Origin of the sequence: Lientehia hominis (genome assembly GCF_021044755.1) — a bacterium.
GTDB lineage: Bacteria > Bacillota > Clostridia > Lachnospirales > Lachnospiraceae > Lientehia > Lientehia hominis.
In genome coordinates, this window is the sequence record NZ_JAJNOR010000011.1 from 1 (window position 1) to 101,508 (window position 101,508).

The 101,508-nt window shown below is 47.9% G+C and carries 94 protein-coding genes, 2 tRNA genes, 2 pseudogenes and 1 riboswitch; of the genes and pseudogenes, 84 read left to right on the forward strand and 14 right to left on the reverse strand.

The window, feature by feature from the left end:
• Positions 1–278: 278 nt before the first annotated feature.
• Positions 279–1,037: an SDR family oxidoreductase gene (locus tag LQE92_RS13660; protein WP_231063497.1), complete on the reverse strand. Its 759-nt coding sequence runs from the start codon at positions 1,035–1,037 to the stop codon at positions 279–281.
• A 229-nt stretch (positions 1,038–1,266) separates the two neighbouring features.
• Between LQE92_RS13660 and LQE92_RS13665 the strand changes: the two genes are divergently transcribed.
• From LQE92_RS13665 to LQE92_RS13725, 13 genes are all read left to right on the forward strand, one after another.
• Positions 1,267–2,556, forward strand: a complete 1,290-nt coding sequence (locus LQE92_RS13665; protein WP_231063498.1) for an ABC transporter substrate-binding protein — start codon at positions 1,267–1,269, stop codon at positions 2,554–2,556.
• 75 nt (positions 2,557–2,631) lie between these two features.
• A complete protein-coding gene (locus LQE92_RS13670; RefSeq protein ID WP_231063499.1) occupies positions 2,632–3,513 on the forward strand; it encodes a branched-chain amino acid ABC transporter permease in 882 nt (293 codons plus the stop codon).
• 26 nt (positions 3,514–3,539) lie between these two features.
• Entirely contained in the window at positions 3,540–4,529 is a 990-nt protein-coding gene (locus LQE92_RS13675) for a branched-chain amino acid ABC transporter permease (protein WP_231063500.1), read from the forward strand.
• A 1-nt stretch (position 4,530) separates the two neighbouring features.
• On the forward strand, positions 4,531–5,286 hold the full coding sequence (locus tag LQE92_RS13680; RefSeq protein ID WP_231063501.1) for an ABC transporter ATP-binding protein: 756 nt from the start codon (positions 4,531–4,533) through the stop codon (positions 5,284–5,286).
• Complete coding sequence (locus LQE92_RS13685; protein WP_231063502.1) at positions 5,286–6,005, forward strand: ABC transporter ATP-binding protein; 720 nt, start codon at positions 5,286–5,288, stop codon at positions 6,003–6,005. Before LQE92_RS13680 ends, LQE92_RS13685 begins: the two co-directional genes overlap by 1 nt.
• A gap of 5 nt (positions 6,006–6,010) precedes the next feature.
• On the forward strand, positions 6,011–6,976 hold the full coding sequence (locus LQE92_RS13690; protein WP_231063503.1) for a phosphoglycerate dehydrogenase: 966 nt from the start codon (positions 6,011–6,013) through the stop codon (positions 6,974–6,976).
• 92 nt (positions 6,977–7,068) lie between these two features.
• Positions 7,069–8,601 carry an FGGY-family carbohydrate kinase gene (locus LQE92_RS13695; protein WP_231063504.1) on the forward strand — a complete coding sequence of 511 codons (1,533 nt, stop codon included), beginning with the start codon at positions 7,069–7,071 and terminating at the stop codon, positions 8,599–8,601.
• Positions 8,594–9,466, forward strand: coding sequence for an L-ribulose-5-phosphate 3-epimerase (locus tag LQE92_RS13700; RefSeq protein WP_231063505.1), 873 nt, complete (start codon positions 8,594–8,596; stop codon positions 9,464–9,466). Before LQE92_RS13695 ends, LQE92_RS13700 begins: the two co-directional genes overlap by 8 nt.
• 48 nt (positions 9,467–9,514) lie before the next feature.
• Positions 9,515–10,303, forward strand: a complete 789-nt coding sequence (locus tag LQE92_RS13705; RefSeq protein ID WP_231063506.1) for an SDR family NAD(P)-dependent oxidoreductase — start codon at positions 9,515–9,517, stop codon at positions 10,301–10,303.
• Between the two features lies 1 nt (position 10,304).
• Positions 10,305–10,730, forward strand: a complete 426-nt coding sequence (locus LQE92_RS13710; protein ID WP_231063507.1) for a PPC domain-containing DNA-binding protein — start codon at positions 10,305–10,307, stop codon at positions 10,728–10,730.
• A 131-nt stretch (positions 10,731–10,861) separates the two neighbouring features.
• The gene (locus tag LQE92_RS13715; protein ID WP_231063508.1) at positions 10,862–12,187 is read left to right on the forward strand and encodes a sodium-dependent transporter; all 1,326 of its coding nucleotides are present in this window, start codon (positions 10,862–10,864) and stop codon (positions 12,185–12,187) included.
• A gap of 124 nt (positions 12,188–12,311) precedes the next feature.
• Positions 12,312–13,496, forward strand: coding sequence for an alanine dehydrogenase (locus LQE92_RS13720; RefSeq protein WP_231063509.1), 1,185 nt, complete (start codon positions 12,312–12,314; stop codon positions 13,494–13,496).
• A 160-nt stretch (positions 13,497–13,656) separates the two neighbouring features.
• Positions 13,657–15,066, forward strand: coding sequence for a Na+/H+ antiporter NhaC family protein (locus LQE92_RS13725; RefSeq protein WP_231063510.1), 1,410 nt, complete (start codon positions 13,657–13,659; stop codon positions 15,064–15,066).
• Between the two features lie 228 nt (positions 15,067–15,294).
• Here the strand turns inward: LQE92_RS13725 and LQE92_RS13730 are convergent.
• A pseudogene (locus LQE92_RS13730) lies at positions 15,295–15,573 on the reverse strand (pyridoxamine 5'-phosphate oxidase family protein); the annotation flags it as partial.
• A gap of 410 nt (positions 15,574–15,983) precedes the next feature.
• On the opposite strand from LQE92_RS13730, the gene LQE92_RS13735 reads away from it, so the two are divergent.
• Positions 15,984–17,330, forward strand: coding sequence for a C40 family peptidase (locus LQE92_RS13735; RefSeq protein ID WP_231063511.1), 1,347 nt, complete (start codon positions 15,984–15,986; stop codon positions 17,328–17,330).
• Positions 17,331–17,450: 120 nt separating this feature from the next.
• On the forward strand, positions 17,451–18,356 hold the full coding sequence (locus LQE92_RS13740) for a dihydrodipicolinate synthase family protein (protein WP_231063512.1): 906 nt from the start codon (positions 17,451–17,453) through the stop codon (positions 18,354–18,356).
• 75 nt (positions 18,357–18,431) lie between these two features.
• Here the strand turns inward: LQE92_RS13740 and LQE92_RS13745 are convergent, their stop codons facing one another.
• The 3 genes from LQE92_RS13745 to LQE92_RS13755 all read right to left on the reverse strand — a co-directional run bounded on the left by LQE92_RS13745 (position 18,432) and on the right by LQE92_RS13755 (position 19,881).
• Entirely contained in the window at positions 18,432–18,827 is a 396-nt protein-coding gene (locus LQE92_RS13745) for a hypothetical protein (protein WP_231063513.1), read from the reverse strand.
• Positions 18,828–18,845: 18 nt separating this feature from the next.
• On the reverse strand, positions 18,846–18,986 hold the full coding sequence (locus LQE92_RS13750) for a hypothetical protein (RefSeq protein ID WP_231063514.1): 141 nt from the start codon (positions 18,984–18,986) through the stop codon (positions 18,846–18,848).
• A 139-nt stretch (positions 18,987–19,125) separates the two neighbouring features.
• Positions 19,126–19,881 carry an IclR family transcriptional regulator gene (locus LQE92_RS13755; protein WP_231063515.1) on the reverse strand — a complete coding sequence of 252 codons (756 nt, stop codon included), beginning with the start codon at positions 19,879–19,881 and terminating at the stop codon, positions 19,126–19,128.
• A 311-nt stretch (positions 19,882–20,192) separates the two neighbouring features.
• On the opposite strand from LQE92_RS13755, the gene LQE92_RS13760 reads away from it, so the two are divergent.
• The 20 genes from LQE92_RS13760 (at position 20,193) to LQE92_RS13855 (ending at position 45,017) form a co-directional block, all read left to right on the forward strand.
• Positions 20,193–21,374, forward strand: coding sequence for an ABC transporter substrate-binding protein (locus LQE92_RS13760; RefSeq protein WP_231063516.1), 1,182 nt, complete (start codon positions 20,193–20,195; stop codon positions 21,372–21,374).
• A gap of 128 nt (positions 21,375–21,502) precedes the next feature.
• Complete coding sequence (locus LQE92_RS13765; RefSeq protein WP_231063517.1) at positions 21,503–22,414, forward strand: branched-chain amino acid ABC transporter permease; 912 nt, start codon at positions 21,503–21,505, stop codon at positions 22,412–22,414.
• A 12-nt stretch (positions 22,415–22,426) separates the two neighbouring features.
• On the forward strand, positions 22,427–23,446 hold the full coding sequence (locus LQE92_RS13770) for a branched-chain amino acid ABC transporter permease (RefSeq protein WP_231063518.1): 1,020 nt from the start codon (positions 22,427–22,429) through the stop codon (positions 23,444–23,446).
• Positions 23,443–24,225, forward strand: a complete 783-nt coding sequence (locus tag LQE92_RS13775; protein WP_231063519.1) for an ABC transporter ATP-binding protein — start codon at positions 23,443–23,445, stop codon at positions 24,223–24,225. Before LQE92_RS13770 ends, LQE92_RS13775 begins: the two co-directional genes overlap by 4 nt.
• Entirely contained in the window at positions 24,212–24,922 is a 711-nt protein-coding gene (locus LQE92_RS13780) for an ABC transporter ATP-binding protein (RefSeq protein WP_231063520.1), read from the forward strand. The genes LQE92_RS13775 and LQE92_RS13780 overlap by 14 nt, the downstream gene beginning before the upstream one ends.
• 20 nt (positions 24,923–24,942) lie before the next feature.
• Positions 24,943–26,109: a pyridoxal phosphate-dependent aminotransferase gene (locus tag LQE92_RS13785; protein ID WP_231063521.1), complete on the forward strand. Its 1,167-nt coding sequence runs from the start codon at positions 24,943–24,945 to the stop codon at positions 26,107–26,109.
• Entirely contained in the window at positions 26,109–27,074 is a 966-nt protein-coding gene (gene eda / locus LQE92_RS13790) for a bifunctional 4-hydroxy-2-oxoglutarate aldolase/2-dehydro-3-deoxy-phosphogluconate aldolase (RefSeq protein WP_231063522.1), read from the forward strand. The genes LQE92_RS13785 and eda overlap by 1 nt, the downstream gene beginning before the upstream one ends.
• A gap of 19 nt (positions 27,075–27,093) precedes the next feature.
• Positions 27,094–28,116 (forward strand): sugar kinase, encoded by a 1,023-nt coding sequence (locus LQE92_RS13795; RefSeq protein ID WP_231063523.1) that lies wholly within the window; start codon positions 27,094–27,096, stop codon positions 28,114–28,116.
• A 222-nt stretch (positions 28,117–28,338) separates the two neighbouring features.
• Positions 28,339–30,798 (forward strand): glycogen/starch/alpha-glucan phosphorylase, encoded by a 2,460-nt coding sequence (locus tag LQE92_RS13800; RefSeq protein ID WP_231063524.1) that lies wholly within the window; start codon positions 28,339–28,341, stop codon positions 30,796–30,798.
• Between the two features lie 137 nt (positions 30,799–30,935).
• Positions 30,936–31,727, forward strand: coding sequence for a class II aldolase/adducin family protein (locus LQE92_RS13805; protein WP_231063525.1), 792 nt, complete (start codon positions 30,936–30,938; stop codon positions 31,725–31,727).
• 191 nt (positions 31,728–31,918) lie between these two features.
• Positions 31,919–33,454 (forward strand): sugar ABC transporter ATP-binding protein, encoded by a 1,536-nt coding sequence (locus tag LQE92_RS13810; RefSeq protein WP_231063526.1) that lies wholly within the window; start codon positions 31,919–31,921, stop codon positions 33,452–33,454.
• A 9-nt stretch (positions 33,455–33,463) separates the two neighbouring features.
• On the forward strand, positions 33,464–34,468 hold the full coding sequence (locus tag LQE92_RS13815) for an ABC transporter permease (protein ID WP_231063527.1): 1,005 nt from the start codon (positions 33,464–33,466) through the stop codon (positions 34,466–34,468).
• 75 nt (positions 34,469–34,543) lie between these two features.
• Positions 34,544–35,641, forward strand: a complete 1,098-nt coding sequence (locus LQE92_RS13820) for a sugar ABC transporter substrate-binding protein (protein WP_231063528.1) — start codon at positions 34,544–34,546, stop codon at positions 35,639–35,641.
• A gap of 97 nt (positions 35,642–35,738) precedes the next feature.
• A complete protein-coding gene (locus tag LQE92_RS13825) occupies positions 35,739–37,226 on the forward strand; it encodes a rhamnulokinase (protein ID WP_231063529.1) in 1,488 nt (495 codons plus the stop codon).
• Positions 37,192–38,832 (forward strand): response regulator transcription factor, encoded by a 1,641-nt coding sequence (locus LQE92_RS13830; protein ID WP_231063530.1) that lies wholly within the window; start codon positions 37,192–37,194, stop codon positions 38,830–38,832. Before LQE92_RS13825 ends, LQE92_RS13830 begins: the two co-directional genes overlap by 35 nt.
• A gap of 12 nt (positions 38,833–38,844) precedes the next feature.
• A complete protein-coding gene (locus LQE92_RS13835; RefSeq protein ID WP_231063531.1) occupies positions 38,845–39,762 on the forward strand; it encodes a sensor histidine kinase in 918 nt (305 codons plus the stop codon).
• Between the two features lie 221 nt (positions 39,763–39,983).
• Complete coding sequence (locus tag LQE92_RS13840; RefSeq protein ID WP_231063532.1) at positions 39,984–41,174, forward strand: sugar ABC transporter ATP-binding protein; 1,191 nt, start codon at positions 39,984–39,986, stop codon at positions 41,172–41,174.
• Between the two features lie 46 nt (positions 41,175–41,220).
• Positions 41,221–42,447: an S-methyl-5-thioribose kinase gene (mtnK, locus tag LQE92_RS13845; protein WP_231063533.1), complete on the forward strand. Its 1,227-nt coding sequence runs from the start codon at positions 41,221–41,223 to the stop codon at positions 42,445–42,447.
• A 12-nt stretch (positions 42,448–42,459) separates the two neighbouring features.
• Complete coding sequence (gene mtnA, locus LQE92_RS13850) at positions 42,460–43,557, forward strand: S-methyl-5-thioribose-1-phosphate isomerase (RefSeq protein ID WP_231063534.1); 1,098 nt, start codon at positions 42,460–42,462, stop codon at positions 43,555–43,557.
• Between the two features lie 119 nt (positions 43,558–43,676).
• Positions 43,677–45,017, forward strand: a complete 1,341-nt coding sequence (locus LQE92_RS13855) for a C40 family peptidase (protein ID WP_231063535.1) — start codon at positions 43,677–43,679, stop codon at positions 45,015–45,017.
• A 146-nt stretch (positions 45,018–45,163) separates the two neighbouring features.
• Here LQE92_RS13855 and LQE92_RS13860 read toward each other — a convergent pair whose 3' ends face one another.
• Together LQE92_RS13860 and LQE92_RS13865 are read right to left on the reverse strand one after the other, a co-directional pair.
• Positions 45,164–45,469, reverse strand: coding sequence for a hypothetical protein (locus tag LQE92_RS13860; RefSeq protein WP_231063536.1), 306 nt, complete (start codon positions 45,467–45,469; stop codon positions 45,164–45,166).
• Between the two features lie 172 nt (positions 45,470–45,641).
• Complete coding sequence (locus tag LQE92_RS13865) at positions 45,642–46,529, reverse strand: LysR family transcriptional regulator (RefSeq protein ID WP_231063537.1); 888 nt, start codon at positions 46,527–46,529, stop codon at positions 45,642–45,644.
• A 126-nt stretch (positions 46,530–46,655) separates the two neighbouring features.
• Between LQE92_RS13865 and LQE92_RS13870 the strand changes: the two genes are divergently transcribed.
• Together LQE92_RS13870 and LQE92_RS13875 are read left to right on the forward strand one after the other, a co-directional pair.
• Entirely contained in the window at positions 46,656–48,413 is a 1,758-nt protein-coding gene (locus LQE92_RS13870; RefSeq protein ID WP_231063538.1) for an ABC transporter ATP-binding protein, read from the forward strand.
• Complete coding sequence (locus tag LQE92_RS13875) at positions 48,406–50,166, forward strand: ABC transporter ATP-binding protein (protein WP_231063539.1); 1,761 nt, start codon at positions 48,406–48,408, stop codon at positions 50,164–50,166. The genes LQE92_RS13870 and LQE92_RS13875 overlap by 8 nt, the downstream gene beginning before the upstream one ends.
• Positions 50,167–50,355: 189 nt before the next feature.
• Here the strand turns inward: LQE92_RS13875 and LQE92_RS13880 are convergent, their stop codons facing one another.
• Entirely contained in the window at positions 50,356–50,595 is a 240-nt protein-coding gene (locus LQE92_RS13880) for a hypothetical protein (protein ID WP_231063540.1), read from the reverse strand.
• Positions 50,596–50,895: 300 nt separating this feature from the next.
• Here LQE92_RS13880 and LQE92_RS13885 point away from each other — a divergent pair, with 300 nt between their 5' ends.
• From LQE92_RS13885 to LQE92_RS13905, 5 genes and pseudogenes are all read left to right on the forward strand, one after another.
• On the forward strand, positions 50,896–51,144 hold the full coding sequence (locus LQE92_RS13885; protein WP_331001311.1) for a TnpV protein: 249 nt from the start codon (positions 50,896–50,898) through the stop codon (positions 51,142–51,144).
• 123 nt (positions 51,145–51,267) lie between these two features.
• The gene (locus tag LQE92_RS13890; RefSeq protein ID WP_231063541.1) at positions 51,268–51,543 is read left to right on the forward strand and encodes a metal-sensing transcriptional repressor; all 276 of its coding nucleotides are present in this window, start codon (positions 51,268–51,270) and stop codon (positions 51,541–51,543) included.
• A gap of 120 nt (positions 51,544–51,663) precedes the next feature.
• Positions 51,664–53,544, forward strand: coding sequence for a heavy metal translocating P-type ATPase (locus LQE92_RS13895; RefSeq protein ID WP_231063542.1), 1,881 nt, complete (start codon positions 51,664–51,666; stop codon positions 53,542–53,544).
• Positions 53,541–53,717: a hypothetical protein gene (locus LQE92_RS13900; RefSeq protein ID WP_231063543.1), complete on the forward strand. Its 177-nt coding sequence runs from the start codon at positions 53,541–53,543 to the stop codon at positions 53,715–53,717. The genes LQE92_RS13895 and LQE92_RS13900 overlap by 4 nt, the downstream gene beginning before the upstream one ends.
• Positions 53,718–53,761: 44 nt before the next feature.
• A pseudogene (locus tag LQE92_RS13905) lies at positions 53,762–53,906 on the forward strand (cysteine-rich KTR domain-containing protein).
• A gap of 350 nt (positions 53,907–54,256) precedes the next feature.
• On the opposite strand, the gene LQE92_RS13910 reads toward LQE92_RS13905, so the two are convergent.
• Positions 54,257–54,415 carry a hypothetical protein gene (locus LQE92_RS13910; RefSeq protein ID WP_231063544.1) on the reverse strand — a complete coding sequence of 53 codons (159 nt, stop codon included), beginning with the start codon at positions 54,413–54,415 and terminating at the stop codon, positions 54,257–54,259.
• Between the two features lie 258 nt (positions 54,416–54,673).
• A riboswitch (purine riboswitch) is annotated at positions 54,674–54,770 on the forward strand.
• 182 nt (positions 54,771–54,952) lie between these two features.
• On the opposite strand from LQE92_RS13910, the gene LQE92_RS13915 reads away from it, so the two are divergent.
• The 5 genes from LQE92_RS13915 (at position 54,953) to LQE92_RS13935 (ending at position 59,261) form a co-directional block, all read left to right on the forward strand.
• Positions 54,953–55,252 carry a hypothetical protein gene (locus LQE92_RS13915; RefSeq protein ID WP_231063545.1) on the forward strand — a complete coding sequence of 100 codons (300 nt, stop codon included), beginning with the start codon at positions 54,953–54,955 and terminating at the stop codon, positions 55,250–55,252.
• Between the two features lie 63 nt (positions 55,253–55,315).
• Positions 55,316–56,710: an NAD(P)/FAD-dependent oxidoreductase gene (locus tag LQE92_RS13920; RefSeq protein WP_231063546.1), complete on the forward strand. Its 1,395-nt coding sequence runs from the start codon at positions 55,316–55,318 to the stop codon at positions 56,708–56,710.
• A gap of 119 nt (positions 56,711–56,829) precedes the next feature.
• The gene (locus tag LQE92_RS13925; RefSeq protein ID WP_231063547.1) at positions 56,830–57,417 is read left to right on the forward strand and encodes a TetR/AcrR family transcriptional regulator; all 588 of its coding nucleotides are present in this window, start codon (positions 56,830–56,832) and stop codon (positions 57,415–57,417) included.
• The gene (locus tag LQE92_RS13930) at positions 57,410–58,102 is read left to right on the forward strand and encodes an ABC transporter ATP-binding protein (protein ID WP_231063548.1); all 693 of its coding nucleotides are present in this window, start codon (positions 57,410–57,412) and stop codon (positions 58,100–58,102) included. Before LQE92_RS13925 ends, LQE92_RS13930 begins: the two co-directional genes overlap by 8 nt.
• A gap of 4 nt (positions 58,103–58,106) precedes the next feature.
• Positions 58,107–59,261, forward strand: a complete 1,155-nt coding sequence (locus LQE92_RS13935) for an FtsX-like permease family protein (RefSeq protein ID WP_231063549.1) — start codon at positions 58,107–58,109, stop codon at positions 59,259–59,261.
• Positions 59,262–59,310: 49 nt separating this feature from the next.
• Here the strand turns inward: LQE92_RS13935 and LQE92_RS13940 are convergent, their stop codons facing one another.
• Both LQE92_RS13940 and hpf read right to left on the reverse strand, forming a co-directional pair.
• Positions 59,311–59,913 carry a cytidylate kinase-like family protein gene (locus LQE92_RS13940; protein WP_231063550.1) on the reverse strand — a complete coding sequence of 201 codons (603 nt, stop codon included), beginning with the start codon at positions 59,911–59,913 and terminating at the stop codon, positions 59,311–59,313.
• A gap of 47 nt (positions 59,914–59,960) precedes the next feature.
• Positions 59,961–60,488: a ribosome hibernation-promoting factor, HPF/YfiA family gene (gene hpf / locus LQE92_RS13945; protein ID WP_231063551.1), complete on the reverse strand. Its 528-nt coding sequence runs from the start codon at positions 60,486–60,488 to the stop codon at positions 59,961–59,963.
• A 648-nt stretch (positions 60,489–61,136) separates the two neighbouring features.
• Between hpf and secA the strand changes: the two genes are divergently transcribed.
• The 25 genes from secA to LQE92_RS14070 all read left to right on the forward strand — a co-directional run bounded on the left by secA (position 61,137) and on the right by LQE92_RS14070 (position 88,504).
• Positions 61,137–63,713 carry a preprotein translocase subunit SecA gene (gene secA, locus LQE92_RS13950; protein WP_231063552.1) on the forward strand — a complete coding sequence of 859 codons (2,577 nt, stop codon included), beginning with the start codon at positions 61,137–61,139 and terminating at the stop codon, positions 63,711–63,713.
• Between the two features lie 20 nt (positions 63,714–63,733).
• Positions 63,734–64,847, forward strand: a protein-coding gene (prfB, locus tag LQE92_RS13955) for a peptide chain release factor 2 (RefSeq protein ID WP_231063553.1) whose coding sequence is annotated in 2 segments (ribosomal slippage) — positions 63,734–63,808 and positions 63,810–64,847 — 1,113 coding nt in all. Because the reading frame shifts where the segments join, the coding sequence is not laid out codon by codon here.
• A 166-nt stretch (positions 64,848–65,013) separates the two neighbouring features.
• The gene (locus LQE92_RS13960; RefSeq protein ID WP_147595956.1) at positions 65,014–65,457 is read left to right on the forward strand and encodes an ACT domain-containing protein; all 444 of its coding nucleotides are present in this window, start codon (positions 65,014–65,016) and stop codon (positions 65,455–65,457) included.
• A gap of 11 nt (positions 65,458–65,468) precedes the next feature.
• Complete coding sequence (locus tag LQE92_RS13965; protein WP_231063554.1) at positions 65,469–66,680, forward strand: homoserine dehydrogenase; 1,212 nt, start codon at positions 65,469–65,471, stop codon at positions 66,678–66,680.
• 53 nt (positions 66,681–66,733) lie between these two features.
• Entirely contained in the window at positions 66,734–67,945 is a 1,212-nt protein-coding gene (locus tag LQE92_RS13970; protein WP_231063555.1) for an aspartate kinase, read from the forward strand.
• On the forward strand, positions 67,917–68,399 hold the full coding sequence (locus LQE92_RS13975; protein WP_231063556.1) for a DUF2752 domain-containing protein: 483 nt from the start codon (positions 67,917–67,919) through the stop codon (positions 68,397–68,399). Before LQE92_RS13970 ends, LQE92_RS13975 begins: the two co-directional genes overlap by 29 nt.
• A 38-nt stretch (positions 68,400–68,437) precedes the next feature.
• Positions 68,438–70,582 carry a Tex family protein gene (locus LQE92_RS13980; protein ID WP_231063557.1) on the forward strand — a complete coding sequence of 715 codons (2,145 nt, stop codon included), beginning with the start codon at positions 68,438–68,440 and terminating at the stop codon, positions 70,580–70,582.
• Between the two features lie 51 nt (positions 70,583–70,633).
• Positions 70,634–71,164: a YcxB family protein gene (locus tag LQE92_RS13985; protein WP_231063558.1), complete on the forward strand. Its 531-nt coding sequence runs from the start codon at positions 70,634–70,636 to the stop codon at positions 71,162–71,164.
• On the forward strand, positions 71,157–71,594 hold the full coding sequence (gene tsaE, locus LQE92_RS13990) for a tRNA (adenosine(37)-N6)-threonylcarbamoyltransferase complex ATPase subunit type 1 TsaE (RefSeq protein WP_231063559.1): 438 nt from the start codon (positions 71,157–71,159) through the stop codon (positions 71,592–71,594). Before LQE92_RS13985 ends, tsaE begins: the two co-directional genes overlap by 8 nt.
• Complete coding sequence (gene tsaB / locus LQE92_RS13995; RefSeq protein ID WP_231063560.1) at positions 71,591–72,322, forward strand: tRNA (adenosine(37)-N6)-threonylcarbamoyltransferase complex dimerization subunit type 1 TsaB; 732 nt, start codon at positions 71,591–71,593, stop codon at positions 72,320–72,322. The genes tsaE and tsaB overlap by 4 nt, the downstream gene beginning before the upstream one ends.
• Positions 72,319–72,813: a ribosomal protein S18-alanine N-acetyltransferase gene (gene rimI / locus LQE92_RS14000; protein ID WP_231063561.1), complete on the forward strand. Its 495-nt coding sequence runs from the start codon at positions 72,319–72,321 to the stop codon at positions 72,811–72,813. The genes tsaB and rimI overlap by 4 nt, the downstream gene beginning before the upstream one ends.
• 119 nt (positions 72,814–72,932) lie before the next feature.
• A complete protein-coding gene (locus tag LQE92_RS14005) occupies positions 72,933–73,160 on the forward strand; it encodes a hypothetical protein (RefSeq protein WP_231063562.1) in 228 nt (75 codons plus the stop codon).
• Positions 73,161–73,296: 136 nt separating this feature from the next.
• Positions 73,297–74,211 (forward strand): ribonuclease Z, encoded by a 915-nt coding sequence (locus tag LQE92_RS14010; protein ID WP_231063563.1) that lies wholly within the window; start codon positions 73,297–73,299, stop codon positions 74,209–74,211.
• A 33-nt stretch (positions 74,212–74,244) separates the two neighbouring features.
• Positions 74,245–75,294 (forward strand): tRNA (adenosine(37)-N6)-threonylcarbamoyltransferase complex transferase subunit TsaD, encoded by a 1,050-nt coding sequence (gene tsaD / locus LQE92_RS14015; protein WP_231063564.1) that lies wholly within the window; start codon positions 74,245–74,247, stop codon positions 75,292–75,294.
• A gap of 230 nt (positions 75,295–75,524) precedes the next feature.
• Positions 75,525–75,920: a BlaI/MecI/CopY family transcriptional regulator gene (locus LQE92_RS14020; RefSeq protein ID WP_231063565.1), complete on the forward strand. Its 396-nt coding sequence runs from the start codon at positions 75,525–75,527 to the stop codon at positions 75,918–75,920.
• A gap of 117 nt (positions 75,921–76,037) precedes the next feature.
• Entirely contained in the window at positions 76,038–77,270 is a 1,233-nt protein-coding gene (locus LQE92_RS14025) for a M56 family metallopeptidase (protein ID WP_231063588.1), read from the forward strand.
• An 81-nt stretch (positions 77,271–77,351) separates the two neighbouring features.
• Positions 77,352–78,830 (forward strand): ABC transporter substrate-binding protein, encoded by a 1,479-nt coding sequence (locus tag LQE92_RS14030; RefSeq protein ID WP_231063566.1) that lies wholly within the window; start codon positions 77,352–77,354, stop codon positions 78,828–78,830.
• An 18-nt stretch (positions 78,831–78,848) separates the two neighbouring features.
• The gene (locus tag LQE92_RS14035; protein ID WP_231063567.1) at positions 78,849–79,970 is read left to right on the forward strand and encodes a hypothetical protein; all 1,122 of its coding nucleotides are present in this window, start codon (positions 78,849–78,851) and stop codon (positions 79,968–79,970) included.
• Between the two features lie 126 nt (positions 79,971–80,096).
• Positions 80,097–80,966, forward strand: a complete 870-nt coding sequence (locus LQE92_RS14040; protein ID WP_231063568.1) for an ATP-binding cassette domain-containing protein — start codon at positions 80,097–80,099, stop codon at positions 80,964–80,966.
• 11 nt (positions 80,967–80,977) lie between these two features.
• Complete coding sequence (locus LQE92_RS14045; RefSeq protein ID WP_231063569.1) at positions 80,978–83,377, forward strand: hypothetical protein; 2,400 nt, start codon at positions 80,978–80,980, stop codon at positions 83,375–83,377.
• The gene (locus LQE92_RS14050; protein WP_231063570.1) at positions 83,374–84,510 is read left to right on the forward strand and encodes an RND family efflux transporter; all 1,137 of its coding nucleotides are present in this window, start codon (positions 83,374–83,376) and stop codon (positions 84,508–84,510) included. The genes LQE92_RS14045 and LQE92_RS14050 overlap by 4 nt, the downstream gene beginning before the upstream one ends.
• Positions 84,511–84,525: 15 nt before the next feature.
• Complete coding sequence (locus tag LQE92_RS14055; RefSeq protein WP_231063571.1) at positions 84,526–86,313, forward strand: HlyD family efflux transporter periplasmic adaptor subunit; 1,788 nt, start codon at positions 84,526–84,528, stop codon at positions 86,311–86,313.
• A gap of 18 nt (positions 86,314–86,331) precedes the next feature.
• Positions 86,332–87,090, forward strand: coding sequence for an ABC transporter permease (locus LQE92_RS14060; RefSeq protein ID WP_231063572.1), 759 nt, complete (start codon positions 86,332–86,334; stop codon positions 87,088–87,090).
• Between the two features lie 104 nt (positions 87,091–87,194).
• On the forward strand, positions 87,195–87,923 hold the full coding sequence (ispD, locus tag LQE92_RS14065) for a 2-C-methyl-D-erythritol 4-phosphate cytidylyltransferase (protein WP_231063573.1): 729 nt from the start codon (positions 87,195–87,197) through the stop codon (positions 87,921–87,923).
• A gap of 38 nt (positions 87,924–87,961) precedes the next feature.
• Positions 87,962–88,504, forward strand: coding sequence for a GNAT family N-acetyltransferase (locus LQE92_RS14070; RefSeq protein ID WP_231063574.1), 543 nt, complete (start codon positions 87,962–87,964; stop codon positions 88,502–88,504).
• 318 nt (positions 88,505–88,822) lie between these two features.
• Here LQE92_RS14070 and LQE92_RS14075 read toward each other — a convergent pair whose 3' ends face one another.
• Both LQE92_RS14075 and LQE92_RS14080 read right to left on the reverse strand, forming a co-directional pair.
• Complete coding sequence (locus tag LQE92_RS14075) at positions 88,823–90,229, reverse strand: amidophosphoribosyltransferase (protein WP_231063575.1); 1,407 nt, start codon at positions 90,227–90,229, stop codon at positions 88,823–88,825.
• Positions 90,230–90,341: 112 nt separating this feature from the next.
• Positions 90,342–91,121 (reverse strand): DeoR/GlpR family DNA-binding transcription regulator, encoded by a 780-nt coding sequence (locus tag LQE92_RS14080; RefSeq protein WP_231063576.1) that lies wholly within the window; start codon positions 91,119–91,121, stop codon positions 90,342–90,344.
• 424 nt (positions 91,122–91,545) lie between these two features.
• Between LQE92_RS14080 and LQE92_RS14085 the strand changes: the two genes are divergently transcribed.
• The 10 genes from LQE92_RS14085 (at position 91,546) to LQE92_RS14130 (ending at position 99,982) form a co-directional block, all read left to right on the forward strand.
• Positions 91,546–91,764 carry a hypothetical protein gene (locus LQE92_RS14085; protein ID WP_231063577.1) on the forward strand — a complete coding sequence of 73 codons (219 nt, stop codon included), beginning with the start codon at positions 91,546–91,548 and terminating at the stop codon, positions 91,762–91,764.
• Positions 91,731–93,290, forward strand: coding sequence for a xylulokinase (locus tag LQE92_RS14090; RefSeq protein ID WP_231063578.1), 1,560 nt, complete (start codon positions 91,731–91,733; stop codon positions 93,288–93,290). The genes LQE92_RS14085 and LQE92_RS14090 overlap by 34 nt, the downstream gene beginning before the upstream one ends.
• A 4-nt stretch (positions 93,291–93,294) precedes the next feature.
• Positions 93,295–93,822 carry a flavin reductase family protein gene (locus tag LQE92_RS14095; protein WP_231063579.1) on the forward strand — a complete coding sequence of 176 codons (528 nt, stop codon included), beginning with the start codon at positions 93,295–93,297 and terminating at the stop codon, positions 93,820–93,822.
• A gap of 1 nt (position 93,823) precedes the next feature.
• Complete coding sequence (locus tag LQE92_RS14100) at positions 93,824–94,489, forward strand: class II aldolase/adducin family protein (RefSeq protein ID WP_231063580.1); 666 nt, start codon at positions 93,824–93,826, stop codon at positions 94,487–94,489.
• Positions 94,490–94,507: 18 nt separating this feature from the next.
• A complete protein-coding gene (locus tag LQE92_RS14105) occupies positions 94,508–94,846 on the forward strand; it encodes a cupin domain-containing protein (RefSeq protein ID WP_231063581.1) in 339 nt (112 codons plus the stop codon).
• Between the two features lie 17 nt (positions 94,847–94,863).
• On the forward strand, positions 94,864–95,541 hold the full coding sequence (locus LQE92_RS14110; RefSeq protein WP_231063582.1) for a hypothetical protein: 678 nt from the start codon (positions 94,864–94,866) through the stop codon (positions 95,539–95,541).
• Positions 95,542–95,557: 16 nt separating this feature from the next.
• Positions 95,558–96,568, forward strand: coding sequence for a sugar ABC transporter substrate-binding protein (locus LQE92_RS14115; RefSeq protein WP_231063583.1), 1,011 nt, complete (start codon positions 95,558–95,560; stop codon positions 96,566–96,568).
• Between the two features lie 76 nt (positions 96,569–96,644).
• Positions 96,645–98,156 (forward strand): sugar ABC transporter ATP-binding protein, encoded by a 1,512-nt coding sequence (locus LQE92_RS14120; RefSeq protein ID WP_231063584.1) that lies wholly within the window; start codon positions 96,645–96,647, stop codon positions 98,154–98,156.
• Complete coding sequence (locus tag LQE92_RS14125) at positions 98,140–99,129, forward strand: ABC transporter permease (RefSeq protein WP_231063585.1); 990 nt, start codon at positions 98,140–98,142, stop codon at positions 99,127–99,129. Before LQE92_RS14120 ends, LQE92_RS14125 begins: the two co-directional genes overlap by 17 nt.
• 22 nt (positions 99,130–99,151) lie before the next feature.
• Positions 99,152–99,982 carry a TIM barrel protein gene (locus tag LQE92_RS14130; RefSeq protein WP_231063586.1) on the forward strand — a complete coding sequence of 277 codons (831 nt, stop codon included), beginning with the start codon at positions 99,152–99,154 and terminating at the stop codon, positions 99,980–99,982.
• A 39-nt stretch (positions 99,983–100,021) separates the two neighbouring features.
• On the opposite strand, the gene LQE92_RS14135 is transcribed toward LQE92_RS14130, so the two are convergent.
• The gene (locus LQE92_RS14135) at positions 100,022–100,816 is read right to left on the reverse strand and encodes a class I SAM-dependent methyltransferase (protein WP_231063587.1); all 795 of its coding nucleotides are present in this window, start codon (positions 100,814–100,816) and stop codon (positions 100,022–100,024) included.
• 298 nt (positions 100,817–101,114) lie between these two features.
• On the opposite strand from LQE92_RS14135, the gene LQE92_RS14140 reads away from it, so the two are divergent.
• Both LQE92_RS14140 and LQE92_RS14145 read left to right on the forward strand, forming a co-directional pair.
• Positions 101,115–101,200 (forward strand) — tRNA-Ser (locus tag LQE92_RS14140).
• A gap of 72 nt (positions 101,201–101,272) precedes the next feature.
• A tRNA-Ser gene (locus LQE92_RS14145) sits at positions 101,273–101,361 on the forward strand.
• The last annotated feature ends 147 nt before the right edge of the window (positions 101,362–101,508 follow it).

A 101,508-nucleotide genomic window follows, 5' to 3' on the forward strand; every position in this document is an offset into this window, starting at 1 on the left:
AAGGCGGGCCGTCATATCGGTGTGTCCATCGGAGCGTATGATTATGAATCCGTAAAAATGTGGATTGATAAAGGTGTGAGCATGATATCTGTGGGCAGCGAGCCTGCCTATATGATCGATGGCTCCATGAAAGCCTTATCAAATATGCGTCAGGCATACGCCGACTCCAGAAAATAGGAGTTGCTGCTTGAGGCTCTCCCAACCAAGAAAAGCCCCCCGGCTTCGGCCGGAGGGCTCTTCTTTTTCATATAATAGGAGAAAAACGAAATGTTTTCTTATCAGCGTACTAAATAACCGCCGTCTATGGGGATGACGGTACCATTGAGATAATCGGAAGCGGGAGAAGCCAGGAAAACGGCTATTCCCTTCATATCCTCCGGGGTTCCCCAGCGTCCGGCCGGTATGCGTCCTGATATTTCTTTGTATCTGGGTGTGGACGGATCGGTGAGAGCGTCATTCATATCGGTATCCATAAATCCGGGAGCGACGCAGTTAACATTTATGCCGTGGGAAGCCCATTCATTGCAGAGAGATTTGCTCATCTGGGTGATGCCTCCTTTGGAAGCGGCGTATGCAGGAGCAACGGTAGCTCCGAAGAATGCGAGCATGGAAGAGACATTGATGATCTTTCCATAGTTCTTTTTGAAAAAGACTTCAGCCGCCATTTGAGACAGCTCAAAGGGGGCGGTGAGATTTACTTCCAAGATTTCTTCCCAGCTTCCACGTGGATATCCCGCGCTGGGATGGCGGAAAGTAATGCCTGCCGCGTTTACCAGGATGTCCAGATCCCCGAGGATTTCCATGGAGCGGACAAAAGCGTTCTTTCTGTCGGAGGGATCCTGGATATCGGCCTGTACTGCGTCACAGTTCAGACCCGCTTTCCGGAACTGTTCAGCCGTTTGGACGGCTTTTTCTGATTTTCCGATGATCACTGTGTGGGCGCCGGCTTCCATAAGGCCCTCTGCCATGCCCATGCCCAGCCCCCTGGAGCCGCCGGTAACGATGGCTTTCTTTCCGGTCAAATCAAAAAGCTTCATGTAGAACCCTCCTTTTGTTTTCAGTAGAGAAATGTCTCATTTCATATATAAAATTAACGTTTATCCCTATTGTATCTGATTTGCCCTAAAGAAGATTGTGTTTACGACACAAGAATTGGGGGCGTTTTCTGTAGTCAAATATTATGAGTCTGTACGAGGATTAAGTTATAATGATACCGTAGCAATCGTTACGGGGTTTCAAAATTATGTAAAACAGGAGGATGAAAAAATGAAACTGAAAAAATTAGTTGCAGTTTCTCTGGCGGCGGTGATGGCACTTAGCATGGCTGCTTGCGGGAAAAAAGACGACAAGCCCGCAGACAGCACCACAAAGGCTGCAGGCACTGAAGCAGGGAAGACCGACGAAGGCAAAAAAGAAGAGGGCGGAAGCGAAGCAGCATCCGGAGAAACTTTTAAGCTGGGTACCTTCTTACAGCTGACCGGCGCTAACTCTGTTGCAGGTAATGAGAGCAACAACACGCTGGATATGGTAATTGATTACATCAATGAAAAAGGCGGCTTCAACGGCGCTAAGATTGAAAAAGTGGTTTACGACAGCCAGGGTTCTCCTGAAGAAGCTGTTAAGGTTGTGTCAAAGCTGATCAACGACGACAAGGTTGACGCGATCGTCGGTTCCGTAAACTCCAGTGAAATCCTTGCTGCAGGACAGCAGATCAACGATGCAGGCGTATTCATGATGGGCCTTGGTACTGCCAACACCTGGATGGCTGAGGACTGGCCCTATGTATTCCGTGCTACTGTAAACAATGCAAGCCTTGCTACTAATACAGCAGACATGATCGTGGAAGCCGGATTCAAGAATGTAGCGGTAGTTAACGGCCAGGACGATGCTTCCCTGTCCACAGCAGATGCTTTCATCGAAATCTGCAAGGGAAAAGACATTGAAGTTCTGACAAGAGAAACTTATGCGGCAGCAGATACTGACTTTTCTGCCCAGGTTGCTAAGATTGTTGCAGCAGATCCTCAGTGTGTATACATGACCTGCAGCGGCGAGCATATCGGACCTTTCGTAAAACAGCTCCGTCAGGGCGGATACAAAGGTATCCTTTACAGCAAAGAAATCATGTCCATGAGAGATGCTAACATTGCTGGTAACGAGAATGCAAAATATGTAGCAGCTTCTTATCCTTACTTGATCTACGCCAGCATTGATGACTGCGATGTAGACGCAATCAAAGAAGTTCTTCAGATGTATGAAGACAGATACGGCGAAATCCCCACTACTGAAGTTATTTATCGTGTATGGGATACCATGATGGTTATGTGGGAAGCAAGCAAGGTTGCAGGATCCAATGACTCTGATGCTCTGAAAGATGCTATGGCAGAGGTTAAAGTTGACGGTCTTGGCGGCCCTCTGACTTATGATGATGGAACGCGTGAAGGTTACCATACCTCCAACGACTGGATCTACATAGGCGATGGTAAGAATAAAGATTATACAAAATGGCTGGAAGAGGATTATGACACATACAAGTCTGATACCGGGAGAGAATATTAATCTCTTTTATGCTTGACAGATGGGGGCCGTCAGGCCCCCATCGCTTTTAACGATTGGAAGGAGAGTAATCGGCGTATGAAAATGTTTATACAGTTAGTTATCATGGGCCTGGCGCTGGGCAGTATCTACAGTCTGATTGCCATGGGCTACAGCCTGATTTACAAAGCTTCCGGCTTGATGACCTTTGTACAGGGCGATATCTTGACCATCGGTGCATTTTTGGGACTGACCTTTTACAGGTTCTTAAAGCTTCCCTATATTGTATCGGTTCTGCTTACTATGGCAGTCGCGTTTGTCATTGGATTCCTGCTGGAAAAGGGTGTTATCCGAAAACTGTTGAATAAGAATGTTATGGCTATCTATATCGTACTTGCGACGATAGCAGTTTCATATATTTTCCAGAATGGCGCACAGGCCATCTGGAGTTCTAAGGTTGAATATTTCCCCACGGTATTTAAGACGGATTCGATCAGTATTCTGGGCGTAGGCGTGCAGCCGGAGTCCCTGTTGTGTGTAGGGGCGTCCCTGTTATGTATGGTCCTCTTACATATCTTTATGACAAAGACAAGAGTCGGGACTTCCATGAGGGCGGCGGCCATGGACCCCATGGCGGCTGAATCGTGCGGCATCAACGTATCCATGAACACTGGTATTACATGGGGGCTTTCTGCAGGAATCGCTGCAGTAGCCGGTATCTTTATCGGGCCGATGTACGGTGTATATGTAACCCTGGGCGCTAAAATCGGTACAAAAGGTTTTGCAGGCGCGGTTATGGGCGGTTACGGAAATATGTACGGCGCCATGGTCGGCGGCCTGATTCTGGGCCTTGTAGAAACCTTTGTGGCAGGCTACATTTCATCGGATTTCAAGAACATGTTTGCATACATCATTCTGATTGTATTCCTCTTCGTTAAGCCTACTGGTATCTTTAACGAACAGGCAATCCAGGATGTATAATTCAGCGAGACAGGCAGGAGGACAATATGAAGAATAATTTGAAGTCAATGAAGTTGATAAAGTGCCTGATTGCTGTTGTGATTGCCCTTTTAGTTCCAGCCGCACTGGGCGGGTCATCATATTTATGCTTGATTGCCAGCTTTGTGACAATTTACATAATTGGGGCATCAGGACTGGATGTGCTCTTTGGCTATAGCGGACAGATTTCCATGGGCCATGCAGCTTTTTATGCGATCGGCGGCTATGGAGCAGGGCTTATGTCAAAGTATCTGGGGATTCCGCTTTTTATCTCCATGTTCCTTGCAGCAGCCATTGCGGCCGTAATCGGAGCACTCCTTGCATTCCCGGCATCCAAACTGAAATTCCATTTCCTTTCTCTGGCAACTATCGCCTTTGGGGAAATCGTTTATCAGATGGCCTGTCATTCACCGAACAAGATTACCGGTGACTTTAACGGGTTTTTCTCCAGCAAGCTGAGCATCTTCGGCTTGAAGCTGGATACAAATATCAAATTTTACTTTTTCGGGGTTGCCTGTGTGGTTGTATTCCTTCTGGTGAAGCAGATGATCGTAAAGTCCAGGACAGGAAGGGCCTTTGTGGCTATCCGTGAGAATACCCAGGCAGCGGAAGGTATGGGCGTAAACGTTCGTAAATACAAAATCATTGCATTTGCCATCAGCGCATTTTTCGTAGCTTTTGCAGGAAGTATGTATTTAGGATTGGTGGGCTATCTGCATCCCGATATGTATTTACAGAAGCAGTCGGTGCTTTTCGTTACGATGATGCTCTTTGGAGGAAGTGCTTCCTTGGCGGGCCCCGTAATCGGTGCTATCTCAATTGAGATTATTCTGGAAGGCCTTCGTACATTTGAAGAATATCAGATGCTGATTTATGGTATTCTGCTGTTAGTCGTTATTGTGGCTATGCCGGGTGGAATTGTCGGAGCGGCCAGGGACATCAAGGCAGGCTTCCTTAGAAGAAAGGCCAAGAAGCAGGCCGGCAAGGAGGTACAGTAAGATGCTAAAGACAGATGGCGTAACAATCCGTTTCGGAGGTCTCGTGGCTGTAAATAAGGTGAGCATCCATGTAAGAAAGGGACAGATTACCGGTTTAATAGGCCCTAACGGCGCAGGGAAAACAACCTTCTTTAACTGCATCAGCGGCGTTTATAAGCCTTCAGAAGGCCATGTTATATTTGACGGAAAGAATGTTGAGGGTCTGCGGCCCCATAAAATCAATGAAATCGGTATGGCAAGAACTTATCAGGTCATAAATTTGTTCCGGAAGATGACGGTTCAGGAAAACATCATGGTAGGCATGCACACCAGACTGAAATCCAATTTCTGGAGCGATATGCTCCATCTTCCGAACCAGAGGAAAGAAGAGAAGTTTGTCCGCGAAGAGACGGAAAAATGGATGGAATTCGTAGGTCTTCAGGATATGGCAAACCAGCAGGCCGGAAGCCTTTCATACGGCAAGCAGAGGCTTTTGGAAATCGTGAGAGGCTTGGCCAGTGATCCGAAGCTTATCCTGCTGGATGAGCCGGTAGCCGGTATGAACTCCAAGGAAAAGGAAGAATTCGACGCACTGCTCCGGAGAATCCTGGACCTGGATGTGACAATCCTCATGATTGAGCATGATATGAAGCTGGTGATGGGTGTATGTGATTATGTATACTGCCTGGAGCACGGTACCCTTCTTGCAGAAGGTGTTCCGGAAGTGGTGCAGAACCATCCGGATGTAATTGCTGCATACTTAGGAGGTGACGAATAATGGCACCATTATTAGAATTGCAGGATTTCCATTATTATTATGGGAATATCCATACGGTAAAAGGCATTAACATGCAGGTGAATGAGGGCGAGATGGTCACCATTATCGGAGCCAACGGTGCGGGAAAGACCACAACGCTCCAAGCCATTTCCGGTTTGAAAGAAACCAAAGGCGTTCACGGAAAAATAATTTTTGAGGGGAAAGAGATTCAGGGATATCATGGACATAAGGTTGCAGCCTTAGGCTTATGCCAGGTATTGGAGGGCCGTCATGTGTTCTCCAAACTTACCGTCGAAGAGAATCTGCTGACGGGCGCATATTTAAGAAAAGATGCCAAGAATATAAAAGAAGATTTAAAGGGGATTTACAAACGGTTCCCCAGACTGGAAGAACGGCGTACACAGCTGGCGGGTACTCTGTCCGGCGGCGAGCAGCAGATGCTGGCCATTGGCCGGGCATTGATCAACAAGCCGAAGATGATTCTGCTCGATGAGCCTTCTCTTGGACTTGCACCGGTTATTGTGAAAGAAGTATTTAAGGCGATTCGGGAGATTAATCAAGAAGGGGTTACGGTTCTCTTTGTTGAGCAAAACTCCAAAATTGCTTTAAATACCGCTAACAGAGGCTATGTAATGCAGGTTGGCGAGGTCGCCATGGAAGGCTACTGCAAAGACCTGCTTGTAAACGAAGAAGTCAAGAAAGCATATTTAGGAGGTTGAAAGACGTGGATAAGAAAAAGATACTTGTGGGTGTCAGCAACTATAAAAAGAACTGCCCCAAGGCGAGACAGATGCTCCTGGACAAAGGCTATGAACTGATTGAGCTTGACAGAGAAGATCCTTATACAAAAGAAGAGCTGATGCAGATATCTGGTGATATCGACGGCGTGATCGCAGGTATGGAGCCTTGGTGTGAAGAAGTGTTCCAGACTGCTCCGAAGCTTAAAGTAGTTGCCAGATTCGGCGTTGGTTTTGATACAGTAGATCTTGACGCGGCTAAGAAACACGGCGTGATCGCCTGCAATGTGAGAAGCTTTATGCTCTCCAACAGCGTGGCAGAGTATGCGCTGACACTGATGCTTACCGCCATGAAGAATATCATTCCCATGGATAAGGTAATGCATGAAAATAAATGGGACCGTTTCACCGGAAGCCAGCTTTACGGAAAGACCGTGGGCATCATGGGCTTCGGTGCGATCGGACAGTGCTTTGCAAGGACGATTCAGGGCTTCAATGTAAAGATCCTGGCTTATGATCCCTTCCCCAATGAGAAGGCGGCGAAAGAGCTGAATGTGACATTTGCCAGCAAGGAAGAGCTGCTTAAACAGTGTGACTGCATCACGCTCCACATTCCCAACACTCCTGAAAATTATCATTTTATCGATAAAGCGGAGCTGGATATCATGAAAGACGGCGTTGTCATCGTTAATACAGCGAGAGGTCCCGCATGGAATCTGGATGCTGTTTACGAGGCAGTGAAGTCTGGCAAGGTCGGTGCTGCCGGCGTTGACGTATATGAGCAGGAACCGCCTGAAAAAGATATGCCGATTCTTCAGTGCCCGAATGTGGTATTCCAGCCTCATTCTTCCTCCGAAACATGGGAGTCCAAAGAAGCAGTCAGCATGGACTGTGCACAGTGCGTGATTGACGCTTTGGAAGGCCGTATTCCGAAAACCGCATTGAACGTTTAAAAATGAGACAGGGCGCTGTAAGGTATAATTTACATCGCCCTGTTTTTTCGTTTTACAGTAAAACTGCGAAAAAAGGACAGGAGGGCAATGGTTTGAAATATTTGATGGGGATCGATAATGGAGGGACATTTGTCAAGGCCGGGCTATCCGATGAAAACGGGCGGCTGGCAGCCGTGGCGAGGGAGCCTATCCGCAATCTGACCCCAAAGCCCGGTTTTACAGAACGGGATATGGGGGAGCTTTGGAAACAAAATGCCAAGGTGATCAGGGAAGCAGTGAAAAAGAGCGGTATAGATGCGAAAGATATAGCCGGCGTATCGTTTTCCGGACACGGAAAGGGCCTGTATCTGGTAGGACAGGACGGAAAACCTTCTTATAAAGGGATTCTGTCTACGGATACCAGAGCATGGAAGTATGTAAAACAGTGGAAAAGCGACGGGACGGCAGATAAAGTATATAAGAAGACTTACCAGGACATTCTGGCGTGCCAGCCGGTCAGCCTGCTTGCATGGCTGCGGGATCATGAGCCGGAAGTGCTTGCGGATACTAAATACATATTTTCCGTCAAAGATTATATCCGGTACTGCCTGACGGGAAACGCGAATGGAGAATATACCGATTTTTCAGGAGCCAATCTGATAAATCTGGATACGGCTGCCTATGACCGGGAACTGATGGGATATTTTGGCCTGGACATGGCATATGATAAGCTTCCGCCTCTTAAATTTTCCGCCGATGTGTGCGGGACTGTCACGGAACGGGCGGCAGAAGAGACAGGACTGCTTCCCGGGACACCGGTGATGGCCGGGATGTTCGATGTGGATGCCTGCGGCATCGCGTCCGGCATATATGATGAGACGCCCATGTGTATGATCGCTGGGACCTGGAGTATAAACGAGTATATCACGAAGAAGCCGGTGGTGAACGGCACCGTGGCCCTTAATTCCATGTTCTGTATACCGGGATATTATCTGATAGAGGAGAGCAGTCCCACATCCGCGGGAAATATGCAGTGGTTCATTGATCAGCTGATGGCGGAGAAAAAGGAGGAGCTTGCCAAAGAAGGAAGGAGCATTTATGACCTGACCAATGAGATGGCGGCCTCCATTGGTCCGGAGGACAGCAACGTGGTCTTTCTTCCTTTCCTGAACGGCTCCAATGAGGACCCGCTCGCAAAGGGATGCTTCATTGGTCTTACGGATTTTCATGACAGGCGGCACATGCTGAGGGCAGTTTATGAGGGAATTGTGTTCTCTCATCTGACCCATGTAAAACGGCTTCTGCGCAACCGGGAAAAACCGGAGGCCATTCGTTTGGCCGGAGGGGCCGCGAATTCAGATGTCTGGGTCCAGATTTTCGCAGATGCTCTGCAGATACCTGTGGAAACGGTGGAATGTCAGGAACAGGGTATTATGGGCGCGGCCATGGCGGCGGGAATCGGCGCCGGCGTATACAGCGGATATGCCGACGCGGCGGCCAAGCTGGTGCATGTATCCAAAAAGGTGATGCCCCGGGCAGAATATAAAGAAATATATGAAAAGAAATTTAAAACCTACCGTCAGATAATAGATGCCCTGTCAGGCGTATGGGAGAACCTGCGGGAGGGAGGAGAAGGCGATGTTTGACCTGAATAAGACGCCGTTAGGCATATATGAAAAAGCTCTTCCCAATGCTTTTTCCTGGCGGGAGAAGATGACTGCCGCAAAGATGGCCGGTTATGATTTCATGGAGCTGTCGGTGGATGAATCCGATGAGCGGCTGGCCCGCCTTGACTGGGGGACAGAAGAGATTCGGGAGCTCAGAAGCCTGATGGATGAAACAGGGATTCTGTTTCCCAGTATGTGCCTCAGCGCCCATCGCAGATTTCCCTTCGGGAGTAAGAACCCGGAGACGAGGAAGCGGGCCTTTGAGGTGATGGAAAAAGGACTTTTATTGGCGCAGAGACTGGGCATCGGCTGTATCCAGCTGGCTACCTATGATGTATACTATGAGAAATCCGACGAGGAAACAAAGGCGTATTTCCTGGAAGGGATGAAACGTTCTGTGGATATGGCGGCCAAAGCAGGAGTGATCCTGGCTATGGAGATCATGGATACGCCGTTCGTCGGGACGATCCTGCGGGCTTCCCATTATTTGCGGGAGATTCCTTCGCCGTTTTTCAAGATATATCCGGACCTCGGAAACCTGAGCCAGTTCAGCAGCGACCCGGAGAGTGAGCTGGAGCTGGGGATTACGGAGACCGTGGCGATTCATGTAAAAGAGACGGAGCCGGGAGTTTTCAAAAATGTTCCGTTTGGGAGCGGAACGGTTCAATTTGAGAAGCTGTTCAAAAAACTGTACGGGCTTGGATACGCCGGACGATTTATGGTAGAAATGTGGGCGGACAACAATTACCGTCAGACCTTGGAAGAAGCGGCAGAGCAGATAGGCGAGGCGCGGAAATTCGTCATCTCAAAAATGAGACAGGGCGGATATCTCATAGCGGAGTGACACAGCCGGATTCCGGCTTCACGATCAAGCGAAAAAAGGAGGAACAAGATGGATTTAAACCTGAAGAACAAAAGCGTAGTCATCACAGGCGGGGCGACAGGCATTGGAAAAGCGACAGCCATTGAATTTGCTAAAGAAGGCGCGCTGGTGTCGGTCTGCGGCCGTACCCTGAAAAAGCTGGAAGCGATGCAGGCAGACTGCGCGGAAATGGGATTTAACGTTGATATCTACCAAGTAGATGTGGCGGATGCAGAGAGCGTGGCGGCGATGGCAGATGCCGTGGCGGAGAAACAGGGCGGGATCGACATCTGGGTGAATAACGCAGGTATCGCTATCAACAGACCCGTGATGGAATTTACCAAAGAGGAATATGACAGCATCATGAGAATCGACCTTGACGGAGTTTTTGAAGGCTCCAGAATCGCCGGGCGGCACATGATCAGCCAGGGAAGAGGCGGTGTGATCATCAACGCGTCCTCTTTTGCGTCAAAGATTCCTCATTCAGAGGGTGCGGTTTATGCTGCGGCGAAGTCCGGAGTATCCAGCTTCACCAAGACCTTTGCGGCGAACTTTGCACCCTATGGTATCCGCGTGGTAGGATATATCCCGGGAATGATCGAGACAGAGATCAGCCGGGAATCCATTAAAGAGAACAGAGGACTGTATACTCAGAATGTGGCGCTTCAGAGACTGGGTGTGCCGGAGGATCTGGCAAAGCCTATCGTGTTCTTGGCTTCTGATGCGTGCAGCTATATCACCGGGGTGGATGTGGAGATAGCCGGAGGAAAATACATCGTTCAGAACCCGAAATTCAGCTGGGAGAACAAAGGAGAGTAAGATGGACTACAGGAGATTCGAAAATACCATTATTGCAAGAGTGGATAAAGGGGAAGATATCCTGGAGCAGATCAAGGTAATCTCCCTAAGGGAAAAAATCCGCCTGGCCGATGTGAACGCGCTGGGAGCTGTTGGAGACTTTACTGTGGGCGTGTTCAAAACCGGGGAGAAGAAATATTATTCCAATCATTTCAGCGGAGATTTTGAGATCGTATCCCTGCTCGGAACCATCAATACAATGGATGGGGAGTTTTATGCCCATCTGCACATGAGTGCCGGAGACGCTGAGGGAAAAGTCTTTGGCGGGCACTTGAACCAGGCAGTCGTCAGCGCCACTTGTGAGGTCGTGATCCATGTGATCGACGGAAAAGTGGACAGGAGCTTCAGTGAAGAGATTGGTCTGAATCTGTACGATTTTGAGAAATAACCGAATTCCTTTGATAATACAGAAGGATATGTTATAATGAAACGGCCGCAGGACACCCGTTCGGGCATCCTGCGGCCGTTTTATGCTGTCGGATACATACCTATTAAAGTTACATTAGGGGGAGTAAAGCTATGAATCAAAAAAAACATGTGAATGGAGGATTTTCCAGCTCTGTCGGCTTTGTACTGGCCTGTGTCGGGTCAGCCGTAGGCCTGGGAAATATCTGGATGTTTCCATACCGCCTGGGACAATACGGCGGAGGCGCCTTTCTGATTCCTTATCTCCTGTTCATCGTGCTTTTCGGCCTGGTGGGGCTGTCGGCGGAATTTGCCATAGGCAGGAGAGCCGGGACAGGGACTCTGGGGGCTTATGAATATTGCTGGCAGAGAATAAAAAAAGGCAGGCTGGGAAGGGTTCTCGGGTGGATACCGCTTCTTGGTTCTTTAGGCATTGCCATCGGCTACTCTATCATTATCGGCTGGGTCCTCCGTTCCATAGCGGGTTCCCTGAGCGGGACAATCTTAAACATAGATTCGGCGGCCTATTTTGCACAGGCGACGGGCCATCTGGGAAGCGTTCCCTGGCATGTGCTGGTCATTGTGATAACCGTAGTGATTCTGCTGGTGAACGCGGCGTCAGGAATTGAAAAGGCCAATAAGATCCTGATGCCTGTGTTCTTTCTGCTGTTTGCCGTGCTGGCGGTCCGCGTGGCCTTTCTGGATGGTTCCGCGGCGGGATACGAGTTTTTATTCGTACCGAAATGGGAATATCTGGCAAAGGCGGACACTTGGGTCATGGCCATGGGACAGGCCTTTTTTTCTCTGTCCATTACAGGCTCCGGCATGATCGTCTACGGATCCTATTTGAGCAAGAAAGAAAATATCCCCAAGGCGTCTGTACGCACTGCCGTGTTCGATACTCTGGCGGCGTTGCTGGCAGCCCTGGCTATCATGCCGGCGGTATTCGCTTTTGGGATAGAGCCGGGACGGGGCCCGTCCCTGATGTTCATCACCCTGCCGAATATTTTCCGCCAGATGCCCATGGGACGTCTGTTCGCGGTGATATTTTTCCTGTCAGTATCCTTCGCCGGCATCACATCGCTGATGAATATGTTTGAGGCTGTTGCGGAGAGCTGGCAGACCCGCTTTTCTCTGAAAAGGAGGAACGCGGTCCTTCTCTGCGGAGCGATTACCCTGGCGGTGGGCCTGTTCTTGGAGAACGAGGCATACGTGGGTTCCTGGATGGATTTTGTCACAATCGTGATCGTGCCCTTCGGCGCAGTATTGGGAGCGGTATCCGTCTATTATATCCTGGGCTACAGAAGAATAAAGGAAGAGATGGATACAGGAAGGAAGAAGCCTTTGCCTGCAGCTTTCGGTTTCCTGGCAAAATATATCTATGTGCCGCTGGCAGTCATTGTCCTGATCCTGGGCTTCCTGTACAAAGGGATTGGCTGAGGCCAGGAGGCTTTATTGACATTCCGGGGCCGGTGTTGTAGAATTATACATACGTATTTTGGGAAGGCCCTTCCGCCGGTGAACAGGCGGCCGGAACGGCCGGTCTAATGTGGAGGATAAAAGAATGGTATTTGGTGTATTGAAGGACATTAAGAACGGCGAATACCGCGTGATCGCGACACCGTCGGAGATCGCGACGATTGTCGCAGACGGCCATACTGCGCTGGTGCAGAAAGGCGCGGGTGAGAAAGCCGGCTTTGAGGACGCGGCATACGCGGAGGCCGGAGCGGAGATCGTAGATACGGCGGAGGAGATGTACGCGAGAAGCGATCTGCTGGCGAAGGTAAAAGAATTTGAACCCTGTGAGTATGAACTGCTTCGGGAAAATCAGATTGTGTTTACATGTATTCATCCGGCGGCTCATCCCGGGGAAGTACAGGCTCTTTTGGACAAAAAGGTGATCGCGTTCACCGCGGAGGATTCCCACCGGTATGGTTCACCCAACTGTGAAGCCGCTGGCAAACAGGGGGCTCTGATGGGGCTGGAGTCCATGCTTTCCATCAACGGAGGAAAAGGGAAGTTCGTCAGCGGACTGGGCGGAGCGCCTGGCATGAAAGTCCTTATCCTCGGCGGAGGGGTCGTGGGACAGGCCGCCCTATCGGTGCTGCATGCCCTTGGAGCCTGGGTAACAATTATGGACATCAATATCGGGACCCTGAGAAGCATCAGCCGCCAGTACCATGAGCAGGTGAATACCATGATATCCACAAAGCAGAACATTGCGAAGCTCCTGCCGGAGACCGACATGGTGTTAAACTGCGTGAAGTGGCCTAAAGGATGCAGGGATTACCTGATTGACAGAAGCATGCTGAAGCTGATGGAAAAGGGGTCTGTCATTGTGGACATCAGCAACGATGACCAAGGAGCCATTGAGTCGTTCCATGAGACGACTCACGAAAATCCTAGATATATAGAAGAAGGGGTAGTGCATTACTGCGTGAGCAACATTCCCGGGGCGATCGCAAATTCCACTTCGGTCGCATATGCGGCTTCCGTGCTGCCCCATTTCAGAGGTATTTTGAACCAGGGTGTAGCGGCCGCCTGTGTGAAGGACGGGTTTTTAAGACGGAGTCTCACAGCCTATAAAGGCTATCTGACCCATGAAGAAACCAGCGCCCTTCAGAACCGCCCCTGGGTCCGCCCTGAGGATATTCTCGGGATCGCGGATAAGAAATTGGATGCAGCGCTGCCTGCGACAGTGACTCGTTCAGAAAACTTTATTCCGCTTGAGGACATCAGATTGAAGTAGCAGCAGAGTTTGTTTTTGTTTCATATTCAGGAGGAGATCCCTTTCCGTGCGGCACTTGCTTTAGCCGGAAGGGGATTCCCTCTTTCTTTCTGTATTGCTGATAAGAAATATAAAAAAACGGGAGAACCGGACCGCCGGTTTTCCGAGAAAGAGGAGAGAGATGGAAGAGATCATCAACATGGGATTTATATCCATAATCCCGGCCATTCTTGCAATCGTACTGTCCTTTGTGACGCGGAATACCATTGTATCCCTTGCCATTGCGTGCATCACCGGTACGCTGTTGGCCGGACAGGGGCTTTTAGGCTTCCCCACGCTTCTTAAAGAAAGTCTCGGCACCACAAGTTTTTCCTGGGTGATGCTGCTGAATACCTTCATCGGTATCCTGGTAGCCTATTTTCAAAAGACCGGCGCCATACAAGGCTTTTCTCAGTGGGTGCACGACAAGCATCTGAGCCGGCGCGGTGCTCAATTGATGGCGTGGGTTCTGGGTATGTTCGTATACTTCAGCGATTCCTTCAGTCCGCTGTTTGTCGGCTGCACCATGAGGAGTATCACAGACAAAGCCCGGGTTTCCAGGGAAAAACTGGCGTACATAGCGGATTCTACATCCGCACCGGTCAGTGTGCTGGTGCCCATCACCGGCTGGGCTGCTTATTTAAGTGGCCTGGCAGTAGGCGTTGGCTGTATTGCCACGGATGCGGACGGCGCGGCGCTGTTCCTGAAAGCGATTCCTTTCAATTTCTACGCGTTGATCGCCGTTGTATTTGTGGGACTGATCGGTTCGGGGATTATTAAAGACTTCGGCCCTATGAAGAAAGCCGAGAAGCGCGCCCTGGAAGAGGGCAAGGTCATCGCGGACGGCGCGACGCCGCTGATCGGCAAGGAGCTGACTGAAATGGAGCCGTATCCCGGATTTAAACCCAGGGTGTTTTTAAACTTCCTGCTGCCGGTCTTGATGATCATCACCATGGCTTTGGGGACTTATATTGCGTTCAAATCGGCGAAGACCATGGAAGCGTTTTTGTTTGTGGTCATCTTTATGACTGTCAGTATGATGATACAGGGGATTCCATTTAAAGAGGTCATGGATACTTTTATGAACGGCATTAAAGGCGCGCTTCCCGCCATCGTCCTCCTTGCGCTGGCCTATTCGGTGAATTCCCTGAGCAAACAGATGGGAACGGCAAATTATATCATTTCCCTGTGTGAAGGTTTTATGACGCCTCATCTTCTGCCGGCGATCATTTTTATCGTAGCATCCGTAATGGCGTTTGCCACCGGCTCTTCCTGGGGAACGTTTGCGATCTGCATGCCGATTGCGCTTCCTCTGGCTTTCAGCATCACCGGAGGAGAACTGAATACCATTGTAGCGGCGGTATTCGCAGCCGTGGCAGGCGGAGGAGTGTTTGGGGATCACTGTTCCCCTCTTTCCGATACGACAATCCTTTCTTCCATGGGCTCAGCGTCCGATCATCTGGATCATGTGAAGACACAGCTGCCTTATTCCCTCATCTGCGGAACCCTGGCTGTGATTGCTTATTTGATCGTAGGGTTTGTGGCCGCATAAGAATAGAAAAGCATTATCTGAGGGAGATTGCAGAACTAGAGAAAAAGACATTCCGTGCGGAGATGTCTTTTTCTTTTTTGACGTAAAATATTTTCTGATCATTTTTAGTTGATTCCGATCTAGCTGCAACTTGGCTTTCCAAATCCGGTGCGCCCGATATAGAGCATTATGGAGAAGACGGACTTGTTGAAATATGGATCGAGGTTAGGGAAGAATAGACTTAAAATGTTATGTCTCAATGAAGAAAGTCTCTGATTTGAAGTGGCTGTAGTAGCGTCCTTTGAAAGCGGTGAACCGGAGCACACAATAATCCGGATCCGTAACTCCCTTTGGATAGTACATCGTATCTCCTTCTCTCCATATCATTTCCTTGCTCCTGTTGTCTTCCAGGACTTCCATATTCCCGATGAGCATGATTCCTCTGAAAAACCGTTTGTCACAGAAGTAAATACACGCTTTTGGGTTTTTACGGAACTGTACAGTACGCATGGAAGAAGTATTGGTGGATTTTATCACACATAAAACGGTTTGACTATTCCTATGGCCGAAATTCAAAGAATCCTTTAAATTTATGTAACGAATGTAACAGGAAGTTCTTTTTTGAATTTGTTATACCGAAAAATGTCATAATAGAAAATTCCAAGGGGAAATATGTCATATGCTGAGAAATTATTACAAAATTATTGACATGGTTTATAAAAATTGGTATAATCTATGACATATGAGGTGTATTGTAAACTTCACAAAAATGTAACGAATATGTTACAAACGTGCTGAAAATGCCGACGGTCAGGATAGATTTGGTAATAACTTTTCTGGAATATGGTTGACATGGACAAGCATGAAAGCTATAATGATTACAGTTGTAACAAATTTGTAACAAAAGGGACAGTTGAAAAACACTGGAGGTTAAGTATATGAGAAAAAACAGGATTGTGGTCACAATCGGCTGTATGTGCGCATCCGTGTTGATAGCGGGGACATCTTCCATAAATGCGGCGAATAAAGTAGAAATTGATTCTGCAGTGGCAGGTATTTCCGTAGCAATGAATAATTTTTACGCCGGAACGGCAAATCCGGAGGTGGAGCTTAAGGATTATCTGAAGAATCCTGTCGAAGCGGCATCCGCCCCGACGGTTCCGCAGACGGCGGCGGCTGAGACTGGGGCTCCTGAGACGGAAGCCCAGCCGGAGGAGGTTTCTCCTTATGCGAATATCGCCGTATCTCAGGTGGGTACGGATGAAGGATATGTGAATATCAGGACCGACGCCAACACAGACGCGGAGATTGTTGGAAAGATTTATAATAACTGTGCCGCTACCATTGAAGAGACGGTAGAACGGGAGGACGGTACCTGGTATAAAATCCAGTCCGGCAGTGTAGAAGGATACATAAAAGCAGATTATTTCGTGACCGGAGATGAGGCAGAGCAGGTAGCCATGAAGATTGGCAAGAGCTTCTGCGAAGTGTCCGAAGGCGGCCTGAGGCTCCGTTCGGAAGCGAATACCGACAGTGAAGTGATTGATACCTTGTGGCAGGGCGATACATATACCGTTGTTGATCAGGAAGAGGATTTTGTAAAGCTTTCCCTTGGACAGGATGATGATGGAAATTATATCACCGGTTATGTTGCAAAACAGTATGTAAATACATATGTAAAGTTTGATAAAGCAATTTCCCTGGAAGAAGAAAAAGCAAAGCTGGAAGAAGAAGCCAGACTTGCTGAAGAAGCCAGAAAAGCGGAGGAAGAGCTTAAGAAAGCAGAGACCGAAGCGCAGACGGAAAGGGAGACTGAGAAGAAGGATACCCAGAAAGCGACGGAAGCAGAGAAGAAGACTGAAGAAGAGACGACTAAGAAGGAGACAAAAGCTCCTGCGGCAGAGGCTCCTACAGAGGCGGTTTCCAACGCTACCAGAAGTGCAATCGTCGCATACGCGAAGCAGTTTGTCGGCGGTCCTTATGTGTATGGCGGAAACAGCCTGACAGGCGGTACGGATTGCTCCGGTTTCACCAGAGGCGTATATTCTCATTTCGGTATCAGCCTTCCCAGAACATCTCGTTCTCAGGCCGGCGCAGGAAGACAGATTTCCGTTGGTGATCTGCAGCCTGGAGATTTGATTTTCTATGCAAACGGCGGAAGCATTTATCATGTGGCTATGTATATCGGTGGAGGCCAGATTATCCACGCGATCGATGAGCAGCATGGTATTGGAATCTCCGGTCTGAACACCGGCAGAGTGTATTGTGCAGTTTCAGTTCTGTAAGTGATAGTTTGAGCGGTACAGTGAAAAGCTGTACCGCTTTTTATCTATGCAGAGATACGCATCTGTAGGCTGTGCCTTTAGCTCCGGAGAGATAAATAACATAGTATAAAGGAGAAAAAAATGAAAAAGTTATACGGTGTAGTAGTTCCTATTGTAACACCTTTTACTCCCGAGGATGAGGTGGATGTTGAGGGATTAAAAAGACTGACGGATTTTTTGATTGATAAGGGAGTCCACTGTCTGTATCCAGCCGGAAGCACTGGCGAGATGCTTCTTATGAATGTAGAGGAGAGAAAAATCCTCGCTGAAACTGTTGTAAAACAAGCGGCGGGCCGGGTTCCTGTATTTATTCAGGCAGGAGCGATGAACCTGCGGGATACGCTGGAACTGGCGGCTCATGCTGTTTCTGTGGGAGCCGATGGAATTGCGATTGTGACACCTTCCTATTTTGGCCTCAGTGACGATGAGCTGTTTATTTATTATAAGACCATTGCCGACAGTGTTCCCGCAGATTGTTCCGTTTATATGTATGGGATTCCTCAGTGCTCTGTAAATGACATTACTCCCGAGCTGGCTGTCCGCGTTGCAGAAGCGTGTCCCAATGTGGTCGGCCTTAAATACAGTTTTAACGATATGATCCGCCTCCAGAAATTCATGGAAATCCGCGGTGGTGATTTTTCTGTATTCAGCGGCTGTGACAATATGTTTGCCATGACTGCCCTGGCGGGAGCCGATGGAATTGTGTCCGGAAACGCACAGGCGATTCCGGAACATTATGTGGCGATTTGGAATGCCGTTAAGGAAGGGGACGCTAAGAAGGCGATGTCCCTTCAGTCCAGAACTAACATGCTGAATAATATTATGTGCCGCAATTTTGATAAAGCCAGATTTAAGGCGGTGCTGAAACATCGGGGTGTCCTGGAGTATGATTTCATGAGAGCGCCTCTCCAGCCCTTAGATACTGAAGAGGCGGAGAACATGAACAGACTGCTGGATGAGAAAGAATTTACAAAGGTTCTGATGTAAAGAAAGAATGACGCCGAAGCGGGATTAAAATCTGCCATCCCTGCTTCGGCGTTTTATTGATATAGCATAAACTTATTAAGAAGCGTTGCGGCGCCCCATTCTTATCAGACAAATCACGACGCCGATAAGGAGCCCGAAAACAAGCAGACTCAGTATAGTGCTCAGAGCGGACAAAAACGGATAGCTGATAAACTCAAGCCCCTTGACTGTGAAGTTCTGGATAATAGTGACGGAGCCGCCCTCGCCGGCACTCCGTGTAAACATTTGACTTTGAAGGGCACAGATGCCGAATTCAGAAAGGGCGATGAACCCACCCACGGTATAAAGAATACGCAGTGGCTTGTGTACCCTTGCCTGCTGTTCTTCGCTAAGGTTGCCGAAGCGGTACATCTGTCCTTTGCCTTTAAAGGCAATGTAAAACAAGTAAACGGCAATGACCAGCTGAAAGGAATCCAAAAATGCAGTAGACATAAGGTACCTCCTTTTTTTCTATTTTATCTTCCAAGTCAGCCACCTGTCAACAGATAACCTGATTCCGGCAGCATATTCAGAGGCACTGCCGGCCAGACAGATGGCTGTTCCGACGACGGTGCGGACAAAATCCCAGTCCGCGATCTTAAAATCTTTCATTCGATCAACTCTCGTAAACTGAATGGAAAGTTCACGAAACATATCCTTCTGAAACAGATAATGCCGATAGTGGATTGGCGCCATGAGAACAAAGGCATGGCCAGTCACCTCCCGAACTCCGCAGCCGTGCAGACGGCTGTTATTGTTTTGTGTAGCCCATTCTTTGGGAAAGCTGGGAAGAAGCGTCCAGCATCGGTCCTAAGAGCTGCTGCACCGGATGGGATTCAAAAAGGTTCCTTCCGGAGATGCTCATGGCAGCCATAACTGTCCCCGTATAATCGTATATGGGAACGGCAAGGCAGTCGGTAGTGATTACATGTTCCCCGTGGTCAATGGCATATCCGTTTTTTCGAACTATCTGCACCGCCTTTTTGTAGTCGTCATAATTGGTAATGGTATTGGGAGTGAGAGGAGTATATTCAAGCTGCTTCGCGATATGCTCGAACTGCTCATCGGGAAGAAAAGCCATTAATACCTTGCCGAGGCCGGTACAATGAAGAGGTTCCCTTTTTCCGATTTGGGTATAGAGGCGCAGGTTATTGAACTGTTCGACTTTTTCCAGGTACATGACTTCGTTGCTTTCCAAAACCCCCAGGTAAGAAGTGGCCTCAAAGGTGGAAGCCAGTTCGTGCATGATCGGCATTGCCTCGGTTTTCAGAACAATCTTGTTCAGATAAACACTTGCAATTTCTACGAATTTGTAGCCAAGAGAATAGATACTGGTTTCTTCATCTTTTTCCACATAGTGACGTTCGGTATAAGAAGAAAGGATCCGGTGAATCGTGCTTTTGGGAAGCCCGGTGGACATAGATAGTTCTGCGATGCTGAGGCCGTTTTCTGAGGTTGCCAGCAGTTCTATTAAGTCCAGGGCGCGGTTTAAAACCTGTACGCTCATCTGTTTATCAACTCCATTTTCATTTTATAAAAAAAGCAAAATCAATAAAATTATAGTACAAAACCAGTAAAAATTCAACAGGTTAGCCCGCAAAGATTCTTGAAAAGCCTGTCTAAATCTTGATAAAATAAAGAATTAACAAAAACATCAGGGAAAATTGTGCTTAATACACAAAACTATGTCGACAATGTAAAAGATATTGACATTTTCAATAAACAAGGCTTATACTAAAGGCATAAAAAAGGAATGCCGTTTCATAATATGGAACATAAAGGCGTCTTTTGAGAAAATGGAAAAAAGGAGGAATTTGTATGAGAAAAAGCATCTGTAAACGGTTTCTGGCATTATTTATGGTTCTTGCAATGGCCCTTGGTGTGACGGCCTGTGGGGGCAAGAAAGAAACAAGCGTCGGTGTGATCGGGGATACCATTAAGATTGGTGTTGTCTGCCCGATTTCCGGGAACTCTGCTCTTGCCGGTAAGTACATTACTCACGGTGTGGAGGTAGTCGAGGATGAACTAGGGGGCAAGATTGAGATTGGCGGAAAGGAATACAATATTGAATTTATTTACATGGACAACGAAGCTTCCGAAGAAAAGACAACAAATGTATTTCAGAAGCTGATCGAAGAAGAAAAGGTTATTGCCATTGTTGGGCCGGATATGTCCAAATGTGCTCTGGCCGGAGGTCCTATCGCTCAGAAAGCAGGCTGCCCGGTCGTCACCACTTTTGCGACTAATACCGCGGTTACTGAGGTCGGTGATTATATTTTCCGCGCGTGCTTTATCGATCCTTTTCAAGGTAAAATGGCAGCCCAGTATGTCTGGGATTCCGGATATAAGACAGCCTGTATCATGCTCAACAACGCAGATGCTTATCCGACCGGATTAACGGATGCTTTCATCGAGTCCTATGAGGCTCTTGGCGGTACGGTCGTAGCACAGGAAGAGTATTCCGGTTCTGATGTCAAGGATTACAATGTACAGCTCACAAAGCTTGCGGCTTCCGGTGCAGAGTGCTGTTTCTTCCCGAACCTTTTGGGTGAGCTCGGCCTCCAGATCCAGCAGGCACGAACAGCGGGCATTAATTGTCCTATCGTGTGCGGTGATTCTGCAGATACTCCTGAGGTTGGTGAGGTTGCAGGCGCGGCAATTGAAGGGGTTGCATATGTATCAGCTTTTTCCGCAGAATCTACTTCAGATGCAGCAAAGACTTTTGTAGAAAAGTATACAGAAAAATTCAAAGACGAAACTCCAAATTCCAATGCAGAGCTGGCTTACGAGGCTACCCAGATGGTTATCTATGCATTGCAGAACGCTGAAGAGCTCTCTCGTGAGGGTGTTCGTGACGCATTGGCGGGTATTGAGGGACTGGAGCTTCCTTCCGGCAGTATGACGATGGCTGAGGACAGGAACCCCATCAAAGGCGGTGTTGTTATGCAGTATGACGCCGACGGTGTTTCCCATTACGTATCTACCATTAATCCCGACTGATGCGGAGGCTGGCGGTAATCAGTGAGATGTGACCTGAAATGGAATGTTTCGGCGGCGAAGGACGCCGTCGGGACATTCCATTATTAAGTAAGGTACATACTTCCCTTGACAGATAGGAGGAGTTTTTTGTGGCATATTTTTTTCAGTATTTAATTTATGGCCTGCAGCTGGGCAGCGTGTATGCGCTTCTGGCTCTGGGTTATACCATGGTATACGGTATCGTCGGTATGATCAACTTCGCCCATGGTGATTTCCTGATGATCGGCGCTCTGGGTACATACTTTATCGCGCGGGCCTTTGAAGGCTTCCAAGTCAACAGCGCCTTTCCGATGCTGATCGTCGGTATCATTATTATTGTTGCCATGGTGGGGACAGGGGCCATTGCTACCGGTGTGGAAGCCATTGCATACAGGCCGTTGAGAAACAAGCCCCGAATGATAGCTCTGATCACAGCTGTAGGCGTGTCGATGTTCCTTGAAAACTTTCCAAGGGCTCTGCCGTTCATCGGCCCTAACCCCAGGTCTTTTCCGACTCTGTTCCGGGGAAAGAGCCTTAACGTTTTCGGGGCGACTATTACGACGACTCAGATAATTATGATTCTTCTTGCCGTCATCACGATGCTGCTTCTTTATCTGGTGGTCAACAGGACTAAGATCGGCAGTCAGATGAGAGCAGTCAGCATGGATAAGGATGCTGCTTCTCTCATGGGGATTAATATTAATCGAGTGATCTCCATAACTTTTTTTATCGGCGGTGCTCTGGCTGCCGTGTCCGGAATCTGCTACGCGAGCGCATATCCACAGGTTGACGTATATATGGGCTCCTGGCTGGGAAATATGTCCTTCGTGTCTGCCGTGTTAGGCGGTATTGGGGATATCCGCGGCGCCATGCTGGGAGGTTTTATACTCGGCATTGCACAGATTTTCGCAACGGCAATCAACTCCACCTTCGGTTATGCCGTCGGTTTTATTATTCTGATCGTCATTCTATTGGTAAGGCCTGCCGGCATCATGGGCAAGCTGGTAGTTGAGAAGGTATAGGAGGGGTATCGGATGAATGTAAAAAGAGTAATTAAGACAATCTACCCCGCCGCGATCGTGGTGCTTATCTACGTTTTTGTGACGGTGCTCCGCTCCGTCGGAATCATGAACGGCTACTATAACCAGATACTGATGTTCGCAGGAATCAATATAATGATGACCGCCAGTCTGAATCTGGTAAATGGATTTACAGGCCAGTTTTGTATTGGCCATGCAGGTTTTATGTCCCTGGGAGCATATGGTGCGGCTGTGATCACGACTATGGTGTTCGGTAACGTTGCGTCGCCTCCCCTTCAGATTCTTGTGTTTCTTCTGGGTCTTATCATGGGCGGTATTGTAGCGATGCTGGCAGGTGTGCTGATTGGTCTGCCTTCTTTGAAACTAAAAGGGGACTATCTGGCGATCGTTACTTTGGCTTTTGGCGAAATTGTGCGTGCTCTTCTCCGCCTTGTTAAGCCTATTGGAGGAGCCCGGGGCATGATCGGAATTCCCGGCTATGCAAATCTGGGATGGATTCTGTTCTTCATGGCCCTGACCCTTTTCCTTTTTAGGAACCTGATCTACTCTCCCTATGGGCGGGCCTTTATCTCCATTCGTGACAATGAGGTGGCGGCCGACGCTATGGGAATCAATACCACCAGGTATAAAATGACCGCTTTCTGTATCGCAGCTTTTGTGGCAGGTGTAGCCGGAGGACTTTATGCACATGTTATTACCTTTATTCAGCCGGATAACTTCAGCTTTACGAAGAGTGCTGATTTCCTGGTCTATCTGTACGCGGGCGGTTCCGGTTCTCTGACTGGATCTGTAGTGGGTGCAACGCTCTTGACAATACTTCCCGAGTTTCTGCGGTTTCTGTCCGACTGGCGTCTGGTGGTCTACGCAGTAATTTTAGTTATTGTCATGCTATACCGTTCCGAAGGCATCTGCGGAGGCTGGGAGCTGCCTTTTATGAAGATCAAAAGAAGCTCTCTCTATGAAGAGCCGGTGTTCGGAGGGAAGAAAACAGAAGGAAAGGGGGAACAGCCATGAGTTTACTGGAGGTAAAAGACCTTTCCATTATGTTCGGCGGTCTTTGTGCCGTAGATAATTTTAACCTGTCTGTGGAGGAGGGTGAGCTGATTGCAGTAATAGGCCCCAACGGCGCGGGAAAAACTACGATTTTTAATATGCTGACAGGTATCTATAAACCGACAAAGGGAACGATCGCGCTGGATGGGGAAGAAATTATAGGCCTGAAGCCATATCAGTTCGCGAGAAAGGGCATCGCCCGTACATTCCAAAACATCCGGCTTTTTTCCAATGCGACTGTGGCCGATAACGTCAAAGTGGCACATACCTTACATAATGATCAGAATCTGGCAAAATGCTTTTTGAGGACATCGTCCATGAAGAAGAGTGAGCGGGCTCTGGACCGGAAGGTCATGGAACTTCTGGAGAGAATGGGTTTGGCTGATAAAGCGGATTTTCTGGCAAAGAATCTTCCTTACGGTGACCAACGCCGCCTGGAGATTGCGCGTGCCCTTATGACGGAGCCAAAGATTCTGCTTCTTGACGAGCCTGTCGCAGGTATGATCACGTCGGAACTGGAGGATATGGCGAGACTGGTGCCGCAGATTCGGGGAGATTTTGGAATTACGATCATTTTGATCGAGCATCATATGAACTTTGTAATGCCCATAGCAGATAGGATCAAGGTTCTCGATTTCGGAAAAACTATCGCAGAAGGAACACCCGCTGAGGTACAGAATGACCCGAAGGTCATCGAGGCTTACCTGGGAGGAGGTTATGCAAAAAATGGCAATGCTTGAAGTCAATGATTTACATGTGTCCTATGGGGCGATCAAGGCTGTTCAGGGAGTTTCTTTTAAGCTGGACAAAGGCGAGATCGTAGCTCTGATTGGATCCAACGGAGCGGGAAAATCCACGATTCTGCGTACGATCTCCGGACTGGAGAGGGCAAAAAGCGGCTCGATCCTGCTTGAGGGAACGGAACTCACGAAACTGAAAGCCCATAAGATCGTGGAACAGGGTATCGCCCATGTTCCCGAGGGGCGGCGTGTGTTTCCGGGCCTGACGGTCACAGAGAACTTAAGAATGGGCGCCAACTTAATAAAAAACAAGGCAGAGATTTCGGCGGAGATGGAAAAGATTTTTGATATTTTTCCGAGGTTAAAGGAAAGAGAAAAGCAGCAGGCGGGGACATTATCCGGAGGCGAACAGCAGATGCTGGCCTTGGGGCGCGCTCTGATGACGGAGGGAAAGCTTTTGATGCTGGATGAGCCTTCCATGGGTCTCGCGCCGATCATAGTCGAAGAGATTTTTGAAATCATTAAAAAAATCAACGCCGAGGGGACCAGCATTCTCTTGATCGAGCAGAATGCTTTCCTGGCGCTCAACACGGCTTCCCATGCGTATGTATTGGAAACAGGAAAAATAACAATGCAGGGTTCATCCCAGGAGCTTCTCAACGATGAGCGTGTGAAAGCAGCTTACCTGGGCGCATAAAAGACAGTGAGGAAAATATTATGGAATTATCGAGATTAGCTCAGAATCTAGGCGGCTCCATTATCCGGGAAATGTTTAATGAGGCTTTAAAGCTGGAAGATACTATCAGTTTTACTGTCGGTGAGCCGGATTTTATTACTCCCATGCCTATTATTGAGGAGGCGTGCCGGTGTTGGAAAAAGGGTATGACCCATTATACGCCCAACAGCGGAATTCCCGAACTCCGTCAGGCCATTGCCGAATACCATGCGGATGATTTAAAACCTGATCCTGATAATCAGATCATGGTTTCCTGCGGAGCGACAGAGGCCATTCAGACGGCATTGTTTACCTTGGTGAATCCGGGTGAGGAGGTTATCGTGATCACGCCCGCATGGCCCAACTATTTCGGTCAGATTGGAATGTGCGGCGGTGTGATGAAAACAGTTTCTGCCAGAGAGGAAAATAATTTTATCCCGGATCCCGACGACATCAAAGCGGCGGTCACGGACAAAACGAAGGCAATTATTTTAAATTCCCCCTCCAATCCCACCGGCGCCGTAATTGACAGAGATACCTTAAGAGCAATTGCCGATGTACTCCGGAACAGAGATATTTATGTCATTGCCGATGAAATTTACAGCCGCCTTGTTTACAGCAGCGAGCCTTACACCAGCATCACCTCTTTCGAAGGTATGATGGAAAAAACTGTTTACATAAGCGGATTTTCCAAAATGTTTGCCATGACGGGGTGGCGTTTGGGGTATGCTGTCGCAGAGCCGGAAATCATCCGGAATATGACGAAGCTCCATGAAAACGGCGCATCCTGTCTGCCGGCGCCAAGTCAGCTGGCTGCGGCTTACGGCCTGTACCATTGTCAGCCGGAGATCGAGAAAATGCGGGCCAGCTATTTAAGACGCCGAAATCTGATCTGTTCTCTTATAGAAGAAACTCCCGGCCTTTCCGTCAGGAGGCCTCAGGGCGCTTTTTATGCCTTTGTAAATGCCAGGGAGCTCTGTAATAAGACAGGGCTTGATTCCCGGGGGCTCTGCATGGATCTGCTGAAAAAGACGGGCGTAGTCACAGTACCCGGCTCAGGCTTTGGAGAGTGCGGTGAAGGCTTTATCCGCCTCACTTATGCGACCTCCGATGAAAATATCGTTAAGGGATTTGGCAGAATCAAATCCTATGTAGGAGGGATAAAATAATGGGTACTGTTGCAGAACGAGTGGCGGCTATCAGCATTATGCCGGTAATTTCCAAGCTGACAAGCGATGAAGAGTGTGAAGGGCTGGCGAAGGCGCTGACTGCCGGAGGAGTGCCGGCCATGGAGATCACCTTTCGAATGGAAGGGGCGGACGGTTATATCCGGTATGTGAGGGAGCATTTTCCCGATGTTCTGGCAGGCGCCGGCACGGTTCTCACCGAAGCGCAGGCCGAAAAGGCAGTGGAGGCAGGAGCTCAATTCATCGTCGCGCCAGGCCTGAATCCGCAGATTGTAAAATTCTGTCAGGAAAAGGGCGTGGACGTGTTCCCCGGCGTCGCAACTCCCAGTGAGATCGAACAGGCCATGGAACTGGGAATTAAGATCGTAAAATTTTTTCCGGCCGAGGCCTCCGGCGGTCCTGCCGCCATTAAGGCCCTCTGCGGCCCCTATAAGGGAATTAACTTTATGCCTACCGGCGGCCTGAATTTAAATAACATTGCAGGATATTACGCAGTAGAAAGAGTTATTGCCTGCGGCGGTTCTTTTATGCTGGGCGGGCATCTGGCTGATCAGGAATGGTCGGAGGTTACATCCCTTTGTAAAAAATCCGTTCGGACCATGCTGGGTCTTAAACTGGCCCATGTGGGAATCAATACACCTGATGCAGAGAATGCCGGAAGGACCGTGGGCGCGCTTACAGAGCTTCTCTGCCTTGACAGAGGGAAGGAAGGAAACAGTTCTATTTTTGTGGATTCCTGTGTTGAGGTAATGAAGAAGAGCTGCCTCGGAGCCAATGGTCATATTGGGTTCACCACACCCTGTCTGGACCGGGCGATCCGCTATTTCCGGGAGAGGGGTACCACTTTCGATGAAGCTTCCGCCAAATATGGGGATGATGGCGGCCTGACGGCAATCTACTTTACAGACGAGATTGGAGGTTTTGCGATTCATTTAGCGAAGGCATAGAGAAGTGGAGGGAATGGAAATGGCAAAAATAATTACTTTTGGTGAGATCATGTTGAGACTGGCGCCCCCGGATGGCCAGAGATTTTTACAGAGTCCGGAGCTTGAGGCGACCTTTGGTGGAGGTGAGGCTAATGTGGCGGTCTCCCTTGCCAATTTCGGTGAAGATGTAGCATTCCTGACAGCTCTACCCGAAGATGATATTGGCCAGGCGGCGGTTAATTCCCTGCGTTATTTCGGAGTGGATACGACAAAGATCCTCCGTCAGGGGGAGAGAGTGGGTATTTATTATGCAGAAAAGGGTCAGTCTCAGAGGCCGTCCAAGGTCATATATGACAGGAAGTATTCTTCCATCTCCATGGTGAAGCAGGAGGATTTCCACTGGGATGAAATATTTGAGGGAACAGAGTGGTTCCACTTTACGGGAATCACGCCGGCCCTGACACCGGAAATGCACGCCGTCTGTCTGGATGCCTGCATGGCGGCCAGGGAGCGTGGGATAACGATAAGCTGCGATCTGAATTACAGAAAAAAACTGTGGACCACGGAAGAGGCTTTTGAAACCATGACAAAGCTGGCGTCTTACGTGGACGTCTGCATTGCCAACGAGGAGGATGCCGAAAAAGTCCTCGGAATTTCCGCCAAGGATACCGATGTGGACAGCGGGAAGCTTTCCTATGAGGGCTATAAGGCAGTTGCTTCGGAGATCAGTGAAAGGTATGGCTGTAAACAGGTAGCGGTTACTCTCCGGACTTCCCTTTCTGCCAACGACAACAGATGGGCGGCAATGCTTTACAGTGATGGCGGATATTATTTTTCCAAAACCTATGATATTCATATATGGGATAGAGTAGGTGGCGGCGACTCCTTCGGCGGCGGCCTGATTTATGCCATCCGCAGGGGAATGGACAGCCAGTCCGCGATCGAATTTGCGGCGGCGGCTTCCTGCCTGAAACATTCCATACAGGGCGATTTTAACCGGGTGAGTGTGGAAGAGGTAAACAGTCTTATGAAAGACGGAGGAAGCGGAAGAGTACAAAGATAACGATAACAGAAAAGGTATGGCAGGCGGCTCCGGAAGGAGCCGCTTTGCTGTTTCATGGGATTTGGCTGCTCAAAAATCCCGGCTTGTTCGTTTTGATATTCCGTGGTAGAATGAATCAACATGCCATGTCTCAAATATCGCCGTCTGTAATTTATTTGAGACATAAAACACAAATGTTTTATGTTTTTTGCGAGATCATAACCAAAACAGAAGGAGGTAATCATGTCTGGTTATCAGTTCAACAAAAAACAGTTCAAACAAGAAGTGGCCGGCAATGTGAAAAAGCTTTATCGCAGGACCATCGAAGAGGCTTCGCCCAAACAGGTTTTTCAGGCTGTGGCCTATGCGGTAAAGGACGTGATCATCGATGAATGGATCGCGACCCACAGAGAGTACGAAAAGCAGGACGCAAAGACGCTTTATTATCTGTCCATGGAATTTCTGATGGGCCGCGCTCTCGGAAACAACATCATTAATATCCGTGCCGTAAAAGAGATCCGTGAGGTTCTGGACGAATTGGGGTTTGACCTCAATGTGATCGAGGATCAGGAGTCGGATTATGCCCTCGGAAACGGCGGCTTGGGACGCCTTGCCGCCTGTTTTCTGGATTCTCTGGCTTCTATGGGATACCCGGCCTACGGCTGCGGAATCCGATATAAGTATGGACTATTCAAGCAGAAAATAGAAAACGGCTATCAGGTCGAGATTCCCGATAATTGGCTGAAGGACGGGAATCCTTTTGAAGTACGCAGAGAAGAATATGCGGCTCTTATTAAATTCGGCGGAAACGTCCGGGTCGAGTGCGACAGCAGCGGCAGAAATCATTTTATTCAGGAAAATTATCAGTCTGTCCGCGCTGTGCCATATGACCTGCCTGTCGTGGGTTACGGCAACAATGTCGTGAACACGCTCATGGTGTGGGATGCTGAGCCGGTCGATACGTTTAATCTGGATGCCTTTGACAAAGGGGAATACAATAACGCCGTAGAGCAGGAGAATCTGGCAAAGACCATTGTGGAGGTGCTTTATCCCAATGATAATCACTACGCTGGCAAGGAGCTCCGCCTAAAACAGCAGTATTTCTTTATTTCCGCCAGTATTCAGAGGGCGGTCGGAAAATATAAGGCGAAACATTCTGATCTGCATAAGCTTCCGGATAAGGTGGTGTTTCAGCTCAACGATACCCATCCGACTGTGGCGATTCCGGAGCTCATGCGTATTTTGATCGATGAGGAGGGCTTTTCCTGGGACGATGCCTGGGCTGTGGTGACGAAGTGCTGTGCCTATACGAATCACACAGTCATGGCTGAAGCTCTGGAGAAATGGCCCATTGAATTGTTTTCCCGTCTGCTCCCCAGGATCTACCAGATCGTGGAGGAGATCAACAGGCGTTTCGTGGAGGAAGTCCGACGCATTTATCCCGGCGGCGAAGATAAGGTACGCAGTATGTCCATCATCTATGACGGACAGGTGAAAATGGCAAATCTGGCGGTTGTCGGAAGTTTTTCTGTAAACGGCGTCGCGGCGCTCCATACAGAGATCCTGAAAAAGCGGGTGCTGAAGGATTTTTATGGTATGATGCCCTGGAAATTCAATAATAAGACAAACGGAATCACCCAGAGGCGTTTTCTGCTCCACGGAAATGAGCTTCTCGCGGACTGGGTGACCGGTAAGATTGGCGATGAGTGGATTACCGACCTGCCCTATATCAAAAAACTGGCCCTTTTTGCCGGCGATGAGAAGTGTCAGCAGGAATTCAGAAATATCAAGTACCAGAATAAACTGCGCCTTGTCCGGTATATCAAGGAAAACAACGGGATTGACGTGGATCCCCGCTCTCTGTTCGATGTGCAGGTAAAGCGTCTCCATGAGTATAAGAGACAGCTCTTGAATATTCTGCATGTCATGTATCTATACAATATGCTGAAGGATGACCCGGATATGGACATGGTGCCCAGAACCTTCATTTTCGGCGCGAAAGCAGCGGCCGGCTACCGGATCGCGAAGCTGACGATCAAGCTGATCAATTCCGTTGCCGATGTCATCAACAATGACCCTTCCATTAAAGGGAAGATCAAGGTGGTGTTCATTGAAGACTATAGGGTATCCAACGCAGAATTAATTTATGCGGCCGCCGATCTGAGCGAGCAGATCTCCACGGCAAGCCGTGAGGGTTCCGGCACGAGCAATATGAAGCTGATGCTGAACGGCGCGCTGACCATAGGCACCATGGACGGCGCCAATGTGGAGATCGTGGAAGAAGTCGGAAGGGAAAATGCTTTTATTTTCGGCATGTCTGCTGATGAAGTCATTGCCTGCGAGACCAATAACGATTATAATCCCATGGATATCTTCAATAATGACCAGGACATCCGGCGCGTGCTGATGCAGCTGATCAATGGTTCCTATGCACCGGAGAATCCTGAGCTTTTCCGGGACATTTATAATTCCCTGCTCAATACCCGGAGTACCGATAAAGCCGATACCTACTTTAATCTGAAGGATTTCCGCGCCTACGATGAGGCGCAGTGGCAGGTAGATAAGGCATATAGGGACGAGGCATGGTGGGCGGAAGCTGCTATTCTGAACGTTGCAAATTCCGGAAAATTCAGTTCTGACAGGACGGTCCGCCAGTATATTGATGAAATCTGGCATCTGGACAAGGTGGAAGTAAGCCTGTAGTCCTGCTTTTGTTAGATTCACACCCCTTTTCTGTTGGGGCCGCCGCCTTGTGGAAGAATAGGCGCCATATTACAATTATGGTGAATTACAGATGGCGGTATTGGGACGGCATTTTATACAGAAAAGGAGTGTGAACAATGAATTATATTTCCGAGCAGGAAGCAAAAGAGATGATCTGCAGCATTGGTCAGAAAATGTATCAGAGAGGCTTTGTATCGGCCAATGACGGCAACATTACGATCAGAGTGGGCGACAATACAGTCATTGCGACGCCGACGGGCGTGAGCAAAGGCGATCTGAAGCCGGATATGCTTTTAAAGGTGGATTTTGACGGCAACATTCTGGAGGGAACCTGGAAGGCGACTTCGGAGCTGCCGATGCACCTGAGAATCTATAAAGAGAACAATGAGGTGATGTCCACGGCACACGCCCATCCGACCTTCCTGAACCTGTTCGCAAACCTGGGAATGGAACTGGATATGTCCCTGACACCGGCTACGGCGGCGATTTCCGGCAGGATTCCCGTTGCCCCTTATCAGAATCCCGGCTCTGAGGACCTGGCGGCTTCCGTCGCACCCTACTGCAGGGATTTCAATGTGGTCATGCTCGCAAACCATGGCCCTATTTCCTGGGGAAAGAATCCTATCGAGGCTTGGTACATACTTGAGGACGCGGAGGCCTATGCGAAGCTGGCCCTGCTCCATAAATTTGTCGTAAAGGCAGACTACCGTCCTATTTCCATGGAACAGATCAAGCTTTTAGCGGATACCCACGATCTGGTGATCAATCCCAGAAGACTGGTAAATGCGCCTGAAATGACCGCAAACCAGGAACCGGCGGTTTCACTGGACGCTTTCGATCCTGACTGTGCATGGATGGAGAAGCTGGTGGAAAAAACTGCCGACGCAGTTGTGGCGAGACTAAAATAATAGAATAATGAGAATAGAGACAAAGCCGCTGGCAATCATAAGCCAGCGGTTTTTTTATTCTTCGGGAGGGGGTGATTCCAATATGCAGGGGGTGCTGTTGAGTGAATATGACCAAAAACTATTTATATTTTTAAAAAAATATGGTTGAGTTATACATAAGAATAACCAGAAAATGGTTGGAGGGAGGCAAAATGATGGAACGGACAGCGTTATTGGAAATGAAAAACATTTCTAAATCTTTTCCAGGCGTCCGGGCGCTGGATCATGTCAATCTGAAGGTGGAAAAGGGAGAAGTCCATATTCTGGTAGGCGAAAACGGTGCGGGAAAATCAACCTTGATAAAGATCCTATGCGGACTTCATACAGATTATGAAGGCGAAATTGTCATAGAGGGCAAAAAGGTAAGTCTGAAGGATCCCCATGATGCGTTGAAGTATGGGATTGCAACGATCCATCAGGAACTGAACCAGGTTCCTACCATGACGATCGCAGAAAACCTGTTTTTAGGCCGTGAGCCTTTGGGACGGGGAAACATGCTGATCGATGACAGGAGAATTTATAAAGAGGCAAAGGCAATCTTAGAGGCCCAGGGGCTTACTTATGATCCGCATATGCTGGTGCGGAATCTGACGGTATCCCAGATGCAGATGATCGAAATCGCGAAGTCTGTGTCTCAGAATGCAAGGATCATCATCATGGATGAGCCGACCTCGGCTATTACCGATGCGGAGGTAAAGGTACTCTTTCAATGTATTAAGAGGCTGAAAGCGGAAGGCGTAGGTATTATATATATATCCCACCGCCTGGAGGAAATGTTTGAGATTGGAGATAAGGTGACGATTCTGCGTGACGGCCAGTACATAGACACAAAGGATGTTAAAGATGTTTCCAGGGGCGATATCATCAAGATGATGGTCGGACGTGAATTAAACAACATTTATCCCGAAAAGAAGCACAAGGTGACGGACAAGGTTGTTTTAGAGGTGAAGAACCTCACTGGACATAAACGGTTTGAGAATATAAGCTTTAAGCTTCACGCCGGAGAGATTCTGGGCTTGGCGGGTCTGATGGGTGCGGGAAGGACGGAGATCGCAAGAGCTCTCTTCGGCCTGGATCCCATTCATTCAGGAGAGGTCTATCTCGAAGGAAAAAGAATTGCCATTAAAAACACCTCCGACGCGATGAAGCACGGCATCATGATGGCCACTGAAGACAGGAAGCGTTACGGACTGGTACTCAAGGCGACCATCGGTGAGAACATCGGACTTCCCAATTTAAAGCAGTTCCTTGGAAAAAGCGGATTCCTTTTAAGCGATAAAAGGGAACGGGAGAAGGAGAAGGAGGTATTCGATGAGCTGGGTGTAAAGGCGCCCAGTATGCACACAAGGGCCAGCGCGCTGTCCGGCGGCAACCAGCAGAAGGTTGTGCTGGCAAAATGGATTCTGGCAAACCCCAAGGTATTTATTTTGGATGAACCGACCAGGGGTATCGATGTCGGAGCAAAATATGAGATCTACAAGATCATGACGGAGCTGGCCTCCAAAGGGATGGCAATCATCATGATCTCTTCAGAGCTTCCGGAAGTCATCGGCATGTGTGACAGAGTGATCGTTATGCGTGAACACTATCTGTCTGGAGAGGTGAGCGGAGAGGAAATCAACCAGGAATATATCATGGAATTTGCATCTGCCAATGTGGAGGAACTGAGGAAGGCAAATGCGAGGTAGGAGGATAAGATGAACAAGACAGTCGATATGAAAGCTAATAAAAAAACGCATATTATTCAGACGATATTTAAAAAATATATGATTTATATTCTGTTTATCGCGATTTTTGCCATCAGCTCCTTTGCGAGTCCGGCCTTTTTAAAGGTCAGCAATCTTGTCAATATTCTGCGACAGACGGCAATCTACGCGATCATCGCGTTCCCGATCACAATGCTGATCATTTCCGGCGTGACCGACCTCTCGCCCGGGTCCGTAGCAGCCTTTACCGGCGTCGCCGGAATCGTCGCCTATGTGGATCTGACGACGAAGATGGGGGTAAACGCAGTTCTGGCAGGACTCCTGGCAGTCGCATATTCGATTCTTTTGGGAATTATCATCGGATTTGTAAATGGGATCATCATCACAAGATTTAAGGTTCCGGCCTTTATGGCGACTCTGGCGATGATGACTTCTATTCGGGGCGCCGCTCTCTTGTATACGGGCGGAAACGTAATCTACCAAATTGGCGACATTGCGGTTTTGGGCAAAGGCTCCATCATCGGAATTCCCATTCCCGTATTGATCATGCTGATCCTGTTCGTATTCTTTACGATTCTGCTGAAAAAGACCATGTACGGCCGGTATATCTATGCCATCGGCGGTAACGAGGAAGCTGCGGTGGCCTCTGGCATCAATGTAAATAAGATCCGCATGATTTCCTATATTGTCCAGGGTGCGATGGGCGGTCTGGCCGGAATCCTTCTGATGTGCCGTCTGAACACAGGACAGCCTACGGCGGGAGAGGGATACGAGTTTGATGCGATTACCGGCGCGGTGCTTGGCGGCACAAGCTTCACCGGAGGCGAAGGCACGATGTTCGGCACCCTGGTCGGCATTCTGATCGTGGGTATGATCAACAATATCTTCAACCTCTTGTCCGTGCAGTCTTATTACCATCAGATTTTAAAAGGCGTTTTGATCGTGGTGGCTGTTATCATCGATATGCGCGGAAAAAATTCCAAGGTAACAGCTTAGCGGCAGAAGGATATTTGCGGCAGGGCTCATGTCTGTGTCCGCTTATATAAAAAAATTCCTAAAGGAGGAAATGGTATGAAGAAATTTTTGTCACTGGTGTTAGCAGCAGTCATGGTATTGTCTCTGGCAGCCTGCGGAGGCGGAAAAAAGGACGGGGCTGCGGATGCGGGCGGGACCACCAAAGCAGCCGAAACGACCAAGGCGGCCGAGACGACTAAAGCAGCTGAGTCAAAGACGGAGTCCAAAGAGACAACGGCAGCGGCTGATTCTGGGAAGACCTTTAAGATCGGTTTTGCCGCCAAGGGCCTTTCCGACGCGTTCACATCCATGGAGGCCTCAGAGTACATGAGACAGGCCAAGGAGAACTGGGCAGGAAAACTTGAAGTACTCCAGGTGGATTGTGAGTTTGACACAAATAAGCAGATTGAGGTTCTTGAAAACTTCATCGCACAGGACGTTGACGCGATCATCTGCCAGACAGATGACCCCGAAGCGATTCTTCCTATTGTAGAGGAGTGTAAAGCGAAAGGCATCCACTTTATCAATGACCTGGCGGTTGACTGCGACTGGGCATATGAGGTGGAGTCGGATCCTCAGGACGACGGCCAGCTTCTCGGCGAGTACGCGGTAAAGTGGCTGGATGAGAAGAAAATCGAGAATCCTACAATCCTGTTCATGCAGGGAGAGGTCGGAAACCAGCATGCGAATGCCCGTGAAAAATACTGCAAGGAGAAATTGGAAGCCGCCGGTTATACGGTAACGGATACCAATACGGCCAACTGGCAGAGAGATGAGGCGATTGCCCTCATGGAGAACTGGTGCCAGGTATATGACAAGATTGACGCCGTCATCTGCGCGAACGATGAGATGAGCCTCGGCGTTGTTCAGGTCCTTGAGCAGGAGGGAAGGCTCGACGGCACCATGGTCATTTCCGTAGATGCTCTGGCCGGCGCTGTTAAGTCCGTAGCGGACGGCAAGCTGACCATGACCATCGGCAAAGATATCGTAGCCGGCTGTGACATGTCCTTACAGCTCGCGTATGACCTCTGCAGCGGTGTGGACCGGTCCGCAGATAAGCTTCAGAAGGTTCCCAAGGATATCATCACTCTTGACGATCAGGAGACTCTCCAGAAATGGATCGATATCCATACGGCGGCCGGTACCTATCAGTAAGGCTTGATCCACAACTAAAGATGCAGCACATATGAAAGAAAATAGTGGAGAAGTCTTGTACTTCTTCACTATTTTCGCTCTTATAAGGAGGCCAGGCATGGCGGCAGAAAAACATTTTATTGCAGTAGACTGCGGCTCCAGCAATGGAAAGATGGTGGATATTGCATATGACGGCAATAAGATACGCATTGCAGGTTCAAAACCGTTTTTTTACGAGCCGGTGACAATTTTAGGATGTATGTATACGGATATCATGCACATTTATAATCAGGTGATGTACAAGTTTAAGGAATTTGTGCTGGAGAACGGCAAAGGGACCATCGAGTCCATCGGCGTGACAACCTGGGGCGGGGATTATGGGCTGTTCGGAGAGAACGGCCAGCTTTTGTCCAACATGTTCCAGCACAGGGACGAAAGAACGATTCAGACAAAAAAAGAGTTCTTTTCCCTTCTGTCTCATAAGGAACTGTATTACGGGACCGGAAGCATATATTTTCTGGGGCTCGGTCCATCCCAGCTTCTGGCGGATAAAAGGTTTTCTCCGGTTTATGAGAAGACAAAATTTCTCCTGGGAACAGCCGGAGTCCTTACTTATTTCCTTTCGGGATGTCCTGTCATGGATGATACGATGGCGTCCACTCTGGGATTTACCAATTTGGAGACCACGGCCTATAATAGGGAACTTCTTCAAAAATTGGGGCTCAGGACAGATATTTTCCGGGAGTTTAAAGCAGCAGGAAGTATAATAGGGGATGTAGCCCCCGGCGTGGGAGATTACATAGGCGACAGAAGCATCAAAATGGTACTGGACACGGGACACGACACGCCGGCAGCGCTTCCCGCTGTTTCAGGTCTGGATGAAAGGACGATGTTTATCAGTATGGGAACCATGATGCTGGCAGGTGTCGAGACAGAACAGCCCAGGGTGAATGACAAGCTGTTCGAAGGAGGATTCCGAACGGTAAAGTGCGCTTTTGGAAAATACACCACTTATCGGGATGTTCAGGGCTTCTGGATCATGAACCAATGCATGAAGGGTTTTCAGGACAGGGGATATGTATATTCCTTTGATGATCTGGAGGCTATGGCCAGGAAGCTTCCTGCGGCGAAATGTGCCATCAATCCCAACGACCCCGTGTTTTATCACAGGAGTTCTGACATGATGAGCAGAGTACAGGACTATTGCCGGGAGACCGGACAGTACGTCCCCGAACGGCCGGAGGAGGTCTACCGTTGTCTCATTGACAGCTATGCACTCGCGGCCCGAAACTGTATTGAGGAAATGGAGGAGGGCCTGGGGACAAAATTCGAGAGGATCAGGCTTTTTAACGGCGGATGCCAGTGTGATCTTTTGGGAGAAACAATCTCTGCCTGCTCAGGACTTCCTTTGGAATCAGGCATCCGTTATGCAACCGCTGCCGGAAATGCTCTGATGCAGATTTACGCTGCCGGGGAAGCGGCTTCGGAGGACGAGATGAAGGAGCTTTCGGGCAGATCATTCAGGATGAAAGATTTAACATGTGATGATAAGGATTTCTGGGATGAGATGTATGCGAAATATACAGATGTATGGGAGGGACATTAAAATCAAACTGAAGGTACTGATCGTAGATGATGAAATTTATATTTGTAAGCTGATCCGGTCCCTGATCGAATGGGAGGGACTGAACCTGACCTGTCTCACTCCATGTCAGTCGGCGGATGAAGCTATGGTAGCAATTGAGTATCAGATGCCGAATATTGTGATCACAGACATTCGGCTGGGCGATAAGGACGGAAAAGACGGGCTGGAGCTGGCCAGGCTTTTGTCAGAACAATATTCGGATATCCGCTGTATCCTGATCAGCGGATATCAGCGTTTTGAGTACGCACAGAATGCTATCAAATATGGTGTGAAGGATTATCTGCTGAAGCCGGTCAACAGAGAAGAGCTGAACCATTGCCTGGAAGCGGCAGTCCGGGACATCCGAGCCCACCTGCTCCAGATTGAGGAAGTCCCCTCCAGCAAAAGCGCACGCGAGTATTTTCTTTTAAAGCTGGCATATAAAAATCAGGATTTTATTACCTGCACACTTACAGAAGTCAATGAAAAATACGCATATCATTTCTCCGATTCCTGCTTCCTACTGGGTATCCTCAAGCTGGACGACGTGGGCCGCGTCTGCGGGAGGTCAGAAGCGGCTTTTGAAAAAATCAAAAAATTATTCAGGCGGGTATTTGAAGAGATTTGCAGCGATCTGGAGATTGTACTGGAAAACGCGGATCTGGAAAAGTTTATCTTCCTGTTAAATTATTCCAGGGCAAACCGTTCCAAGGCCGCATCCCGCCTTTTACGGTTTCGGGAGCTGGTTGCACTGATGGCAAAGCGCCGCAGAGAGATATGCGTGACGATTTCCAAGTATGAACTGCCTTTTTCTGTGGAAGGACTTGTACAGGCTTACAGCGCCTGTACCGCACTGGCGGCCGGAAGAATCATGCTGGGCGCGGACAGGATACTGGAGGCCAACGAGAGAGCGGGACTTCCGGAGGATGAGAAGATAGGGCTGGAACCGGAAAAGTATAATTTATCTCATTATATTGATATTTTAGATTTGGACGGGATCAGAGAATCGTGTATATCGGTCTTCCGGGAGGCCTATTCCAGATTTGAAAGAAGTCCCCATAAGGTCACAGACTGGTTTTATGAATTTTTCACGTTTTTTATTAGCTGCATGAAACGGCATCATGCTGATTTTGAAAGGAAAGGGCCTGAGGAATATTCTTTTATTCAGGAAATCAGGCATTATCCGTCCTTGAAGATATTGGAGGAAAAATTTCTGGAGGAGGTTTCCGGAGCCATCCGCGGCTATTTGGAAAATAAGCAGAAGCCGGTGAATCAGATGATACAGGAAATCAATAAATATATTTATAACAATTATCCCCTGAAGATATCGCTGGACAGCATTGCCCGCCATGTCCATCTCAGCAGTGCGTATCTGGGTATCCTTTACAAGAAAGAGACAAAGACCAATATCACGGATGCTATCGCAATGGTGAGAATCGAAAAAGCAAAGGAGAAAATTTCTCAAAGCGATGACAGCATCGCGGAGATTGCCGTATCGGTGGGCTATAAAGATATCAAAAGCTTTCGCAGGCAGTTCCTGAAAAACGTAGGCGTCACTCCGTCGGAATACCGCGAGTTCCATCGCTGACAGGGGAGAAAAATGAAGGGCTTAATTGTGCTGGTAATCCTGGAAACTCTGTGTATTTTTTTGCTGATTCTGGCTATGATCCATGCAGTAAAGGCTGTCAAGGGATTTATAGAGACCCATCATTATGATATGGAGGCGGATACGAAAAAACGTCTTCCTATATCGGCGTTGGTGACGGGGCTTTTGGAACACATTGTTGAAAATTCTAAGAAGCAGGTAAATTATTCCCTGCTTCAAAAGCAGGCAGAGCTGGCGGCAATGCAGAATCAGATTGGCCCCCATTTTCTCTACAATACGTTGGATTCCATCAGAGGGCTTGCACTGGACGAAAACGCGCAGCAGACGACTTCAGTGATCGAGGCGCTGTCTTCCATGCTGCGGTACAGCATTAGTCAGAACGGAAACTTTTCAACCGTACAGAAGGAACTGGACAACCTTAAAGATTATACGGATATTATGAAATACAGATTAAAGGTCCCTTTTTCCATTGAGATCGATGAAAGTCTGGATGATGAAGCCATTAGGTCCTATATTATACCAAAGCTGGTTTTTCAGCCCATTGTGGAAAACGCAATCTATCATGGGTTTGATAAGAGCAGAGAAAATAACAGTATTTATCTTTCCGCCAGATGTACAGATGTCCATTTGATCATCATTATCAGGGATAATGGGACAGGAATGGACGAGGAGGAGCTTATTAAGCACAGCCGGAGACTTTTGGAAAGCACCGGGGAAATACAGAATTATCAGGTGGACAGCGGAGAAAAATCCATCGGTCTCATCAATATCAACCAAAGAATCCAGCTGATGTTCGGAAGCCGCTACGGATTGACTGTGTACAGCCTGAAAAATCTTGGAACAGAGGTGCAGATCAAGCTGCCCATAGTTCTGTCGGAAGAGTCTCTGCGGTTTTTCGGTGACGGGCTATGAAAAAAACGCATAGAGAAGCGCTGGAGCTTCGGAATTTGTGTTTTTCCTGTGAGGCGGGAGAGTATTTCAATATAAATTTGGACGTTTACCGGGGGGAAGTTCATGGGATTTCGATGTCAGGCGTTCCAGTTAAAAGCCCTTTTTTTGATCTGTTTAAAGGAAAAGCCCTATTAAGATCCGGCTCTGTGTATATCGGGGGGACAGCTGCTGGGGGGAAAGCCGTGAAAAAGCTGCTTAGTCAGAGTATATATGTGATCGGATATAACAGCAGCCTGATTTCCTCTCTGACTCTGGCAGAAAATTTATACCTGGTGGATCATAGACAGCCCCTATTCCGTCCGTTGGAAAAAAGTGATCTGTATACGAAGGCAGAGGCACTCTTTCAGAGGTTTGAGGTGGAGAAAATATTGGATCCCCACGGGTACCCTGACCGGCTTACTCCGGCGCAGAAGCATATTGTCGAGCTGATGCGGGCCTACATCCAGAAGCCCTGGGTAATATACATGGAAAATATCACGTTGATCTATTCCCAGGAGGAAATGGAACTTTGGGGAAAAGTCGTAAAGGATTTGGCAAAAAGAGGGGAGTTCGCTGTTTTACTGGCGTTGAATACAGAGCAGGAACTGAAGCCTGATATTTTGGACCGCGTTACGGTCATGAGGAGCAGAACGACGGTGATGGAGCTTTCGGAACGGCCTTTTCGCGTATCTCAATCTCAGCCTGTGATGAGAGGCGGATGCTGTCTGGAAAAAAGAGAGGGGCCGCGGAGGAAGCTGCTGTTCTCTGTTTCTCATCTGGCGGGAGGATACCGAATAAAGGACCTCAGTTTTTCCCTGCTGGCAGGCGAAACAGTGGGAGTCTTTGATCCATCCGTATTCGACGGACAGGAGCTTATGGATATTCTGCTGTCCAAAATCCCGGACTTATCGGCGGGGGTCATTCCCTATGGGGGAAATATGCTGTTTTATAATTGTTCCTTATTCCAAAATGTTGTTCTGCGGCTTCCGGTCAGCATCAGACGGGCAGGATTCCGTTCCCGAAAACGTGTTACGAAATTTCTCTATGATAATGTGATGAAGGCGATTCACGGAAGAGACCTTTTGGAACTTTACGGGGAGAGCAGGCGTTTGCCGGAAGGGAGGGTGACAAAAGAACAGAGCGTTCGTATTCAGACGGCTAGGTGGTTGTTTTATGGGGTTAAGCTTCTGATATTTGTTTCACCAGAAAGCCACTATGATACCCAGAACTTTTACAAGTTCAGTCTGCTTTTAGAAGATATCCGGGAACAAGAAGTGACAGTCCTTATTTTTTCCGAAAATATGGAATTTTTGAGAAAATGCAGTGAAAGGATTATTGAGGTGCGGGATGGGATGATACAAGATGTTTTTGGAATTAATTCTGAAAGTTATTAATCAAATTAAAGGCAGAATTAAGAACTTACGTGAGGAGGAAATGGGAATGTCAAAGTATGAGAGCTATTTTTTAATGGGTGTAGAGGATGCAGCCGAATATGTGAAGGAAAAACTTCCTTCTTTCCAGAAAGGGGCGGTCTTGAGCTGCCAGGAGATTGGAGACGGGAACCTCAATTATGTGTTCCGGGTGAAAGACGCGAGGACAGGAACCTCCATTATTGTCAAACAAGCCGGGGAAGAAACGAGAATTTCCAGGGAAATGAAGCTTTCCACTGACAGAGGGAGGATAGAGTCCAGGATTTTGCGTCTCCAGGCACAAAGTGCTCCGGGAATGGTGCCGGCGGTTTATCTATATGACAGCGTCATGTGTGCGATGCTGATGGAAGATATGGACGGACATACAATGATGAGAACAGGGCTGATGAATCATGAGATCTATCCCCTGTTCGGGGAGCAGATTACAGACTTCCTTGTCAATTCCCTGCTGAATTCAACAGACGTGGTGATGGATCATAAGGCAAAAAAAGAAAGAGTCAGGGAATTTATCAATCCTGATCTGTGTGAGATCAGTGAGAATTTAGTCTATAGCGAGCCATATGTGGACTATAACCACAGAAACAATGTTTTTCTCCCCAATGCGGAATTTATTGAAAAAGAAATATATGAAGATAAGGAGCTGCGGCTGGAGGCGGCCAAGCTTAAATTTGATTTCATGAATCACGCCCAGGCGTTGATTCACGGAGATCTGCATACGGGGTCCATCTTTATCAATCAGGAGCATCTCTTTGTTTTTGATCCGGAGTTCGCCTTTTATGGTCCCATGGGCTATGATGTGGGAAATATCATCGCCAATCTGTTTTTTGCCTGGTGCAATGGTGACGCCGTTATTGATAACGAAGGGGAGCGGGAAAAATTCTGCGGATGGGTACTGCAGACTATTGAGGAGATCGTGGATAAATTTATCCTCAAGTTCAAAAAAGCTTTTATGGAAAGAGCTGCGGATCTTATGGCGAAGACCGAAGGATTTCTGGATTATTATCTGGAATCAGTGCTGTCCGATACTGCGGCGGCGGCCGGTCTGGAAAGTATCCGGCGGATCGTGGGGATGGCGAATGTGAAGGATATCACGGTCATAGCGGACGAGAGAAAACGGGTGAGAGCGGAGCGGATCATACTCACTCTGGCAAAGGATTATGTAAAAAACCGGACGTCTTTTAAATGTGGAAAAGATTATCTGGAATCCATAGAAAGAGCTGTTTCACAGTACAGGTAGGAGGAAAAGGGGATGAACAAAGGACACAGCATCATGGAGTATGAAACGGTGGCTCTGGACGATGAAAACAGTGAGCTGGTCATCATTGACCAGACAAAACTGCCCTTTAAAACAGAAATCTTGAGACTGAAGACACAGAGGGAAATTTGGAACGCCATTTATCTGCTGCAGGTACGGGGAGCGCCGGCCATAGGCGTTGCCGCGGCCTTTGGGCTTTATCTGGCGGCAAAGGAAATCGGAAGCAGAGATTACGAAACCTTTTACGGAGAATTTCAAAAAGTGAAGAATCATTTGAATTCGGCAAGGCCGACGGCGGTAAACCTTTCGTGGGCCTTAAAACGGATGGAAGCTGTCTGTAAGAGAAATGAGCATAAGCCGGTAGAAGAGATTAAGAAAGCACTTCTTAAAGAGGCGGAGGAGATTCGCAGCCGGGATGTTTCTGTGTGCAGACAAATCGGGGAATATGGACTCAGTCTCGTGAAGCCGGGGGACGGACTTCTGACTCACTGCAATGCGGGAAAGCTGGCTGCTGTCAGGTACGGAACGGCGACGGCTCCGATGTACCTGGGAGCCGAACGCGGATATGGATTCCGGATCTTTGCCGATGAGACAAGGCCTCTGCTGCAGGGAGCCCGGCTGACGGCCTTTGAACTCCATGATTCGGGTCTTGAGGTTATCTTGATCTGTGATAATATGGCGGCTTCGGTAATGCGGAACGGCTGGGTCAATGCAGTCTTTGTCGGCTGTGACCGAGTGGCGGCCAATGGGGATACGGCCAACAAGATCGGCACATCCATGGCAGCTCTTGCGGCGAAGAGGTACGGGGTTCCTTTTTATGTGTGTGCGCCGACCTCCACCATTGACATGGAGATGAAGACTGGGGCCGACATAGTAATAGAAGAAAGACCTGGCGAAGAAATCACGGAAATGTGGTATAAAGAAAGAATGGCGCCGAAGGGAATCAAAACCTATAATCCCAGCTTTGACGTCACGGATAACGATTTGATAACGGGAATCGTTACAGAATATGGAATTGTGTATCCGCCTTACACGGAATCATTAAAAAATATCCTGGCCGAGAACTTATATGGATATGTGCCACAGTTATAAAATATGTGGAAAAGGTTGACAAGTTCTCCGCAAATTGTTATAATCGGTTACATGAGTTGTAATAAATTTGTAACAAATGAAGAAAATATGTAATATAAGAATCGGTTTGGAGGAATTTAATGAGCAGAACAAGGAAGTTGATTGCGGCGGGATGCCTGTGCGCTGCCATGACTATAGGCAGTACAGCATATGCAATGCCCGGTGCGACAAGCCTGGTGACGGTTACGCCAAAGACAACGGCTGCCGCCTCCTCAAATATAACGGAAGAGAAGCAGGATATCAAAGAGACAGGCGCGGTTGCCGGCGGAGCGGCAGCGTTGACTGTGGCTTCTAAAGTGAGCGTGGCCACCGGAACATCCGGTAATGATACGGGATCCACGGATAAAGGACAAAATTCTAAGGATATAAAAAATACATCAGATGCGTCTCAGAGCCAGCCGGCGGAGAACACGACGAACGCAGCGGATCAGCCTGGCACAGAGGCAGAGCCCGAGACGGTTCCCGTTGCAGAGCCTTCTCCTTATGCAGATGTGGCCGTTTCCCGAGTGGGGAATGATGAGGATTATGTGAATATCCGCGACGCCGCCAGTACAGAAGGTGAGATAGTAGGAAAAATCTACAATAACAGCGCGGCTACGATCGAAGAGACAGTAGAGGCGGAAGACGGAACCTGGTACAAGATCCACTCCGGGTCTGTGGACGGTTATATCAAAGCAGATTACTTTGTGACGGGTGATGAAGCGGAGGCTTTGGCGATTCAGATCGGAAAGATGTTCGGATATGTGGAAGAAGGCGGCCTGAGAGTGCGTACGGAGCCGAACACGGAAAGCGAAGTGATCACCAAGCTTTACAGCGGTGAGACTTATACCGTTCTGGAAGAGAAGGACGGTTTTGTGAAACTGTCCCTGGGAGACGATGAAAACGGTGAGGCGATCACCGGATACGTGGCAGAACAGTATGTAGATGTCTATGTGAAGTTTGACAAGGCTATTTCTTTAGAAGAAGAGAAGGCCAAAATTGAAGAAGAGAAGCGGCGTGCGGCTGAAGCACAGGCAGCAGAGGAAGCGGCCAAGAAGGCGGAAGCGGCAGAGGCACAGTCTTCCACCAGAAGCGCCGTGGTGGCTTATGCGAAGCAGTTTATCGGCAATCCCTACGTATGGGGCGGTTCCAGCCTGACGAATGGTACCGACTGCTCCGGTTTTACAAAGGGAGTCATGGCTCACTTTGGGGTATCCATTTCTAGGACCTCCAGGTCCCAGGCGGGAGACGGATATCAGGTTTCCGTCAATAGTGTAGAACCTGGCGATCTGATTTTCTACGCCAGCGGCGGAAGTATTTACCATGTGGCAATCTATATCGGAGGCGGAAAGATCGTCCATGCCATAGATGAAGCGCATGGAATCGGCATTTCTTCCATGTATTTTACGACACCGTACTGCGCGGTGGACGTGCTTGGATGACAATAACTGAAATATTTAAGCGGGTATGCGGTGAGCATACCCGCTTTGTTAATTTTTACGATTATACCTTGCCGCACGAAGTGCGCCTGCCCGGAGGGCATGGATTTAAGGATGCCCTTGGGTATGATACTAAATACTTTTTGGAATCATTTATAGTTAGCTCCGATCAAGTTCCGGTTAAGCGCTGGCAGAAGTTCCGGACCGCCGCGATTTCGGTTCGCTGGCGATGAAGGGGCCGCTTTATCCCCGCTCCGGCAGTACCGCTCACATGTCGACAGGAAATCTTTATGATTTCCCGTCTCCTGTTCGCTCAGAAACGGAATCGGTATTTCCGTTTCTGTCTTCCTCCGTCTGGGGAACACCGGCCGCTGCCCTGCGGCGCTCACCTTTAGGCCGGCCCGGAATCTCTCTGCCGGCGCCCTGCCTGCCGCACTGTACCGGACAAATTTCATTTCTTAGATTCCAGAAAAGGATCGGATATCCGCAAGGCCCGCGCGCCTACGGCAGCGGGCCTCCGTGGCCGCTCCAATGGCTTTCAAAACAAACTGGAGGTTATTTCGGTGCGGGAAGCGGACTTACTCCTGTCTCCTCTGATTTGCAAAAATAAGTTTGGTTAAAAGGTATTCAAAGGTATTCCTGCTCCGACCAGGACTGCAGGTATTCGATGAATATCCGGGCGATGGCCGATAAATAAGCATTTTTGCTTCGGATTACGGAGATACTGGAGGTAAGGCGCTCATCGTCGATCTGTTTCCAGATAATATCCTTATGATGGAACAAGGTCATGGCGGAAGCAGGCAGGATTCCGACACCCAATCCGGCGTCAGTCCAGAACGCGGTGGTTCTGGCGTCATCATTTTTACAGAAGGGTGACAGTTCCAGGTCGGCGGAGTGAAATGCTTCTTCCAGGATACCTTCCCACCGGCGGTAGAGGATCAGCGGCAGGCGGGATAATTCACGAAGTGTAATCTTGCCGGAGGATATCTGCCCGAAAAAACTGCGGTGTCCGGCCGCCAGGATGGGTTCTTCCTTAAGAGGGATACAATAAAAATCACCTGCTGGAAAAGGCGTCCTTACAATGGCCAGTTCAATGAGGCCGCCGTGGAGCTTTTCCAGGAGCTGGTACGTGTCGGCTTCTGATATTTCAAACCGGATATCAGGATGGCTTTCGTGAAACTCGCGGAACCATTGACAGAAAAGCGTGCTGCCCACAGAGGAGACGACGCCGAGACGCAGGGTACCGTGGGAGCCATGTCTGTATTCCTGCAGCTCATCCTTCATCAGGGATGACATATGGAGCAGAGTGGAGGCGCGGCTGTACATCATACGGCCGGCGTCAGTCAGCTGGATGGAGCGGGGGCCGCGTTCGAAGAGCAGGCAGCCGACCTCGTCTTCCAGAAGACGGAGCTGAGTACTGAGAGGCGGCTGAGTCATGTGGAGTTTTTTGGCTGCGGCGGAGATAGTCCCTTCGTTGACCACGGTAATGAAATAAGTCAATTGTTTAAAATCCATTTAATCCTCCATTCAGATAAACCATACGAATAAAGTATGGAAACTATATAAAACAAATAATATTCATATATTAAATTTTATGATAGTATAGGGAACAGAAAAATGCAAGAATACAGAGGTGAACTTATGAAAAAGCTTCTCGTTTATCTGAAGGATTATAAAAAGGAGAGCATTTTGGGACCGTTTTTTAAACTCCTGGAAGCATCCTTTGAGCTGCTGGTCCCGCTTGTCATGGCGGCGGTGATTGACACTGGCATCGCCAACCGGGATTCCGGATATGTAATCCGTATGTGCCTCATCATGGTTGGGCTGGGAATCGTTGGGCTTGCCAGCTCGGTCACTGCCCAGTATTTCGCGGCGAAGGCGGCGGTGGGATTTGCCACAGGGGTGCGCCGTGCGCTGTTTTCTCATATTCAAGGGCTGTCTTATACGGAAATGGATACGCTCGGGACATCGACGATGATCACCAGGATGACGAGTGATGTCAATCAGGCCCAGTCGGGTGTCAATATGACGCTGCGCCTGTTCCTTCGCTCTCCGTTCATTGTATTTGGGGCCATGTTCATGGCGTTTACTATCAATGGGAAAGCGGCCATGGTCTTTGTGGTCACGATTCCTCTTCTGTCGGCGGTGGTGTTCGGCATCATGCTGGCCACGATCCCGCTGTACCGCAAGGTACAGGCGGGACTTGACAAGGTGCTGGGGACCACCCGGGAGAACTTGACCGGGGTGCGTGTGCTGAGGGCATTTAATAAGGAAGAGGAAGAACGGGCACGTTTTTCTGAGCGGAACGAATCGCTGACCAAGATGCAGATTTTTGCGGGGCGGATATCGGCTCTCATGAATCCTGTCACATATGTGATTATCAACGGCGCGGTGGTGGTACTTATCTGGACAGGTGCTATACAGGTGGACAACGGGATCATCACACAGGGAGAAGTCGTGGCACTTGTGAATTATATGTCTCAGATACTGGTGGAGCTCATCAAGCTTGCAAACCTGATCATCACTATCACGAAGGCTCTGGCCTGCGCCAACCGGATCTCCGCCGTTCTGGATACGGGATCCAGCATGGAAAGCCCCAGGCTGGAGGAATGGGTCCGCGCCGGTAAAAAGGAAGAAGCCGGTTCTGAGCGGGGCACGGTGGAATTCGATCATGCCTCTCTTATGTATAAGAATGCTGGCGCGGAATCATTGACTGATATCCATTTCCGCGCAGAGCGGGGGCAGACCATTGGCATCATCGGAGGGACTGGTTCTGGGAAATCCTCCCTGGTAAATCTGATTCCGCGGTTCTACGATGTAAGCAGCGGCGAAGTGCTGGTGGACGGCGTAGATGTGAGGGAATATCCGCTTGAAGTGTTGAGGAGCAAGATAGGGGTAGTGCCCCAGAAGGCAGTATTATTCCGCGGGAGCATACGGGACAATCTGAGGTGGGGTAAAAAGGACGCGACGGACAGCGAGATGTGGGAAGCGTTGGAGCTTTCCCAGGCAAAGGAATTTGTGGAGAAGAAAGAGGATGGGCTGGATGTCCACATCGCCCAGGGAGGGAAAAATCTTTCAGGCGGCCAACGGCAGCGCCTGACGATTGCCAGGGCGCTGGTGAAAAAGCCGGAGATTCTGATTCTCGATGACAGCGCTTCTGCCTTGGACTTTGCCACAGACGCGAAGCTGCGGGGGGCCATCCGGGCCATGAAGGAAAGGCTCACCGTGTTCATCGTATCTCAGAGGGCTTCTTCCATCCAGTATGCTGACCAGATTGTGGTATTGGACGACGGGGAAGTGGCCGGCATCGGCAGCCATAGCAGTCTTTTGGAAAGCTGCCCGGTATATCAGGAAATTTATTATTCTCAGTTTCCGAAGGAGGACAGACAGAATGGATGATAAATGGAAAAAGAAAGCCGTCAAAAAGGATACCTTCCGGAAGATATTGAAATACATTCGGAAATACTGGTTTTTTGTTGGTCTGTCTCTGATCTTCGCGGCGGCGACGGTGGCTTTGACTTTATATATTCCGATTTTGACCGGCCGTGCCATCGACAGTATCCTGGGTCCGGGAGAGGTAGACTTTAACGGAGTGCGGAATGTGTTGCAGACGATCGTTGTGGTAATCATTTTGACCTCATTGGCCCAGTGGGTGATGAACGTATGCAACAACAGGATTACTTATCATGTGATCCGGGATATCCGGAGAGACGCCTTTGGCAAAATAGAGATTCTTCCATTAAGATATATCGACAGCCATTCCTACGGAGAGATCGTGAGTCGTGTGATCGCTGATGTGGACCAGTTTGCGGACGGACTTCTCATGGGGTTTACCCAGCTGTTTACGGGAGTCATGACCATATTCGGTACACTCGGCTTTATGCTGCTGGTAAATGTGAAGATTACACTGGTCGTGGTGCTGATTACGCCGGTCTCCCTGTTTGCGGCCAGCTTTATCGCCAAAAGGACATATTCTATGTTTAAGCTCCAGTCAGAGACTAGAGGAGAGCAGACGGCGCTCATTGAAGAGGCGATTGGAAATCAGAAAGTCGTGCAGGCTTTTGGACATGAGGAAGAGAGCCAGAAGCAGTTTGACGAGATCAACGGCCGCCTGGAAAAATGCTCCCTTCGGGCAACCTTCTTTTCTTCTCTGGTGAACCCGTGTACCCGATTTGTGAATAGTCTCGTGTACACCGGAGTCGGCATAACAGGGGCGCTGTCTGCCATAGCCGGGGGAATCAGCGTCGGACAGCTGGCCTGTTTTCTGACCTACGCCAATCAATATACGAAGCCCTTCAACGAGATTTCCGGGGTGGTGACGGAGCTTCAGAATGCCATTGCCTGTGCGGCAAGGATTTTTGAGCTTATTGAGGAAGAGCCCCAGGTTCCCGACAGAGCGGATGCCATAGAGCTTACGCATGCAGCCGGAAATGTTTCATTGGATCATGTGCGCTTTTCCTATAGTCCGGGGCAGAAGCTGATCGAGAATTTTAATTTGAATGTGAAGCCCGGACAGAGAGTGGCCATCGTGGGACCGACCGGATGCGGAAAGACTACAGTGATCAACCTGCTGATGCGTTTTTATGATGTGGACAGCGGAGAGATCCGGGTGGACGGGACGGAGATTCAGGACATGACCAGAAAGAGTCTTCGGAGCAGCTATGGTATGGTACTTCAGGATACCTGGCTGAGAAACGGCACCATTAGGGAGAATATTGCAATGGGGCGGCCGGACGCTGCAGAAGAAGAAATCATAGAGGCGGCCAAGGCGTCTCATGCCCACAGTTTCATAAAGCGCCTGCCTCAGGGCTATGATACCGTTATCGCCGAGGACGGTGATAACCTCTCTCAAGGCCAGAAACAGCTTCTGTGCATTACCAGAGTCATGCTCTGCCTGCCCCCGATGCTGATCCTGGATGAGGCCACCTCTTCTATAGATACCAGGACAGAGATTCGGATACAGAAGGCCTTTGCCAAGATGATGGAGGGCAGGACCAGCTTTATCGTGGCCCACAGGCTTTCCACGATCCGAGAGGCGGATATCATACTGGTGATGAAGGACGGGAATATAGTAGAGCAGGGAAACCACGCCGGTCTGCTGGAGAAAAACGGGTTTTATGCGAAGCTGTATAACAGCCAGTTTTCGGTATGATACCCTGCTGAAGAAACAGGAGGAATTCCTATTTTATTCAGGCGGGCCGCCGGCTGCCGTAATCAGTATCTTTACGGCTTCCGGGCGGTCCTGCAAAGCTGACATGGATAAACCGGTATTTTTCCATGTCAGATTCCAGCAAAAAGATGTGCTTGATCCTGTAGTAAGTTCGTTTTTTGGTGTTATTTTTTATGAAGGCAGCTGATTATCTTTCTTGTCAAACAATCCCCATACCGCTATTACAAGTCCGATGACTGCAATTGCAATAAAGCAGTAAAATGCGGGCATAAGTCTATATTGCGATATGTTCCAAAATGAGGAGAATTGACCATTTACCGTCCACTCGTTACTCATGCTTCCTGCCAATACTATTGACAAAGAAAGCACGCCTGCAAGAAACATCATTGATCCCAAAACTACTTTTTTCATAAGCTTCCTCCATAAATTGTAATTTGAATATCAGTAAATCATGACCTCTCAACAGAGGTTACAGTGTTTTAATAAAATCTTCCACAAGCCTTGAAAATAAAGGATTTATCGCAATGTGTTCGCTTAATCTCTTTATACGGTTACACACAAGTTTACTCTTTCTCTCATTGCTCATAAGGGCAAATGCAAGGGCAAGAAAATCTCATAACAAGATATAACAGAGTGTGGCATTCGGAGAACTGTGATGTATGTGTGAATATATTATAGCGGAGGATTTTTCAATGGACAAGTATATTTACAATGATAAAAATGGTCTGTGGTATAAATTGTAGGGAGATTATTATATCCTTTGTCTTATTGAACAGCTATCTTGCGGCTGTTGACAAACAGGCGAAAGATATGTTTCTTCGGTTAGTAAAGCAAATGGCGAAGCGTGAGGGCGTGACCGAGTGGCTAAAGGCAGATAATCAAATGGAATGGGTAAAAAAGATGGGCAATATCCATGCAAGAGCAAGGGAAATTGTTAATGCAGAATTGATATTTTCATAAGGATAGTTGGGGAACTGTATTAAAAACGTCGTTCCCCTTTCCTTGATCAAAACACAAAGTCTTGACTTTGCCATAAAAACCAGTATAATATACATATACCCCCAAGAGTATAGGAGTGTTGCGATGAAACAATGTATGGATGCTGATAATCTGCATCGCAGATTGAAAAAAATAATCGGACAAGTACAGGCAATCGACAGAATGATCGATGAAGATGTCCCCTGTGAAGATGTCCTTTCACAGTTAAATGCCGCTAAATCTGCATTGCATAAGTGCGGACAGGTGGTGCTTGAAGGACACATTAAGCACTGCGTCAAGGACGGGATAGAACACGGGGACGCAGACAAAACGATTGAGGAATTTACTAAAGCGGTAGAGCGTTTTGCTAATATGGGTTAACGAAATTATTGCGAAAAGCAGTTGAAACAGACTGCTTTTTTCTTTTGCATTCTTGACAAACCTATACCCCTTATGGTATTCTGTACCCATACCCCATAGGGTATAGAACGGAGGGCCTCAATGAAAGCATTTATGGAGAAATTGGAGTATTTGCTTGAAATCGGAGGAACGAAGAAAGATATTACATTTCTTGTTATCTCAGGTATTGCTCTTATTTGCAGTCTGACAGGCATACTTGATTTTCTGCCTTTTGATGTCGCTTGGGTGTCAATCGTTTTATGCGGTGTGCCTATTATTTTGGAAGCGGTCATTGGTCTTATTACAGCCTTTGATATCAAAGCGGATGTGCTGGTATCCCTTGCGCTGATTGCTTCTGTCTGCATAAGCGAGGATTTTGCGGCGGGTGAGGTTGCTTTTATCATGCAGATCGGCTCTCTGCTTGAAGATTTAACCGTAGCAAAAGCAAGAGCAGGCATTGAAAAATTGGTAAAGCTGACGCCGCAGACAGCACGCATCATGCGTGGCGGAGTAGAATCTGTTATTCCCGCAAGTGAAGTAAAAATCGGAGATATTCTCCGTGTTTTGCCGGGTGAAGGAATTGCCGTTGATGGTATTATTACTTCAGGACAAACTTCTATTGACCAAGCGGTTATGACGGGGGAGCCTATTCCTATCGATAAAACGGTTGGAGATGAGGTATCAAGCGGAACAGTAAACCGCTTTGGAGCTTTTGAAATGAAAGCCACAAAGGTTGGCGAGGACAGTTCTATTCAGCGAATGATCAGTCTTGTTCAATCGGCAGATGCGGGAAAAGCAAAGATTGTCGGCATGGCAGACCGATGGGCAACTTGGATTGTAGTGATTGCTCTGGCCGCCGCATCACTTACTTGGGCAATAACGGGAGAAATTATCCGTGCGGTCACAATTCTTGTTGTGTTTTGCCCCTGTGCTTTGGTGCTTGCGACGCCTACTGCGATCATGGCAGCGATTGGCAATGCCACAAAGCACAGTTTCCTTGTGCGTGAAGGAGACGCTTTGGAAAGATTATCAAAGGTTTCGAGAGTGACCTTTGACAAGACAGGAACATTGACCTACGGAAAGCCAAAGGTAATAGCTGTAAAATCCCTTTCGGAAAGCTATGCGGAACAGGATATTTATGCTCTTGCCGTCGCTGCGGAGCAGTTCTCGGAACATCCGCTTGGTAAAGCAATTGTTAGTTGCTACAAGCAGAATACGAATACATCTATCCCAAAAACGACTGATTTTGAAATGCAGCTTGGACAGGGCGTATGCGCTGTTGTAGATGGAAAGCGTATTTTTGCGGGCAAGCTGGATATGATGAATGGGGATAAAGCTGCTTGTCAGACAAATCCCGAAATTCAAGGTTTTTTGAATAATGGCAGCACAATAACCTACATATCCGCAGATGACGAGATGATTGGATATCTTGTGTTGTCTGATACTATTCGAAAAGAAAGTACTGAAATGATTGATGCTTTGCGGAACTGTGGTGTTCAGCCTGTGCTTTTGACGGGTGATAACGAAAACTCTGCAAATAGTATTGCAAAGCAGTTAGGTATTGGTGAAGTATATGCAAGCTGTTTGCCTGAAGATAAGTTGAAGCTGATTGAAGAATATCAGGAGAAAAGGCAGGCTGTTTGTATGATTGGGGACGGTATTAACGATGCACCCGCACTGAAAAAGGCAACGGTTGGTATTGCAATGGGCGGGATTGGAAGTGATATTGCAGTAGATGCAGCTGATATTGTATTGGTAAATGATGAAGTTAAAGAGCTCCCTCATTTAATATCCCTGTCTAAACGAATGATGATCACGATAAAACTTAACTTGGGTTTTTCAATGGGACTGAATTTCCTTGCCATCGTTCTTGCTATAACAGGTATTCTGAATCCTGTTGTGGGTGCACTTGTCCACAATGCAGGCTCTGTGCTTGTAATTATAAATTCAGCATTACTATTAAAATGGAGGAAAAGAAAATGATCATTTCGACTATCGGTATGTTGATCGGCGCTTTGGTTGCTGGAGTAGGTATTTACTATCTCGTCAAAGAAAAACAGGATAAGGAATCCGTGAAAATTTACGGAATCATCAGTGTTGTCGGCGGCGTTATCTTTATTGGAATGCTTGTCAAGTTGATTTTAGAACTACTATAATTGTGCAGGACTTATAAGAGATGGACATATTGGCTTTGTAGTGGATTATTTGCCCTATCTGCGGCAATAAAACTCGCACAATGATACGGGACAAAATTAAGAAACTTTCCCCTATATTGTCCGAAATGCAAAAAGGAAACACTCATCAACGATCAAGATATGAAATTCATGCTTTCAGAACATAAATAGGATTCTTTATGTATGCCGCCGCATGGTTAAAACCATAGCGGCGGTGTTTCCTTTATCATCAGTTTTTGCATGGTGCGGAACACTTCCATATTTATCTCAACAATCCTATCAAAGACGGTCGGCTTAAAAGTTTCCGTTACAGCCGCTACAATTGTTCTTTCTGGGTTTACATAGATTACATTCCCTCTGTCCCGGCATAATAATCTCTTCTTTCAAATAATAGAAAGTTCGAAACATTTTCCTATCTGAATTTTTATCTATAACAGGTCTTGCAGCCATATTGTTCCCCTTCTTAAATTTTGATTTTCAGCTTACAAGCTGGAGCGTATCGTTTTCTGTTAATATAACAGTCAACTGTCACGCATTGTCTGTACTGCGGCAATAAATACAATCGTTCCGACGATACTTGTAACTGCACCCATGACTCGAATAACGGTAAAGCTATGACTTTTTCCAATAAAGATACTGAAAAGTCCTGCTGCAGATACAAGAACAGCCGCGATCTTCATAGTGACCTCCACAAATTTCACAAAGCCAGCTTTGTCTTTTCCGATTTGGTCTGTCTGTATTCTCTGCTTTTGGATACATTTTTACAGCAAAGCAAGCTGTTTTTTCCTTCTGACATTGTTCTGATTTTGCAGTCCATAACCGCCTCCTACAACATTGGATTGATAAGGGTATTATACCGTCATTTAATACCGCTTACAAGTTAAACAGTTACGCCTATTTAAGAGGGAGGTTTTGCTTGACGAGTGCGCTGTTTTATAATAAAATAATGTCGTTGAGCGTATATATATTCATAGCATGGATGAATGTTTCTACCAACTGCCGTTTCAGTTGACTATAGGTTCTCACTAAGGAGAAGCTGTAGCATTGGGACGGTAGTTTTTGATTTTTATACCTTTGAAAATCTTTCAAACAAGTTTTCTATACCTGATTTAAATTGGCAAGAGGAAATCCGATTCCATCCAGGCGGCTCACCGCGGCCCGCTGCCGTAAAGCGCGCGGGCCCTGTGGATATCCAATCCTTTTTTGGAATCAGGAAAATGGCGAATATTCTTAACGGTGCGGCAGGCAGGGCACCGGCAGAACGATCCCGGGCCGGCCTAAAGGAGAGCGCCGCAGGGCAGCGGCCGGTGTTCCCCTGGCGGAGGGAGGCAGAAACGGAAATACCGATTCCGTTTCTGAGAGAACAGGAGGCAGGAAATCATAAAGATTTCCTGTCGACATGTGAGCGGTACTGCCGGAACGGGGATAAAGCGGCCCCTGCATCGCCAGCGAACCGAAATCGTGACGGTCCGGAACTTCTGCTAGTGCTTAACCGGAGATTAATCGGGATTAGCTAAAAATGATTTCTAAAGGTATACCATAGAGTATGTACAAGAGTTTTTAAGAAAGGGGTTTTAACGATGAAGTATGATGCAGTGATTATTGGCGCGGGGCCGGCCGGGATTTTTACGGCCTTGGAGATGCTCAGGAAGGGCAGCAGAAAGAAGATTCTGATGGTGGAGCAGGGACGGCCGGTGGAAAAACGGAAATGTCCTAAGGGAGAGGCCGGCCGGTGTATCGGCTGTGACCCCTGCAGCATCACGACAGGGTTTTCCGGAGCCGGAGCTTTTTCTGATGGGAAGCTTTCTTTAAGCTGTGAGGTAGGCGGAGATCTGCCGGAGCTCATTGGGGAAGAATTCGCCCAGGAGATTATAGATTATGCGGACAGCATTTATCTGGAGTTCGGAGCGGACAAAAAGGTCGAGGGAATCGGCCAGGGAGAAAAGATCAAAGGGATCCGGAAAAGGGCAATACAGGCAGGGCTTAAACTGGTCGACTGTCCGATACGGCATTTGGGCACGGAAAAAGCCCAGGCTCTTTATCGGTCCATAGAAGAATATCTGCTGGAGCACGGCGTGGAAATATGGTTTGGTTACCGGTGTGAGGACATCCGGATAGAAGACAATGTCTGCCGCAGCGTCCTGCTTAAAAAGAACGGTGCACAGGATGAGGGAGAATATGTGGATGCGGATAGTATCGTTCTGGCGACCGGCCGGCGGGGAGCCGACTGGCTGGAGGGAATCTGTTCCAAATATGGAATTGCCCATAAACCGGGCACCGTGGATATCGGAGTTCGGGTGGAGGTGCGGAATGAGATCATGGAGGATGTCAACAATGTGCTGTATGAATCCAAGCTGATCGGATATCCGAAGCCTTTTAAGAATAAGGTCCGTACCTTCTGCCAGAATCCCGGCGGTTTTGTCAGCCAGGAAAATTATGAAGGCAATTTGGCTGTGGTGAACGGACATTCCTTCAAGGAACTCAAATCGGGCAACACCAATCTGGCAATCCTGTGTTCCCATAATTTTGCGGAACCGTTCAGCCAGCCCATCGCCTATGCCAGAAAAATGGGAGAGCTCACCAATATGCTGGGAGACGGCCATATTCTGGTACAGCGTTATGGGGATATCCTGGATGGAAAGCGGACCTGGCAGAAAGAATTGTCCCGTTCCAACGTGAAACCGACACTTCCGGACGCGGTGGCGGGAGATATCACATCCGCTATGCCATACCGGGCCATGACGAACATCATCAACTTTATTCAGGCTGTAGACATGGTGGTGCCGGGTTTCGCCAGCACCGAGACTCTGCTCTATTCTCCGGAGATTAAATTTTACAGTAACCGGGTGAAGATGGATAAAGAACTTACCACCAGCGTACAGAATCTGTTCTGCCTGGGTGACTCCAGCGGATGGACCAGAGGGCTTATGATGGCCTCGGCCATGGGGATCCTTTTAGGGCGCCGGCTGGCGTGACCGGTGCCGTGGGCTTTAGTCGGATTGAATTATATAGTTGACATACAAATACAGAACCGGTATAATACAAAACAGATGTTGCAAAACAGATGTTATGTATTGGGAGGGGAAGTGACGTTATGCCGCCGAAACAGAAATACACCAAAGAAGAGATGATCGCCGCCGCAGTGGAGATCATTAGGAAAAACGGCAGAGAAGGTCTGACGGCCAGAGGCCTGGGAGAGGAACTGGGCAGTTCTTCCAGACCGGTTTTCACTGTATTTCGGAATATGGAAGAAGTATATCAGGAGACGGTGAATGCGGTAAAGGGTATTTATAATGGATACATTCAGGAAGGATTGTCGAAAGAACCGGCTTTTGAAGGAGTGGGGATACAGTACATACGCTTTGCCAGGGAGGAACCAAATCTATTTAAACTGCTGTTCATGACAGGGGGAGAAATATCTCCGCGATTGCCGGATGTCCTTTCCGTGATCGATGAGAACAGCAGCCGGATTTTGGAAGCTGTAAGGAAAGAATACGGCATGGACGAGGAAAATTCCCGGAGACTTTATCAGTGCCTGTGGATATTCACCCATGGAATTGCCACTTTGTGCGCGAATGGAGTATGCCGCTTCACAGAACCCGAGATAGGAGGAATGCTGACGGATGTATGCGGGGGAATGTTAATAAAGCTGGGAGGCGTCAGGAGGAGAAAAGATGATTGAGATCAGTGAAGTCAAAAAGTCCTATGGAAACGGTGAGAGCTCCTCTATGGCGCTTCGCGGCATATCCCTGAAGATCGAGAATGGGACTTTTACAGTCATCCTGGGTCCTTCTGGCTCCGGGAAGTCTACGCTGCTGAATGTGGCCTCCGGCCTGGAACGTCCTGACAGCGGCAGTATCCGTTATGACGAAATGGACATCAGCAATTTGGGTGATAAGCAGCTTACACAATTCCGGAAAGAAAACGTAGGTTTTATTTTCCAGCAGTATTATCTGCTGCCGAATCTGAATGTGGACCGGAATGTGAAGATGGGCGCCGATCTGGCTGGAAATAAAGAATACAGACAGATTATTGAAGCCGTTGGACTGGGAGGGAAGGAAGAAAAATATCCGGATGAACTGAGCGGAGGAGAACAGCAGCGGGTATCCGTAGCAAGGGCTCTGGCAAAAAATCCAAAAGTGCTGTATCTGGATGAACCGACGGGAGCGCTGGATGAAGAAACAGGAAGGCTTGTTCTGGATTATATTGACAGGCTTCAGCGGCAGCTGGGATTTACGGTTGTCATGGTCACACATAATGTCAATATAGCGGAAATGGCGGATACGGTCATCCGAATGAACAGCGGAAAGATCGTGGAAAGATATGCAGGTCAGGCGCGCAAGACCGCCTATGAGATAGGATGGTGACCATATGATCGTAAGGACTAAGGACGCGCTGAGGCTTGCCGGCATCTCCGTCATCGCCTTCTGTGCAGTATTTGTGTGTACTCTGTTTTTGAATTTCAATCTTGATATGGTGGGGGTGAAGTCTCTCGTTTTTTCCGGTGAAGCGATGGCGTTTTATGATGCCCAGGTGCTGATGGGGAATGTGATCAGCTCCGTCAGCGGAGGATGTCTTTTGATGACCTCCGTCGTCATGCTGCTCTTTTATATCAAGCACTACATAGACGCCCATAAAAAAGAATTGGGTATCTTAAAAGCGCTGGGATATTCCAACTGGAAAATAGCGAAAGGCTTTTGGGTCTTTGGACTGAGTATCCTCACCGGTACGGCTTCAGGATTTGCCGGTTCTTATTTGCTGATGCCGGTCTTTTATGACGCGATGAACGGAGGCGGGATCCTGCCGGACATCACACCGCACTTTCATATTTTGCTGGCAGTGTGCCTGGCCATTTTGCCCTCGTTATTTTTTGGAGCGCTGGCCGTCCTATATGGCTGCTATAAGATGAAATGCCCTCCGCTGGATCTGATACGGGAAAGGACGGAGGCATCCAAAAGGCGGAGAAGAAAAAGGAGACGGGCTCCGAAAGAGAGTCATTTCCTGGGGGAGCTCAGACGGAGTACCGTGAGGAGCCGGCCGGCCCTTGTTTTCTTTATCGCGTTTTCCTCCTTCTGCTATGCGTCGATGATGCAGATGTCCGTAAGCATCACAAAGGATGAGCTGGCCGGCCCCATGTTCACAGCGATTGTTTTTATCATTGGCGTTCTCCTTTCCTTTGTCACCCTGCTCCTGGCTGTCACAACAGTCGTGAACGCCAACGCCAAGAGTATTTCCCTCATGAAGGTGTTTGGCTACTCCTATCAGGAATGCAGAGGGGCGGTCCTGAATGGATACAGGACGGCGGCATATCTTGGTTTTGCGGTTGGGACTGCGTACCAGTATATGCTGATCAAGATTATGGTCGGGTTTTTTGCTTCGACGAAAAAAGCTGTGCCGGAGACAAGTTTCAATTTTGCCGGTTTTGCGGCGGTACTCGTTTCCTTTGTCCTGGTATATGAAGCTGTCATAGGTTTCTATGCCATGAAGATAAGAAGGATTTCTGTGAAAGGTATCATGCTGGAATAAATAAAAAAAGGGGCGGTTCCGAATGCGGAACGCCCCTTCTTTGCTTGTTTTATAAGGTTTCGTACAGAGCTGCCAGGGTGGTGACGATCTGTTTTTCGCTTAAGCGGCTGCTGTCCAGGCAGATGTCATACTGGCTGAGATCCAGCCAATTCTGTCCGGTGTAATGCTCATAGTATTCTCTTCTTTGTTTGTCCGTTTTTTTCACCAGGGACGCGGCCTTGGACCTGTCAATATCGGCCCGTTCCATGATGGCATCCACGCGGTATGCGTACGGCGCACTGATACATACGCGGAGTACATGAGGCACATCGGAAAGGATATGGTTGGCACAGCGTCCGACGATCAGGCAGTCCTCTTTTTCGGAAAGCGCCCGAATGATATCCTCCTGGGTGTGGAACAACACGTCATTCATGGGGTAAAACCGGTACTGCCCCTCCATTAACGTAGGATCATCCACAGGATAACGCCATGGATTGGGCCTCTGTTCATCCACCTTCACCAGTTCTTCGTAGGGAATGTTTTTCTGCTCCTGGGCCAGCTTGAGAAGCTCCTTGTCGTAGAAATGGATGCCCAATGCTTCCGCCAGCTGGATGCCGATGACTCTTCCGTTGCTCCCATAGGTACGGTTGACGGTAACTACGCGTTTGGCCATTGGAAATCCTCCTTTCTGTCTGCAGATTCCTATCTTTCAGGCAGGCATCAGAAATCCGGTTCTATAAGACCGTAGGTGTTGCCCTTCCTTTTATATACCACGTTGACTTCCTCTGTATCTGCGTTCCGAAAAACAAAAAAGCTGTGTCCCAGAAGCTCCATCTGTACGCAGGCCTCCTCCGGGTCCATGGGTTTTACAGCGAACCGTTTGGTACGTTCGATTTTTATGGTTTCGGCTTCTTCGGCCTCTTCTTCCATATACGCTTCTGAGAAAGACGCAGCATTCTGCTTCTGGTCGATCAATTTCGTTTTATAGCGTTTTAACTGCCGCTCAATGATTTCTTCCACAAGATCAATGGACACATACATGTCGCTGCTGACCTGTTCAGAACGGATAATAGAGCCTTTTACGGGAATGGTGACTTCGATTTTCTGGCGGTCCTTTTCAACGCTGAGTGTGACATGGACTTCGGTGGCAGGAGTAAAATACCGCTCCAGCTTACCAATCTTTTCATGGACGGCCGATTTTAGACCCTCTGTAATGTCGATATTTCTTCCTGTAATGATGTACTGCATAACATCAACTCCTTTTCTGCGTATTCTTGGAGGTCTTGTAAAAAGACTTCCTAAATCCACGGAAAACCTCAGATGGATTATATTGAAATTATATCATAAAGCAAAAAATATACAAGGCAAAAGATGAAAAGAAGGTGAATTGTTTGACAACAAAATGTGAAAAAATGTAGGAACGTGGTGACGGAAAAAGTCAAGGGAAAAAGAAGAGAAAAGGTCGAAAAAATGAAAAATTGGTTAAGTTCACAAAACAAGTGTTTTTTTTCGACGAAGGGAGTAGTCCACACAAAACAGGGGTGAAATTGTGGATAGTGTGGATAAGTCCGTGGACAACTATAAAACCTTGTAAAATCAACAAATAAGATTGTGCATAACTTTTGTGGATAATGTGGATAACTTCTCACGTTACGTGTCGAAAGCCGCAAATCGATTTGTCGAATTGTGCAACATGTATAAAAAGCAAAATTTGTGTCTAAAACGCTCCCGGAGGGTAAAAGAAGAGAGGAGGGGGGAAGAGTTCCGGAAAAACAGTTGAACTGAGAAGAGGTTGGTGATACAATAAGAAAGATTTATGGTAGATTATCATTGGATAGCTGTGTACTTTTGACGGGACCTGGTCCCAGATTAGTAAAGAAGCAGGAGCGTACAGATATGGGTTTAGTACAAAAATTATTTGGAACACACAGTGAGCGCGAGATAAAGCTCATTAAGCCGACTGCGGACAAGGTGGTAGCCCTCCGCCCGGAGATGATGAAGCTTTCCGATGAGGAACTCCGCGGAAAGACCAGGGAATTCAAAGGAAGGCTGGAAAAAGGGGAGACCCTGGACGATATCATGCCGGAGGCTTATGCGGTGGTCCGTGAGGCGGCCAGAAGAGTTCTCAACATGGAACACTATCCGGTGCAGATCCTGGGCGGCATCATCCTCCATCAGGGACGTATCGCCGAGATGAAGACCGGTGAAGGAAAGACCCTGGTGGCTACTCTTCCGGCTTATTTGAATGCTCTGGAGGGAAAAGGCGTCCATATCGTGACGGTCAATGATTATCTGGCCCACCGTGATGCGGAATGGATGGGGCAGGTCCATGAATTTCTCGGGCTGACCGTCGGAGTCGTGCTGAACAGCATGAACAGTGATGAGCGGCGCGCTGCTTATAATTGTGACATCACCTATGTGACCAACAACGAATTGGGATTTGACTACCTTAGAGACAATATGGTCATTTATAAGGAACAGTTGGTGCTCCGGGAGCTCCATTACGCCATTGTCGACGAGGTAGATTCGGTGCTCATTGACGAGGCCAGAACCCCTCTGATCATTTCCGGGCAGAGCGGGAAGTCCACGAAGCTTTATGAGATCTGCGACAGCCTTGCAAAGAGGCTCCAGCGCGGAGAAGAAAGCGGAGAGATGACCAAGATGGCTGCCATCATGAAGGAGGAGATCACCGAGACCGGAGATTTCATCGTCAATGAAAAGGAAAAGGTCGTGAACCTGACGGCACAGGGAGTGGAAAAGGTTGAGCAGTTCTTTCATATTGAAAACCTGGCCGATCCGGAGAATCTCGAGATCCAGCATAATATTATCCTGGCTCTCCGCGCAAACTATCTGATGTTCCGCGACCAGGACTATGTGGTCAAGGACGACCAGGTGCTCATTGTAGATGAGTTCACAGGGCGTATCATGCCGGGCCGGCGCTATTCCGACGGTCTGCATCAGGCGATTGAGGCGAAAGAGCATGTGAAGGTAAAACGAGAGAGCAAGACTCTTGCTACGATCACATTCCAGAACTTCTTCAATAAATTTGACAAGAAAGCCGGCATGACCGGAACGGCTCTCACAGAGGAAAAGGAATTCCGTGATATTTATGGGATGGACGTCATAGAGATCCCCACCAACAAACCGGTCATCCGTGATGACAGGCAGGACGGCGTATATAAGACGAAGAGAGAAAAACTGACTGCCGTTGTGGAAGCGGTCATGGAAGCGCACCGGAAGGGGCAGCCCGTTCTGGTCGGCACTATTAATATTGATTCCTCTGAGGAAATCAGCAATCTGCTCCGGAAAAAGGGGATTCCCCATAAGGTGCTGAACGCCAAGTTCCATGAGATGGAAGCGGAGATTGTCGCAGAAGCCGGTGTGCATGGCGCGGTGACCATCGCAACCAATATGGCCGGCCGTGGTACCGATATCAAGCTGGATGATGAGGCGCGGGCTGCAGGCGGGCTGAAGATCATCGGCACGGAGCGGCATGAGTCCAGGCGTATTGACAATCAGCTGCGCGGGCGTTCCGGCCGTCAGGGAGACCCCGGCGAGTCCAGGTTCTATATCAGCCTGGAGGACGATCTGATGCGTCTTTTCGGCTCTGAGCGTCTGATGTCCGTGTTCAATACATTGGGAGTGGAGGACGGAGAGGAGATTGAGCACAAGATGCTCTCCAGCGCCATTGAAAAAGCCCAGAAAAAGATCGAGGGGAATAACTTTGGCATCCGTAAGAGACTGCTGGATTATGATGAGGTCATGAACGAACAGCGCGAGGTGATCTATAATGAGCGCCGCCGTGTGCTGGACGGGGAAAGTATGCGGGATGTCATTTATAAGATGATCACTGATACGGTGGAGAACGCGGTGGACGGCACCATCTCCGACGATCAGGCGCCTGAGGACTGGGATATCGTGGGTCTGAATGACCTGATCTCTCCAATTATCCCGATCAAGCCCATCGCGATACAGGAAGAGGAATATAAGAACTATAATAAGAGCCAGCTCAAGCACATGCTGAAGGAAGAAGCCGTAAAGCTTTATGAGGAAAAGGAAGCACAATTTCCTGAAGCGGAGCAGGTCCGTGAGCTGGAGCGGGTGATTCTCCTAAAAGTGATAGACCGGAAGTGGATGGACCACATCGATGATATGGACCAGCTGCGCCAGGGCATCGGTCTCCAGGCTTACGGCCAGAGAGATCCTCTGGTGGAATACAAAATGGCCGGTTACGAGATGTTTGACGCCATGACGGCCAATATCCAGGAGGATACGGTCAAGCTCCTGTTCCATGTCCGAGTGGAGCAGAAGGTAGAGCGTGAACAGGTCGCCAAGGTGACCGGGACCAACAAGGATGATTCGGCTGTCAATACACCCAAGAAGAGGGAAAATAAGAAAATTTATCCCAACGATCCCTGCCCCTGCGGTTCTGGAAAGAAATATAAGCAGTGCTGCGGCAGGCTGGAAAAATAAAAAGAAAGAAGGTGAAGCTATTGGTAGAACTTGATCAATTTAAAGTCGATCTCGCGGCTCTGGCAAAACCTTTAGTGGAAGTGAGGGATTCACTTTAACCTGGCTGGGAAAAGTGAACGGATCGCAGAGCTGGAGAAGTATTTGGAGGAGCCGGATTTCTGGAATGATACGGCGCGCTCCACGAAGATCATGCAGGAGCTTAAAAATCTGAAGGATACTGTGGAAGAATTCCACGAGCTGGAAGAAAAGAGAGAAGAAATACAGATTCTCATCGATATGGGATATGAAGAAAACGACGCTTCCGTGATTCCGGAGATTGAAGAGAGTCTGACTGCGCTTACGGATAAATTGGAGGAGCTTCGTCTGTCCACACTTTTATCCGGGGAGTATGACCGCGACAGCGCCATCCTGACGCTCCACGCGGGAGCCGGCGGCACCGAATCCTGTGACTGGGCCGGAATGCTGTACCGGATGTATACCCGGTGGGCGGAACGAAAGGGCTTTTCGACAGAGGTCCTTGACTATCTGGACGGTGAAGAAGCGGGAATTAAATCCGTGACCGTGCAGATAAACGGACTGAATGCCTTTGGATATCTGAAATCGGAGCGGGGAGTCCACCGTCTGGTCCGCATTTCGCCCTTCAACGCGGCGGGAAAAAGACAGACCTCCTTTGTATCCTGTGATGTGATGCCGGATATAGAAGAGGATATCGATATCGATATCAATCCCGACGATCTGCGAGTGGATACGTACCGTTCCAGCGGGGCTGGCGGCCAGCATATCAACAAGACATCCTCGGCCATCCGGATTACCCATATTCCCACTGGAATCGTGGTACAGTGCCAGAATGAGCGTTCTCAGCATATGAATAAGGACAAAGCCATGCAGATGCTGAAAGCGAAGCTGCTGCTTTTGAAGCAGCAGGAAAATGCGGAAAAGATCTCTGATATCCGCGGGGATGTAAAGGAGATCGGCTGGGGGAACCAGATCCGCTCTTATGTCATGCAGCCCTACACCATGGTGAAGGACCACAGGACCAATGAGGAGAGCGGAAATGTGGCCAGTGTTCTGGACGGGAACCTGGACAACTTTATCAGCGCATATTTGAAGTATATTCAGCTGGGTAAGGAATAAAAGAAATGAAAGAGGGGTATCTGCTCTGTGCGGATATCCCTTAAAATTGCAGGAAACTGACATTCGCAAAAAAAGTAGTTGCATCTTTGGAATAAATGTGCTAAGATTCTTCGTGGTGAAAACACTTGTATCTGATGGGCGGACGCCTGGAGGAAACGGAGGATGTATGGCAGAAGATAATCAATATTATGTAGTCAGGAACAAAGCGGTACCGGAGGTGCTTCTTAAAGTGGTGGAAGCAAAACGGCTTTTGGACTCGGAAAAAGTGATCACGGTGCAGGAAGCTACCGAGCGGGTCGGCATCAGCAGAAGCTCCTTTTATAAATATAAAGACGATATCTTTCCGTTCCATGACAATTCCAGGGGAAAGACCATTACCTTCGTGCTGCAGATGGATGATGTGCCGGGGCTTCTGTCCGCGGTATTAAAGACCATAGCGGACTACAATGGGAACATTCTGACCATTCATCAGACGATTCCTATCAACAGCGTGGCTTCCCTGACATTGAGCGTGGACGTATTGCCCACTACCGGCGACACTTCAGCCATGCTGGCTGAGATCGAGAAGCTGGACGGGATACATTATTTGAAAATATTAGGCAGAGAGTGAGAGGAAAACCAATGAAGATTGCAATTATGGGATACGGCACCATCGGCTCCGGAGTGGCGTCAGTTGTGGAAGAAAACAGGGAGAGTATTTCCAGAAAGGTCGGAGAACCTTTAGAAGTAAAATACGTTCTGGATTTGAGAGAATTTCCGGGAGACCCCATACAGAAAAAAATCGTGCATGACGTGGATGTCATCATGAATGACCCTGAGGTAGCTATAGTGGTCGAGACCATGGGCGGCGTGGAACCTGCCCGGACATTTGTAAAAAAAGCACTGTCGGCGGGAAAATCCGTGACGACTTCCAATAAAGAGCTGGTAGCCAAGTGTGGGACGGAGCTTCTGGATCTGGCAAAAGAGAACCAGGTCAGTTTCTTGTTTGAGGCAAGCGTCGGCGGAGGAATTCCAATCATCCGGCCGCTGAACCAGTGCCTGACGGCGGACGAGATCATGGAAATCACGGGAATTCTGAACGGAACGACCAATTATATGCTGACGAAGATGGACAAAGAAGGGATGACCTTTGACGCGGTCCTCAAGGAAGCCCAGGAAAAAGGATATGCGGAGAAAAATCCTTCCGCCGATATCGACGGTTTTGACGCATGCAGGAAAATTGCGATCTTGTCTTCTCTGGCATACGGGAGCCAGGTGGACTATGAGGATATCTATACGGAAGGGATCACAAAGATAACCGATACGGATTTTAAATACGCCAATAAAATGGGGACTTCGATCAAATTATTCGGCACCAGCCGGCGGGTAGGAGAACAGTTCTACGCGATGGTGGCTCCTGTTATGATCGACTCCAGCCATCCTCTGTACGCAGTGAACGACGTGTTCAACGGCATCATGGTCGAGGGCAATATGGTGGATAAGCTGATGTTCTACGGCCGCGGCGCAGGGAGCCTTCCCACCGCCAGCGCGGTAGTGGCAGATGTGATCGAGGAAGCGAAAAATCTTCATTCGACGCTGCTGACCAGCTGGAGCACGAAGAAGCTTCCGCTGGCTGATATGGGAACCTATTCCAGGAAATTTTTTGTAAGGATGGCCGGAAAACGGTCGGAAAAAGCCGCCCAGGCGGAAGCAGCTTTCGGCAGAGTGACATATATTGAATTAGAGGGACTGGATGAATTCGCGTTTGTGACTCCGGAGATGAAGGAATCCGACTATACGGAAAAGGCGGCGAAGCTGGACGGTGTGCTGCAGATGATCCGTATGGATATGTAGGAAATGGGATTCGGAAGGCAGCAGTTCTATAGCATGGATAGCAGGAGGATAATATGTTAATTGTTAAAAAATTCGGCGGCAGCTCGGTGGCCGACAAGGAAAGGATCTTCAATGTGGCGAGGCGCTGCGCTGAGGATTATAAGAAGGGGGACGATGTGGTCGTGGTTTTGTCCGCCATGGGCAAGACGACAGACGGTCTGATCGCTCAGGCCCACGATATCAATCCCAACCCGCCCAAAAGAGAAATGGACATGCTCCTAGCAACTGGTGAACAGATGTCGGTGGCATATATGGCCATGGCGCTTTCGTCTATGGATATTCCCGCGGTTTCTCTTAACGCGTTCCAGGTGGCAATGCATACCAGCTCTGCTTATATGAACGCCAGGCTGAAACGGATCGACACAGAACGTATCCGGAACGAACTGGATGCCAGGAAGATCGTGATCGTGACGGGCTTCCAGGGGGTCAACCGGCACGACGATTTTACGACTCTGGGAAGGGGCGGCTCCGACACGACAGCGGTGGCGCTGGCTGCGGCGCTTCACGCAGATGCCTGTGAAATCTATACGGATGTGGAGGGCGTTTATACCGCGGACCCCAGGATTGTGCCCAACGCAAGGAAGATGAGCGAGGTGACCTATGATGAGATGCTGGAATTCGCGTCCCTGGGCGCCAAGGTACTTCATAATCGTTCAGTGGAGATGGCAAAAAGGTACGGTGTTCAGCTGGTGGTGCGCTCCAGCTTGAGCTATGCGGAAGGAACTGTTGTTAAGGAGGAGACAAAAATGGAGAAAATGATCGTAAGCGGTGTCGCTTCAGATTTGAATACGGCAAGAATTTCAGTAATCGGTGTGAATGATGAGCCTGGTATCGCCTTTAAGCTGTTTAACTACCTGGCTGCGAAGAATATCAACATTGATATCATCCTCCAGTCCGTGGCGAGGGACGGAAGAAGGGATATTGCGTTTACGGTCCCGAAGACAGAGCTTCATGAGGCGCTTGCCATTATCGATGAGCATAAAGATACGTTTACCGCCCGTTCTTTCCAGTATGATGAAAATGTAGCGAAGGTATCCATCATCGGAGCGGGCATGACCTCCAATCCCGGGGTGGCGGCCAAAATGTTTGAAGCGCTTTACAACGCGGATATCAACATCCAGATGATCTCCACTTCCGAGATCCGTATCACGGTGCTGATTGACGAGAACGATGTTGCGCGCGCCATGAGAGCGATCCATGACAAGTTCGATCTGGGCGATGACTGAAAAAAAAGGCGGAGCGGGCAGCGGAGGAAAGACAGAACGGACTTTGTACCTATTGGGACTGGCGGCTATCCTTGTGGTAGCCGCCGCCTCTTTTATCATTCGGTATTTTCATATTCCTCTGGGGGGTCCGCTCATGGCCTGTCCCATATATTCCCTGACCGGATTTTTCTGTCCGGGGTGCGGGGGGACGAGGGCTTTCCGCCTCTTGTTCCAGGGGAAAATAACAGCGAGTATCATCTGCCATCCTCTGGTGATCTACGGGATGGCTGTTTTTGGTATTTTCATGGTAAGCCATACTCTCAGGATTTTCACCAAAGGGAAAATAGGGGGGATGACTTATCGGCACATTTATATTAAAATAGCAGTAGTGCTTTTGATCTTAAATGTGATTGTCAAGAATCTGGCCTGGATCTGCTGGCACGTGAATCTCATAGAATGGGCATCCGCCCTGTAGGCCGGATATACCGATTGATTTGGAGGATGGTTAATAAAATGGATATTATGAAGATGCTTTCCGAAGAGCTCGGGATAAAGAGGAGCCAGGCAGAGGCCGCCGTACAGCTGATCGACGAGGGGAATACCATTCCGTTTATCGCCCGCTACCGAAAGGAGATGACGGGCTCTCTGAATGACGAGGTGCTGAGGGACCTGGATGAAAGGCTCAGATATCTCCGGAACCTGGAGGATAGGAAGGCCCAGGTGCTGGAGACCATAAAGGAACAGGGCGCCCTGACCAAAGAGCTGGAAAGGCAGCTTTTGGAAGCGCAGACTCTGGTGCTGGTGGAGGATCTGTATCGCCCTTATAAGCCGAAGCGCAGAACAAGAGCGACTATCGCCAGAGAAAAGGGTCTTGAGCCTCTGGCAGATGTTCTGATGCTGCAGATGCTCAAGGTCCCGGCTATTTCGGAAGCGGCCGGATATGTGTCGGAAGAAAAAGGGGTGGAATCGGCGGAGGCGGCTTTGGAGGGAGCCGGAGATATCCTGGCGGAAAGGATTTCCGATGAGGCAGATTACCGCACTTATATCCGGAGCCTGACGGTGGATAAGGGGCTTTTGCAGTCGTCGGCCAAAGACGAAAAAGAAAAATCTGTATATGAAATGTATTATAATTTTGAGGAGCCAGTGAAAAAGACCGCAGGACACAGGATTCTGGCAATTAACCGGGGGGAAAAGGAAAAATTCCTGACTGTGAAGATAGCTGCTCCGGAGGAGGATATCCTTAAGTATCTGGAGCGGAAGGTCATTGTCAGAGATAATCCGTACACAGCTCCGGTGTTAAAAGACGTGATAGCAGACAGCTATAAAAGGCTGATCGCCCCTGCCATAGAGCGGGAGGTGAGGAGCAGCCTGACAGAAACAGCCGAGGCAGGAGCCATCAAGGTCTTTGGCAAAAATCTGGAGCAGCTTCTGATGCAGCCGCCCATTGTGGGACATGTGGTGCTCGGCTGGGATCCCGCTTTCCGCACCGGCTGTAAGCTGGCCGTGGTGGACGCTACGGGGAAAGTGCTGGACACGGTGGTCATCTATCCGACGGCGCCTCAGAATAAGGTAAAAGAAGCGAAAGCCGTGCTTAAGAAACTCATTGAGAAATATGGCGTGACCTTAATATCCGTGGGAAACGGGACCGCATCGCGGGAGTCGGAGCAGGTGATCGTGGAGCTTTTAAAGGAGATTCCGCAGCGGGTCCAGTATATCATTGTCAACGAGGCCGGAGCATCGGTCTATTCTGCCAGTAAACTGGCAACGGAGGAATTTCCTGATTTCGACGTGGCGCAGAGGAGCGCGGTCTCCATTGCGAGGCGTCTGCAGGATCCGCTGGCGGAGCTGGTGAAAATCGACCCGAAATCCATCGGAGTGGGGCAGTATCAGCATGATATGAATCAGAAGAACCTGGATGAGGCTTTAAAAGCAGTGGTAGAGGATTGTGTGAACAAGGTCGGGGTGGATCTCAACACGGCTTCGGCTTCCCTGCTGGAATATATTTCTGGAATCAGCAAGGCGGTCTCCAAAAATATCGTGGCTTACCGGGAGGAAAATGGAAGGTTTACAGACCGCAGGCAGCTTTTGAAGGTGGCAAAGCTGGGACCCAAGGCATATGAGCAGTGTGCCGGCTTCATGAGGATACAGGGAGGGAAGAATCCGCTTGACGCTACCGCGGTCCATCCGGAGAGTTATCCGGCGGTGGATGCTCTGCTTGATAAACTGGGATACGATAAGACACAGATAACCGTGGGAGGCCTTTCCGGTATCAGCAGAAAGGTGATGAGGCCGAAGGAGCTTGCCGGAGAGCTGGGGATCGGGGAAATTACTCTGTCCGACATCCTGAAGGAGCTGGAGAAACCGGCCAGGGATCCGAGGGATGAGATGCCTAAGCCGATTCTCCGGACCGATGTTCTGGACATGAAGGACCTTAAGCCGGGGATGGTCCTTAAGGGTACGGTGCGGAATGTCATTGATTTCGGGGCGTTTGTGGATATCGGCGTCCATCAGGACGGCCTGGTCCATATCTCCCAGATGAGTGACCGCTTTATCAAACATCCGCTGGAGGCGGTCAGCGTAGGGGATATTGTGGAGGTGCAGGTATTAAGCGTGGATCTGGACAGGAAGCGGATTCAGCTGACCATGAAGATAAAATAATGCCGGAGGCTTTAAGACCCGCCGGAGAATTGACGGAGGAAATAAGATAGAATGGATAAAATCAGAGTCACAACGGAGATCAAACCAAAGTATTTATTCCGATTTCAGGTATATCACACGTATTTCGGGCTGACCGGCATCCTGCTTGTCCTGCTGTCTGTGATGGCATTGGTGGATTTGATCGGGAATTTTGGCAGCATGGCGGTATGGGCCAAGATATTCTGTATCTTTATTTTAATATGGGGACTTGTTTTAAATCCACTGAATCTGTATTATAAGTCTAAAAAGCAGGCGGCTACCACCGAGCTTTTCCAGCATCCTATTGACGTGGAAATATCAAAGGACGGACTCGGAATCTTTCAAGGTGACAAGGGCGGCCTTGTTGAGTGGAAGGATATCACAAAGATCGTTGTTCTCAAAAATGTCGTTCTGTTTTATATGGGAAAGGTGAGGGCGCATCTGCTTCCTCTGGACCAGAACCCCGAGCAGGCAGACGATATCGTAGAGCTCATCCGGAAGTCGGCCAAGGGCAGGAGAGTCATTGTCCACAGAAGGAAACGGAGGAAAAGGAAAGGTGCTTGAGCAGGTTGAGACATACAGTCCGGAAGAAACGTTTTCGTTTGGGAAGCGTCTGGGAGAGGACGCCGGACCGGGCACAGTGTTCTGCCTGGACGGCGATCTGGGAGTGGGGAAGACCGTTTTCACCCAGGGCTTTGCCGCCGGGCTCGGGATCACGGAGCCTGTGAACAGCCCTACCTTTACCATTGTGCAGGTTTATGAGGAGGGACGCCTTCCTCTGTATCATTTTGATGTATACCGGATTGGCGATGTGGAAGAGATGGAAGAGATCGGATATGAGGATTATTTTTTCGGGGACGGGGTATGTCTCATAGAGTGGGCTTCCCTGATCAGGGAGCTTATACCGGGATCTGCGGAATGGATCACCATCGAGAAGGACATGGAAAAAGGGTTTGATTACCGGAAAATAACCATAGGACGGGAAAGGCAATGAAAATATTAGGAATCGAAAGTGCTTCTTTGACAGCTTCGGCCGCCGTCTGGGAGGACGAGAGGCTGACGGCAGAATATACGGTGGACTTTAAGAAGACCCATTCTCAGACCCTGCTTCCAATGATTGATGAGATCGTAAGGATGACAGAAACGGACCTGGAGACGATCGACGCCATAGCGGTGTCCGGTGGTCCTGGTTCCTTTACCGGATTAAGAATCGGCTCAGCGACGGCAAAGGGGCTGGGGCTGGCTCTTGATAAACCGCTCATCCATGTGCCGACTTTGGATGCCATGGCGTATCAGCATTTTGGAACGGACCGTCTCATATGCCCGATCATGGATGCCAGAAGGGGACAGGTGTACTGCGGACTGTATGAGTTCCATTCGGAATTCCAGGTTCTGAAGCCGCAGGCGGCTATGGATCTTAAAGAGCTCCTGGAAGAGATTAATGAAAAGAAGCGCCCTGTAGTCTTTTTGGGCGATGGAGTGCCCGTTGGGAGAGCGGTGATCGAAGAAAGAACCCGGGTTCCCTTTGTGTTTGCCCCTTCGTTTTCATGCCGTCAGAGGGCCGGAGCCGTAGCGGCCCTGGGAGCAGAGTACTTGAAAGCAGGGAGGACAGAACAAGCCGGGGATTATGCGCCGGAGTATCTGCGTGTATCTCAGGCGGAGCGGGAGATGCTGGAAAGAAAAAAACGGGCGGAGGGTCCGGCGAAGGAGACCATATCGTGAACGGAATTCTGATAAGAAATCTGGAACCGGAGGACGCCCTGGAAGCGGCTGCCTTGGAACAGAGGGCTTTCGGCACACCCTGGTCAGAGAAGCTTATTTCTGAGACGATACGGCAGGCTTTGGATAGCAGAAGGAAGGAGCTTGAGGCTGAAGCGCCTTTGAAGCTGTCCTTTGGTGCCATTGGAGCCTGGAAGGGAACATGTCTGGCGGGATATCTGTTCGCCATGATTGTGGCCGGAGAGGGAGAGCTTCACCGAATCGCCGTTTTGCCGGAATTTCGCAGAATGGGAATCGCAGGCCTTCTCATGGAAGCATTTCTGTCCTGGATGAAAGAGCGGGGTACAGGGGCTGCCACCCTGGAGGTGCGGGAAGGAAATCTTGCCGCCGTTTCTCTGTATGAGAAGTACGGCTTCCAGGAAGAAGGGCGGAGAAAGGACTATTATCGGAATCCCACGGAGGATGCGAGGATCTTCTGGCTCAGAAAGCTTTAGAGGAAGACGACGGAAGGAATTCCATGGATTACCGCTTTCTTATTCCGGCTCATGATTTTATAATGATAAAGAAGGATAACAATAAAAGAACGAGCTTTTGGAAAGGCTGTGAGAATTGCATGGAGACAAAACAGGAATTCCGGATCTGCAACCAATGCGGAAAGACGGTTAAGACAGATGGCACACCTCCTTACGGGGAGGGCCTGTCCGTGGCGAAGACCTGGGGATATTTTTCCGGGAAGGACGGAGAACGGCATCATTTCTTTCTCTGTGAGGACTGCTATGACAAGCTTGTAAAAGGGTTTTCCGTGCCCGTGGATATAGAGGAAGAGACAGAGCTTCTTTAAAACGAGAACAATTTACAGACCGCCCCGGGATATGAGAGAGAATACTCTTGTATCAGCGGGGCGGTTTATGTTATGATAATGCAATGTGAGAACAGAATGAAAAAAATGGATATGTATTTCAGAAGGAAGGATTGCCATGCTTGATATATGCTTATTGGGAACCGGGGGGATGATGCCGCTGCCCTACCGGTGGCTGACCTCTCTTATGACGCGGTGCGGTGGCAGTCATCTGCTCATCGACTGCGGAGAAGGGACACAGATTGCCTTAAAAAAGAAAGGATGGAGCGCGAAGCCCATCGACGTGATATGCTTTACTCATTACCATGCGGACCACATCAGCGGCCTTCCTGGCCTGCTTTTGACCATGGGAAACGCGGAACGGACGGAACCGCTTAAGATGATTGGTCCCAGGGGGCTTGAGCGTGTCGTTACCGCTCTGCGGACCATAGCTCCCGAGCTGCCCTTTCCCATTGAATTTCATGAGCTGTCGGAACGGGAGCAGGATCTGACCGTGGGTCCGTATTCGATTCGCGCGTTTCGGGTCAATCATAATATTCCCTGCTATGGATATTCCGTCTCCTTAAAGCGGGCGGGGAAATTTCAAGTGGAGAAGGCAAAGGCACTTGAACTTCCGGTGCGTTTTTGGGGTGTTCTTCAGAGAGGGGAAAATGTGGAGCTTGACGGCCGGCTTTATACGCCGGACATGGTGATGGGAGAAGAGCGGAAGGGCATTAAAGTGACTTACTGCACGGATACCAGACCGACGCCCGGCATCGCAGAGGAGGCGAAAACAGCGGACCTGTTTATCTGTGAGGGTATGTACGGAGACCGGGAAAAAGCAGCTAAAGCGCGGGAGAATAAGCATATGACCATGTATGAGGCGGCGAGGCTGGCCAGAGATGCGGATGTGCCGGAGCTTTGGCTTACTCATTACAGTCCGTCCCTGATGTGGCCGGAGGATTATATGGACGAGGTGCGGAAGATTTTCCCCAGGGCGCTGGCGGCGAAAGACGGACAGTCGGCGGAGCTTAAATTTGAAGAAGACGATTAGCGGTTTTAGCAGAGATGGAAACGGATGATAGGAATGGATGATAAAATGGAAGCAGAAAAAAAAGAACAGGATGTATATATTTTAGCTATCGAAAGCTCATGCGACGAAACAGCGGCGGCGGTGGTCAAGAACGGCAGGGAGGTTTTGTCCAATGTGATATCATCACAGATCGCGCTGCACACGCTGTTCGGGGGCGTAGTGCCGGAGATTGCTTCCAGGAAGCATATTGAAAAGATCAATCAGGTGATCCAGGAAGCCTTGGACGAAGCGGATATGACTCTGGATGAAATGACCGCTGTGGGGGTCACCTATGGCCCCGGCCTGGTGGGCGCTCTGCTGGTAGGTGTATCCGCCGCAAAGGCAATCGCGTATGCGAAGAAGCTGCCGCTTATCGGCGTACATCATATAGAAGGCCATGTCAGCGCCAACTTTATTGAGAACAAAGAGCTGGAGCCGCCTTTTTTATGCCTGATCGTCTCCGGCGGCCATACTCATCTGGTGAAGATGAAGGACTACGGGGAATTTGAGATTATCGGAAGGACCAGGGACGATGCCGCGGGGGAGGCCTTTGACAAGGTGGCGCGGGCGATTGGGCTTGGGTATCCGGGAGGACCGAAGATAGATAAGGCCGCAAGGGAAGGGAATCCCCACGCGATGGAATTCCCGCGGGCGAAAATAGAAGGAGCGCCTTATGACTTCAGCTTCAGTGGTTTGAAGTCGGCAGTGCTCAATTACCTGAACCATGAAAAGATGCGGGGAGAAGAGGTCAGCCGGAACGACCTGGCCGCTTCCTTTCAAAATGCGGTGGTAGAATCCCTGGTGAGCCGCACGATTCTGGCTGCCAGAGAATTCAATATCCGGGATGTGGTCATTGCCGGCGGTGTGGCCTCGAATTCAGCTCTCCGGGCAGCCATGAAAGTGGCATGCGAGAAGGAAGGATTCCGCTTTTACTATCCGTCTCCCGCTCTTTGTACCGACAATGCGGCGATGATCGGCGCGGCAGCCTACTATGAGTATCAAAAAGGGACAAGGAGCGGCTGGGATCTGAACGCGGTTCCCAACCTGAAGCTGGGAGAGCGGTAAAGCGTGGTGCGAAAATTAATCTGAAAAATGCCGGTCAGGATAAATATATGGTTTAATACTATAGGATTCTATGAAAAGCTCTTGCCAATACGGTAAGAGCCTTTTTCTATTCTTTATTATGATTATATTTTTTGGGAAGTTTGATGGTATAACTTGATTACAATATGAAAAGGTGATAAAATACAGGTAAGTAAAAAAGAGTAATATATTATAATTAAAAGGAGAAAACAATGCTGGAAAAAGCAAAATTAACGGCGACTGAACTGGAGCTGATGAGAGTTATCTGGGAAGTGGGGGAAATCGGTCAGGAAACGACTACTTCCAATATCCGAAAAACATATCAGGAATATTTAAATGAGCAGGTTCTTCCGCAGACTGTGAACACATATGCAGGTCATTTGGAAAAGAAAGGTTATATCCGAATCATTAAATCGGAGAATGGACGCCGGATCCATATTCCTCTTGTAAATAAACATGATTACATGAAAGAGCAGACAAGATATTGGAGGAAATTTTGGAATCAAAGCAGTGCCGCATATGCAATGATGGCATTAAAGGGAGATGAAGAAGGTCTTTCTAAAGAAGATTTAGAAGAATTCAGGAGATTTTTGGATGAACTTGATTAGTATATTTTAATGATATTCATGACCACATTGACCGGTACTGCTGTATTTGCAGGATGGAAAATCTTCAGCAATAGTTTGGACAGGAGAAAACGAATTAAGAGAATTCGAGCCTGCTTGGTGGTCGTGATCGTTTTTTTTGTACCTATAGCATTTTTTTATGTGGCGTTTCGGACTAATCTATTGTATGGGCCTATGGATACACAGTTTTCTCAGCAGACTCCGTTCCTGAGAAGTGCATTCAGAGTTATGGCTGTTATCTGGTTATTAGGTGCGGGCTGGAAAGTTATAAAATATGTACAGTGTGGATCAGTGATCAGAGGTATCATCAGGCACAGTATGCGGGCAGAAAAAATAATACAGTCTGCAGCGGATGTTGTATGCGGCGATATGAAATTATCAAAAAAGGTTCCGGTGTATATGACGGTGGGACAGAGAACTCCAATGATCGTTGGATTTTGGCATAAGAAAATATTATTGCCTCAAAAGCAATATGAGAGTGATGAGCTGTATGCAATTTTGGAACATGAACTCTGGCATTACAGGCAGGGAGATTTGCTGTTAAAAAAGGCATGCAGCTGGATTGCCAGGATTCAGTGGTTTAATCCGGTCACGAGGTATCTCCAAAAGGAGGTTGATAAATGGGGTGATATATATTGTGATAAACATGTATGTTTTGAGGGGAGTACCGGATGGGATATTAAACGATATTTTGAAATTGTAGCCCGCAATTCCGGTAAAGTGGAAACGGAATTAATGTCCGGTATGAGGTTACATAAAACATTAGAATCATTGAAAGGGAGGGTAAACAGGATGATGAAGTATAATCCGAAAAATGAGCTGAAAAAAGCATGGATAATGTTATTGGTGATGGGATTCCTACTGGCCTCAACGGTTACATCTCTGGCAGCAGGGCGGGGAATAGCGGCGTTATATGATGCGGTGTTTAAAGCAACGAAGGTGATCATCGAAGAAGATCTGCAGCCGCAAATAACTGATCTGGAAGAAGTGGAATGGCTTCCGGATGAAAATAAAATCATAATAGAAATGCCGGACAATCCTATGACGAGGGCGACCAGCAGCTATACATGGGATATATCTGCGGGAAAGGCAAAGCTGACGGGGGAATTTTATGCTGCCAATGGAAATAAAGTCGTTTTAACAGTATCGCCGGACCCTGCGAATGCCAAGGTCGGAGCTGGTTTGAGCCAGCCTGACGGATATTGGAGAGGCGTATCCGGGACGGGAGCGTATTCCCATACGTTTACTGTTAATCAGAACGGCTACCATCGCGTATATGTAGAAAACCTTGCGGGTAAAGATATTACGGTTGGATTGATTGTGGTAAGGTAGGAAATTTATAGGGGCGTCGGATTGACGCCCCGTTTTGGATTGTTATTCTTATCCCGTTTGCTATTCAAAGGGAGGCGGCATATGAAAAAGTATGTAGAGGTTATGATTCTTACTGTATTGGTATTGGGCATTTGTGGATGCGGATCGGATGATATAAAGGAAAAAGACTCTCCGTCTATTGGAATGAGCAGTTTAGATACTTGTGAAGAAGAAAGTAAGACAGAGGAGCTGAATACAGAGAAGTTTGATATGGCGCAGGATATGGAGCCGGGGACGTTGACATGGGCAGTATTTGACATGGGAATAGATTTGGGAATTTATGAGGACGGATTAAATGAGCTGCTGAAAAATAAGGGAATAGAATATAAAATAAAATTTGTAGATATCAAGGTTCCTTTCGAGGAGGATTATGAAGTTTACGTACAGACTTATATCGATGCGGTCCAAACCGGCGGTTATGATATTGTAACATGTCCAGGGATTCTGAATTGTTATGATGTATATGCGATGATGGCGAAAAAGGGTATGTTGGAGCCTCTGGATAATTACATGGAACAGACAGATACCAGTACGGCGCTGCAAAGAGCATATCCTGCAGTCGTATGGGAATCACTCCGATATGATGGAGCAATATATGGAGTTTTAACACCGTATACCAATTTTAAATATTACGCTGTATTTAATCAGAAATATGCGCAGGAATTTGGAATCGACGTAGAACAGGCAACATTTTCCCATATGGAAAATCTTATGGGCAAAGTACTGGAAAGCGGTATAAAAAAGAAAAATCCCTCATTTGTGGTATCGACAATGTGGCCGTATTTTTTGAATGATTCTTATGAAAATACGGTCTGCGAATTGCTTGCGGTATCTATGAGAGATGGAGAGCCTGACGCAGAAAATATTTTAAAGAATGAGGAGTTTTTAAATCATATGGAGCTTTTGAACCGATGGGGTGAGCAAGGTATGATCTGCATTGATAATTATTGGGACGCTTTGGGGGCAGGAGAATTTTTTGTCACCGGTTTATACTCATACAGTACAGAAAGCGCGGAAATGTATTGCAAAAACGCTTATGAAATGAATGACGATATAAAACTCCGGGCAGTTGAGTTTCCGGAATTCAACCAGTCATTTTCTGGAAAAGGAAATAAAGCCTGCGTACTGGCGAAGAGTAAAAACAAGGAAGAAGCAATCCATATATTGAGTTTGATCTATTCGGAAAAGGATTTATCGGATGCTGTTATAGAACTCACATTTGGCAATCCGTTCCTGACTTCGCCGGGAGAATATGAACCGGATTCTAAAAATGAAGAGCTGTGGAATACCGTAGAGACAATACGTCCGTCTGTGCTGAATGGATTTTTCTTTGATATGATTGAGATTGGAGAAACGATCAGCAGCATAAATACGTTGGTTCAAGATGATTATATATGGAAGCTTTCCGGAAACAGCGGGGATTGGAAGACAGAATCAAAGAAAATGAGTGAAACGATTGAGAAAATGGGAATACAGGAAGTGATAGATAACATGAATCAGCAATTGAACTCAAGAAAATAGGAGGAGAGGAGAGAGTCGATGAAAAAGTACCGGACATTTTTGTTTTTTTGTATTAGTGCTTTCATATTGGCTGGATGCGGTAAGAAGGAAAGAACGGATAATGCCGGAGAATCTGTTTGGCGTATGAATTCTTGTTTTACGGAGACGGGAATTTTATATAAGAAATCGGAAACAAATGGAAAGCTGAAATACTATGACTATGAATCGAAAGAGTATTTAACGCTTTGTGCGAAAGCGAACTGCAGACATGATTCTTCTGAATGTATGTCAGTATATCTTTATCAGAACATAGATTTTATAGGAAAACTGGGAGATAAATGGTATTATCGTGTGATGAAAACAGATGAATCCGAAGGGGCTTTTTATTCTTGTGATCTGGACGGGGGCAATGAAAAAGAAGTCGGACCGTTTTCCCATGGGAACGGTAAGGCTATTGGCACGGTCAATCTGTTTTATGATAATGTTTGTGTGTTAGAAACGGAAGATGACTATTTTGATGAGACGACGGGAGAATGGACAGGTACGGGCAGTGGAATCTATCGTTTCCATTTTGATACCGGTGAAGCGGAGGTACTATGTGAAGAAAAAGAGTATATGCGTCCGGCGTATTCTGTTTATGGAAAGTACGATAATAAGCTTCTCTACACAGAATGGGATGGCAAAAAAAACCTGTTAAAACAAATGGATTTAGGCACTAAAAAAAGCGCTGTAATTTTGGATAATATAAATATCATTACAGGTGCCGTTCAGGGAAATATATTGTTATGCAGTGCCTCGGAAGGCGAGAGGTTTAAACTTATCATTGTAAATCTTGAAACAGGAAAACAAGAACATATTTGGACGAAGGGAGTTGCTTCCGATTATTTTTGGGATGAGGAACTTAAAGTTTTTATCATTTATGGAGAGGAATCTGCGGTAACAAAGGACGGATATGCCCGCCAATTTTTTGAACTGTACCAATATATGGAAGACGGGGTATGCCGGCTTTTGAGGACAGGAGATACTGCGAAATGTTTTATACCGTATGTAAGAATGGAAGATCAGCTGATAGGCAGAGATTCTGAAAAAGGAGAACTGGCCCGGATGAATATGCAGGATTTTATTTCGGGTTCTGCAGATTGGGAAATTTTAGAAGAATAAGAGGCGGCGAAAACAAATATCGAACGATATAAAAATAGATGTGAGAAAGGATGATTTTTGCTATAATGAATTTAGATATATAAAATGAGAACGATAATCGGCAGGTCAGATGGAAAGAAGAAGAATATGGAGCTTGAAATCAAGAATCTCACAAAGAATTATGGAAAGAAGCAGGCGCTTAAAGGCTTGAATGTCACTCTGACTGAGGGGGTATATGGTTTTCTTGGTCCGAACGGAGCGGGAAAAAGCACCTTTATGAACATCTTGACAGGAAATTTAAAGGCGACCTCCGGTCAGATTCTATACAATGGAGAAGAAATTACAAGGCTTGGTCGGAGCTTTAGAGGGATTTTGGGTTATATGCCGCAGCAGCAGGCGCTCTATCCCAATTTTACGGCGACAGGTTTTTTGTCTTATATAGCGGCGCTTCGGGATATGAAAAAGGACAGAGCAAAGGAGCGGATTCCAAAGGTACTTTCGCAGGTGGGACTTTCTGACGTGGCAGACGACAAAATCCGCTCTTTTTCCGGAGGCATGAAACAGAGGCTTTTGATTGCTCAGGCAGTGCTGGATGAGCCAAAGATTTTAGTATTGGACGAGCCGACGGCAGGCCTCGATCCAAAGCAGAGAATCGCTATCCGGAATCTGATTTCGGAGATTTCAGCCGCAAAGATTGTTATCATCGCTACTCATGTGGTGACAGATGTAGAATCAGTGGCAAACCGGATACTCCTCATCAGGGAAGGGGAGATGCTGGCAGATTCTACGAGGGAGGAGCTCAATGCTTCTCTTTCAGGACATGTCTGGGAGCTTCAGGTACCGGAGGAACAGCTGGAAGAAGTCATTGGAAGAGATGAATATTTGATTGGAAACATTGCCAGAGAGGGGAAGAATCTTTTCGTAAGGGTGATTTCTGACAAAGAACCGGAGGATTACGCGTTTATGGCTGTCAGACCGGGTCTTGAAGATGTGTATCTTTACTATTTTAAAGAATAGGAGGAAGGGAAATGGCTAGACTTTTTTATTACGAGTTTAAAAAACTTTTTTCTAAAAAAGTGGTGCCTTTCTTTTTTCTTTTTCTCTTTTTTTTTAATGGATTAATGGTTTACAGGGAGAGCAGGGGGAGGTACCAGGGGTATCTGAAGGCGGATGTAAGTAAGGTTTATGAGAGTCTTGCCGGTATGACCGCTTTGGAAGCAGAGGAGAATTTAACAGAAAGAGTCAATCTTTTGGAAGCTGTGGATGTTTGGAGACAATGGGCGGATGGTTACGAAGGCTGGACAGAAGAAGACAAACAGAGCTTTCGCAGCGCGCATAAAGAAATTATGAGCCGATATCCGAATTTGGATATTGAGGACAGTTATCTTTTATACTTGAAAAATTTTTATGATGAACAGAGTTTACTTGCCGACGTACTGGAACAGGTTTCGGCGGCGGCTCATTATGAAGAATATTTAGAGGGAATAGAGGATGAAGCCAGAATTATGACAGCCTCCTCTCTCTTTGGAAATCCGGGGACATTTTCTTATCGCAATATTGAGAAAACGCCGCCGGCTTATGAGCATTTAAAGGGTATGGTACTTCCAGCCGCGAGTTCAGAAGGAATTATATTGGCCACAGAATCAAAAGTGACAGACATACTGCTTCTTTTTTTGCTTGTGGTGTTGGGGATTTCCATACTTCTTGGGGAGAGAGAAGAAGGGACGCTGCTTCTCATCAGACCGATGAAAAAGGGATATTTGGAGACCATTACAGCCAAGCTTTTTTTGGTTCTGGCTTTGACTGTGCTTGCCTCTTTTGTGTTTTACGGTATTGATTTTCTTATAAGCCACGTGGTTTTCGGAATGGGAGATCTGAGCCGGCCGATTCAAAGCGTGAAAGGTTTTCTAACTTCTCCTTACGAAATGACGGCGGGAGAGTATCTTACTGGCTTTTTGGCTGCTAAGACAGCGGCGGCTCTGGTTTGGAGCACATTGATATTTTGTCTCGGCACTATTTTTAAAAATGGAATCAGCGTTTGTCTTGCCATGGGAATTACCTTTTCCATAGAGTTTCTTTTGTACTTCGCCATAGGTATTCATTCTTACTTAAGTCCGCTGAAAATATTGAACCTTGTCTGCCTTGCAGATGCGCCATGGTTTTTCGGAGATTATCTCAACATGAATCTGTTTGGTTGGCCGGTAAATGTGGTCCCTGTTTGCATCGGAATAGGTACCCTGGCTGTTTTTCTTTCTTGTGTGCTCTCCATTCGGCGTTATTTGACTGAGAGCTCATCCTTAAGGATTGAAAACAGGATGGTGACTTTCCTGCAGGCGAAAATCAGGAGAAGAGGGAAGAAACGAAAAATAAGAATTTCTCTGTTCCCAAAAGAGCTGTATAAAATTTTTATTATGGAGAAAGCATGGATTTTGCTGGTCCTCTTTTGCCTGTTACAGTGGAATACTTATAAAGGATTTATGGTATATACGGATTCCGATGACAAATTTTATCAATATTATATCGACCAGGCAGAGGGGCTTCCGCTGCAGGAGACAGCATTGATATACCAAGAGGAATTTGACAGGTTTGATGCGCTGGCAAAAGAAAATAAGAGCGCTTCCGGTTTATACGCGTCGGGGAAGCTTGCTTATATGGAGTGGCAGGAGATCAATACAAAATATATGGCAGCAGCTCGCGGTATGATTGGCTTTGACAGGGCTGTCAGCCAGTATGAGCATGTCTTGAATGAGAAGAGGGCAGGAGCAGACGCAGAACTTTTCTATGATACTGGATGGCAGGCACTTTTTGACAGAAATGGACAGCGGGAAGACGTGATGAATGCCGGAAAGCTCGGTTTCTTTCTGATTCTTGGCCTGTCGGCGGTGTTTTCCGTAGAGCGGAGCTCCAGGGTGGAGATGTTGCAGAAAGCTTATTTGAGAGGAGGCGGAAGCGTTTGCGTCAGAAAGTACGTTTCCTGCTTTTTATATGGGACGGCAGCTTATTTTATTGCTTATGTTCCGAGATATCTGACTGTATTTTCAGAGTATGGGACGGCGGGACTTTCAGCGCCTTTGAAGAGCCTGAGCGCTTTGTCTGAGATACCTTTTAATATTCCGCTGTGGGCCTATCTCCTTGTCGTGGGAATCTGCAGATATCTCGGTATGCTGGCGGCGGCGGGCCTGATTTTATGGTTGTCCAAACGGTGTGGGAGCATGGTTCATACGATTCTGATCGCCATGCTTATTCTGGAACTTCCGGTGTTTTTATATCTGATGGGAATTGTAGGGGAAACTTATTTTTCTCTGCTTCCGATGATGACCGGATTTTCCATGTACCGGCTGACAGCGGTGCGGATTGTCTATTGGTGCGCGGTATTGGCTGCTGGGTGTTGGTTTTATTTTCAGACCTATGAGGAGAGCGGCGTATGAGAAATATGAAAAAATGGGTGATTTTTGGTATCGTTCTATTGTTTTTGGGGGCAGTAGGAATTGGTATTTATCTGGGGACGCCTTCCATACCCGAGAAGAAAAAGGAACAGGAAGCGGCAGTGCAGTCTGTGGCTTCCATCACAGGATACATCGAGGAAGTGACGGCGCAAAGCCGTTATCTGGGCGTTCTTGCACCGAAGGACAAAGTAGAGGTACGTCTGGACGAGGGAAGGGAGTTAAGCGGGCTGCTGGTGGAGGTTGGAGCACAGGTGGAACAGGGGACAGCTCTTGCTTCGTATGACAATTCCCTACTGGCTCTTGACAGGGAACAGGCAGTCCTGGATATGGAACAGGGAAAGCTCACCCTTGACGGCTTGGAAAACCAGATGAGGACACTGCAAAATAACAGAAAACAGGCGCCTGATTCGGAGAAAGGAAGCTATGATCTGCAGATTTTGGATGTGAATACACAGATTGAGCAGGCCAGGTACGATATGGGACTTAAAGAGAAGGAGATTTTAAGACTTGACGAGAAGATGAAAGTGACTCAGATATTTTCTCCCTGTAAAGGGATCGTCACAGAGATTGGGGCAGATGAACGAAGTCTGACTATTGTATCAGAGGGAACATATGAATTAACTTTTTATGTCGGCGAGGGAGAACTTAAGGATTTTCAGACAGGTACGCCAGTGACAGTGAAAGAGCGGGACGGGGCAGTATCATGCAGGGGAGTGGTGAGCAGGCTGGAGACAGGCGCGCCGGAAGGAAATGAAGCAGTGGCAGGAGGCATGAAGGAATCTTCTTATCCTGTCCATGCGGTCATTGAAAATGCAGCGGGATTTTTTCCGGGTCAGCATGTCTATGTAGAACCGATGAGATTGGGAGAGTCCCCGGAAACTTCCGGGAGAACGGTTATCCTTCTTCCGGAGGGCTATATCGTAAATGGGGAGAGTAATTCCTATGTGTGGGCTGCTGATAAAGATGGAAAGTTAGAAAAACGGAAAGTGGCTTTAGGAGCTTATAATGACAGATACAGCGCTTACGAGATAAAAGAGGGATTATCCTTTACGGATTACCTCGCGTGGCCTATGGATTCTTTGAAAGAAGGGCAGAAGGCCGCCTTTGGGGCCTAAGAGGAGGTATGGCGGATGAAGAAGAAACAGAAGTTTGCTGTCTTGCTGGTGTTTACCGCTGTAATCGTTATAATCACAGGCCTTTTTGCGGGCATGTTTTTTCGCAGGCTTATGGGAAAGGAAGAAGAAGCCATACCGGTATATTCAGTGAAGGGGCTTCTGAATAAAGAATGGTCATTAACAGCCTCTGTTCCCGTCACCGCAGAAGCGGGCGGCAGCTCTGCTTATTACTATGACAGTAATCGTCCCATAGAAGTGATCTACGTAGAGAAAGGACAGGCAGTTGAAATCGGGACTCCGCTCTTTAAATATGATGCCTCTGATTTGGAGGGAGAGCTTCATGGAGCAGAGCTTTCCCTGGAAAATGAAAAGAGCTATCTTGAAGAGCTTGGAAACTACATTGGTGAGCTTAAGCGGATGAAACCGGTTTTGGACGGACTTGGACGGAGAGACGGGGATGTTCGTTACGCTTCGCAGAAAAACTATTCCCCGGTGGCCGGAGGGCTTTTGTATGTTGTAAAGGAAAAAGAGAGTTTAGGTAGAGATATTATCACGGCGGAGGAAAGTCTAGAAGGTCAGACAAATCAAGAGAGAGAAACGGATTCTGAGAACAGCACAGGATCCGGGGATCATGAATCTTATGGAGAAGAGACAACGGACACTTTTTTTCCGGAAGGAACTGTCTTATATGATAAAATAGATGGAGACAGTGTTCCCTTTCAGGGTGACGGAACCAAAGAAGCTCCATATTGCTATTGTCTGAGAAAGGGCGGAGAGGTTTCATTCGAAGTTCTTGCATTACTGATGCGTATTCATGGATTTGGGCGGTTTTATATTATGGAATCAGATGACTTGATGGCAGAGCCGCTTTTCGTTTGGAATTTTGATGGAAAAGCATATGAAGACCTCGTGAAAGAAGAGACAGAGTCAGAAGAGGAAAGCAGTTCTTCAGAAACGGAGGAACAATCCCAGCCTGATTTTGAGGAAGACTTTAATGAGGATATGCTGAATGAGGCTCTGGAAGGTTTAGACAGTACAGCAGGGGGATTTACAAAGGAAGAGCTGGCCCGGATGATAAAAGAACGTATGATGGAGTATGAGAATCTGGAGCTTGCTATTAGAAAAAAGGAAAAACAAATTTCAGACATAAGGGAAACGATTGAAGAATGTACCGTGGCGGCAGAAGGGGACGGCATAGTGCAGGAGCTTATAACGATTGAAGAGGCCGCTTCATATGGGCAGCCCATATTGATCATAAGAACGGATTCCGGGTATCATCTGGAAGGACAGCTGAACGAGATTCTTGCAGCCAGGTTAAAGGCAGGGGATAAAATCTCTTTGCCGGCTTCGGTGGATGGAAAAGAGATCTCTGCTTCTGCAGAGATTCAGTCTATTGCAAGAGAGCCGGAGGAAGAAATAACTGTTGTTGGAAATCCCAATATGAGCTATTATAGGTTTACAGCTAAGCTGGAGGATACAGACAAAGTAAAGACTGAGGATCTTTCAGAGGCCCTTGTTCCGTTGGGAGAAAAGGGCGAGGGGACGATAGTTCTGCCGAATAGCCTGATTGCTTATGAGAATGGGATGCCATATGTCTATGCCATGGACCGGAAGGGGCGGATAAAGAAACGCTTTGTCGAGACGGGAAAAAGTATTTTGGGAACTGACGTGGAGCTTCTTTCGGGGATTTCAGAGGATGATTATTTGGCGGAGCCAAAAGCGGAAGGCGTAGAAGAAGGAAAAAAAGCTAAAGTCGTCTATGGAGAAGAAATGGAGATCGGGACGAAAGAATCAGAGGAATAACGGGCAAAGGAGGAGGCTATGAGAATAAAAACGAAGCTTGCCATTGGAATTTTTTCCGGCATAGTTGTCCTGGCCGCGTCCTGTTTTTTAGCCTTTAGAGCCGGAAAGGGCAATGCTGAAGATAAAGACGGGGAATCCAAAGAGATACCGAGTGAAAGTGTTCTCGGGGAAGAAACCGCGGTGATAGCTCTGTCGGAAGGAGAGACGCGGTGTGATTTTTCTTCAACAGCAGCCGTTCCTTCTTTGATGCCTCTGGCGGATATTCTGATAAAAGAGATAAAGGAAGAAGAAGATGTTTCAGAGGCTGCGGCCTTTTATTTGAGGAAAGGGGAGATTTCGGTCTATCATGGAATGGATGGGCTGACGGATGGAAGTATTCTCGGTATAGGGATGGATTTTATGCCTGCGGCGGGACTTATGATAGAAAAAGGGCGTGGAATCACAGAGAAGGACGCTCTGGAACAGAGGCGGGTGGCCGTTTTGAATGACAAGGCGGCTATGCAGCTCTTTTATGAAGGAGAAGCCATAGGAGAGGTTTTGGAGATTGAAGGGAAGCTTTTCCAGGTGGTGGGCATTGCCGGAACAAATGATAAGACACAGACAGAAGGCCTTGTTCTGGTGCCGGACAGTACGTGGCCGCAGCTTTATCAGTATGAGGAGCCGAAGGCAGTCGCCCTTCGGAGCGGGAAAGAACTGCAGAAAGCGGCAGAGCATGCGGAAAGAGTTTTGAATAGTATGGTTTCTGAGGAAAGTGCAATACGATACAAAATACAATAGAAATGACTCATCATCCATCAAAGATAATAAATATATTATACTCCACAGGTACCGTAAGGTATCGGCAGCCTGGCTGCCGGAGGGAAACGAAAGGGACAACGGATATGGGATACGAAAAGGTGACAGCTATTATTCTTGCGGCGGGGCAGGGAAAACGAATGGGGACCGATGTGCCGAAACAGTACCTGAAGATCAGAGGGCATGAGGTGCTTTATTATTCTCTGAAGGCTTTTGAGGAAAGCTGTGTGGATGAGATTATCCTGGTGGCGGGAGAACAGGATATGGAATACTGCCAGCGCCAGATTGTGGAAAGGTATGGATTCAGAAAAGTGGCCAAGATCATTCCCGGGGGACAGGAACGGTATGATTCTGTCTACGCAGGCCTGCTTGCGGCGGATGACTGCAGCTATGTACTGATCCATGACGGGGCGAGACCGATGGTTACGCCGGAGATCATTTCACGGGTATTGGACGGGGCGATGACCTATGACAGCTGTACGACCGGCATGCCGGTTAAGGATACCATAAAAATAGCGGATGAGGATGGAATGGCCGTGGATACGCCGGAGCGGGGAAGCCTTTGGACCATTCATACGCCCCAGGGATTTTCGTATCCGGTCATTTTGGAGGCCCACAGGAGGTTCAGACAAGGCAGCTATCGGATTCCAGTGACAGATGATACCATGCTGGCGGAAATCTTTCTCAGAAAGAGAGCGAAGCTGGTGGAAGGTGATTATCGGAATATAAAGGTGACGACTCCGGAGGATATAGCAGCAGCGGAGGCGTTTTTGACGGAACAGACCGTGAGAGGAAACATGCCGGCCGGCGTATGACAAATTAGAGATGGAAAGACAGAAGAGGAGGTAAGAATATGATTCGGCTCAGGCCTTGGAAAAGAGAAGAATTAAAAGAACTCTTGGGATGGTTTTCGGACGAGGAGGAGTTTTCCAGATGGAGCGCCGGGAAGTTTTCGTATCCTCTCACAGAAGAGCAGCTCTTGGATTACTATGAGCGCTTTGAAAAGGACAGATGTGGCTGGATCATGGCGGCTCTGGGTGACAGTGGGCACCTGGCGGGGCATATCATGATGCGGAAGGCGGATTATGAAAGAAACAGCGTTCACTTTGGCTTCATCGTGGTCTCCCCGGCGTTTCGGGGAAAAGGAACCGGGAGACTCATGGTGTCTCAGGGCCTTAAGTATGCCGGTGAGATCCTGGGTATGAAAAGAGCCACTCTGGGAGTGTTTGAGAACAATCCAGCCGCCCGGCGCTGTTATGAGAGCGTGGGATTTCGGACAGAAGAGATCTTAAAAGATGAATTTGACTATCACGGAGAAAAGTGGACGTTATTGAATATGACGGCAGAGATAGGAGAACAGAGTGGCGAAAATGGTGATAGAAAGAGCGGGGGTTGAGGACTTAAGGACAATCCTGGAACTGCAGTATCTTTGTTATCAAAGTGAGGCGAAGCTTTTTCACAGTCCGGATATTCCGCCTCTTAAACAGACATTAGAGGAAATAGAGGAAGAATATCCGCATGTATGAAAAACTTGCATACCAGGTATATAAAGAAGAACAAGTGACAGAAGAACTCACACTGCTGTATTTGGAAGAACGGATGGCTTTGATGGAATAAAAACAGAGGACGGCGCCTCAGCCATTTTGCGGCTTTGGCGTTATCCTCTTTATTTATTTCCTAAAAAAGTTTATGCTTGGCGGGGATGTTTCAATCCTTACTCCCGGCCGTCCCAGCAATAGGTACACAGCTTTTCGCGGTCGATACCGACGGATTCTATCATGTCGTCCAGCCGGTGATAGCGGAGCGAAGTAAAGGACAGCCGTTCTCCGATGTGCTTTACCATTTCTTTATGTTCGCTGGTTTCCGGATTGGAATACAGATCCAAATGAGCAAATTTGTCGTTGCCTTCCATTTCACGGATGACCTGTCTTGTGATCAGATCCATCTCGGATGTTGAACGGGAAAAGTTCAGATATTTACATCCATATAAAAGGGGCGGACAGGCAGGACGGATATGGACTTCCTTTGCGCCGCTCTGGTACAGGAACTGGGTAGTTTCCCGCATCTGTGTTCCGCGGACGATGGAATCGTCGATCAGAAGCAGACGCCTGTCCTGAATCAGGTTGTGCACCGGAATCAGCTTCATCTTTGCTATCAGATTTCTCTGGGTCTGGATGGTGGGCATGAAAGACCGAGGCCAGGTGGGAGTGTATTTTATAAAGGGACGGGAAAACGGGATTCCCGATTCATTTGCGTATCCGATGGCGTGGGCAATGCCGGAGTCCGGTACGCCGGCTACGATATCCGGGTGGACATCATCCCGTTTTGCGAGCTTTGCTCCACAGTGATATCGCATTTCTTCAACGCTGATTCCTTCATAAGAAGAAGAGGGATATCCATAATACACCCACAAGAATGTACAGATTTTCATATCCTTTCCGGGCTGGACCAATGTCTTGACATATTCCGGGGTAACAATGACGATTTCACCGGGGCCAAGCTCTTTGTACTCAGAATAGCCTAGATTCAAATATGCGAAGCTTTCAAAGGAGATACAGTAGGAATCTTCTTTTCTGCCGATGGCAACAGGCGTTCTTCCCAGCTTGTCCCTGGAGGCGTAGATTCCCTTCGGAGTCATGATCAGCATGGTCATAGAGCCATCGATCAGTTCTTGGGCATACTGGATTCCTTCAATCAGATTTTCCTTCTGATTTATGATTGCGGCGACCAGCTCTGTGGCGTTTATGAGACCGCCCCTCATTTCAAAAAAGTGAGAATGGGACGCCTGAAGGAGCTTTTCTACAATGGCATCAGAATTATTGATTTTTCCCACCGTCGTAATGGCGTATGTGCCATGATGGGAATGGATAACAAGAGGCTGAGGTTCATAATCGGAAATACAGCCGATGCCAAAGCACCCATGCATGGAGTTGGCGTCGCTGTCGAATTTGGTCCGGAACGGCGTGTTCTCTATGTTGTGGATAGCCCGGTCGAACCCTTTCTCCCTGTCATAGGTTGCCATGCCGGCTCGCCTCGTCCCAAGATGAGAATGATAATCGGTGCCAAAAAACAAGTCAAATACACAATCGCTTTTGGAAGCGACACCAAAAAAACCTCCCATAGTATCCTCCGTATATATATTATTTTTATATAATTATTAAACGACATTATATGACAGTACCAGTATACCTGAAAAGCTCTCCGGTCACAAGGGGGGAATCCGTTTTTAGCTGTTAGATTAAAATTATGTCGATTCCGTACTCATGGAGAATTTCCTGCTTGGATTCATCCAGCTCTTTTCCGGTGATGATTTTATCGATCTCGACGATGGGGCATATACTTACAAATGCTACGGCATCAAATTTTGTGTGGTCGCATAGCAGGATACTTTCCCTTGCGGAATTGATCATTCCCCTTTTCCCGTTCACTTCGCTGAGGTTGAAGGTCATGAGCCCATGGTTAAGGTCTACCGCATCCGCGCTGATGAAGGCAGTGTCGGCGTGCATCTCGGATATGACTCTGTCACTGAAGTATCCTATCATGGAATAGTAATTTTTACGGACCTGCCCTCCGACTACGATTAAATCGTTGTCGGTATTCTGGGTAAGCTCTACTGCGGTCAGGAGGTCACTGGTGGCGATCATCAGCCCGCTTGTATTTTTCAATGCCTTGGCAAGCTCAAAAACTGTGGTGCCGGCATCCAGAAGAATCGTATCGCCGGGCCGGATGAACTGGAGGGCGGCTTGCGCGATGCGCTGTTTTTCTTCAATATTTGTTTCGCTCCTCGTGTTATAATGAGGCTCTACGGAAGTACCGGAGCCGTTTTGCTCAAGGAATGTCAGGCTTGCCCCGCCCCTCATGCGGGTCAACTTTCCCGCTTCCTCCAGCTCCATTAAGTCACGTCTCAAGGTGGATTTGGAAATATGAAGGCTTTCTTCAAATTCTTTCAGGGTAATAAATCGTTTATTATTCAGCATGGTTAAGATTTTTTCGAAGCGTTCAGACTGTAACATAATAACTCCCATCCTAAATTAGAATCCGTATTTACAGCTAGTCTACCATATATTTCCATTATCAACAATGCCTGGCGTTCCGATTCCGCCGGACGAACCACAGAATAAATCGTTTTGTTCAGGGCTCCGTCTAAATTGTGCTGTATAAATCAAATTATAACATAGATGAACAAAAAAGCAATATTTTGAATCAAATAACTTTAGAACAAATCAAAATAATCCATCAAAAATATAAAATAAATAAAACAAAAAGACAAAAAAATAAAGAATAATATAATTAAAAATAGATAATGAATATAAAATATATTTAATTTTAAAATAATAGATGAAAATTAAGCAACACATATTGATCAAAAATGAACGTATATGATTTAAAAAGGATTAAAAAGAACCAAAACTATTGACACATTATGGAAAATGTGTTATGCTTCAATCAGTCAAAGAGATGCCGAAACCATTCATACAGAAAATCAAGGAAGATTCTAGCAGCAGCTATGAAGTCTTCCTTTTTGTGTTTATGGAAAAGGCGTCCGATAAAAGAAGAAAGGAGAATGAATCTTTTTTGATGACTGATGATACGGCAATCATCGGAGACGGCGGCAGCAGTGGATGCTTTACGAAAAGAAAGGGACGGGTGAGATGAAGGACTATATACTCAGCGTGGATTTGGGAACTACTTCAATCAAACAGGCTCTTGTCACGGCAGAAGGAACGATTCTTGCGAGTTCTTCCAGAGAATATGAACTTTTAACACCAGAATCGTCCTGGGTAGAGTGCAGTGAAGATACTTATTGGGAGGCGTTTAAGTCTGGGCTTAAAGAAGTTTTAGAAAAGACAGGAAGTACAGCGGAAAATATTCGCGCCCTGGGCATCTCGGCCCAGGGAGAGACTTTCTTCTGTATGGGCGGGGACGGTCGGATTCTGAGGAATGCCATTGTATGGATGGATAACCGGGCGATGGAGGAAGCGGATGAACTGAGAAATGTATTTTCAGACGAGCTTTGTTACCGGAAAACCGGTCAGGTATCCTTCGATCCCTGCTGGCCTGCCTCCAAGTTGCTTTGGCTGAGGAGGAAAGAGCCGGAACTGTTTAAGAAAACAAAAAAATTCATGTTGATGGAAGACTGGCTGATCTGGAGGCTTACCGGCAGAATCGTGAGCGAAGGCTCTTTGTTGTGCTCCACGGTTTATTGGGATATCAATACGAAAAGGTATTGGCCGGAAATGCTTGCTTATCTGGGAATTGGAGAAGAGCAGCTGCCTGAAATCCTGGAACCCGGCACTGCGGCAGGGACCGTAACCGATTCTGCAGCGCAGGAAACGGGGCTTTCCGTGAATACAACGGTATGTACCGGGGCATTAGACCAGGCTGCCGGAGCGATTGGAGCCGGAAATATAAAAGAAGGGATTATTTCTGAAAACATCGGAGCTGCGCTCGCTATATGCGCGCCGGTAAAAAAGCCCGTATTCGATCCAAACCAAGTTATGCCTCTTCACTATTTCGGACTGCCGGACATGTATATGCTGCATACGTTTACCACAGGCGGGATGGCTTTGAAATGGTTCCGGGATACCTTTTGCACAGAGGAAAAAAGTGTGTCCCGGCTGACCGGTATTAATGCTTATGACTTGATCAATTCAGAAGCAGACAGAATACCGGAAGGCTGCGACGGTCTGAGAGTGCTTCCTCATTTGAGCGGTTCCATGGCGCCGGATGTCAATCCAAAGGCAAAAGGGGTCGTATATGGGTTTACCTTAAAACATACAAAGGCCCATTTTGGAAGGGCCATTATGGAATCCATAGGGTTTATTGTCCGCAGGAATATAGAGGCGCTGGAAAATATGGGGCTTGGTTTTCAGGAAATCCGTTCCCTTGGCGGAGGCTCCAGGAGCCATGTCTGGAACCAGATAAAGGCGGATATCAATCAAAAGGAGCTTGCAATCGCGGGAGGAGATGAGGCGGCATGCCTCGGAGCCGCGGTTCTGGCCGGTACCGCCGTTGGAATTTTTTCCGGGGCGGAGGATGCAGTAAAAAGGATTGCGGGAGTGAGGCGCCGATATTATCCGAGAAGTGAGAAAAAAGAAGTGTATGACATGGCGTATGCCGACTATAAACAGTTGTTTTCCGGCTTAGATGAGGTATTTGAAACGACATATCGAGGTAAATAGATAAATGGAAAATTTGACAATTTCGGCGGTGGAAAGAATAACCTCCCCGAATCCATTCTGTCTGATCGGAACGGAAGCGGATGACGGGAGTGTGAACCTGGCGGCGGTTTCTTGGTGGAGCTATGCATGCAACCGCCCGCCGATGATTTCTGTGTGTTTGTCTAACCGCAGTTATACGAGCGAGCTGATATGCAGGACTAGAAAATTCACTTTACAGATTGTACCTGAGGAATATAAGGAAAAAGCGTTTTTATGCGGGACGGTCAGCGGCAGGGAATGCAGCAAGCCCAAACGGTTTGGGATTTCCCTTGAGAACAATGTGGACGGCTATCCTGACTATGTAATGGGGAGCGCAGCCGTTTTGAACTGTTCTTTGCTGAATCAGATGGAAGCTTCGGACCATACACTGTTCCTGGCACGGGCGGAAATTGTGAAAGTGCGGCCGGTAAATGGAATTTTATATGCACTGGATGGATACCGTTACCTCGGAACGGCTGCGGTACAGAAGGAACAAAAAGAAGGAGGAGATTAAAATGGTGAAACAGGAGCTGAAAAAGATGGTGGCGGATGCCACCCTGGAGTTCGTCCGGAAAGGACTGACGCTGGGAAAAGACGGAGGGGATATCAGCGTACGGGATGATGAGACAGGATATATTTACATCAGTCCCAGGCCCAACAAGGATTTGAAGATTTTCACATGGGCGACTATTACGGAGGAGCAGATTTCGATCATTGACCTGGAAGGAAACGATATCGAGGATTCCGGATACAGACCTACGGTGGAATATCCGATGCATCTGGCGATTTATAAAGCGCGTCCGGATGTAAAAGCAATTATCCATTCTCATGCTCTGTGGTCCAGCGTTTTTGCATGCGCCAATAAGCCCATTCCTTCTATATGCGTGGAAATGGACGGAACCATACCCTGCGCGGAGTTCGGAAGCGTGGGATCTAAGCTTCTTGCGGATAATATTGTGAAAGCCATGGGAAAAACAGGCAAACAATGCCTGATGGCGAATCATGGGGCCGTTGTATGCGGAAGAGATTTGGACGAGGCCTTTATTATGAGCGACTATATGGAAAGACAGGCGGAAATCACGGTTTACGCCAGTCTGCTGGGAGGGGCCAGAGAAATCAGACATGAAGACATGCTGGATGGCTGGGTCCAGGAGATAGGGGACGAATTAGCGCTTTATTGATTCAGGAGAGGAGAGGCCATGGAGAAGAGAGGAAAGATTGTCAGAAAGAAAGAAGCGAAAATTTCCTTTGAGGGCGAGGAACTTTGCAGAAGCTATTTCAAGACGGAAAAGATAATCTTCGGGCTGTCTGTTTTGAAACCGGGGGTGACCGGCGGCCTGGATGCAGGACATGAAGAAGCGGATGAGGTGTTCTTTTGTACGAAGGGGAATGTGGCCTGCTATTTTCCGGAGGACGGTAATTTCTATGAATTGGATGAATACGACGGGCTTTTGATTCCTCCGGGTACTGGCCACAGACTGTATAACCTGGGCGAGGAAGAAGCGGTGGTCATCTGGGCCTGCGCTCCTCACCAATAAAAGACAGGAGAATTGATATGAATAGTGAAAGGCCATATCTTGTAATTATGCTCACGCATAACGATAAAACCGTAGAAAATGCGCTGGAGATTTTTGAAGCATGCAGGGATCTGGACGTCCTGCATTGGGGATTCAAAAATGTAGGACTTCCGGCAGAAAAGATGAAAGAATTGGTACAGGCGATAAAGAAGGCCGGAAAAGTGACCCATATGGAAGTGGTTACATACAGCGAAGAAGAGTGTCTGGAAGCGGCGGACTTGGCAATTGAATGTGGGTTCGATTATCTTTTGGGAACGGTATATTATCCGTCTGTCCATGAAAAAGTCAGGAATTCGCCGGTTAAATTTTTCCCTTTCTGCGGAAAGGTTTGGGGCAGTCCTTCCGTGCTGGGAGAGACGGTTGAAGAAATTGTTGCCGACGCCAAAAGATTTGAAAAATTGGGACTGGACGGAACGGATTTACTGGCATACCGGTTTATCGGAAACGCGGACGAGCTGATTAAGTCTTTTAAAGAAGAAATTACATTTCCGGTTCTGATCGCGGGAAGCGTTGACAGCTACGAACGGATTGATTTTATGAAACAAATCAATCCATGGGGATTTACCATGGGTTCTGCTCTATTTACTAAGAAATTTGTGAAGGATGGGACCTTCCGGGAAAACCTGGAGGAAGTGATCAGCTATTTGGAGAAGTGAAAAAGGAGGGCTGCAAATGAAAAAAAGGTGGATGTCATTTTTGGCTGTATTTCTGATTCTGTGTCTGGTATTTTCAGGATGCGGAAAAAAGGAGAATGAGAAAACGGATGCTACTACTCCGCAGTCAGAGGAGTCTAAAACGAGCGGCGCCGGCAAAGACGCAGCGAACGGCAAGCTGAAGATCGGACTGACGCTGAGCTTTTATAACGACCCGTATTTTATGGATATGCGCAATGTCGTAAAAGACTGGTGTGATGAAAACGGATATGAGTTTCTGGAGTTTGACGGCGCATCGGACGCGGCAAAGCAGGCGGCTGGGATTGAAAACATGATCGAAGCCGGTATTGACGGGCTGATCCTGGCCCCGGTGGACAGCGCGGCGGTGGTTCCCCAGGTGGAAAAATGCAACGAGGCCGGAATACCGGTGGTGACAGTGGACTGCAACGCGGACGGAGGAGAAATAATTTCCTTTATTGAATCGGATAACAGAAGCGCCGGAATACTTTGCGCGGAATATCTGGGAAAACGGCTGGAAGGAAAGGGGAATATCTGCGTTACCAATTCACCGAACAGCTCGGCGGCAAGAGACAGGGATGAGGGATTCCGTTCTGTTTTAGGGGAGAAGTATCCGGATATACAGATTCTTGATACCCAGAAAAGCGGAGATATGCCTACGGGCATGACGATTGGAGAAAACTGGGCTTCACAGTATGAAGATTTGGACGCGGTTTTTTGCATCGATGATAATTCCGCGCTGGGAATTCAGGCGGCGTTTGAAGCGGCGGGACGAAATGATATTTTTACCGTGTCGGTGGACGGGTCCGAGCAGCCGGTAAAAGACATCCTCGACGGACGCTTGGTAGCGGCAACGGCGGCGCAGCAGCCTAAAAAGATAGGGGAACTGGCATGTGAAACATTGTTTGATTATATGAACGGGGAGACGGTAGAGGAGCATATTCAGATTCCGGTTTTCTTAGTAACCGAGGAAAACGCGCAGGATTTCCTGGATGGAGAACTGACAAAATAAAATAGGATGGGGAGCCGCGGGAACGTACTGTCCTGCGGCGCTGCATCATCTGACGGAAAAAGAAATGAGGGTGCCGATGGACGATGTTTTGAAACTGGAGCATGTAAGCAAATCGTATGGAGGAATCCATGCCTTAAAAGATGTCAGCTTTCAGCTTAAGTCAGGCGAGGTTCACTCTTTGATAGGAGAGAACGGCGCGGGAAAGTCCACGTTGATCAAAATTATATCGGGGGCAATTCCGGACTACGACGGAGAGGTGAGCATTGGCGGGAAAACGGTGCGCTTTAAAAACCCCCTGGATGCACAGAACCATAAAATCGCTGCAATTTACCAGGAGAGAAGCCTGATTCCCAGCCTGAACGGAGCAGTGAATATTCTTCTTGGCCAGGAACCGCTGCGGAACAAAGCACTGGGTTGGATCTATAAACAAGAGCTCAATAAAAGGGCCAGATATTACGCAGATTTGGTGGCCCCGGGCCTTCCCCTTGACATTCCTGTCAGGAAAATGTCGGCCGCACAGCAGCAGCTGATTGAAATTGCGAAGGCATTGTCCCGTGATCCGGATATCATCATCATGGATGAGCCGACGTCTTCCCTTACAGACAAAGAAACCGTGCTATTAATCAGTATTATAAAACGTCTTCGGGAAATGGGAAAATCTATTATCTTTATTTCTCACAAGCTGAAGGATATCTTTGAGGTTTCCAATACTATAACCGTATTGAGAGATGGAATGGTTGTGGAGAACAGTGACGCGGCCGGCGTGACGGAAGCGGATTTGGTTCGGATGATGGTGGGAAGATCTATCAAAAACTTATTTCCAAAAGAAGATGTGGAAATAGGGGAGGAAATTTTACGGGCAGAGGGTCTTTCCAGAAAAGGAAAATTCCGTGATATTTCCTATCAGGTGCATGCGGGGGAGATATTGGGAGTCGCAGGCCTGGTAGGCGCGGGAAGAAGCGAAATGGCGATGTCCATATTTGGCGGCGATAAACTGGACAGCGGCACGGTTTATCTGGAGGGAAAGAAGATCACTGTGAAAAATCCTTCAGACGCCATAGCGAAGGGAATCGGTCTGGTGCCGGAGGACAGAAAATACCAGGGGCTGATTCTTGGAATGCCAATTAAAGACAATATGGTACTGGCGATTCTTAAGCAGTATTCGAAATGGTTTTTTAATGATAACAGAAAACAGAACCGGACAGTAGACGAATACATGAAAAAGCTGGATATAAAAGCGCCTTCCAAACAGCAGAAGGTGAAAAACCTTTCCGGAGGAAACCAGCAGAAGGTGGTGATCGGAAAATGGCTTTCTGTGAAACCAAAGGTACTGATTATGGACGAACCAACCAGAGGAATCGACGTAGGTACTAAGGCTGAAATATACAAACTGATTGGACAGCTGGCGAAGGAAGGGATGGCTATTATCTTGATTTCATCTGAGATGCCGGAGATTTTGGGACTGAGCGACAGAATACTGGTGATGCGGGAGGGCAGGATAGCTGCCGAGCTGTCACGGAAAGAAGCTACAGAAGAAAAAATCTTAAAATTATATTTGGGAGGTATCCGGGATGAAAAAGGAAACTGAAGAGAAGCGGGGATCTTCTTCGCAGAAAACGATAGCTTTGATTGTCAATAACCATGAATTTACCATCGCTGCGTTTCTGATATTAATGATTATTGTTTTTTCAGTCGTTACGGATACGTTTTTGTCTGTTAAAAATGTTCTGAACATACTGAATCTGACTTCCATCACTTTTATTATGGCGGCAGGTATGACTTTGGTAATGATATGCGGTGGAATTGATTTATCTGTCGCGGCGATTATGACCCTGGCCGGAATAATTTCCACAAGCTTGATTGCAAAGGGGCTTAATCTATGGCTGGTCATATTTTTGACTATAATGGTGGGAGTTATGGCAGGCACGGTAAACGGAATCATGACTGCAAAAATCGGAATCGTGGATTTTATCGCTACTCTGGCCATGCAGCTGGTGTGCCACGGCATTACTTTTACCTGGACGGGAGGCTACCCGATATTTGAGAATCTGACAGGAGAATTTAAGTTCTGGGGCCAGGGAAGGGTACTGGGGATTCCGTTTCTGGTGATTCTGGCTTTGATTGTTTTTGTGGTTATCCATATTCTTCTAAGCAAATGCAGATTCGGTTCGAAGCTGTATGCGACGGGAGGAAACAGGGAAGCCAGCCGGCTGTCGGGGATTAATGTAGTGAAGATGAAGGTGATGACGTTTGTCATTTCCGGCGGGCTTGCGGCGTTTGCCGGGATATTGATGGCTTCCAGGCTTGGCTCCGGGCAGCCCACGGCGGGAGAAACTTCTTTGAATGATGTAATCGGGAGCACCATTCTGGGCGGGACAAGTCCCAATGGCGGCGTTGGAAAGGTTTACGGAACTTTGATGGGGGCCATTATCTTTACAGTTATTACCAATGGCCTGACGCATCTGCAGGTGAACAGCTATGTACAGGAAATTGTGAGAGGAATTATCATCCTGCTGGCGCTGGCGCTGAATTCGTACAGAGAAAGGCTGGGAGCGAGGTAGGATAGAATCGGGAGGGCATAAAATGAAGTTTGCATTTTTAACTTTGGATTTCAGACGTTTTCCGCTGGAATTTGCGTTTCAATGTGCCGGCAGATACGGATTTGACGGTATTGAAGTATGGGGAGGAAGGCCGCACGCATATCCGGATGATATGACAAAGGAGAGACTTGATGAAATCAACTCATGGAAGAAAAAATATCATCTGGAGATACCGATGTTTTGCCCGGATGGTCTGAATCAGAACAAACGGCTCACGTCTCTGAATGAGAAGGAACGTACAGAAGCGGTGGAATATATTCAGAAAGGAATCGATGTGGCAGAAGCTCTGGAAGCGCCGAGAATCTTGGTGGTGCCGGACCATCCGGGATACGGCCTGGATCCGGAAGAGGTGTGGCAGGCTTTTTGTGACAGCCTCGTGCAGTTGGCGGATTATGCGGAAGGAAAAGGGGTCCGGATCACAGTGGAGCCGCTGACGCCGATGGAAAGTCCTGTGGTGACCACCTCGGACCATTGTGTAAGGCTTTTAAAAGATGTGGAAAATGAAAATGTAAATTTTATGATGGATGTTGTTCCTCCTGCCATAGCCTATGAGCCCTTTTCTGAATATTTTAAAAAGCTGGGAAACAGGATGGACTATATTCATATCTGCAACAATGACGGGAGAACAGATGCTCATATGAAACTGGACGAGGGAGTGCTGCCGATTGAGGATATGTTCACGGTGTTTAAAAATTGGGAATACAAAGACTACGTCTCGGCTGAACTGTATTCAGAATTGTATTGGAACCCGGAGATGATGCTGGCCAATACCGTGCGGATTATAAACGGAATAAGAGAACGTGTTGGGATATAACAGAAACGGCCCGCTGCTTTACGCATGCGGGCCGTTTGTCTATTTTCTAAATATATCCACCGCGTGGCTTGTAACACCCAGCAGGTCTTTACGTTCGCAGGTGGCAAGGTGATATTTTAAATATAACTCAAATTCATCTTTATCCATTGCGTCCACCGCTTCACGCATAAATAAGGCACATCCGTCCGATGCGACGTAATGCAGCCGGGATACGGAGAAAGCAGACATCAGATCGTCAATGTCTTCTTTTCGGACGAGTTCGAAAAGATCCTTTGGTTCAGATTTAGCCGCAAAGGTTTGAGGGTCGATCAATCCATTTTTAATATGTTCCGATACACTGATATTACCGCGTTTAAATCCCTCATCAAGGAGACAGCCATCGGATATGACATAGGCGGCAAAAATCACACCTCCTGGTTTTGTTACGCGGATTGCTTCACGAAGAGCCTGCTGTTTGTCTTCTTTACTGTACAGATGATACAGAGGACCCAACAGCAGTGTGATGTCATATTTATTATCCGGAAAAATGGACAGATCCAAAGCGTTTCCCTGAACGACAGATATTGTTTCATTCGGCTGAGTATTTCGGCGGAAAATTTCTATATTATGTTCGACTAATTCCACTGCGTCAACTTTATATCCCTGGCGTGCCAGCGCATGGGAATATCGGCCGGTCCCTGCGCCGATTTCCAGTACACGGTCGCCGGGTTTTATATAGTCGGCAATATAGTGCATCGTCGTGAGGAACTCAACTGAGCCATGCTTGGATTCAAGACGGCTGTCTTCATCGTAATGATTGCTGTAGTGCTGGATTAGATACTGGTTTGTTTCCATATTAAGCCCCCTTATTATTCGAGTATAAATATTGCAGTAAAATTTATTTCCAATAGTGAGCAGGTGCGGGATAACTTTCATTTATTCTAATATTTGATGGCAGAATTGTCAAACAGCTTCAGCCTGTCCAAATACTTTTACTTTTCAGATTGACAGATTGGAAAATAAATGATAAAATCAACTCTGTTGCGTAGGTATGACAACGGAAATGAACGAATTCTTGAAATTCTTTAAAAATATCGAAGACTTTCTATTGACAAGCCTTTTCCGGTGTGGTAAAGTAGTTGAGCACACTTTTGGAGAGGTATCGAAGTGGTCATAACGAGGCGGTCTTGAAAACCGTTTGTCCGCAAGGGCGCGTGGGTTCGAATCCCACCCTCTCCGCGCAGGATTTTCATAAGTACAGGCACTAGAATTACAGAAAGATTATATGATTATAAATGGATTCAGGCTGATGGAGAAGTACCCAAGAGGCTGAAGGGGCTCCCCTGGAAAGGGAGTAGGTCGTTAATAGCGGCGCGAGGGTTCAAATCCCTCCTTCTCCGCTCGGTTTTCTATTTTAATAGAGAACCGGCAATAGGACCTTGATAACTGAACAGTATATTCCAACCCCTGAAAATTCTTAAAAAAAGAAGTTTCAGAGAACCGATGCGAGAGCATCGGGCAGACAGAAAGTAAATGGGATAAAGAAA

Bases quoted from the DNA above. Each gene is read 5' to 3' on its own strand.
- LQE92_RS13660 (WP_231063497.1), bottom strand. From the start codon at position 1,037: ATGAAGCTTTTTGATTTGACCGGAAAGAAAGCCATCGTTACCGGCGGC.
- LQE92_RS13665 (WP_231063498.1), top strand. From the start codon at position 1,267: ATGAAACTGAAAAAATTAGTTGCAGTTTCTCTGGCGGCGGTGATGGCA.
- LQE92_RS13670 (WP_231063499.1), top strand. From the start codon at position 2,632: ATGAAAATGTTTATACAGTTAGTTATCATGGGCCTGGCGCTGGGCAGT.
- LQE92_RS13675 (WP_231063500.1), top strand. From the start codon at position 3,540: ATGAAGAATAATTTGAAGTCAATGAAGTTGATAAAGTGCCTGATTGCT.
- LQE92_RS13680 (WP_231063501.1), top strand. From the start codon at position 4,531: ATGCTAAAGACAGATGGCGTAACAATCCGTTTCGGAGGTCTCGTGGCT.
- LQE92_RS13685 (WP_231063502.1), top strand. From the start codon at position 5,286: ATGGCACCATTATTAGAATTGCAGGATTTCCATTATTATTATGGGAAT.
- LQE92_RS13700 (WP_231063505.1), top strand. From the start codon at position 8,594: ATGTTTGACCTGAATAAGACGCCGTTAGGCATATATGAAAAAGCTCTT.
- LQE92_RS13705 (WP_231063506.1), top strand. From the start codon at position 9,515: ATGGATTTAAACCTGAAGAACAAAAGCGTAGTCATCACAGGCGGGGCG.
- LQE92_RS13710 (WP_231063507.1), top strand. From the start codon at position 10,305: ATGGACTACAGGAGATTCGAAAATACCATTATTGCAAGAGTGGATAAA.
- LQE92_RS13715 (WP_231063508.1), top strand. From the start codon at position 10,862: ATGAATCAAAAAAAACATGTGAATGGAGGATTTTCCAGCTCTGTCGGC.
- LQE92_RS13720 (WP_231063509.1), top strand. From the start codon at position 12,312: ATGGTATTTGGTGTATTGAAGGACATTAAGAACGGCGAATACCGCGTG.
- LQE92_RS13725 (WP_231063510.1), top strand. From the start codon at position 13,657: ATGGAAGAGATCATCAACATGGGATTTATATCCATAATCCCGGCCATT.
- LQE92_RS13735 (WP_231063511.1), top strand. From the start codon at position 15,984: ATGAGAAAAAACAGGATTGTGGTCACAATCGGCTGTATGTGCGCATCC.
- LQE92_RS13740 (WP_231063512.1), top strand. From the start codon at position 17,451: ATGAAAAAGTTATACGGTGTAGTAGTTCCTATTGTAACACCTTTTACT.
- LQE92_RS13745 (WP_231063513.1), bottom strand. From the start codon at position 18,827: ATGTCTACTGCATTTTTGGATTCCTTTCAGCTGGTCATTGCCGTTTAC.
- LQE92_RS13750 (WP_231063514.1), bottom strand. From the start codon at position 18,986: ATGAAAGATTTTAAGATCGCGGACTGGGATTTTGTCCGCACCGTCGTC.
- LQE92_RS13755 (WP_231063515.1), bottom strand. From the start codon at position 19,881: ATGAGCGTACAGGTTTTAAACCGCGCCCTGGACTTAATAGAACTGCTG.
- LQE92_RS13760 (WP_231063516.1), top strand. From the start codon at position 20,193: ATGAGAAAAAGCATCTGTAAACGGTTTCTGGCATTATTTATGGTTCTT.
- LQE92_RS13770 (WP_231063518.1), top strand. From the start codon at position 22,427: ATGAATGTAAAAAGAGTAATTAAGACAATCTACCCCGCCGCGATCGTG.
- LQE92_RS13775 (WP_231063519.1), top strand. From the start codon at position 23,443: ATGAGTTTACTGGAGGTAAAAGACCTTTCCATTATGTTCGGCGGTCTT.
- LQE92_RS13780 (WP_231063520.1), top strand. From the start codon at position 24,212: ATGGCAATGCTTGAAGTCAATGATTTACATGTGTCCTATGGGGCGATC.
- LQE92_RS13785 (WP_231063521.1), top strand. From the start codon at position 24,943: ATGGAATTATCGAGATTAGCTCAGAATCTAGGCGGCTCCATTATCCGG.
- eda (WP_231063522.1), top strand. From the start codon at position 26,109: ATGGGTACTGTTGCAGAACGAGTGGCGGCTATCAGCATTATGCCGGTA.
- LQE92_RS13795 (WP_231063523.1), top strand. From the start codon at position 27,094: ATGGCAAAAATAATTACTTTTGGTGAGATCATGTTGAGACTGGCGCCC.
- LQE92_RS13800 (WP_231063524.1), top strand. From the start codon at position 28,339: ATGTCTGGTTATCAGTTCAACAAAAAACAGTTCAAACAAGAAGTGGCC.
- LQE92_RS13805 (WP_231063525.1), top strand. From the start codon at position 30,936: ATGAATTATATTTCCGAGCAGGAAGCAAAAGAGATGATCTGCAGCATT.
- LQE92_RS13810 (WP_231063526.1), top strand. From the start codon at position 31,919: ATGATGGAACGGACAGCGTTATTGGAAATGAAAAACATTTCTAAATCT.
- LQE92_RS13815 (WP_231063527.1), top strand. From the start codon at position 33,464: ATGAACAAGACAGTCGATATGAAAGCTAATAAAAAAACGCATATTATT.
- LQE92_RS13820 (WP_231063528.1), top strand. From the start codon at position 34,544: ATGAAGAAATTTTTGTCACTGGTGTTAGCAGCAGTCATGGTATTGTCT.
- LQE92_RS13825 (WP_231063529.1), top strand. From the start codon at position 35,739: ATGGCGGCAGAAAAACATTTTATTGCAGTAGACTGCGGCTCCAGCAAT.
- LQE92_RS13830 (WP_231063530.1), top strand. From the start codon at position 37,192: ATGCGAAATATACAGATGTATGGGAGGGACATTAAAATCAAACTGAAG.
- LQE92_RS13835 (WP_231063531.1), top strand. From the start codon at position 38,845: ATGAAGGGCTTAATTGTGCTGGTAATCCTGGAAACTCTGTGTATTTTT.
- mtnK (WP_231063533.1), top strand. From the start codon at position 41,221: ATGTCAAAGTATGAGAGCTATTTTTTAATGGGTGTAGAGGATGCAGCC.
- mtnA (WP_231063534.1), top strand. From the start codon at position 42,460: ATGAACAAAGGACACAGCATCATGGAGTATGAAACGGTGGCTCTGGAC.
- LQE92_RS13855 (WP_231063535.1), top strand. From the start codon at position 43,677: ATGAGCAGAACAAGGAAGTTGATTGCGGCGGGATGCCTGTGCGCTGCC.
- LQE92_RS13860 (WP_231063536.1), bottom strand. From the start codon at position 45,469: ATGAAATTTGTCCGGTACAGTGCGGCAGGCAGGGCGCCGGCAGAGAGA.
- LQE92_RS13865 (WP_231063537.1), bottom strand. From the start codon at position 46,529: ATGGATTTTAAACAATTGACTTATTTCATTACCGTGGTCAACGAAGGG.
- LQE92_RS13870 (WP_231063538.1), top strand. From the start codon at position 46,656: ATGAAAAAGCTTCTCGTTTATCTGAAGGATTATAAAAAGGAGAGCATT.
- LQE92_RS13875 (WP_231063539.1), top strand. From the start codon at position 48,406: ATGGATGATAAATGGAAAAAGAAAGCCGTCAAAAAGGATACCTTCCGG.
- LQE92_RS13880 (WP_231063540.1), bottom strand. From the start codon at position 50,595: ATGAAAAAAGTAGTTTTGGGATCAATGATGTTTCTTGCAGGCGTGCTT.
- LQE92_RS13885 (WP_331001311.1), top strand. From the start codon at position 50,896: ATGATAAAAATGGTCTGTGGTATAAATTGTAGGGAGATTATTATATCC.
- LQE92_RS13890 (WP_231063541.1), top strand. From the start codon at position 51,268: ATGAAACAATGTATGGATGCTGATAATCTGCATCGCAGATTGAAAAAA.
- LQE92_RS13895 (WP_231063542.1), top strand. From the start codon at position 51,664: ATGAAAGCATTTATGGAGAAATTGGAGTATTTGCTTGAAATCGGAGGA.
- LQE92_RS13900 (WP_231063543.1), top strand. From the start codon at position 53,541: ATGATCATTTCGACTATCGGTATGTTGATCGGCGCTTTGGTTGCTGGA.
- LQE92_RS13910 (WP_231063544.1), bottom strand. From the start codon at position 54,415: ATGAAGATCGCGGCTGTTCTTGTATCTGCAGCAGGACTTTTCAGTATC.
- LQE92_RS13915 (WP_231063545.1), top strand. From the start codon at position 54,953: ATGGCGAATATTCTTAACGGTGCGGCAGGCAGGGCACCGGCAGAACGA.
- LQE92_RS13920 (WP_231063546.1), top strand. From the start codon at position 55,316: ATGAAGTATGATGCAGTGATTATTGGCGCGGGGCCGGCCGGGATTTTT.
- LQE92_RS13925 (WP_231063547.1), top strand. From the start codon at position 56,830: ATGCCGCCGAAACAGAAATACACCAAAGAAGAGATGATCGCCGCCGCA.
- LQE92_RS13930 (WP_231063548.1), top strand. From the start codon at position 57,410: ATGATTGAGATCAGTGAAGTCAAAAAGTCCTATGGAAACGGTGAGAGC.
- LQE92_RS13935 (WP_231063549.1), top strand. From the start codon at position 58,107: ATGATCGTAAGGACTAAGGACGCGCTGAGGCTTGCCGGCATCTCCGTC.
- LQE92_RS13940 (WP_231063550.1), bottom strand. From the start codon at position 59,913: ATGGCCAAACGCGTAGTTACCGTCAACCGTACCTATGGGAGCAACGGA.
- hpf (WP_231063551.1), bottom strand. From the start codon at position 60,488: ATGCAGTACATCATTACAGGAAGAAATATCGACATTACAGAGGGTCTA.
- secA (WP_231063552.1), top strand. From the start codon at position 61,137: ATGGGTTTAGTACAAAAATTATTTGGAACACACAGTGAGCGCGAGATA.
- LQE92_RS13960 (WP_147595956.1), top strand. From the start codon at position 65,014: ATGGCAGAAGATAATCAATATTATGTAGTCAGGAACAAAGCGGTACCG.
- LQE92_RS13965 (WP_231063554.1), top strand. From the start codon at position 65,469: ATGAAGATTGCAATTATGGGATACGGCACCATCGGCTCCGGAGTGGCG.
- LQE92_RS13970 (WP_231063555.1), top strand. From the start codon at position 66,734: ATGTTAATTGTTAAAAAATTCGGCGGCAGCTCGGTGGCCGACAAGGAA.
- LQE92_RS13975 (WP_231063556.1), top strand. From the start codon at position 67,917: ATGACAAGTTCGATCTGGGCGATGACTGAAAAAAAAGGCGGAGCGGGC.
- LQE92_RS13980 (WP_231063557.1), top strand. From the start codon at position 68,438: ATGGATATTATGAAGATGCTTTCCGAAGAGCTCGGGATAAAGAGGAGC.
- LQE92_RS13985 (WP_231063558.1), top strand. From the start codon at position 70,634: ATGGATAAAATCAGAGTCACAACGGAGATCAAACCAAAGTATTTATTC.
- tsaB (WP_231063560.1), top strand. From the start codon at position 71,591: ATGAAAATATTAGGAATCGAAAGTGCTTCTTTGACAGCTTCGGCCGCC.
- LQE92_RS14005 (WP_231063562.1), top strand. From the start codon at position 72,933: ATGGAGACAAAACAGGAATTCCGGATCTGCAACCAATGCGGAAAGACG.
- LQE92_RS14010 (WP_231063563.1), top strand. From the start codon at position 73,297: ATGCTTGATATATGCTTATTGGGAACCGGGGGGATGATGCCGCTGCCC.
- tsaD (WP_231063564.1), top strand. From the start codon at position 74,245: ATGGATGATAAAATGGAAGCAGAAAAAAAAGAACAGGATGTATATATT.
- LQE92_RS14020 (WP_231063565.1), top strand. From the start codon at position 75,525: ATGCTGGAAAAAGCAAAATTAACGGCGACTGAACTGGAGCTGATGAGA.
- LQE92_RS14030 (WP_231063566.1), top strand. From the start codon at position 77,352: ATGAAAAAGTATGTAGAGGTTATGATTCTTACTGTATTGGTATTGGGC.
- LQE92_RS14035 (WP_231063567.1), top strand. From the start codon at position 78,849: ATGAAAAAGTACCGGACATTTTTGTTTTTTTGTATTAGTGCTTTCATA.
- LQE92_RS14040 (WP_231063568.1), top strand. From the start codon at position 80,097: ATGGAGCTTGAAATCAAGAATCTCACAAAGAATTATGGAAAGAAGCAG.
- LQE92_RS14045 (WP_231063569.1), top strand. From the start codon at position 80,978: ATGGCTAGACTTTTTTATTACGAGTTTAAAAAACTTTTTTCTAAAAAA.
- LQE92_RS14050 (WP_231063570.1), top strand. From the start codon at position 83,374: ATGAGAAATATGAAAAAATGGGTGATTTTTGGTATCGTTCTATTGTTT.
- LQE92_RS14055 (WP_231063571.1), top strand. From the start codon at position 84,526: ATGAAGAAGAAACAGAAGTTTGCTGTCTTGCTGGTGTTTACCGCTGTA.
- LQE92_RS14060 (WP_231063572.1), top strand. From the start codon at position 86,332: ATGAGAATAAAAACGAAGCTTGCCATTGGAATTTTTTCCGGCATAGTT.
- ispD (WP_231063573.1), top strand. From the start codon at position 87,195: ATGGGATACGAAAAGGTGACAGCTATTATTCTTGCGGCGGGGCAGGGA.
- LQE92_RS14070 (WP_231063574.1), top strand. From the start codon at position 87,962: ATGATTCGGCTCAGGCCTTGGAAAAGAGAAGAATTAAAAGAACTCTTG.
- LQE92_RS14075 (WP_231063575.1), bottom strand. From the start codon at position 90,229: ATGGGAGGTTTTTTTGGTGTCGCTTCCAAAAGCGATTGTGTATTTGAC.
- LQE92_RS14080 (WP_231063576.1), bottom strand. From the start codon at position 91,121: ATGTTACAGTCTGAACGCTTCGAAAAAATCTTAACCATGCTGAATAAT.
- LQE92_RS14085 (WP_231063577.1), top strand. From the start codon at position 91,546: ATGCTTCAATCAGTCAAAGAGATGCCGAAACCATTCATACAGAAAATC.
- LQE92_RS14090 (WP_231063578.1), top strand. From the start codon at position 91,731: ATGCTTTACGAAAAGAAAGGGACGGGTGAGATGAAGGACTATATACTC.
- LQE92_RS14095 (WP_231063579.1), top strand. From the start codon at position 93,295: ATGGAAAATTTGACAATTTCGGCGGTGGAAAGAATAACCTCCCCGAAT.
- LQE92_RS14100 (WP_231063580.1), top strand. From the start codon at position 93,824: ATGGTGAAACAGGAGCTGAAAAAGATGGTGGCGGATGCCACCCTGGAG.
- LQE92_RS14105 (WP_231063581.1), top strand. From the start codon at position 94,508: ATGGAGAAGAGAGGAAAGATTGTCAGAAAGAAAGAAGCGAAAATTTCC.
- LQE92_RS14110 (WP_231063582.1), top strand. From the start codon at position 94,864: ATGAATAGTGAAAGGCCATATCTTGTAATTATGCTCACGCATAACGAT.
- LQE92_RS14115 (WP_231063583.1), top strand. From the start codon at position 95,558: ATGAAAAAAAGGTGGATGTCATTTTTGGCTGTATTTCTGATTCTGTGT.
- LQE92_RS14120 (WP_231063584.1), top strand. From the start codon at position 96,645: ATGGACGATGTTTTGAAACTGGAGCATGTAAGCAAATCGTATGGAGGA.
- LQE92_RS14125 (WP_231063585.1), top strand. From the start codon at position 98,140: ATGAAAAAGGAAACTGAAGAGAAGCGGGGATCTTCTTCGCAGAAAACG.
- LQE92_RS14130 (WP_231063586.1), top strand. From the start codon at position 99,152: ATGAAGTTTGCATTTTTAACTTTGGATTTCAGACGTTTTCCGCTGGAA.
- LQE92_RS14135 (WP_231063587.1), bottom strand. From the start codon at position 100,816: ATGGAAACAAACCAGTATCTAATCCAGCACTACAGCAATCATTACGAT.